Source organism: Streptomyces sp. MUSC 14, from assembly GCF_001866675.1.
Taxonomy (GTDB): domain Bacteria; phylum Actinomycetota; class Actinomycetes; order Streptomycetales; family Streptomycetaceae; genus Streptomyces.
In genome coordinates, this window is the sequence record NZ_MLYN01000008.1 from 56861 (window position 1) to 171323 (window position 114463).

104 protein-coding genes, 5 tRNA genes and 1 riboswitch (2 of these 110 cut by a window edge) are annotated in these 114463 nt (G+C 71.3%); of the genes, 33 read left to right on the forward strand and 76 right to left on the reverse strand.

All coding sequences use genetic code 11. The annotated features are described in order from the left end of the window. Both BIV25_RS03835 and BIV25_RS03840 read left to right on the forward strand, forming a co-directional pair. Nucleotides 1-146, forward strand: partial view of an Lrp/AsnC family transcriptional regulator gene (locus BIV25_RS03835; protein WP_053137604.1) — the 3' portion only. 88 nt of this gene lie to the left of the window's left edge; only the last 146 of its 234 coding nucleotides appear in the window; the start codon falls outside the window, past its left edge; the stop codon is at nt 144-146. A gap of 20 nt (nt 147-166) precedes the next feature. After that, nucleotides 167-688 carry a DUF3515 domain-containing protein gene (locus BIV25_RS03840; protein ID WP_071370696.1) on the forward strand — a complete coding sequence of 174 codons (522 nt, stop codon included), beginning with the start codon at nt 167-169 and terminating at the stop codon, nt 686-688. Nucleotides 689-700: 12 nt separating this feature from the next. On the opposite strand, the gene BIV25_RS03845 is transcribed toward BIV25_RS03840, so the two are convergent. The 3 genes from BIV25_RS03845 to BIV25_RS03855 form a co-directional block, all read right to left on the reverse strand. Beyond that, the gene (locus BIV25_RS03845) at nt 701-1858 is read right to left on the reverse strand and encodes a D-alanine--D-alanine ligase family protein (RefSeq protein WP_071370697.1); all 1158 of its coding nucleotides are present in this window, start codon (nt 1856-1858) and stop codon (nt 701-703) included. An 81-nt stretch (nt 1859-1939) separates the two neighbouring features. Continuing rightward, nucleotides 1940-2950, reverse strand: a complete 1011-nt coding sequence (locus BIV25_RS03850; RefSeq protein WP_071370698.1) for an NAD(P)H-dependent glycerol-3-phosphate dehydrogenase — start codon at nt 2948-2950, stop codon at nt 1940-1942. Beyond that, entirely contained in the window at nt 2947-3753 is an 807-nt protein-coding gene (locus BIV25_RS03855) for a 1-acyl-sn-glycerol-3-phosphate acyltransferase (RefSeq protein ID WP_071370699.1), read from the reverse strand. The genes BIV25_RS03850 and BIV25_RS03855 overlap by 4 nt, the downstream gene beginning before the upstream one ends. 153 nt (nt 3754-3906) lie before the next feature. Between BIV25_RS03855 and cofC the strand changes: the two genes are divergently transcribed. Then, on the forward strand, nt 3907-4542 hold the full coding sequence (cofC, locus tag BIV25_RS03860) for a 2-phospho-L-lactate guanylyltransferase (protein ID WP_071370700.1): 636 nt from the start codon (nt 3907-3909) through the stop codon (nt 4540-4542). Nucleotides 4543-4552: 10 nt separating this feature from the next. Further along, a complete protein-coding gene (locus BIV25_RS52350; protein WP_071370701.1) occupies nt 4553-4756 on the forward strand; it encodes a hypothetical protein in 204 nt (67 codons plus the stop codon). Nucleotides 4757-4826: 70 nt separating this feature from the next. Here BIV25_RS52350 and BIV25_RS03870 read toward each other — a convergent pair whose 3' ends face one another. The 4 genes from BIV25_RS03870 to leuC all read right to left on the reverse strand — a co-directional run bounded on the left by BIV25_RS03870 (nt 4827) and on the right by leuC (nt 8125). After that, nucleotides 4827-5477: an HU family DNA-binding protein gene (locus tag BIV25_RS03870; RefSeq protein ID WP_071370702.1), complete on the reverse strand. Its 651-nt coding sequence runs from the start codon at nt 5475-5477 to the stop codon at nt 4827-4829. 136 nt (nt 5478-5613) lie between these two features. After that, nucleotides 5614-5844: a hypothetical protein gene (locus BIV25_RS03875; RefSeq protein WP_071370703.1), complete on the reverse strand. Its 231-nt coding sequence runs from the start codon at nt 5842-5844 to the stop codon at nt 5614-5616. A gap of 254 nt (nt 5845-6098) precedes the next feature. Continuing rightward, entirely contained in the window at nt 6099-6692 is a 594-nt protein-coding gene (leuD, locus tag BIV25_RS03880) for a 3-isopropylmalate dehydratase small subunit (RefSeq protein WP_071370704.1), read from the reverse strand. A 5-nt stretch (nt 6693-6697) separates the two neighbouring features. Continuing rightward, a complete protein-coding gene (gene leuC, locus BIV25_RS03885; protein ID WP_071370705.1) occupies nt 6698-8125 on the reverse strand; it encodes a 3-isopropylmalate dehydratase large subunit in 1428 nt (475 codons plus the stop codon). A 209-nt stretch (nt 8126-8334) separates the two neighbouring features. On the opposite strand from leuC, the gene ndgR reads away from it, so the two are divergent. After that, the gene (gene ndgR / locus BIV25_RS03890; protein WP_009320373.1) at nt 8335-9051 is read left to right on the forward strand and encodes an IclR family transcriptional regulator NdgR; all 717 of its coding nucleotides are present in this window, start codon (nt 8335-8337) and stop codon (nt 9049-9051) included. Nucleotides 9052-9151: 100 nt separating this feature from the next. Here the strand turns inward: ndgR and BIV25_RS03895 are convergent, their stop codons facing one another. Beyond that, the gene (locus BIV25_RS03895; protein ID WP_071370804.1) at nt 9152-9661 is read right to left on the reverse strand and encodes a DUF4188 domain-containing protein; all 510 of its coding nucleotides are present in this window, start codon (nt 9659-9661) and stop codon (nt 9152-9154) included. Nucleotides 9662-9744: 83 nt separating this feature from the next. Between BIV25_RS03895 and BIV25_RS03900 the strand changes: the two genes are divergently transcribed. After that, nucleotides 9745-10389 carry a MerR family transcriptional regulator gene (locus BIV25_RS03900; protein WP_071370706.1) on the forward strand — a complete coding sequence of 215 codons (645 nt, stop codon included), beginning with the start codon at nt 9745-9747 and terminating at the stop codon, nt 10387-10389. A 52-nt stretch (nt 10390-10441) separates the two neighbouring features. Here the strand turns inward: BIV25_RS03900 and BIV25_RS03905 are convergent. From BIV25_RS03905 to BIV25_RS03945, 9 genes are all read right to left on the reverse strand, one after another. Further along, nucleotides 10442-10514 (reverse strand) — tRNA-Glu (locus tag BIV25_RS03905). Nucleotides 10515-10542: 28 nt separating this feature from the next. Then, nucleotides 10543-10614: transfer RNA gene (locus tag BIV25_RS03910), tRNA-Gln, on the reverse strand. Between the two features lie 21 nt (nt 10615-10635). Beyond that, a tRNA-Glu gene (locus BIV25_RS03915) sits at nt 10636-10708 on the reverse strand. 29 nt (nt 10709-10737) lie between these two features. Then, nucleotides 10738-10810 (reverse strand) — tRNA-Glu (locus tag BIV25_RS03920). A gap of 21 nt (nt 10811-10831) precedes the next feature. Beyond that, nucleotides 10832-10903, reverse strand: a tRNA-Gln gene (locus tag BIV25_RS03925). 90 nt (nt 10904-10993) lie between these two features. Then, entirely contained in the window at nt 10994-11740 is a 747-nt protein-coding gene (locus tag BIV25_RS03930; RefSeq protein ID WP_071370707.1) for an HAD family hydrolase, read from the reverse strand. 88 nt (nt 11741-11828) lie between these two features. Further along, a complete protein-coding gene (gltX, locus tag BIV25_RS03935) occupies nt 11829-13313 on the reverse strand; it encodes a glutamate--tRNA ligase (protein WP_079176416.1) in 1485 nt (494 codons plus the stop codon). Next, nucleotides 13306-14094, reverse strand: a complete 789-nt coding sequence (locus BIV25_RS03940; RefSeq protein WP_071370709.1) for a fumarylacetoacetate hydrolase family protein — start codon at nt 14092-14094, stop codon at nt 13306-13308. The genes gltX and BIV25_RS03940 overlap by 8 nt, the downstream gene beginning before the upstream one ends. A 162-nt stretch (nt 14095-14256) precedes the next feature. Beyond that, nucleotides 14257-14445 (reverse strand): hypothetical protein, encoded by a 189-nt coding sequence (locus BIV25_RS03945; RefSeq protein WP_071370710.1) that lies wholly within the window; start codon nt 14443-14445, stop codon nt 14257-14259. Nucleotides 14446-15015: 570 nt separating this feature from the next. Here BIV25_RS03945 and BIV25_RS03950 point away from each other — a divergent pair. The 8 genes from BIV25_RS03950 to BIV25_RS03985 all read left to right on the forward strand — a co-directional run bounded on the left by BIV25_RS03950 (nt 15016) and on the right by BIV25_RS03985 (nt 25753). Then, nucleotides 15016-18939 carry a nitrate- and nitrite sensing domain-containing protein gene (locus BIV25_RS03950; protein ID WP_177235145.1) on the forward strand — a complete coding sequence of 1308 codons (3924 nt, stop codon included), beginning with the start codon at nt 15016-15018 and terminating at the stop codon, nt 18937-18939. A gap of 9 nt (nt 18940-18948) precedes the next feature. After that, complete coding sequence (locus tag BIV25_RS03955; RefSeq protein ID WP_003973453.1) at nt 18949-19362, forward strand: roadblock/LC7 domain-containing protein; 414 nt, start codon at nt 18949-18951, stop codon at nt 19360-19362. A 112-nt stretch (nt 19363-19474) separates the two neighbouring features. Beyond that, nucleotides 19475-19873, forward strand: a complete 399-nt coding sequence (locus BIV25_RS03960) for a DUF742 domain-containing protein (RefSeq protein ID WP_009190816.1) — start codon at nt 19475-19477, stop codon at nt 19871-19873. Next, a complete protein-coding gene (locus tag BIV25_RS03965; protein ID WP_067301226.1) occupies nt 19854-20429 on the forward strand; it encodes an ATP/GTP-binding protein in 576 nt (191 codons plus the stop codon). Before BIV25_RS03960 ends, BIV25_RS03965 begins: the two co-directional genes overlap by 20 nt. A gap of 405 nt (nt 20430-20834) precedes the next feature. After that, nucleotides 20835-24101 (forward strand): nitrate- and nitrite sensing domain-containing protein, encoded by a 3267-nt coding sequence (locus tag BIV25_RS03970; protein ID WP_177235146.1) that lies wholly within the window; start codon nt 20835-20837, stop codon nt 24099-24101. Nucleotides 24102-24111: 10 nt separating this feature from the next. Next, nucleotides 24112-24525, forward strand: a complete 414-nt coding sequence (locus BIV25_RS03975; RefSeq protein ID WP_003993185.1) for a roadblock/LC7 domain-containing protein — start codon at nt 24112-24114, stop codon at nt 24523-24525. A 96-nt stretch (nt 24526-24621) separates the two neighbouring features. Further along, complete coding sequence (locus tag BIV25_RS03980) at nt 24622-25191, forward strand: DUF742 domain-containing protein (protein ID WP_071370711.1); 570 nt, start codon at nt 24622-24624, stop codon at nt 25189-25191. Further along, nucleotides 25172-25753 carry an ATP/GTP-binding protein gene (locus BIV25_RS03985; RefSeq protein ID WP_009314218.1) on the forward strand — a complete coding sequence of 194 codons (582 nt, stop codon included), beginning with the start codon at nt 25172-25174 and terminating at the stop codon, nt 25751-25753. The genes BIV25_RS03980 and BIV25_RS03985 overlap by 20 nt, the downstream gene beginning before the upstream one ends. Nucleotides 25754-25812: 59 nt before the next feature. Here BIV25_RS03985 and BIV25_RS03990 read toward each other — a convergent pair whose 3' ends face one another. The 4 genes from BIV25_RS03990 to BIV25_RS04005 all read right to left on the reverse strand — a co-directional run bounded on the left by BIV25_RS03990 (nt 25813) and on the right by BIV25_RS04005 (nt 31301). Beyond that, nucleotides 25813-26748 (reverse strand): hypothetical protein, encoded by a 936-nt coding sequence (locus BIV25_RS03990; protein WP_079176417.1) that lies wholly within the window; start codon nt 26746-26748, stop codon nt 25813-25815. 205 nt (nt 26749-26953) lie between these two features. Then, on the reverse strand, nt 26954-27145 hold the full coding sequence (locus BIV25_RS03995) for an acyl-CoA carboxylase subunit epsilon (RefSeq protein ID WP_071370712.1): 192 nt from the start codon (nt 27143-27145) through the stop codon (nt 26954-26956). Nucleotides 27146-27202: 57 nt separating this feature from the next. Continuing rightward, a complete protein-coding gene (locus tag BIV25_RS04000; RefSeq protein ID WP_071370713.1) occupies nt 27203-28798 on the reverse strand; it encodes an acyl-CoA carboxylase subunit beta in 1596 nt (531 codons plus the stop codon). Nucleotides 28799-28952: 154 nt separating this feature from the next. Further along, a complete protein-coding gene (locus tag BIV25_RS04005) occupies nt 28953-31301 on the reverse strand; it encodes a polysaccharide lyase 8 family protein (protein WP_071370714.1) in 2349 nt (782 codons plus the stop codon). A 197-nt stretch (nt 31302-31498) separates the two neighbouring features. Here BIV25_RS04005 and BIV25_RS04010 point away from each other — a divergent pair, with 197 nt between their 5' ends. Next, nucleotides 31499-32101 (forward strand): YceI family protein, encoded by a 603-nt coding sequence (locus BIV25_RS04010; RefSeq protein ID WP_071370715.1) that lies wholly within the window; start codon nt 31499-31501, stop codon nt 32099-32101. A gap of 597 nt (nt 32102-32698) precedes the next feature. Here the strand turns inward: BIV25_RS04010 and BIV25_RS04015 are convergent. Beyond that, entirely contained in the window at nt 32699-33115 is a 417-nt protein-coding gene (locus BIV25_RS04015; RefSeq protein ID WP_071370716.1) for an ATP-binding protein, read from the reverse strand. A gap of 112 nt (nt 33116-33227) precedes the next feature. On the opposite strand from BIV25_RS04015, the gene BIV25_RS04020 reads away from it, so the two are divergent. Then, nucleotides 33228-34049, forward strand: a complete 822-nt coding sequence (locus BIV25_RS04020; RefSeq protein WP_071370717.1) for a helix-turn-helix transcriptional regulator — start codon at nt 33228-33230, stop codon at nt 34047-34049. After that, the gene (locus tag BIV25_RS04025) at nt 34046-34228 is read left to right on the forward strand and encodes a DUF397 domain-containing protein (protein ID WP_071370718.1); all 183 of its coding nucleotides are present in this window, start codon (nt 34046-34048) and stop codon (nt 34226-34228) included. Before BIV25_RS04020 ends, BIV25_RS04025 begins: the two co-directional genes overlap by 4 nt. A 25-nt stretch (nt 34229-34253) precedes the next feature. On the opposite strand, the gene BIV25_RS04030 is transcribed toward BIV25_RS04025, so the two are convergent. Beyond that, the gene (locus tag BIV25_RS04030) at nt 34254-35651 is read right to left on the reverse strand and encodes a hypothetical protein (protein ID WP_071370719.1); all 1398 of its coding nucleotides are present in this window, start codon (nt 35649-35651) and stop codon (nt 34254-34256) included. A gap of 150 nt (nt 35652-35801) precedes the next feature. Here BIV25_RS04030 and BIV25_RS04035 point away from each other — a divergent pair, with 150 nt between their 5' ends. Together BIV25_RS04035 and BIV25_RS04040 are read left to right on the forward strand one after the other, a co-directional pair. Next, entirely contained in the window at nt 35802-37676 is a 1875-nt protein-coding gene (locus BIV25_RS04035; RefSeq protein ID WP_071370720.1) for a ricin-type beta-trefoil lectin domain protein, read from the forward strand. A gap of 73 nt (nt 37677-37749) precedes the next feature. Further along, complete coding sequence (locus BIV25_RS04040) at nt 37750-38349, forward strand: GPP34 family phosphoprotein (RefSeq protein ID WP_071370721.1); 600 nt, start codon at nt 37750-37752, stop codon at nt 38347-38349. Between the two features lie 10 nt (nt 38350-38359). On the opposite strand, the gene cimA is transcribed toward BIV25_RS04040, so the two are convergent. The 6 genes from cimA to ureA all read right to left on the reverse strand — a co-directional run bounded on the left by cimA (nt 38360) and on the right by ureA (nt 45669). After that, nucleotides 38360-39967, reverse strand: coding sequence for a citramalate synthase (gene cimA / locus BIV25_RS04045; protein WP_071370722.1), 1608 nt, complete (start codon nt 39965-39967; stop codon nt 38360-38362). A 285-nt stretch (nt 39968-40252) separates the two neighbouring features. Next, nucleotides 40253-41563 (reverse strand): MFS transporter, encoded by a 1311-nt coding sequence (locus BIV25_RS04050; protein WP_071370723.1) that lies wholly within the window; start codon nt 41561-41563, stop codon nt 40253-40255. Nucleotides 41564-41616: 53 nt separating this feature from the next. Next, entirely contained in the window at nt 41617-42222 is a 606-nt protein-coding gene (locus tag BIV25_RS04055; RefSeq protein ID WP_071370724.1) for a TetR/AcrR family transcriptional regulator, read from the reverse strand. Between the two features lie 17 nt (nt 42223-42239). Then, nucleotides 42240-43280, reverse strand: a complete 1041-nt coding sequence (locus BIV25_RS04060; RefSeq protein WP_071370725.1) for an agmatine/peptidylarginine deiminase — start codon at nt 43278-43280, stop codon at nt 42240-42242. An 11-nt stretch (nt 43281-43291) separates the two neighbouring features. Beyond that, the gene (locus tag BIV25_RS04065; protein ID WP_371272984.1) at nt 43292-44986 is read right to left on the reverse strand and encodes an urease subunit alpha; all 1695 of its coding nucleotides are present in this window, start codon (nt 44984-44986) and stop codon (nt 43292-43294) included. Continuing rightward, the gene (gene ureA / locus BIV25_RS04070) at nt 44983-45669 is read right to left on the reverse strand and encodes an urease subunit gamma (protein WP_071370726.1); all 687 of its coding nucleotides are present in this window, start codon (nt 45667-45669) and stop codon (nt 44983-44985) included. Before ureA ends, BIV25_RS04065 begins: the two co-directional genes overlap by 4 nt. A gap of 144 nt (nt 45670-45813) precedes the next feature. Here ureA and BIV25_RS04075 point away from each other — a divergent pair, with 144 nt between their 5' ends. Then, the gene (locus BIV25_RS04075; protein WP_071370727.1) at nt 45814-47250 is read left to right on the forward strand and encodes a cytosine permease; all 1437 of its coding nucleotides are present in this window, start codon (nt 45814-45816) and stop codon (nt 47248-47250) included. A gap of 11 nt (nt 47251-47261) precedes the next feature. On the opposite strand, the gene BIV25_RS04080 is transcribed toward BIV25_RS04075, so the two are convergent. The 6 genes from BIV25_RS04080 to BIV25_RS04100 all read right to left on the reverse strand — a co-directional run bounded on the left by BIV25_RS04080 (nt 47262) and on the right by BIV25_RS04100 (nt 53485). Beyond that, nucleotides 47262-48350, reverse strand: coding sequence for a branched-chain amino acid aminotransferase (locus BIV25_RS04080; RefSeq protein WP_071370728.1), 1089 nt, complete (start codon nt 48348-48350; stop codon nt 47262-47264). Nucleotides 48351-48597: 247 nt separating this feature from the next. Next, entirely contained in the window at nt 48598-49641 is a 1044-nt protein-coding gene (locus BIV25_RS04085) for a 3-isopropylmalate dehydrogenase (protein ID WP_071370729.1), read from the reverse strand. 97 nt (nt 49642-49738) lie between these two features. Continuing rightward, nucleotides 49739-49870, reverse strand: coding sequence for a hypothetical protein (locus BIV25_RS52355; protein ID WP_107485909.1), 132 nt, complete (start codon nt 49868-49870; stop codon nt 49739-49741). A gap of 297 nt (nt 49871-50167) precedes the next feature. Further along, nucleotides 50168-50707 carry a GNAT family N-acetyltransferase gene (locus BIV25_RS04090; protein WP_071370730.1) on the reverse strand — a complete coding sequence of 180 codons (540 nt, stop codon included), beginning with the start codon at nt 50705-50707 and terminating at the stop codon, nt 50168-50170. An 89-nt stretch (nt 50708-50796) separates the two neighbouring features. Then, nucleotides 50797-52428 (reverse strand): L-glutamate gamma-semialdehyde dehydrogenase, encoded by a 1632-nt coding sequence (gene pruA, locus BIV25_RS04095; RefSeq protein ID WP_071370731.1) that lies wholly within the window; start codon nt 52426-52428, stop codon nt 50797-50799. A gap of 130 nt (nt 52429-52558) precedes the next feature. Then, nucleotides 52559-53485, reverse strand: a complete 927-nt coding sequence (locus BIV25_RS04100; protein ID WP_071370732.1) for a proline dehydrogenase family protein — start codon at nt 53483-53485, stop codon at nt 52559-52561. Nucleotides 53486-53649: 164 nt separating this feature from the next. Between BIV25_RS04100 and BIV25_RS04105 the strand changes: the two genes are divergently transcribed. After that, nucleotides 53650-54957, forward strand: coding sequence for a CdaR family transcriptional regulator (locus BIV25_RS04105; protein WP_107485912.1), 1308 nt, complete (start codon nt 53650-53652; stop codon nt 54955-54957). Here the strand turns inward: BIV25_RS04105 and BIV25_RS50760 are convergent. The 3 genes from BIV25_RS50760 to BIV25_RS04115 are packed head-to-tail and all read right to left on the reverse strand — an operon-like array spanning nt 54938 to nt 57276. Continuing rightward, nucleotides 54938-55090, reverse strand: a complete 153-nt coding sequence (locus BIV25_RS50760) for a hypothetical protein (protein ID WP_177235148.1) — start codon at nt 55088-55090, stop codon at nt 54938-54940. The genes BIV25_RS04105 and BIV25_RS50760 overlap by 20 nt on opposite strands. A 22-nt stretch (nt 55091-55112) precedes the next feature. Then, nucleotides 55113-56648, reverse strand: a complete 1536-nt coding sequence (locus tag BIV25_RS04110) for an FAD-dependent monooxygenase (protein ID WP_071370734.1) — start codon at nt 56646-56648, stop codon at nt 55113-55115. Nucleotides 56649-56688: 40 nt separating this feature from the next. Further along, nucleotides 56689-57276: a TetR/AcrR family transcriptional regulator gene (locus BIV25_RS04115; RefSeq protein ID WP_071370809.1), complete on the reverse strand. Its 588-nt coding sequence runs from the start codon at nt 57274-57276 to the stop codon at nt 56689-56691. Nucleotides 57277-57374: 98 nt separating this feature from the next. On the opposite strand from BIV25_RS04115, the gene BIV25_RS04120 reads away from it, so the two are divergent. After that, a complete protein-coding gene (locus BIV25_RS04120) occupies nt 57375-58901 on the forward strand; it encodes an MFS transporter (RefSeq protein ID WP_071370735.1) in 1527 nt (508 codons plus the stop codon). Between the two features lie 59 nt (nt 58902-58960). Here BIV25_RS04120 and serA read toward each other — a convergent pair whose 3' ends face one another. The 6 genes from serA to BIV25_RS04150 all read right to left on the reverse strand — a co-directional run bounded on the left by serA (nt 58961) and on the right by BIV25_RS04150 (nt 69130). Continuing rightward, nucleotides 58961-60550, reverse strand: coding sequence for a phosphoglycerate dehydrogenase (serA, locus tag BIV25_RS04125; protein WP_071370736.1), 1590 nt, complete (start codon nt 60548-60550; stop codon nt 58961-58963). Nucleotides 60551-60793: 243 nt separating this feature from the next. Continuing rightward, entirely contained in the window at nt 60794-61792 is a 999-nt protein-coding gene (ilvC, locus tag BIV25_RS04130) for a ketol-acid reductoisomerase (protein WP_071370737.1), read from the reverse strand. 129 nt (nt 61793-61921) lie between these two features. Further along, a complete protein-coding gene (gene ilvN / locus BIV25_RS04135) occupies nt 61922-62446 on the reverse strand; it encodes an acetolactate synthase small subunit (RefSeq protein ID WP_071370738.1) in 525 nt (174 codons plus the stop codon). Nucleotides 62447-62466: 20 nt separating this feature from the next. Next, the gene (locus BIV25_RS04140; RefSeq protein ID WP_177235149.1) at nt 62467-64314 is read right to left on the reverse strand and encodes an acetolactate synthase large subunit; all 1848 of its coding nucleotides are present in this window, start codon (nt 64312-64314) and stop codon (nt 62467-62469) included. Nucleotides 64315-64691: 377 nt separating this feature from the next. Then, nucleotides 64692-67730 carry a bifunctional diguanylate cyclase/phosphodiesterase gene (locus tag BIV25_RS04145; RefSeq protein ID WP_079176418.1) on the reverse strand — a complete coding sequence of 1013 codons (3039 nt, stop codon included), beginning with the start codon at nt 67728-67730 and terminating at the stop codon, nt 64692-64694. Nucleotides 67731-68152: 422 nt separating this feature from the next. Next, complete coding sequence (locus BIV25_RS04150) at nt 68153-69130, reverse strand: 2-hydroxyacid dehydrogenase (protein WP_256255567.1); 978 nt, start codon at nt 69128-69130, stop codon at nt 68153-68155. 75 nt (nt 69131-69205) lie between these two features. Here BIV25_RS04150 and BIV25_RS04155 point away from each other — a divergent pair, with 75 nt between their 5' ends. Both BIV25_RS04155 and BIV25_RS04160 read left to right on the forward strand, forming a co-directional pair. Further along, nucleotides 69206-70204, forward strand: coding sequence for an aldo/keto reductase (locus BIV25_RS04155; RefSeq protein ID WP_071370741.1), 999 nt, complete (start codon nt 69206-69208; stop codon nt 70202-70204). Between the two features lie 100 nt (nt 70205-70304). Further along, entirely contained in the window at nt 70305-71462 is a 1158-nt protein-coding gene (locus BIV25_RS04160; RefSeq protein ID WP_371272985.1) for a sorbosone dehydrogenase family protein, read from the forward strand. A gap of 15 nt (nt 71463-71477) precedes the next feature. On the opposite strand, the gene BIV25_RS04165 is transcribed toward BIV25_RS04160, so the two are convergent. The 17 genes from BIV25_RS04165 to BIV25_RS04245 form a co-directional block, all read right to left on the reverse strand. Next, nucleotides 71478-71690 carry a DUF6191 domain-containing protein gene (locus BIV25_RS04165; protein WP_071370743.1) on the reverse strand — a complete coding sequence of 71 codons (213 nt, stop codon included), beginning with the start codon at nt 71688-71690 and terminating at the stop codon, nt 71478-71480. A 65-nt stretch (nt 71691-71755) separates the two neighbouring features. Further along, a complete protein-coding gene (locus tag BIV25_RS04170; protein ID WP_107485916.1) occupies nt 71756-74803 on the reverse strand; it encodes a helix-turn-helix transcriptional regulator in 3048 nt (1015 codons plus the stop codon). Nucleotides 74804-74952: 149 nt separating this feature from the next. After that, the gene (locus tag BIV25_RS04175) at nt 74953-75144 is read right to left on the reverse strand and encodes a hypothetical protein (protein WP_071370811.1); all 192 of its coding nucleotides are present in this window, start codon (nt 75142-75144) and stop codon (nt 74953-74955) included. A 226-nt stretch (nt 75145-75370) separates the two neighbouring features. Further along, nucleotides 75371-75976 (reverse strand): hypothetical protein, encoded by a 606-nt coding sequence (locus BIV25_RS04180; protein ID WP_071370744.1) that lies wholly within the window; start codon nt 75974-75976, stop codon nt 75371-75373. A gap of 35 nt (nt 75977-76011) precedes the next feature. After that, nucleotides 76012-76587 carry a GNAT family N-acetyltransferase gene (locus tag BIV25_RS04185; RefSeq protein WP_071370745.1) on the reverse strand — a complete coding sequence of 192 codons (576 nt, stop codon included), beginning with the start codon at nt 76585-76587 and terminating at the stop codon, nt 76012-76014. Beyond that, nucleotides 76562-78796, reverse strand: a complete 2235-nt coding sequence (locus BIV25_RS04190; RefSeq protein ID WP_071370746.1) for an MMPL family transporter — start codon at nt 78794-78796, stop codon at nt 76562-76564. Before BIV25_RS04190 ends, BIV25_RS04185 begins: the two co-directional genes overlap by 26 nt. Before the next feature lie 214 nt (nt 78797-79010). Then, the gene (locus BIV25_RS04195) at nt 79011-79325 is read right to left on the reverse strand and encodes a hypothetical protein (RefSeq protein ID WP_071370747.1); all 315 of its coding nucleotides are present in this window, start codon (nt 79323-79325) and stop codon (nt 79011-79013) included. 83 nt (nt 79326-79408) lie between these two features. Next, entirely contained in the window at nt 79409-80923 is a 1515-nt protein-coding gene (gatB, locus tag BIV25_RS04200) for an Asp-tRNA(Asn)/Glu-tRNA(Gln) amidotransferase subunit GatB (RefSeq protein ID WP_071370748.1), read from the reverse strand. Nucleotides 80924-80939: 16 nt separating this feature from the next. Further along, entirely contained in the window at nt 80940-81182 is a 243-nt protein-coding gene (locus tag BIV25_RS04205) for a hypothetical protein (RefSeq protein WP_071370749.1), read from the reverse strand. After that, nucleotides 81179-82678, reverse strand: coding sequence for an Asp-tRNA(Asn)/Glu-tRNA(Gln) amidotransferase subunit GatA (gene gatA, locus BIV25_RS04210; RefSeq protein WP_071370812.1), 1500 nt, complete (start codon nt 82676-82678; stop codon nt 81179-81181). Before gatA ends, BIV25_RS04205 begins: the two co-directional genes overlap by 4 nt. A 5-nt stretch (nt 82679-82683) precedes the next feature. Further along, nucleotides 82684-82980: an Asp-tRNA(Asn)/Glu-tRNA(Gln) amidotransferase subunit GatC gene (gatC, locus tag BIV25_RS04215; protein WP_006130840.1), complete on the reverse strand. Its 297-nt coding sequence runs from the start codon at nt 82978-82980 to the stop codon at nt 82684-82686. 320 nt (nt 82981-83300) lie between these two features. Further along, the gene (locus tag BIV25_RS04220; protein ID WP_071370750.1) at nt 83301-85565 is read right to left on the reverse strand and encodes a bifunctional diguanylate cyclase/phosphodiesterase; all 2265 of its coding nucleotides are present in this window, start codon (nt 85563-85565) and stop codon (nt 83301-83303) included. Nucleotides 85566-85824: 259 nt separating this feature from the next. Next, nucleotides 85825-88023 carry an NAD-dependent DNA ligase LigA gene (gene ligA, locus BIV25_RS04225; protein WP_071370751.1) on the reverse strand — a complete coding sequence of 733 codons (2199 nt, stop codon included), beginning with the start codon at nt 88021-88023 and terminating at the stop codon, nt 85825-85827. 15 nt (nt 88024-88038) lie between these two features. Next, nucleotides 88039-89046: a methionine synthase gene (locus BIV25_RS04230; RefSeq protein ID WP_079172976.1), complete on the reverse strand. Its 1008-nt coding sequence runs from the start codon at nt 89044-89046 to the stop codon at nt 88039-88041. After that, nucleotides 89043-89474: a hypothetical protein gene (locus BIV25_RS04235; RefSeq protein WP_071370752.1), complete on the reverse strand. Its 432-nt coding sequence runs from the start codon at nt 89472-89474 to the stop codon at nt 89043-89045. Before BIV25_RS04235 ends, BIV25_RS04230 begins: the two co-directional genes overlap by 4 nt. After that, nucleotides 89471-90169 carry an SDR family oxidoreductase gene (locus tag BIV25_RS04240; RefSeq protein WP_079176419.1) on the reverse strand — a complete coding sequence of 233 codons (699 nt, stop codon included), beginning with the start codon at nt 90167-90169 and terminating at the stop codon, nt 89471-89473. The genes BIV25_RS04235 and BIV25_RS04240 overlap by 4 nt, the downstream gene beginning before the upstream one ends. Before the next feature lie 37 nt (nt 90170-90206). Then, nucleotides 90207-90737 (reverse strand): TIGR00730 family Rossman fold protein, encoded by a 531-nt coding sequence (locus BIV25_RS04245; RefSeq protein WP_071370753.1) that lies wholly within the window; start codon nt 90735-90737, stop codon nt 90207-90209. A 73-nt stretch (nt 90738-90810) separates the two neighbouring features. Between BIV25_RS04245 and BIV25_RS04250 the strand changes: the two genes are divergently transcribed. Continuing rightward, nucleotides 90811-91134, forward strand: coding sequence for a DUF427 domain-containing protein (locus BIV25_RS04250; RefSeq protein ID WP_071370754.1), 324 nt, complete (start codon nt 90811-90813; stop codon nt 91132-91134). A 62-nt stretch (nt 91135-91196) separates the two neighbouring features. Next, on the forward strand, nt 91197-91991 hold the full coding sequence (locus tag BIV25_RS04255) for an alpha/beta fold hydrolase (RefSeq protein WP_071370755.1): 795 nt from the start codon (nt 91197-91199) through the stop codon (nt 91989-91991). Nucleotides 91992-92018: 27 nt separating this feature from the next. Here the strand turns inward: BIV25_RS04255 and mnmA are convergent, their stop codons facing one another. The 4 genes from mnmA to BIV25_RS50765 form a co-directional block, all read right to left on the reverse strand. Then, nucleotides 92019-93143, reverse strand: a complete 1125-nt coding sequence (gene mnmA, locus BIV25_RS04260) for a tRNA 2-thiouridine(34) synthase MnmA (RefSeq protein WP_071370756.1) — start codon at nt 93141-93143, stop codon at nt 92019-92021. A 378-nt stretch (nt 93144-93521) separates the two neighbouring features. Further along, nucleotides 93522-94691 carry a cysteine desulfurase family protein gene (locus BIV25_RS04265; protein WP_071370757.1) on the reverse strand — a complete coding sequence of 390 codons (1170 nt, stop codon included), beginning with the start codon at nt 94689-94691 and terminating at the stop codon, nt 93522-93524. Between the two features lie 142 nt (nt 94692-94833). After that, nucleotides 94834-95112, reverse strand: a complete 279-nt coding sequence (locus BIV25_RS04270; RefSeq protein WP_071370758.1) for a DUF4190 domain-containing protein — start codon at nt 95110-95112, stop codon at nt 94834-94836. Nucleotides 95113-95145: 33 nt separating this feature from the next. After that, nucleotides 95146-95313 (reverse strand): hypothetical protein, encoded by a 168-nt coding sequence (locus BIV25_RS50765; RefSeq protein WP_177235150.1) that lies wholly within the window; start codon nt 95311-95313, stop codon nt 95146-95148. 166 nt (nt 95314-95479) lie between these two features. Here BIV25_RS50765 and BIV25_RS04275 point away from each other — a divergent pair, with 166 nt between their 5' ends. Next, nucleotides 95480-96106, forward strand: coding sequence for a TetR family transcriptional regulator (locus tag BIV25_RS04275; protein ID WP_071370759.1), 627 nt, complete (start codon nt 95480-95482; stop codon nt 96104-96106). 462 nt (nt 96107-96568) lie between these two features. Here the strand turns inward: BIV25_RS04275 and BIV25_RS04280 are convergent, their stop codons facing one another. Next, on the reverse strand, nt 96569-97534 hold the full coding sequence (locus tag BIV25_RS04280; RefSeq protein ID WP_071370815.1) for a YafY family protein: 966 nt from the start codon (nt 97532-97534) through the stop codon (nt 96569-96571). 131 nt (nt 97535-97665) lie between these two features. Between BIV25_RS04280 and BIV25_RS04285 the strand changes: the two genes are divergently transcribed. Then, nucleotides 97666-98289: a TIGR03086 family metal-binding protein gene (locus BIV25_RS04285; RefSeq protein WP_071370760.1), complete on the forward strand. Its 624-nt coding sequence runs from the start codon at nt 97666-97668 to the stop codon at nt 98287-98289. Nucleotides 98290-98413: 124 nt separating this feature from the next. Here the strand turns inward: BIV25_RS04285 and BIV25_RS04290 are convergent, their stop codons facing one another. Then, nucleotides 98414-99274 (reverse strand): thioesterase family protein, encoded by an 861-nt coding sequence (locus BIV25_RS04290; protein ID WP_071370761.1) that lies wholly within the window; start codon nt 99272-99274, stop codon nt 98414-98416. A gap of 161 nt (nt 99275-99435) precedes the next feature. Between BIV25_RS04290 and BIV25_RS04295 the strand changes: the two genes are divergently transcribed. Next, nucleotides 99436-100686, forward strand: a complete 1251-nt coding sequence (locus BIV25_RS04295; RefSeq protein WP_071370762.1) for an esterase family protein — start codon at nt 99436-99438, stop codon at nt 100684-100686. On the opposite strand, the gene BIV25_RS46390 is transcribed toward BIV25_RS04295, so the two are convergent. The 9 genes from BIV25_RS46390 to BIV25_RS04340 all read right to left on the reverse strand — a co-directional run bounded on the left by BIV25_RS46390 (nt 100595) and on the right by BIV25_RS04340 (nt 110527). Next, nucleotides 100595-101254: a trimeric intracellular cation channel family protein gene (locus BIV25_RS46390; RefSeq protein ID WP_079176420.1), complete on the reverse strand. Its 660-nt coding sequence runs from the start codon at nt 101252-101254 to the stop codon at nt 100595-100597. The two genes, BIV25_RS04295 and BIV25_RS46390, sit on opposite strands and share 92 nt — an antisense overlap. A gap of 90 nt (nt 101255-101344) precedes the next feature. Next, the gene (locus BIV25_RS04305) at nt 101345-102637 is read right to left on the reverse strand and encodes an ABC transporter ATP-binding protein (RefSeq protein ID WP_071370764.1); all 1293 of its coding nucleotides are present in this window, start codon (nt 102635-102637) and stop codon (nt 101345-101347) included. After that, complete coding sequence (locus tag BIV25_RS04310) at nt 102634-103731, reverse strand: ABC transporter ATP-binding protein (protein WP_071370765.1); 1098 nt, start codon at nt 103729-103731, stop codon at nt 102634-102636. Before BIV25_RS04310 ends, BIV25_RS04305 begins: the two co-directional genes overlap by 4 nt. After that, complete coding sequence (locus BIV25_RS04315) at nt 103728-104726, reverse strand: ABC transporter permease (protein WP_071370766.1); 999 nt, start codon at nt 104724-104726, stop codon at nt 103728-103730. Before BIV25_RS04315 ends, BIV25_RS04310 begins: the two co-directional genes overlap by 4 nt. A 110-nt stretch (nt 104727-104836) precedes the next feature. After that, complete coding sequence (locus tag BIV25_RS04320; protein WP_071370767.1) at nt 104837-106621, reverse strand: ABC transporter substrate-binding protein; 1785 nt, start codon at nt 106619-106621, stop codon at nt 104837-104839. 70 nt (nt 106622-106691) lie between these two features. Next, the gene (locus BIV25_RS04325; RefSeq protein ID WP_071370768.1) at nt 106692-107699 is read right to left on the reverse strand and encodes an ABC transporter permease; all 1008 of its coding nucleotides are present in this window, start codon (nt 107697-107699) and stop codon (nt 106692-106694) included. A gap of 273 nt (nt 107700-107972) precedes the next feature. Continuing rightward, nucleotides 107973-108809 (reverse strand): enhanced serine sensitivity protein SseB C-terminal domain-containing protein, encoded by an 837-nt coding sequence (locus BIV25_RS04330; RefSeq protein WP_071370769.1) that lies wholly within the window; start codon nt 108807-108809, stop codon nt 107973-107975. A 163-nt stretch (nt 108810-108972) separates the two neighbouring features. Then, complete coding sequence (locus BIV25_RS04335) at nt 108973-109764, reverse strand: enhanced serine sensitivity protein SseB (protein WP_071370770.1); 792 nt, start codon at nt 109762-109764, stop codon at nt 108973-108975. Between the two features lie 118 nt (nt 109765-109882). Further along, on the reverse strand, nt 109883-110527 hold the full coding sequence (locus tag BIV25_RS04340; protein ID WP_071370771.1) for an AAA family ATPase: 645 nt from the start codon (nt 110525-110527) through the stop codon (nt 109883-109885). 163 nt (nt 110528-110690) lie between these two features. Continuing rightward, nucleotides 110691-110787, forward strand: a riboswitch (glycine riboswitch). Between the two features lie 156 nt (nt 110788-110943). On the opposite strand from BIV25_RS04340, the gene gcvT reads away from it, so the two are divergent. The 4 genes from gcvT to BIV25_RS04360 all read left to right on the forward strand — a co-directional run. Further along, the gene (gene gcvT, locus BIV25_RS04345) at nt 110944-112062 is read left to right on the forward strand and encodes a glycine cleavage system aminomethyltransferase GcvT (protein ID WP_071370772.1); all 1119 of its coding nucleotides are present in this window, start codon (nt 110944-110946) and stop codon (nt 112060-112062) included. A 115-nt stretch (nt 112063-112177) separates the two neighbouring features. Further along, a complete protein-coding gene (gcvH, locus tag BIV25_RS04350) occupies nt 112178-112555 on the forward strand; it encodes a glycine cleavage system protein GcvH (RefSeq protein WP_071370773.1) in 378 nt (125 codons plus the stop codon). Between the two features lie 14 nt (nt 112556-112569). Next, on the forward strand, nt 112570-113835 hold the full coding sequence (gene glyA / locus BIV25_RS04355) for a serine hydroxymethyltransferase (protein WP_071370774.1): 1266 nt from the start codon (nt 112570-112572) through the stop codon (nt 113833-113835). A 114-nt stretch (nt 113836-113949) separates the two neighbouring features. Continuing rightward, nucleotides 113950-114463 carry the 5' portion of an L-serine ammonia-lyase gene (locus tag BIV25_RS04360; RefSeq protein ID WP_071370775.1) on the forward strand. It continues 854 nt past the right edge of the window, so only the first 514 of its 1368 coding nucleotides appear in the window; its start codon is at nt 113950-113952; its stop codon lies beyond the right edge, outside the window.

A 114463-nucleotide genomic window follows, 5' to 3' on the forward strand; every position in this document is an offset into this window, starting at 1 on the left:
AGGCCGAGGACGTGACGGGTCCGTACGATGTCATCGTGCGCGCCCAGTCCGACACGGTCGACGACCTCGGTCGGATGGTGGTCGCGAAAGTCCAGCAAGTGGACGGCATCACGCGCACCCTGACCTGTCCGGTCGTCCATCTGTAGCCCCCGTCTACGCTTGGCCGGTGAACATCTTCCGTCACCGGCCCCTCGCCCTGCTCGCGCCCGCGCTGCTGACCGCGGTCGCGGGCTGTTCCTCGGCAGACGGCAGCGGCTCGGTGGCGGTTCCCACCCCCGACGCGAAGACGGCCCCGGTGTGCCGGGACCTGCACAAGGTGCTGCCGTCAAAGCTCGACGGACGGAGCCGCAACGACCCCGCACCCCGGTCCGCCTACACGGCGGGCTGGGGAAGCCCGGCGATCATACTGCGCTGCGGTGTCGTACGGCCGCCGAAGATGGTCGATCCGAAGGTGGCGGAAGGGGGCGACCCTGACGCGATCGCGGGCGGGGTGAACGGCGTCGACTGGCTGATGGAGAAGCAGGGCGACGGCACCTGGCGGTTCACGACGGCCAACCGCGTGGCCTATGTGCAGATCAGCCTGCCCCAGGGGATGTCCGCGCAGGACGAGGGCACGGCGGTGCTCACGGACATCGCTCCGGCCGTGAAGAAGGCGATCCCGACCGGGATCGCCTCCATGCGCGGGTGACGTGCGGGGCGCTCAGCGCAGCCCGGTCGGGCGGCGCAGCGCGGCCTGCACCAGGCGGTCGATCAGCTCGGGGTAGCTGACCCCGGTGGCCTGCCACATCTGCGGGTACATCGAGATCGGCGTGAAGCCGGGCAGGGTGTTGATCTCGTTGATCACGAACTCGCCGTCCTCGGTGAGGAAGAAGTCCGCGCGGACCAGCCCCTCGCAGGAGGCCGCCTCGAACGCCTCGACCGCGAGCCGCCGTACCTCGGCGGTCTCCTCGGCGGTGAGCGGCGCCGGGACGACGCCGGGCGTGGAGTCGATGTACTTGGCCTCGAAGTCGTAGTACGCGTGCGTGTCCGGCGGCGGGATCTCGGCCGGTACGGAGGCGCGCGGGCCGTCCTCGAACTCCAGGACGCCGCACTCGATCTCGCGGCCCCGCAGGGCGGCCTCGACGAGGATCTTCGGGTCGTGCTGCTGGGCAGTGGCGATCGCCTCGTCCAGGCCGGACAGGTCGTCGACCTTGGTGATGCCGATCGAGGAACCCGCGCGCGCGGGCTTCACGAACAGCGGCCAGCCGTACTCGCCGGCGAAGTCCACGATCTTCCTGCGGGCGGCGGACTCGTCCTGCGCCCACTCGCGGGGGCGGATCACCACGTAGGGGCCGACCTTGAGCCCGAAGGAGGTGAAGATCCGCTTCATGTACTCCTTGTCCTGGCCGACGGCCGAGGCGAGCACGCCGGCGCCCACGTACGGCACGCCGGACAGCTCCAGGAGGCCCTGCAGGGTGCCGTCCTCGCCGTAGGGGCCGTGCAGCACCGGGAAGACGACGTCGACCTCGCCGAGCGCCTTGGGCACGGAGCCGGGCTCACTGTAGACGACCTCGCGGTTCGCGGGGTCGACGGGGAGCACCACGCCGCCCTCGTGCGACTCCGCCAGCTCGTCGACGTCGGGGGTGCGGCGGTCGGTGATGGCCATCCGCTCCGGCTCGTCGGCGGTGAGGGCCCACCGGCCGTCCCGGGTGATGCCGATCGGCAGGACGTCGTACTTGGTCCGGTCGATGGCCTTGAGGACGGCGCCGGCGGTGACCACGGAGATCCCGTGTTCGGAGCTGCGCCCGCCGAACACGACGGCCACGCGCGGCTTCCGCGACGGCTGCTCAGGGCTCTGGGGAAGGTTCTCGGTGCTCATATCGCGTTGAGAGTACCCGTTGGTAGAGCCCTGATACAGCGTCGCCTCCGCCCGGGAACGGACAAAGACGGGCGTGTTCGCTCAGCGTCGTTCGGGCTTCGCGCTGCGCGACATCAGCTCCTTGACGGCGGCCACGGGCGACTTGCCCTCGTGCACGATGGCGACGACCGTCTCGGTGATCGGCATGTCGACTCCGTGCCGGCGGGCCAGATCCAGCACGGACTCGCAGGACTTGACGCCCTCGGCGGTCTGCTTGGTGACCGCGATGGTCTCCTGGAGGGTCATGCCCTTGCCGAGGTTGGTGCCGAAGGTGTGGTTGCGGGACAGCGGCGAGGAACAGGTGGCCACCAGGTCGCCGAGGCCCGCGAGTCCGGAGAAGGTCAGCGGGTCGGCGCCGAGCGCGACCCCGAGCCGGGCGGTCTCGGCGAGGCCGCGCGTGATGAGCGAGCCCTTGGCGTTGTCGCCGAGCCCCATGCCGTCCGCGATGCCGACGGCGAGCCCGATGACGTTCTTCACGGCGCCGCCCAGCTCGCAGCCGACCACGTCGGTCTCCGTGTACGGCCGGAAGTACGGCGTGTGGCAGGCGGCCTGGAGACGCCGGGCGACGGCCTCGTCGGCGCAGGCGACCACGGCGGCGGCGGGCATACGGGCGGCGATCTCCCTGGCCAGGTTGGGCCCGGTGACGACGGCGACGCGCTCGGCGCCGACCTTGGCGACGTCCTCGACGACCTCGCTCATCCGCATGGTGGAGCCGAGTTCGACGCCCTTCATGAGGGACACCAGCACGGTGCCCGGGGCGAGCAGCGGGGTCCACTCGGCGAGGTTCTCGCGCATCGTCTGGGAGGGGATCGCGAGGACCGTGAAGTCCGCGTCCCGCAGGGCCTCGGCCGCGTCGGCGGTGGCGCGCAGGTTCTCCGGGAGTTCGACTCCGGGCAGGTAGTCGGGGTTGGTCCGGGTCGAGTTGACCGCCTCGGCCAGCGCGGGGCGGCGGGCCCACAGGGTCACCTCGCAGCCCGCGTCGGCGAGGACCATACCGAAGGCGGTGCCCCATGAGCCCGTGCCCATGACCGCCGCCTTTACCGCCTTGCTCACTTGCCCTGCCCCTCCGGTTCCCTGCCCTGCGTCTGTACTTCGGTCTGTGTCCGGGCCTGTGCCTGGGTCTGCGCCTGTGTGCGGCGCCGCTGTTCGATCCGCTCGCGGCGCGGGTCGTAAGGCGTCTCGGGCGCCTTCTCGCCGCGGATCTCCTCCAGCTGGCGGGTGACGGCCGCCATGATGACCTCGGTGGCCTCCTTCAGCAGGTCCGGGGTCATCTCCTTGTCGTAGAAGCGCGAGAGGTCCACGGGCGGGCCCGCGAGCACGTGATGGGTCTTGCGCGGGAGGAGGTTCGGCTTCTTGGCGTACGGCGGCAGCAGTTCGTTGACGCCCCACTGGGCGACCGGGATGACCGGGCACTTGGTCTGCAGGGCCACGCGCGCGGCGCCCGTCTTGCCCGTCATGGGCCAGCCGTCCGGGTCGCGGGTGAGGGTGCCCTCGGGATAGAAGGCGACGCACTCGCCGCGCTCCACGGCGTCGATCGCGGCCCGGAAGGCGCTGAGCGCGTCGGTGGACTCGCGATAGACGGGAATCTGCCCGGTACCGCGCATGGCGGCGCCGATGAATCCCGTCTTGAAAAGTCCGCTCTTCGCCAGGAATCGCGGAACCCGTCCGGTGTTGTACTGATAGTGCGCGTACGCGAAGGGGTCCACATGGGAATTGTGGTTCACCGCGGTGATAAATCCGCCCTCGGCCGGAATGTGCTCCATTCCGCGCCAGTCCCGCTTGATCAGAACCACCAGCGGCGGTTTGCAGATCACCGCGGCGAAGCGGTACCAGAAGCCGATTCTGCGGCGGGGCACAAGGACACCTTCCTCTAGGCATGCCACCTCGGCGGGGGCCGCACAAGTGTCGCCCCGGGCCGCCGGTCTGTCGAGAACACCGTACGCCCCGCCCTGCGTGTCCTCGGATACAGCGGGTGACAATGAGCGCGACAAGAGAGGGACGGTACGCCGGTGCAGTGGACCTTGGTCATCCCGCTGAAGCCCCTGGTGCGGGCGAAGAGCAGGCTCTCGGACACGGCCGCGGACGGGGTCCGCCCAGGGCTGGCCCTCGCGTTCGCCCAGGACACGGTGGCTGCGGCGCTGGCGTGCGCGGCCGTCACGGATGTGGCGGTCGTCACGGACGACGAACTGGCCGGACGGGAACTGGCCGCGCTGGGCGCGCGGATCGTCCCGGACACCCCCGCGGACGGTCTGAACGCCGCCCTGGCACACGGCGCGGCGGCGGTACGCGCAATTCGCCCCGGGGCGGCCGTGGCGGCCCTGAACGCCGATCTGCCGGCCCTGCGCCCACGGGAACTGGCACGGGTCCTGGAGGCCGCCGCGGAATTCCCCCGTGCTTTTCTCGCGGATGCGGCGGCGATCGGCACGACGCTGCTGGCGGCGGGGCCGGAACAGGAATTGCAGCCGGCGTTCGGCGTTGATTCCCGCAACCGCCACCGGGCCTCGGGCGCCCGGGAACTCACGCCGCCCGGGGTGGATTCGGTACGGCAGGACGTGGACACGGGGGACGATCTGCGCGCGGCGCTGACCCTGGGGGTGGGCCCGTACACGGCCGCCGCCGCGGCGGGTCTGCTGAGCGCCCCGTAGGCTGGCGTCCATGCAGGCCACCGCATACACCTACGACCCCGAGACCCGCAGCGGACAGGTGCTGCTCGACGACGGCACCCCCGTGCCGTACGACGGTGCCGCGTTCGACGCCGGCGGGCTGCGGCTGCTGCGGCCCGGGCAGCGGGTGCGGATCGAGACCGAGGGCCGCGGGGATTCCCTGCGGATCACGCTCGTGACGCTGCAGACGCTGTAACGGTCCCCGCACACGCCGCGGGCCGGGCTCCCCTGAGGAGTCCGGCCCGGCGCGTGAGTGCCCTGGAGACTTACGACGCCTTGCGCGCGGTGGTCTTCTTCGCCGTGGTCTTGCGAGCCGTCGACTTCTTGGCCGGCGCCTTCTTCGCGGTGACCTTCTTGGCCGGGGCCTTCTTGGCGGTGGTCTTCTTCGCGGCGGCCGTGGTCTTCTTCGCCGCCGCCGTCGTCTTCTTGGCGGTCGTCTTCTTCGCCGTGGCCTTCTTCGCGGCGGCCGTGGTCTTCTTCGCCGCCGCCGTCGTCTTCTTGGCGGTCGTCTTCTTCGCCGTGGCCTTCTTCGCGGCCGCCTTGGTGGCCTTCTTCGCTGCGGCCTTCTTGATCGCCGTGCCGCCGGTGAGGCTGCCCTTGGGCGCCTTCTTGACGGCGACCTCGCCGCCGCGCGGGAGCTTCTTCGAGCCGCTCACCAGGTCCTTGAAGCCCTGGCCCGCACGGAAGCGCGGCACGGAGGTCTTCTTGACCCGAACCCGCTCGCCCGTCTGGGGGTTGCGGGCGTAACGGGCGGGGCGGTCCACCTTCTCGAAGGACCCGAAGCCGGTGACCGAGACCCGCTCGCCCGCGACGACCGCGCGGACGATGGCGTCCAGGACATGATCGACAGCTTCGGCCGCCTGCTGGCGGCCACCCATCTTGTCGGCAATCGCTTCTACGAGCTGCGCCTTGTTCACGTCTTCCCCTTCGGAGACATCGCCAGAACGAAAGTGTTCAAGCTTTTTCGCACGTTAGGCAGATATATACCGCAAATCAAACACGAAACGGGCTTATCACCCTTGTGCCGCAACGGATTCGGCGCTCTCGAGCTGTTCAGTGGTCCTCTTCGGGGATCCGCCCCGCGTCGAGGTCCGCGTTGAACCGTTCGAGCCGCCTTGCCGCAGCGGCGAGATCGTGCTTGGCCGCGGCCGTAATGACCAGCAGCTTCCGGGTCAGCGCCATCCGTACGCCCTCCGGGACTTGCAGTGCGCGCACCCTTGCATGCGCTTCCTTGAGTTGGTTCGCGACCGCCGCATAGAGCTGGAGTTGGCCGTCGTGTCCCATGCACAGATTGTGCCATCTGGGGCGAGTTGTCGCCTGCGCAGGGTGTAACTGCCGCCTCAAATGGCCTTCCAGGCACTTGCGGAGGGCGCGATCACTGCACTCACCTACCCCGGCAACGTCCTTCCTAACGTGGGAAGTTGAGGGCGACGCAAGAGGTGCGCAGGTCCGATCGGGTGCAGACATGGCTGTACCCCCAATCGTGGCGATCGGGGGTACAGAGGAGGTGCTGCGGTGGCCGAAATCAGCCCCGGGGCTCAGCCCTGGAGCGTGCGCGGCTTGTAGGTCGGCCGCTTGGCCTCGTAGGCGGCGATGTCGGCGTCGTTCTGGAGCGTGATGGAGATGTCGTCCAGGCCGTTCAGCAGGCGCCAGCGGGAGTTCTCGTCCAGCTCGAAGGAGGCGGTGACGCCCTCGGCGCGCACCTCGCGGTTCTCCAGGTCGACGGTGATCTCGGCCTGCGGGTCCGCCTCGACGAGCTCCCACAGCGTGTCCACGACCTTCTGGTCCAGAACCACCGTGAGCAGGCCGTTCTTCAGCGAGTTGCCCCGGAAGATGTCCGCGAAACGGGACGAGATCACGGTCTTGAAGCCGTAGTTCTGCAGGGCCCAGACGGCGTGCTCGCGAGAGGAGCCGGTGCCGAAGTCGGGACCGGCGACCAGGACGGTCGCGCCCGCGCGCTCGGGGCGGTTGAGGACGAACTCGGGGTCCTTGCGCCAGGCCTCGAACAGCCCGTCCTCGAACCCGTCCCGGGTCACCTTCTTGAGCCAGTGAGCAGGGATGATCTGGTCGGTGTCGACGTTGCTGCGGCGCAGCGGGACGGCCCGGCCGGTGTGGGTGGTGAAGGCTTCCATGGTTCTCAGACTCCAGCGGGCGCGGGGGTGTCGGCGGACAGGTCGGCGGGCGAGGCGAGGTGGCCCAGGACGGCGGTGGCGGCCGCGACCTGCGGCGACACCAGGTGTGTACGACCGCCCTTGCCCTGCCGGCCCTCGAAGTTGCGGTTGGAGGTGGACGCGGAGCGCTCACCCGGGGCCAGCTGGTCGGGGTTCATGCCGAGGCACATCGAGCAGCCTGCGTGCCGCCATTCGGCGCCGGCCTCCTTGAAGACCACGTCCAGACCCTCGGAGACGGCCTGCAGACCCACCCGCGCGGAGCCCGGGACGACCAGCATCCGTACGCCGTCGGCGACTTTGCGGTCCTTGAGGATGCCCGCGGCGGCGCGCAGGTCCTCGATGCGGCCGTTGGTGCAGGAGCCTACGAAGACGGTGTCCACGTCGATGGAGCGCAGCGGCTGGCCGGCCGCCAACCCCATGTATTCCAGGGCCTTTTCGGCGGCCAGGCGCTCCGATGCGTCTTCGTACGAAGCCGGGTCGGGGACGGACGCCGAAAGCGGCGCGCCCTGGCCGGGGTTGGTGCCCCAGGTGACGAACGGCGACAGCTCGGCGGCGTCGATGACGACCTCGGCGTCGAAGACCGCGTCCTCGTCGGTGCGCAGGGTCTTCCAGTACTCCACCGCGGCGTCCCAGTCGGCGCCCTCGGGGGCGTGGGCGCGGCCCTTGATGTACGCGAAGGTGGTCTCGTCGGGGGCGATCATGCCCGCGCGGGCGCCGGCCTCGATCGACATGTTGCAGATGGTCATCCGGGCTTCCATCGAGAGCTTCTCGATGGCGGAGCCGCGGTACTCCAGGATGTAGCCCTGGCCGCCGCCCGTACCGATCCTGGCGATGATCGCCAGGATCAGGTCCTTGGCGGTGACGCCGTCGGGCAGCTCGCCCTCGACCGTGATCGCCATGGTCTTCGGGCGGGCCAGCGGCAGCGTCTGGGTGGCCAGCACATGCTCGACCTGGGAGGTGCCGATGCCGAACGCCAGCGCGCCGAAGGCACCGTGCGTGGAGGTGTGCGAGTCGCCGCAGACGACCGTCGTACCGGGCTGGGTGAGACCGAGCTGCGGGCCGACGACGTGCACGACGCCCTGCTCGACGTCGCCCAGCGGGTGCAGCCGCACACCGAACTCGGCGCAGTTCTTGCGCAGCGTCTCCAGCTGGGCGCGGGAGACGGGGTCCGCGATGGGCTTGTCGATGTCGAGGGTCGGGGTGTTGTGATCCTCGGTGGCGATGGTGAGGTCGAGCCGGCGCACCGGGCGACCGCTCTTGCGCAGCCCGTCGAAGGCCTGCGGGCTGGTCACCTCGTGCAGCAGGTGCAGATCGATGTAGAGGAGGTCGGGCTCGCCCTCGGCGCGCCGGACGACGTGGTCGTCCCAGACCTTCTCCGCGAGTGTCCTACCCATCGCTTTCCCTCCGGCCGGCAAACGTCCGCCGGCCCAACTAGAGATCTTGAGGTTGCGGCGGCTGCCCTTTCGAGGGCCCCTGAAAGTCGTGATTCCGGGCGTCCGCCACCGGGCCCGTTGGTATGCGGGCCGCCTGTGTGCTTCCAGGGTGGCGCGTTCCACGGAAAATTGAACTTGCGTTTCACAGAGTGAGACGTGAGTATCGTTGCATGGACAACAGTAGCGGCGTCGGCGTTCTGGACAAGGCGGCCCTCGTCCTGAGCGCTCTGGAGTCCGGTCCGGCCACCCTCGCGGGTCTGGTCGGGGCCACCGGACTGGCACGACCCACGGCCCACCGCCTGGCCGTGGCCCTGGAACACCACCGCATGGTGGCACGCGACATGCAGGGCCGGTTCATTCTCGGCCCGCGCCTCGCGGAACTGGCGGCGGCGGCCGGTGAGGACCGCCTGCTCGCCACGGCCGGCCCCGTGCTCACCCACCTCCGCGACGTCACGGGCGAGAGCGCGCAGCTCTACCGGCGCCAGGGTGACATGCGCATCTGCGTGGCCGCGGCGGAACGGCTGTCCGGTCTACGGGACACCGTCCCGGTGGGCTCCACGCTCACGATGAAGGCCGGCTCCTCGGCACAGATCCTCATGGCCTGGGAGGAGCCCGAGCGGCTGCACCGGGGCCTGCAGGGCGCCCGCTTCACGGCGACGGCCCTGTCGGGCGTACGGCGCCGCGGCTGGGCCCAGTCCATCGGCGAGCGCGAGCCGGGCGTCGCGTCCGTCTCCGCGCCCGTGCGCGGCCCCTCCAACCGCGTGGTGGCCGCCGTGTCCGTCTCCGGCCCGATCGAGCGCCTGACGCGCCACCCCGGCCGGATGCACGCCCAGGCGGTCATCGACGCCGCCGCACGCCTCTCCGAGGCCCTGCGCCGCTCGGGCTGAGCGGGCGCCGCCCGGGGACACGTCCGGGAGCACCGAGGAGGGCCTGCCCCGACGCCGCGGCAGGCCCTCCCTGATCCCCCGATTCCCCCGATTCCCCCAGTCAGCCGGTCTTCTCCGCCACCGGCACCCCCTTCGACCGGTGGGCGAACCGGTCCTTCGCGTACCGGCCCCGCCGCTCCAGCGGGATCTGCCCGTGCGCCGCGGCCAGCCCGAACGCGGGCATGTCGCCGTAGATCGCCTCGTACGACCCCTCGGGGACGATGTACGACTCGTGCCAGATGCCGACCTGCCCACGCAGCTTCCCGGCCCGCTCCTTGCGGTTGAGGCGCGCCCAGGCCTTGTGGTGGAAGGCGTCCGACGCGGTCGCGTAGCCGTACAGCTTCTCCTTGGACTCCCAGTACTGCACGACGTAGTACGTCCGCGGCGAGGCCGTCAGCAGGACATGGCTGAGCAGCCCGCGCTCGGGCTCCCTCCGCAGGTCCCGCAGCATGCGCAGCATCGCGAGCATCACCGGCAGCCACAGATGCACCGCCCAGAAGCGGTTGATACGCATACCGATCAACAGGACGACGACGTCGCCCTTCGCGTCGGCGGTCGTACGGGTCACCATGACCACGTCCCCCTCGTTGGTGAGCGAAGCTATCCAAGTGGCGATGCTTGGATAGTGCCGTTATCCGAGAAGGAGCGCAAGAGATGCGGCTGGCCGAACTGAGCGAACGCAGCGGCGTGTCCACGGCGACGATCAAGTACTACCTGCGCGAAGGGCTGTTGCCGCCGGGCCGCCAGATCAACGCCACGACCGCCGAGTACGACGAGGAGCATCTGCGCCGGCTGCGGCTGGTGCGGGCGATGATCCAGGTGGGCCGGGTGCCGGTGGCCAAGGTGCGCGAGGTGCTCGGGCATGTGGACGACGACTCCCTGCCGCGCACGATCCGCCTGGGCGCGGCGCTGTGGGCGCTGCCGCAGGTGCCGGAGCCGGACGAGGAGGACGAGTACGTCCAGGCCGCGCACCATGAGGTCGACAAGCTCCTGGACCAGCTCGGCTGGGAGAACGCCAAGCAGCTGACGACCATCTCCCCGGCATACCGCTCGCTGGTGGTGGCGGTGGCTGCGTTCCGCCGGATCGGCTACACCTTCGGGGCCGAACTGCTCATGCCGTACGCCGAGTTGATGTACCGGACAGCCGTACTCGACCTGGACAACATGGAGGCGTACCCGTCGCAGGCGGAGCGGATCGAGTTCGCGATCCTGGGGGTGATCCTCAACGAGCCGGTGAAGCAGGCGCTGCATCGGCTGGCCCAGGAGGAGGAGACGGCGCGGCGGTACGGCTTCGACTAGCCGGCGTCGGGCACGACGAAGGCCCTCCACCGAAGCGGAGGGCCTTCCTTTGTACCCCCGACCGGATTCGAACCGGCGCTACCGCCTTGAGAGGGCGGCGTGCTAGGCCGCTACACAACGGGGGCCTGGACACTGCGTTTCCGCAGGTCCGAGCTGGTCTACCTGGACTCGAACCAAGACTAACTGAACCAGAATCAGTCGTGCTGCCAATTACACCATAGACCAATGATGGTTTAGACCAGTCAGTACCCCCGACCGGATTCGAACCGGCGCTACCGCCTTGAGAGGGCGGCGTGCTAGGCCGCTACACAACGGGGGCCCTAGCGATCCCGACAAGATCGAGATCAGTACCCCCGACCGGATTCGAACCGGCGCTACTGCCTTGAGAGGGCAGCGTGCTAGGCCGCTACACAACGGGGGCTTTGCAGATGAGCTCTGCGAGCTGGCCTACCTGGACTCGAACCAAGACTAACTGAACCAGAATCAGTCGTGCTGCCAATTACACCATAGGCCATTGGAACTCAACCCCCTGTGGGGTTCTCGTTCTCGTTCGCTCCTCGGGGCTCCGGCCTTTCGGCCCGCTCCCCTCGGCGCAGGAAGAACATTACCCGAAGGTGGACGGGGCTCCAAAACGGGTATCCGCGCGGACGAGCGCGGGGAGTTCGGCGAGGGTCGTGATCCGGTGGACGGCGTCGTGCACGACGGCTTCGCCGGCCGGCTGCCCAGCGGCCCCGCCGCGGTCGATCCACACCGACACCAGCCCGGCCTCGGCGGCACCCCGTCCGTCGATCTCCGGGTGGTCGCCGACGTAGGCCACCTCGTGCGGGGGCAGTGCGAGGGCCTCGCAGGCCGCGCGGAAGGCCCCGGGCTCCGGCTTGGAGACGCCCAGCTCGGCGGCGCACAGGACGGCCTCGAAGCGGTCGCGGATGCCGAGGGTGCGCAGCTTGTGCTCCTGGACCGTGAGGCTGGAGTTGGACAGCACCGCGTGCCGGTGGCTGGCCGAGAGGGCCTCCAGGGCGGGCAGGACGTCCGGGAAGAGGCTCCAGGCGGCCTCGTAGTGCCGTATGTACCGCTGGAACCAGGCGTCGGCCTCGTCGTCGGTCAGGCCGTGCCTGCCGAGGAACACGCGTACGCGGTCGCGCCGCTGGTCCTGGAAGCCGCGCTCCCCCGCCGCGAACCGGGCCCACTGCTGGTCGGTGACCTCGCGCCACCGGGCCAGGGCCGCCTCGGCACTGCCGTAGCCGTCGAACAGCCCCTCGGCCACCAGGTGCTCCCGCATGCCCTGCCGGTCCGCGGCCGTGTAGTCGAAGAGGGTGTCGTCGACGTCCCAGACGACGGCTCTGATCGTCATGATCCGAACCTACCGCGTGAGCAACGCGACAGGGGCGGCATCCGGGAACTTCCGGATGCCGCCCCTGCGGGTACGGCGGTGCCGACGGTTACGCGGCGAGCCTGGCCAGCGCCGCGTCGATGCGGGCCAGGGTCTTCTCCTTGCCCAGGACTTCCAGGGACTCGAAGAGCGGCAGGCCGACGGTGCGGCCGGTGACGGCGACGCGGACCGGGGCCTGGGCCTTGCCGAGCTTGAGGCCGTGGGCCTCGCCGGCGGCCAGGACGGCCTCCTTCAGGGACTCGGCCGACGTCCAGTCCGCGGACTCCAGCTTCTCGCGGGCCGTGCGCAGCAGGGCGTCGGAGCCCTCCTTCATCGCCTTCTGCCAGCTCGCCTCGTCCTCGACCGGCTCGGTGAGGAACAGGAAGTCGACGTTGTCGGTGATCTCGGAGAGGACCTTGAGGCGGGTCTGGGCGTGCGGGGCGATCGCCGCCCACTTCGCCTCGTCGAAGTCCTCGGGCGCCCAGGGGGCGAACGGGGCCTGCAGCCAGGGGGCGCAGCGGCTGGTGAACTCCTTCACATCCAGCATGCGGATGTGGTCGGCGTTGATGGCCTCGCACTTCTTCAGGTCGAAGCGCGCCGGGTTGGGGTTCACGTCCGAGATGTCGAAGGCCGCGACCATCTCCTCGATCGTGAAGATGTCCTTGTCCGCGGAGAGTGACCAGCCCAGCAGGGACAGGTAGTTGAGCAGACCCTCGGGCAGGAAGCCCCGGTCCCGGTAGAGGTTGAGGGACGACTCCGGGTCGCGCTTGGAGAGCTTCTTGTTGCCCTCGCCCATCACGTAGGGGAGGTGGCCGAAGGCCGGGGTCCGCTGGGCGATGCCCAGCTCGGTCAGCGCCTTGTAGAGCGCGATCTGGCGCGGGGTGGAGGAGAGCAGGTCCTCGCCGCGCAGGACGTGGGTGATCTCCATCAGGGCGTCGTCGACCGGGTTCACCAGCGTGTACAGCGGGGCGCCGTTCGCGCGGACGATGCCGTAGTCCGGCACGTTCTCCGGCGTGAAGGTCAGCTCGCCGCGGACCAGGTCGGTGAAGGTGATCGTCTCGTCCGGCATCCGGAAGCGGACGATCGGGGCACGGCCCTGGGCCCGGTACTCCTCGATCTGCGCGGGGGTGAGGTCGCGGCAGTGGCCGTCGTAGCCGGACGGCTTGCCGGCGGCGCGGGCGGCCTCGCGACGGGTGTCCAGCTCCTCCTGGGAGCAGTAGCAGTGGTACGCGTGACCGGCGTCCAGCAGCTTCTGCGCGACGTCCTTGTAGAGGTCCATGCGCTGCGACTGGCGGTACGGTGCGTGCGGGCCGCCGATCTCGGGGCCCTCGTCCCAGTCGAAGCCGAGCCAGCGCATCGCGTCGAGCAGCTGGTCGTACGACTCCTCGGAGTCGCGGGCGGCGTCGGTGTCCTCGATACGGAAGACCAGAGTGCCCTCGTGGTGCCGGGCGAACGCCCAGTTGAACAGGGCGGTGCGGACCAGGCCCACGTGGGGGTTACCGGTGGGCGAGGGGCAGAAACGGACGCGTACGGGGGAGCCGGGTGCGCTAGCCACGCTTGACAACCTTGTTGGTGAGTGTGCCGATGCCTTCGATGGTGACGGCGACCTCGTCGCCGACGTTCAGGGGGCCGACCCCCGCGGGGGTGCCGGTGAGGATGACGTCGCCGGGGAGCAGGGTCATGGCCTCGGAGATGTTGACGACCAGGTCCTCGATGGGGTGGATCATCTCGCTCGTCCGGCCGAGCTGGCGCTGTTCGCCGTTGACCGTGCACTGGATGGTCAGGTCGCCCGCGCGCGCGAGGTCCAGGTCCGTCTCCACCCAGGGGCCGAGCGGGCAGGAGGTGTCGAACCCCTTGGCCCGGGCCCACTGCTTCTCGCGCTTCTGCACATCGCGGGCGGTGACGTCGTTCGCACAGGTGTAGCCGAAGATCACGTCCTTGACGCGCTCGCGCGGCACCTCGCGGCACATGCGGCCGATGACGACGGCCAGCTCGGCCTCGTGGTGCAGTTCCGCGGAGAAGGACGGGTACTGGATGGCGTCGCCGGAGGCGATCATCGCGGTGCTCGGCTTGAAGAAGGCGAACGGCGCCTCGGGCACCTCGTTGCCCAGTTCCTTCGCGTGGGACGCGTAGTTGCGCCCGAAGGCCACGATCTTGTTGCCGATGACCGGGGGCAGGAGCCTGACCTTGCTCAGCGGGACCTTGACACCGCTGAGCTCGAAGTCGACGCCGTAGGGAATGCCCTTGATGATGTCCAGGACGAGCTCGTCCTGCTTGTCGCCCTCGACCACGCCGAAGGCGACGTTCCCGTCGATGGAGAACCTGGCGATGCGCACGGGATCCTTGCGCCCCTCACAGTTGAGAACCGGCGTACTGACGCCCCAGGTTAACCGGTCGAGGGGTCGGATTCCTCCCGGAAATGCCCTCCGCCGAATTCCCCGGTGCCCGGAATTCAGCGGAATAGGCGAGCGGCCGTGCGGCCGCTCCGCGCCCGTCGGCTACTCTGCGGCTGCAGCCTGGGCCGGGATGTCCACCAGGACGGTGCGCCGCGGGTTGGCCGTCTGGAGCGGAAGCTCGACGGAGTGCTCCGGCAGCTCGGCGGTCTGCAGTTCGCCCGCGTCCTGGAGATGCGCCAGGGTCGTGCGCCGCGGGTTGGCGATCTTGTGGAACATCATCGTCGTCTTCACCGTTGTCGTCCTGTGCCCTCTGGTCGAGTGGGTTTGCAGAGTCGTCACTCCTGTAAAGCGTCAGGCTAAACATCCAATTCCCCGCCGACGGCGCCAACTGCCCCTGTGATGCATGTGAGTTTCCTCACGACCTCGCGGACAAAGCGGTCAAATCACTTCGTCAATCCGCCCTAGCGAAACGGACATTGACCCCCTGAAGCGCTCATTCCGCTCCTGATCATGGCGACTGGGACACCTGACACCGTTCGGCAACTCGCCGGATTGCGCCCGTTATGCACGGGATAAGCTTCCACGGCTGGTGACATGGCACTCACAGCCCGTCACCGAGGTCACGGCTCGGTCCACGGCCCTTGTTGGAGATCCGGCACTGTGCTGGAATTCCACGGACCGCCGCAGGATCGAGCCGGCGCACAGGCGGCGCGACGCAGCGCCGAGTGGCGGCGAGACAGGGGGAACCAGCGCCGGTCACTCAAGACCATCGGGGGACGTTTTCAGGGCGCTCCCCACAACGCCGACACCGTGTCCCTCCGCGCGAGCGGAGGGGTGCCTGGTCCAGAGGTTGCGACGCTAGTGCAGGGACGTTTCAAGAGGGATGGCAGCGCTTCGGCGGAGCCGGAGCCGCACGACGGGACTGCTCCCATGAAGGGCGGCTCCTCCCCCCAGCACGCCCAGAACCAGGGCCCGGCCCCGTCCGGTGACGGCGGTGAGCGCGGCGGGCGGCCCGGCGGCCCGTCGGGTCCGACCTCCTCGACCGCTTCCGCCTCCCCCGGCGGTTCCGCGGCCACCACTCCGACCGTGAAGCCCGTCAAGGGCAGCACCGGCCCCGGTTCGCGCATGGCCCTGCGCAACTGGCGCATCTCCACGCGTCTGGTCTCGCTGCTCGCCCTCCCCGTGGTCGCGGCGACCTCGCTGGGCGCGCTGCGCATCGACCAGAACATCAACGACATCCAGCAGCTCGACAACATGAAGCTGCTGACGGACATGACCAAGCAGGCCACGGAGCTGGCCGCCGCGCTCCAGGAGGAGCGCGACCAGTCGGCCGGTCCGCTGTCGCACGGTCTGAAGGCCACCGACTACACGGTCAAGGGCTACCAGGAGAAGACCGACCGGGCCCGCGAGAACTTCCTCGACGCCTCCGAGCAGATCGACGCGGCGAGCAAGGACGGCCAGCTCCAGGGCGTGCGCGACGCCCTCGTGGGCCTCGCCAACCAGCTGGACGACCTGGCCAAGATCCGCCGGTCCGCCTACCAGTCGCCGGGCAACTCGACGCAGACCATCGAGTCGTACCACCGGCTGATCACCCAGCTGATCGGCCTGTCCCAGGACATGGCCGAGGCCTCCAGCAACCCGGAGATGATCTCCCGCACCCGCGCCCTGGCGGCCTTCTCCACCGCCAAGGAGTACGCCTCCGAGCAGCGCGCGGCGATCGCCGCCGCACTGCCCTCGACCACCTCGTCCAAGGGCGACCTCTCCGAGAACGACCGCCTCTACGGCCAGTCGGCCTACGAGAGCGAGAACTCCGAGCTGGCGATCTTCCGCAAGATCTTCGCGAGCCAGGGGAACGCGGAGGAACTCCTCGGTCCGATCGACGGGGGCAACCCGACGATCGAGTCCGCCGACACCTACGCCAAGCGCTCCTTCGAGTCCTCCAGCGGTATGCAGCAGCTGCCGGCGCGGTCGTACCGCGACTGGGTGGACGACAGCTCGACCAAGATCGAGCAGATGAAGAAGATCGAGCACACGCTGCTCGAGGAGATGGAGCAGAAGGCCCGCGAGCTGAAGAGCGCCACGCAGCAGGACGCCATCATCTCCGGTGCGCTGATCCTGCTCGTGCTCGGCGTCTCGCTGGTCGGCGCGTTCGTCGTGGCCCGCTCCATGATCCGCTCGCTGCGCCGGCTCCAGGAGACCGCGACCAAGGTCGCCCAGGACCGCCTCCCCGAGCTCGTCAAGCAGCTCTCGGAGTCCGACCCGCAGGACGTCGACACCTCCGTCGAGTCCGTCGGTGTGCACTCCAAGGACGAGATCGGCCAGGTGGCCGCGGCCTTCGACGACGTGCACCGCGAGGCGGTCCGCCTCGCCGCCGAGCAGGCCCTGCTCCGGGGCAACGTCAACGCGATGTTCACCAACCTCTCGCGCCGTTCCCAGGGCCTCATCCAGCGTCAGCTCTCGCTCATCTCCGAACTGGAGTCCCGCGAGGCCGACCCGGACCAGCTCTCCTCGCTGTTCAAGCTCGACCACCTCGCGACCCGTATGCGCCGTAACGGCGAGAACCTCCTCGTCCTCGCGGGTGAGGAGCCCGGCCGTCGCTGGACCCGCCCGGTCCCGCTGGTCGACGTGCTGCGCGCCGCCGCGTCCGAGGTGGAGCAGTACGAGCGCATCGAGCTGGCGTCCGTGCCGACGACCGAGGTCGCGGGCCGCGTCGTCAACGACCTCGTGCACCTGCTCGCCGAGCTGCTGGAGAACGCGACCTCGTTCTCCTCGCCGCAGACCAAGGTCAAGGTCACCGGTCACGCGCTGCCCGACGGCCGCGTGCTGATCGAGATCCACGACACCGGTATCGGCCTGTCCCCCGAGGACCTCGCGGCGATCAACGAGCGGCTCGCCTCGCCGCCCACCGTGGACGTCTCCGTCTCCCGCCGCATGGGCCTGTTCGTGGTCGGCCGGCTCTCGCAGCGGCACGGCATCCGCATACAGCTGCGCCCGTCCGACTCCGGTGGTACGACCGCGCTGGTCATGCTGCCCGTGGATGTGGCCCAGGGCGGCAAGAAGCCCGCTCCGGGCAAGCCGGGCGCGCCCGGTGGCTCCGGCGGTCCCGCCGCCGCGCAGGCCGCCGCGGGTGCGGCCGCGGCCCGGCGGCAGGGCGGCACCGGCGGTGCCCTCGGCGGCGCCCCGGCCGGTGGCGGTCTGCTCGGTTCCGGTCCCGCCCCGCGCGGTCAGGTCGGCGCCGGCCAGGGTCCCCGGGCCGCGCTGCCCGGCGGAGGCCAGGGCGGCCGTCCCGGCGGGCGCGGCCCGCAGGGCGGTGCCGGTGCGTTCGGCGGCCCCGGCGGCCCCGGCGCTCCGCAGCAGGGCCGGCCGGTCCCCACCGGCTCCGCCTCGGGCGGCTTCGGCGCTCAGGCGCCGGGCGCCCCGCAGAACCTCCAGGCCGCGAACCCGGGCGGGCCGCAGCAGGACGCCTTCGGCGGCCGTGGCCCGCAGCGCCCCGCCGCCCCCGCCGACCAGGGCCGTCAGCCCCAGCTGCCGCCGCGCGGCGGGCCGCGGGCCGAGCTGCCCGGCGCCGAGCCGCAGCAGCCGCGCACGCCGAGCTGGAGCGACTCCGGTGCCCCGCTGTCGCGTGCCCCGCTGGACGCCCCGCGCGGCCACGACGAGCAGGACCCGGCGCACACCGCGCGCAGGCCGCGCGTCGACGACCGCCAGGGTCCGGGCGCGACCGCGGAGATACCCGCGATACCCGCGTTCGACGACCACGGTCCGTCCGCCACGGGCGAGTTCCCGCGCCCCGAGCTGAACGGCTTCGACGCCTCCCGGAGCACGGGCCAGTTCCCCCGGCCCGACGCCCCCCAGCAGTCCGGCCGGTACACGCGCCCGGACGACCCGCAGCAGACCGGGCAGTTCGCGCGTCCGGACAGCCCCCAGCAGACCGGCCAGTTCGCCCGGCCCGAGGCCCCGCAGCTGCCGGGCCGGTTCGACGGTCCCGCCGGCGCCGGTGCTCCCGCCGCCCCCGCCGGTCAGCCGGACGCCGGGCAGTTCGTCCGCTCCGACGTCTTCGGCAGCCCGGCGCCCGCGCGGCCGGACGCCGGCGGCGAGCGCGACAGCGGCCGGTTCGCGGCCCCGCAGGCCTACGACGGCGGCTTCGACGGCGGCTTCGACGGCAGCTCCACCGGACAGCAGCAGAACCCGGCGCACACCGGCCAGTTCGAGCGCCCGCAGCCGCCCGTCCGGAACGACTTCGGCACCCCGCGCCCGCAGGCCCCGCAGCCGCAGCCGGCGCGTCCGGTGCAGCGCGAGCCGGAGGCCCTCCCGCCGGCCAGCGGTCCCTTGGACGGCCGTACTCCGCTGTACGACACGCTGGAGACCAACTGGTTCCACGGCGGTCCGCAGGACGGCACGGCCGCGCCGCAGCAGCCGCAGGCGCCCGCCCAGGCTCCGCAGCGCGACGCGAACGCGGGCGGCGCGAGCGGCGCCGGCAACGGCTCGACCACAGGCTCCTGGCGCACCTCGCCGAACGACGACCTCGTCCGGCAGGCCGAGCGCGTGCGGCAGCCCGCCGCGGGCGGCATCACGACCTCCGGCCTGCCGCGCCGGGTACCCCGGGCGAACCTCGTCCCGGGCACGGCTCAGCAGCAACAGCACCAGGCCGGTCCGCAGATCTCGCGTGCGCCCGACGACGTACGCGGACGGCTGACCAATCTCCGTCGGGGTATCGCTCAGGGCCGTCAGGCCGGCAGCGGCCAGACCGGCAGCTACCCGAGCCCCACTCACCAGCAGGAGCGTTAGTTGAGTCCGATGAGCCAGGCGGCACAGAACCTGAACTGGTTGATCACCAACTTCGTGGACAACACCCCTGGGGTGTCGCACACGGTGGTGGTGTCCGCCGACGGCCTTCTGCTGGCGATGTCCGAAGGCTTCCCGCGGGACCGCGCCGACCAGCTCGCGGCCGTCGCCTCGGGGCTCACCTCGCTGACCGCCGGGGCATCCCGGATCTTCGAGGGCGGCAACGTGGCACAGACGGTCGTCGAGATGGAGCGGGGGTTCCTCTTCCTGATGTCCGTCTCGGACGGGTCGTCCCTCGCGGTCCTGGCCCACCCGGAATGCGACATCGGTCTCGTCGGCTACGAGATGGCACTGCTCGTCGACCGCGCAGGGGCGGTACTCACCCCGGACCTGCGCGCCGAACTCCAAGGCAGTCTGCTTCACTGACCGCCCCCGGCACCACCCACCTCACCAAACCACCGTCCGGCCGACACAATCCCCCCACCGGCCCCCGTCAGACGGCACGACTGACCGACTTGCTGTCCCGCCCGGAGGATTCATGACCCCGCCCACCGCCCATCACGATCCGTACGCGGAACCGTACGGGGACGAGGGCGACCAGCCGCTGGTCCGTCCGTACGCGATGACCGGCGGCCGGACGCGGCCGCGCTATCAGCTCGCCATCGAGGCGCTGATCAGCACGACGGCCGACCCGGCAGCGCTCATGGGGCTGCTCCCGGAGCACCAGCGCATCTGCCACCTGTGCCGTGAGGTCAAGTCGGTCGCGGAGGTCTCCGCGCTGCTGGCCATGCCGCTCGGGGTGGCCCGGATCCTGGTGGCCGACCTCGCCGAGGCCGGCCTGGTCGCCATCCACCAGCCCGGTGGCGACGAGAACAACGGTGGCGCTCCGGACGTGACGCTGCTCGAAAGGGTGCTCAGTGGACTTCGCAAGCTCTGACGCGGGCCGGGCCACCACCTCCGCCAAGATCGTGGTGGCCGGCGGCTTCGGCGTGGGCAAGACCACGTTCGTCGGCGCCGTCTCGGAGATCAACCCGCTGCGCACCGAGGCCGTCATGACGTCCGCTTCGGCCGGCATCGACGACCTCACCCACACCGGGGACAAGACGACGACCACCGTCGCCATGGACTTCGGCCGTATCACCCTCGACCAGGACCTGATCCTCTACCTCTTCGGCACGCCGGGCCAGGACCGTTTCTGGTTCATGTGGGACGACCTGGTGCGCGGTGCGATCGGCGCGGTGGTGCTCGTGGACACCCGGCGCCTCGCCGACTGCTTCCCGGCCGTCGACTACTTCGAGAACAGCGGGCTGCCGTTCGTCATCGCCCTCAACGGTTTCGACGGCCAGCAGCCCTACACGCCCGACGAGGTGCGCGAGGCGCTCCAGATCGGACCGGACGCCCCGATCATCACGACCGACGCCCGTCACCGCGCGGACGCCAAGAGTGCGTTGATCACGCTGGTCGAGCACGCGCTGATGGCCCGCCTGCGGTAGCACAAGTGCTGGTCAGCACGTGCATACGTGCTCAAGTACGACGTGCCGTACGGCAGTTGTCGTAATCGGACCGGAGCCGGCTGTGGCCTTTGACACGGTCGGCTCCGGTGTTCATAACAGTTCGGCAGAGGAATCCCCGGGTATCACCACGCGACGCAGTCGGGCTGTACCGCTGTGCTCACAATCGCCCCGCCTTTTGGCGGGGCTCGCTCTTTATGACCGTTTTATCTGGCACCTTCTGCAGGCCCGTTCACAGGTTTCCGCTGTTTGGAAGAGCACTGGTCCACGTGCTGGAATGCCTGAACTGCCCAATAGTCAACGACGTACTACGTGGTCGATGACGAACCGGGCTCTGAGAGACTGCGGCACGACGTAGGTGCCGACCGCCGAGAGGTTGTTGGTCGAGTGAGGCGAAGCAAGAACGGTCCCGAGCCGTCGGCACGGGGCAACTTCACCCCGCCGCCGCGCGCTGCGGCGCCCACCCCCGTGACCGGCGCGGAACCGGCGGCCCCGCAGGCCCCGAGCGGCGGTCGTTTCTCCCCGCGCAACTGGCGGGTGCCGACCAGACTGAACGCGATCCTGCTCATACCCGTGGCGGTCGGTCTCGTCATGGGCGGCTTCCAGGTGAAGAACTCGATCGACACCTGGCAGCAGGCCCGTGACGCCGAGAGCACCGCCCGGCTCGTGCGCGCCTCGCTCTCCTATGCCGACGCGCTCTACCAGGAACGCGACACCACCGCCGCGCCCCTGCTGAAGGGCAAGCTGGAGACCGCCCAGGACAAGGCGACGGTCACGGCGGCCCGCGACGCGACCGACAAGGCCGCCGACGCATTCGACCAGGCCGCGCAGAACATGCCGCACAAGTCCGGCCTGGAGCGCCGGCTGAAGCTGTTCCGCGAGGCGGAGCCCTTCCTGCAGACGCTGCGCGCGGGTGCGTACACCTCCAAGTTCACCGGTGTGCAGACCGAGGAGGGCTACGTCAAGGTCGCCCACCCGCTGATGGAGTTCGCCAACGAGCTCGGCCTCGGCACCGGCAACATCACCTCCTACGGCCGTACCGTCTACGCCATCTCGCTCACCAAGGCGGCCCTGTCGCTGGAGCGCTCGATCGGCATGCACATCCTGGTCAAGCCGGGTCCGGACGCCCCCAACCTGGCCAGCCAGCGGGTCGCCCTGTCCTCGTACGCCTACCTCGAGGGCATCGCCGTCGAGGAGTACATCGGCGGTGGCACCCAGGCCGACGCGGACAAGCTCGACACCGAGAAGCAGAACATCCAGGCCCAGGCCGTGACGATGGCCCAGCAGGCCAAGGCCAAGGACCCGAGCTACGTCGCGCCGCCGTCCGACCCGCAGAAGATGGTCACTGCGCTCGCCACCCTGGACTCCACCGACCCCGCCGCCCGTCAGGCGCTCGCCCAGAAGGGCATCACCGCGCAGAACTGGTGGGCGGTCAACACGCTCAAGTTCAACGCGTACCGTGACATCGAGTCGGGCATGGCCGACAAGGCCGTGAACGAGGCCTCCGGCATCGCCGACGACGCCAAGACCTCCGCGATCATCACCGGTGCCGTCGTCGTGGTCGCCCTGCTGCTCGCCTTCATCCTGGCCGGTGCCGTGGCCCGCCAGATGAGCCGCTCGATGCGCCAGCTGCGCAACGCCGCCTTCGGCATCGCCGAGCAGCGCCTGCCGATGCTGGTCGACCAGCTCTCGCGCACCGACCCGGGCCGGGTCGACACCCGGGTGACCCCGATCCCGATCACCACCAAGGACGAGATCGGCGAGGTCGCCCGCGCCTTCGACCAGGTCCACCGCGAGGCGGTCCGGCTCGCCTCCGAGCAGGCCCTGCTGCGGGGCAACATCAACGCGATCTTCACCAACCTGTCGCGCCGCAACCAGTCGCTGATCGAGGGCCAGCTGACCCTGATCACCGACCTGGAGAACAACGAGGCCGACCCGGACCAGCTGGAGAACCTCTTCAAGCTGGACCACCTGGCCACCCGTATGCGCCGCAACGGCGAGAACCTCCTGGTCCTCGCGGGCGAGGAGCCCGGCCGCCGCTGGGACCAGCCGGTCCCGCTGGTCGACGTGCTGCGCGCCGCCTCCTCCGAGGTGGAGCAGTACGAGCGCATCGAGCTGTCCGGTGTGCCGGAGGCCGAGATCCACGGCCGCGCGGTCACCGACCTCGTGCACCTGCTCGCCGAGCTGCTGGAGAACGCGACGACGTTCTCCTCCCCGCAGACCAAGGTCCGCGTCACCGCGACCCGGCTGCCCGACGGCCGCATCATGATCGAGATCCACGACAAGGGCATCGGTCTGACGGCCGAGGACTTCGCGGACATCAACCACAAGCTGGCCAACCCGCCGACCGTGGACGCCGCGATCTCCCAGCGCATGGGCCTGTTCGTGGTCGGCCGGCTGTCCGACCGGCACGGCATCCGCGTCCAGCTGCGCCCCTCGGGCGAGCAGGCCGGTACGACCTCCCTGGTCATGCTGCCGGACGCGATCACGCACGGTGGTGGCGGCGAGACGCCGCTGGACCGCGAGGAGTTCACGGTCTCGCAGATCATCCCGGAGCAGCAGTTCCAGGGTGAGAACTTCGGGCAGGTGCAGCAGCCCCTGCGGACCGCCGCCGAGCTCGGCTTCGACGACAGCCGGTACCCGGAGATCCCCGACGACATCCGGGAGCTGGACCCGGTCGGCCGCTCGCTGATGCGCGAGGAGCGCCGCGCGGCCCTGGAGGCCCAGGGCCAGCCGCAGGCCGAGCCGCAGCAGGAGCCCGAGGCGCCCGCCGCCTACGCGGACCCGCTCTTCGACGGCCGGCAGGGCTACCAGGAGCAGCAGCCGCAGCAGCCGTTCCAGGAGCAGCAGCCGCGGGCCTATCAGGAGCAGGCGTACGAGGAGCCGCAGCAGGCCGCGTACGAGGAGAGCTACAACAAGCCGTACGAGGACCAGTTCTTCGCGCCGAACGGCGGCCGTCCGCAGGGCGAGAACTTCTCGGCCGGCGGCTACCCCGACCCGGCGTACACCGAGCCGGCCCCGGCCCACTCGTACCAGGACGACTGGCCGCAGCAGCCGCAGCAGCCGCAGCAGCCGCAGCAGCCGCAGGACGGCTACCAGAACGGCTACCCGGCCCAGTACGCTCCGGAAGCCGAATCCTCGCAGGCCGCTGACGTGAGTGAGCGGAACCACGTAGGCTTCGACCGTCCGGGACCGGCCGCTCCCGCCTCCCACACACTGACCGACGCCGGGCTGCCCCGCCGTGGTTCCGCCCCGAGCGGTTCCAACGGTTCGAGTGCCGCGAACGGCACGGCCCGTGTGCAGCCGGAAGCGCCGGCTCCGGCTCCGGCTCCGGGCGCTGCTCCGGCGGCCGGCGGCGACAGCGACTGGCGTTCGGCGAACGACGAGCGGTGGCAGCAGGCCTCGCAGCTCCGCAAGCCGAAGGCGGGCGGGGTCACCGCCTCCGGTCTGCCGCGGCGGGTACCCAAGGCCAACCTGGTCGAGGGCGCCGCCGAGAGCACCCCCCAGGGAGGCCCCCAGGTCTCCCGCGCCCCGGAGGACGTCCGGGGCAGGCTGAGCAACCTGCGCCGAGGCGTCCAGCGCGGACGCAGCGCAGGCAGTGAAACGAACGGCCAGGGCTTCGGTCCTGACAGCACCTACAACCAGGAGCGTTAGTGTGAGCCCGATGAGCCAGGCGGCACAGAACCTGAACTGGTTGATCACCAACTTCGTGGACAACACCCCGGGGGTGTCCCACACGGTGGTGGTCTCCGCCGACGGACTCCTTCTGGCAATGTCCGAGGGCTTCCCCCGCGACCGCGCGGACCAGCTCGCGGCCGTCGCCTCCGGTCTGACGTCTCTGACGGCAGGCGCCTCCCGGATCTTCGAGGGAGGTGCCGTGAACCAGACAGTTGTGGAGATGGAGCGGGGATTCCTCTTCATCATGTCCGTATCCGACGGCTCCTCGCTCGCGGTTCTGGCCCACCCGGAAGCGGACATCGGCCTCATCGGGTACGAGATGGCCCTTCTGGTGGACCGCGCGGGCACGGTCCTGACCCCGGATCTCCGTGCGGAGCTCCAGGGCAGCCTTCTCAACTAACAATCGGACGGTGCGTATTCGCGTCCCGGGGCCGTAAGGTTTCGGGACGCGGCTCCACAGCGATGGGTGCCCGGCACAGTCGGAGGAGGAGAGAAAGTGGCAACACCCCCAGGTGGTTCGCATTCGGGGAACTGGTCGTACGGCCCTGGTCAGGGTCAGGGCGACGGTTCCGCGAACCGGTACAACTTCCCCTCCGCCCCGAGCCACCGGCAGCCGTACGCGCCGCAGGGCCCCGGCCCGTCGCCGTACGACCAGCCGCCGGCCCCGCGCATCCAGCCGGTGCAGCCGCAGCGCCGCCCCGAGCCGGCGCCCGCGTCCGCATCGAACAACCCCCTGGTGCGTCCGTACGCCATGACCGGCGGCCGGACCCGCCCGCGGTACCAGCTCGCCATCGAGGCACTGGTGCACACCACCGCGCAGCCGCACCAGATGCAGGGCCAGTTGCCCGAGCATCAGCGGATCTGCAACCTCTGCCGGGAGATCAAGTCGGTGGCCGAGGTATCGGCCCTGCTGACGATCCCCCTCGGCGTGGCCAGGATCCTCGTCGCCGACTTGGCGGAGGCGGGCCTGGTCGCCATCCATCAGCCCGGCGGCGACGAGAACGCCGGTGGCCAGCCAGACGTGACACTGCTCGAAAGGGTGCTCAGTGGACTTCGCAAGCTCTAGCGGCGGTCCTTCCCGCTCCACCACCTCCGCGAAGATCGTGGTGGCGGGCGGCTTCGGCGTGGGCAAGACCACGTTCGTGGGTGCCGTCTCGGAGATCAACCCGCTGCGCACCGAGGCCGTCATGACGTCCGCCAGCGCGGGCATCGACGACCTCACCCACACCGGGGACAAGACCACCACCACGGTGGCCATGGACTTCGGCCGTATCACCCTCGACCAGGACCTGATCCTGTACCTGTTCGGCACGCCGGGCCAGGACCGCTTCTGGTTCATGTGGGACGACCTGGTGCGCGGCGCGATCGGCGCGATCGTGCTCGTGGACACCCGGCGCCTCGCCGACTGCTTCCCCGCGGTCGACTACTTCGAGAACAGCGGGCTGCCGTTCGTGATCGCCCTCAACGGCTTCGACGGCCAGCAGCCGTACAACCCCGACGAGGTGCGCGAGGCGCTCCAGATCGGTCCGGACACCCCGATCATCACGACCGACGCCCGCCACCGCGCGGACGCGAAGTCGGCGCTGATCACCCTGGTCGAGCACGCGCTGATGGCCCGCCTGCGCTAGGACACCGGCGCATTCCGACGACGGCCCCTGAACCGGTGGGTTCAGGGGCCGAGTTGTGTTCAGCGCCCGCAGTACGGCATGGAGCGCACGGAGCCGCCGTGGTTCTCGTCGTCGGTGCCGAGCAGGGCCCGGTCGGTGCCGGGCACGCACTCCACGGCCTCGACCTTGTAGCCGCGGAAGGTGCCGAGCAGGGTGGGGGACTTCGCGAGCGTGACGCGCACGGCGCCGGCCGGGGAGACGGTGACCCGGCCGATGTCGGACACGGCGGAGTCGAACGGCCCGTCGTCACCGGCGTCCGCCGCCGAACTCGCCAGGATTCGGCCGGAGTCGGTCACGGAGAGGTCGGTGATGTGCCGGGTGCCCTCGCCGGCCGGGTACGGCGCCCGGTACGTCCGGTGGCTCACGGCGCCGAACTCGGGCTGGCCCCAGGGGGCGAAGGTCAGCGGCGCCGCGTACAGGACGGCGGGGTGGTCCGGACCGTCGCCCCGGGAGGCCCACAGCACGGCGAGCCTGCCGTCCCGCGACACCAGCGCGAGGCTCTCGTCGGCGTCGCCCGGGGCGACACCGGGCAGGGGCGTGTAGTCGACGACGGCCGCCGTGTCACCGTCGACCCGGACGCGGTAGACGATGCCGCGGGCGGCGAGTGCCATGTACTCCCCCGCCATGCCGGGAATCGCCTCGATGGCTTCCAGGTCCTGCGGTTCGGCCCCGCTCCACGTCAGCGGGGCGACCTCGTCGGGGCCGCGGTCCCGATGGGTGACCCGGGACAGCCGCCGCTGTCCGGGCGCCCTGTTGTCGTGCACGATCAGCGCGTCCACGCCGGTCCCGTCGGCCGACGGCCCCTCGACGGCGAGGCCGCTGACGCCGCTGCGGGCGTCGGTGCCGACCCGCTGCCAGCTCTGGCCGGCGGCGCCGGCCGGGATCATGGCGAGCACGGTCAGCAGGGTGGTCGCGATGGTGATGCGGACGGCACATCGCGGCGTCGAGAGTGTCACGGGCGGTGGGGTCCCTTTCCTGGGCCGGTTCCTGAGCCGGCTCCTGCGCCGGATGTCGGCGCCAGATTAGGGAGCTTGATCGCGGGCCGCCCAGCGCCGGTTGATCCGTTCGCGGGAGCGCACGGGCGCACGTACGGACTGGAAGGGCGCACAACACGACGGCCCCGCCCTCCCGGAGGAGAGCGGGGCCGTGGTGACGCGGGGCTCAGTGCCAGCTGTGCGGGGCGCGGAAGCCGCCCTCGCGCTCCAGGCGGCGCCAGCCGGCCTTGGCGCGGCCGCGGTGCGCCGGGGCCACGGACGTGCGGGCGGCCGCGCGGGCCAGGAGGACGGCCGTGATGGCGGCGACTTCCTCGGGCTCGGCGTGGCCCTTCTCGACGCGGATGTCAGGAGTGCTCATGGGTGTCAGTCTCCGTGAGAGAGAGGTCCGCGGGGTTGCCGCGGTGGGTCCGCTCGGTTACTGCGGGGGGTTGCCGTGCTTGCGGGAGGGCAGGTCGGCGTGCTTGGACTGGAGCATCGCCAGGGACTTGACCAGGACCTCGCGCGTCTCGGCGGGGTCGATGACGTCGTCCACGAGGCCGCGTTCGGCCGCGTAGTACGGGTGCATCAGCTCGGACTTGTACTCCTTGACCATCCGGGCCCGCATGGCCTCGGGGTCCTGGGCGTCGGCGATCTGCCGGCGGAAGATGACGTTGGCGGCGCCCTCGGCGCCCATCACGGCGATCTCGTTGGTCGGCCAGGCGTAGGTGAGGTCCGCCCCGATCGACTGGGAGTCCATGACGATGTAGGCACCTCCGTACGCCTTGCGCAGGATGAGCGAGATCCTCGGCACGGTCGCGTTGCAGTAGGCGTACAGCAGCTTCGCGCCGTGCCGGATGATTCCGCCGTGCTCCTGGTCCACGCCGGGGAGGAAGCCCGGCACGTCCAGCAGGGTGATGATCGGGACATTGAAAGCGTCACACATCTGGACGAAGCGCGCAGCTTTTTCACTGGCCTCGATGTCCAGTACGCCGGCGAGGACCTGCGGCTGGTTGGCGATGATGCCGACCACCTGGCCGTCCATGCGGGCCAGGGCGCAGATGATGTTGCGCGCCCAGCGCTCGTGGACCTCCAGGTAGTCGCCGTCGTCGACGAGTTCCTCGATGACCTTCGTCATGTCGTACGGCCGGTTGCCGTCCGCCGGGACCAGGTCCAGCAGGACGTCGCCGCGGCGGTCGACCGGGTCGGAGGACTCGGCGCGCGGGGGGTTCTCGCGGTTGTTCTGCGGGAGCATCGACAGCAGGTAGCGCACCTCGGCGATGCACGTCTCCTCGTCGTCGTACGCGAAGTGGCACACGCCGCTGGTCTCGGCGTGCACGTCGGCGCCGCCGAGCCCGTTCTGGCTGATCTCCTCGCCGGTCACGGCCTTGACCACGTCCGGGCCCGTGATGAACATCTGCGAGGTCTCGCGGACCATGAAGACGAAGTCCGTCAGGGCGGGCGAGTACGCGGCGCCGCCCGCGCACGGGCCGAGCATCACGCTGATCTGCGGGATGACACCCGACGCCTTGGTGTTGCGCTGGAAGATGCCGCCGTAGCCGGCCAGGGCGCTGACGCCCTCCTGGATCCGGGCGCCCGCGCCGTCGTTGAGCGACACCAGCGGGGCACCGGCCGCGATGGCCATGTCCATGATCTTGTGGATCTTGGTGGCGTGCGCCTCACCGAGGGCGCCGCCGAAGATCCGGAAGTCGTGCGCGTAGACGAAGACCGTGCGGCCCTCGACCGTGCCCCAGCCGGTGATCACACCGTCCGTGTACGGCTTCTTCGCCTCCAGGCCGAACCCCTGCGCCCGGTGCCGGCGCAGCTGCTCGACCTCCTGGAAGGACCCCGGGTCCAGGAGCAGCTCGATCCGCTCCCGCGCCGTCAGCTTGCCCTTGGCGTGCTGCGCCTCGGTCGCCTTCTCGCTGGGGCCGGCCACGGCCCTGGCACGAATCTCGTGCAGCTCGGCGACCCGTCCGCGCGCGTCCGTCGGCTCGCCGGTCGGCTCACCCGTCGTCTCTTCCAAAACGGTCATGTAGCGACCTTACGAAGGACACCAAGGAAAGCGAGACGTCGACTCCGTACAGTCTCCGGCCCGTTTTCCTGGTGCCAGTGAACAGAACCCCGGACGCGTGCAGCCGTTCCGACTGCTCAGAGGGCATCAGGGTTGTAGGGAGGCAACAAAGCCGTCACCTGAGAGACACCTCACATACACGGTCGGCACATGCCATCCCTGGAGTGACACGCAGCCTCAGGGCGCGGTCCGCGGCGAGCACCTCGACGCCCTCGCCGGCCCGGGTCACCGCGCGCACCGGACGGTCCCAGACGATCTCCAGCGGCCTGCCCGTGCGCGGCGGCTCGCTGACGTGCAGGACGGCCGTGCGGCCCCGGCGGACGACGAGCACGCTCGCCCCCGCGGAGACGGCCAGGTCCCCCACCGTACCGGCCCGCCAGAAGTTCGCGCCGGTCAGCCCCAGCCGGGGTACGGCGACGGCCTGCCGGCCGGGGTCGTTGGCGAGGACGCGCAGCCAGTGGCGGTCGGCGGCCCGGACGGCGGTCTCGGCGCGGGTGGCGCCGGGCAGCAGGACGTACAGGTAGCGGGCGCCGGCCGGGTCGGTGCCGTGGTCGAGCCACAGGGTCTGCCAGCGCCGGGTGCGCCGCTCGTCGGTGCCGCCCGCGTTGATGTCGGACCAGGCGCCGGTGCGGTCCTCGCGCAACGCGCGCAGCTCGGCCTCGTACGACCCCTGCGGCAGGATCCAGCCACCGTGCCCTTCGAGGTGCGCCCAGTTCCGTGCGCGTACGAAGGCCTGGGTGCCGCGCTCCCCCAGGTTGCGGTTGTCCACGATCGTCTCGACGGGAACGCCGTCGGCGCAGGTGATCCCGGCGCCGAGACAGACCACGGCGTCGTCGAGGAAGAACCAGGACTTACGGGCCTCCAGTCCGGAACCGAGCCCCTTGAGGTGCTGGCCCACGGCCGCGTACATCCCGTCCGTCACCCCGCCGACCCAGCGCACATCGGGCTTGGGCGCACCCCATTCGCCCCCTTCGCGGTCGACGAGCCGCTTGGTGGAGACGGTGGTGCCCGGCAGCCGGTACCAGTCGACGGTCGGCCAGAACCAGTCGGTGTACTGGTCGGACCGATCGGCCCGGCCGCTACGACCCTCCGGCCACCAGTAGAGCATCCCCGAACCGGTGTGCCAGCCGCGCGGGTTCTCGCCGTTGCCGCACTCGTAGTGGGCGATGCGATCACTCGCCATGGACAGGGCGGCGGTGAAGCGGGGACCGCGGTGGACGGCGCGGTCCATGGCCGGAAAGAGCCGGTGACCGAGGGGTTCCGGAGCCGCCGGTACGGCCGAGTCGGCGACGGCGTGCAACCGCGCGAGGTCGGCCACACCGAACTGACCTCCCGTCAGTATCGGTGTCAGGACATCCCGTTGGATCCACCCCTTCACCATCCCGTACCACCTGTCCCGCCGCTCCTCCCCCGCCCCGCCGGCGAGCAGCGCGATCGAGCCGATGAGCGCCTGGCCGTGGAAGTGGTCGCTGCGCATGAGGTGCAGGTCGTCGTCGCGCAGGTAACCCCGGCTGACGGCCCGGCCGTTGACACCGTCCATGACCAGACCGTCGTGGACGAGCGGCGCGAAGGAGTGCTCGACGGCGTCGAGGATGTCCTGTCGGGCGGGGTCGGTGACCTCCCAGGGCGACCCGGCGAGGAGGGCGAACAGCCGCCCCAGCCCGTCGAGCAGGACCTGGCCGTACGTCCCCGTATAGGCGACCCAGGTGTGCTGCACGAAGGAGCCGTCGGCGTAGAGCCCGTCGCCCCGCGTGACGTACGGGAAGACCGGCGAGAGGGCGTCCCGGGCGAGGGAGATCTTCGCGTCGTCCCGCCCGAGGATGCCGCGCAGCACGACGGAGCGGGCGAGGTCGACGCGGTTGGCGCCGGTGGAGGTGCCGGAGTAGTCGGTGAACACGCTGTCCGGGATGAAGTGGTCCACGGCCGCGCAGGCGGCGGCGATCCGGCCGGCACCGAGGCGGTCGTACAGCGTGGCCGTGATGTCCATGAGCAGCCGGGGGCTGCCGATCTGCCACTCCCACCAGTTGCCGTACGGGCTGGTGGAGGGGTTGTAGACGCGCGCGGAGAGATGGTCGAGGCCGCGCAGCACGGCGTCGAGGAGCGCGGGGTCGCCGGTGACGCCGGTGCCGGGCTGGGCCCAGGCCTGGGTCATGGTCCACAGCCGGTTGTAGCTGTAGGTGATCCCGCCCGGCGGATCGAAGGGCTGCCCGGGCCACAGGGAACCGGGGGCGGGGGCCATGCTGTCGCTGAAGTCCCGTGCCAGGACACCGAGTTGACGGAGCCGCGAGGCGTACGGCTCGGCACCCGGGTCGAATCCGGCACCGAGGGCGATGACGAGCCAGCGCCGCCGCAGGGCGTCATGGGAATCATCCCCGGACCGGGCCCCTGGCACGGGAGCGCGGACGGGACCGAGGGTGGCGGCGAGCAGCACCGCGCGCCGGGTCGGCCTCAGGGAACCGCTCATCACCGCACCCCTCCCGACGTCCGGCGGCGCACGCAGATGGTGCCCGGTTCCCGGCCGCTTCACCAGAGGGCGGACATGATTACTCCGTGCGACGATGAAAACACGCAGCGGATGATGTTGAAACCTGAACAGAATGGGTCTACCGTCGGAGACATCGGATTCGTTTAACGTTCAACCGAAACTCTCTGGAGCACGACATGGGCATCTTCAGCCGCAAGGACAGCACCCCCGCGACCACGGCCACCGTCACCGGCCCCGACCTGACCGCGCTGACCGGCGACTACACCATCGACCCGGCGCACACCACGATCGGCTTCACCGCCCGGCACGCCATGGTCACCAACGTCAAGGGCGCCTTCCACGACTTCACCGGCAGCCTGCACCTGGACGGCGCGGACCCGTCCAGGTCCACGGCCACCCTCGACATCCAGATGACCAGCGTCGACACCGGCAGCGCCGACCGCGACGGCCACCTGAAGTCGTCCGACTTCTTCAAGACCGACGAGTTCCCGACCATGACCTTCCGCTCCACCAAGGCGGAGGCCCTGGGCGGCGAGGACTACCGCATCACCGGCGACCTCTCCATCCTCGGCACGACCAAGCAGCTCACCATCGACCTGGAGTTCAACGGTTCGGCGAAGGACCCCTTCGGCAACGAGCGCGTCGGCTTCGAGGGCAAGGCCGAGATCCTGCGCTCGGAGTGGGGCCTGACCTGGAACGCGGCCCTGGAGACCGGCGGCGTCCTGGTCTCCGACAAGATCAAGCTGAACTTCGACATCTCGGCGATCAAGAACGCGTGAGCCGGGCCGACGGGGCGGCCGGTGTTCACGGTTCACCGGTGGCCGTCGGCTGGGGGCGGCCGGGGAAAGTGGGCGCCTTACCGGTACCGGGCCCTTCACCCGGCTGCGTCCGTGCCCTCACCGGAGGGGGCGCGGTCGCGCCTCGCCCGCACGCCGGGTGGGCTTGGCGGCGAACGGCCGGCGGGAAGAGGGGGAGGGCGGACGGGGACGGGGCGGGGTGGTGAAGTCTGGCTCCCTAGGGGATTGGGAAGGTTTGGGCCACGCCATCCGCCTCGCAGGGCCCCTGCCCGTCACCGGGCCTCGGACAGCGCCCAGTCGTGACCCGGCCATGGCCCGAAGCTGCCAATCACCTGTGCCGAGGGGCCAGAGGGGCCAGAAGAGCCCGGCGTGCAGGCGAGGCGCGACCGCGTCCGTCCGCCGACGGTGCCGACGCAGCGGGAGTAGCTCGCGAACTCCGGCTGGGGCCACCGCCCTTCCGGCCGCTCGCTCGCTTCTTCCCCGTGCCGGAGCGCCCTTGACGCACCTCGCGGAAGCACGACCCTGGCCAAGAAGCGAGCGGCCCCACGGCAACTCCCTCAAGAGACGGTCATTGCAGCGTCACCCCACGCCTCGCGCCTCGAACTCGCACCACACGAACCTGCCCGGGTTCCGCTCCCCCACGCCCCACTTGTCCGCGAGCGCCGACACCAACAGCAGACCCCGGCCAGACTCCGACTCCGGGGACGCCTCACGCGGGTGAATGTCTCCCGGCCCGCTGTCGTGCACCTCCAGCCTCAGCTGTCCCTCTGTGCGCAGAAGGCTCGCACGGACCGAGAAACCCCGGCCGGGCGGTACGCCGTGCAGCACCGCGTTGGTCGCCAACTCGCTTACACACAGCAGCACTTCATCCTCGCGCCGCCCAAAACGCCATTCGCTCAGCACCGCCCGCGTGAACTCCCGTGCCATGCGCACCGACCTGCGGTCCCGCCGTAAGAACGCCACGCGGATCTCTCCGGGTTGGGTTTGCTCGTCCATGAGCCGAGTGTCACCGTGCGTCACTATGATGGATCAGTGAGTGAAGTCGTAGTTCTGATTACTACGGCTCCACTACGAGGACTTCAGGTGTGTACGGGGGAAAGGGACGGCTATGTACGTGGCGAGGAAGCCCAAGAAGGCCGGCTCGTGGCACGCGGTCGGGGCACTGTTGGCGCACTACCGGAAGCGGGCCCGTCTGACGCAGGAACAGTTCGCCGAGCTGGCGTCCATTCATGTGGACACGGTGGGGTCCATCGAGCAGGGGAGGTTGACGCTTCAGCCGGATCGGGCGGAGCAGTTCGATGAACTGCTGGACACGAGTGGGGCGTTGGCCCTGCTGGTGCAGAAGCTGCCCGTGCGCGAGAAGATCGTTCAGTTCGCGCAGGGGCTGGTGGATCACGAGCAGGAGGCAGTGAGCGTCTACGCCTACGAAACCCAGCTGGTGCCGGGTCTGCTTCAGACGAGGGAGTACTGTCTCGCCTCCTTCGATTCACGCTATCCGGCACTGGGAAGCGAGACGGCTCAGCAGTGGGTGAACGCCCGCATGGAACGCCAATTGATCTGGCAGCGCGATCGGCCGCCTGTCGGCCACTTCGTCCTGGAGGAGAGCATCTTCCGGCGGCAGGTCGGCGGCCCGGAAGTCATGCGCAAGCAGATCCGACAGATCCTGGAGTACACCGAGCCCATCCACATGAGCATGCAGATCATGCCGATGGACCGCATGCCACACGCTGGACTCGCGGGGCCAATGACACTGCTGGAAACTCCCGAGCATGACCGTCTGGTGTACCTGGAGGTGCAGCGCGCCAGCTTCCTGGTCGACGATCCCGACGAGGTCAGTGACTATCTCCATAAGTATGGAATGCTGCGGTCACAGGCGCTCTCCCCTGACGAGAGCATGTGCCTCCTGAACGGACTGCTTGGAGAGTCATGAACACCGCAGCATTGACGTGGTTCAAGTCCAGCTACAGCAGCAACGAAGGCGGCAACTGCATCGAGGTCGCCACCCAACCCGCCACCGTCCACATCCGCGACTCCAAGAACCCCACCGGCCCCACCCTCACGCTCGCGCCCGCCACGTGGACCGAGTTCCTTGAGGGCTTCGCCTCCTGACGGGAGCCGGTAGCTCACCGGCTCCTCAGAACCCCCCTCCGAAGTCCCCTCCCCCATCGCCGCCTCCGCCGCCGAAGTCGCCGCCCCCGTCGCCGAACCCGCCCCCGAAGTCCCCGGGGTCGAAGTCCGTGCCGGAGACGTCGCCGCCCTGGGAGCCGTCGTCGTAGCCACCGCCGTAGCCGGAGTCCGGGCCAAAGTCGCCGTAGCCCGTGCCGTAGTCGGCCGCGTACGACGGGGTGGCCATCATGCTGCCGAGGAGTGTGCCGACGAGCAGGCCGGGCAGGATGCCGCCGCCGAAGTAGCCGCCCGCCCAGGGGCCGTAGGCCGGGCCCGCGTCCCAGTAGGGGCGGCGGCCGTGCTCGGTGTCGACCTCGCGGATCACCGGGTCGCGGCCGTCGGCCAGCCGGGTGGCGTCGGCCGCGCAGACCGGGACCCGGCGCGGGGCACCACCGGGCGGGGTCCACTCGGCGTCGGCGACCGAGGGGCCGTGGCGCGGGTCGAAGAAGCAGGGCGGCCGGCGCTCGGGCAGCGGGCGGCCCGCGCGGCGGGCGGTGAGCTGGGCGAGCGAGAAGCGGCCGTCCTCCAGTGCCTCGGTCACCGTGCGGACGTCCTCCGGGCGCCGCGCCTCGGACATCCGCTGCTTGGCGGTCTCGTAGGCGTCCAGGGCGCGTTCGTAGTCGGCGCGCATCGCGTCGTCGGCGCCGGGCTCGGCCGGGTGGAAGTCGAGGCGGTCCAGTTCCTCGCCGAAGGCGGTGATGTCCTCGTCGACGACCACCCGCAGCCGGTCGAGGGCGGCCCGCTGCTCCTCCTCGCGCCGCCGGCGGCTGCGCCGTACCAGCGCGTACGCGCCTGCGCCGCCGGCCACGAGGACGGCGCCCGTGACGAGCACCGCCGTGCCGGACACCCCGCCGCGCGAACCGGCCGGGCCGCCCCAGCTCCTCGGCGCGTGGCCGCCGACCGTGGCGATGGCGCGGTCGGTGAAGTCGGCGAGCTGGGCCTTCACCGGCTCGTCCTGGACGCTGTTCACCAGGTTGCGCCGGGCCGTCGTCGACATGACGGAGGAGTCGGCGCGGGCGTCGAAGCGGTCGCCGAGGCGGATGCCGTACAGGCCGGTGATGCCGGTGGCCGCGCGGAGGTTGGTGAAGAGTGCTGCCGTCGGGTAGCCGGCCGGGAGGACCGCGACGAACACCGGCTTGTTCGCGTCCACGATCCGCTTCGCGAGGGCGTCGGCGTCCGCCTTCGGCAGCTGGGAGGCGGCCGCCGGGTCGACGTAGACCGGGCTCGCGCGCAGTGCCCGGGCGATCGTGGAGATGCCCGTGTCCGCGCTCGCCCGGGGCGCGAGGAGCAGGAGCAATGGAAGGAACAGGAGGAGCACGGTCGGCAGCAGGGCGGGCAGGCTGCGGGTCCGCAGGACGGCCTTCATGGTTCGAAGCTACCCGAAATCGCATGAAATCCGGCATATCAATGAACGGCAAGCAGAGCTGTCGTTGGTATAGACCGCCCTCGGCCCCCATGGTTCACTCATGACTTAGCTCATGACATGAGTTAACTAGGACAGGAAGGGCGACGCACGATGAGCAGAACCCGGAGAACCCCCCGCGCGGTCCGGCTGCTGCTGGCCGGACTGCTCTCCGCCGCCGGTGTCACCGCCGCCGTACCCCCCGCGCACGCGGCCGGTGAGCAGGTCACGGCCTGGCTCACCACCACCGACGACTCCGCCGGACGGCATGTCGTACGCGGGCTCCAGGCGCAGGCGCCGTTCGCGTTCCAGTCCGGGACGGGCGGCAGCGGCACCGACATCACCGTGGACGAGAACACCCGCTACCAGACCTTCACCGGCGGCGGCGCGTCCTTCACGGACACCGCGGCCTGGCTGATGAACAGCAGCGGGGCCCTGTCCCAGGCGACCCGGGACGCGACCATGCGCAAGCTGTTCTCGCCGACGGACGGCATCGGACTGTCGTTCCTGCGCAACCCGATGGGCGCCTCGGACCTCGCGCGCTACGGCTACACGTACGACGACGTGCCGGCCGGGCAGACCGACCCGAACCTGAACAGCTTCTCCCTCGCGCACGACCTCACGGACGTCGCGCCCCTCACCAGGCAGGCGCTCCAGCTCGATCCGTCCCTGACTGTCATGGCCTCGCCATGGACGGCCCCGGCCTGGATGAAGGACAGCGGCTCGCTGAACGGCGGCTGGCTGAAGGCCGAGGACTACGGGGCGTACGCCGACTACTTCGTGAAGTACCTCCAGGCGTACAAGGACCAGGGCATCAACGTCTCCTACGTGACGCCGCAGAACGAGCCGACCTGCTGTTCCGGCTATCCCTCGATGAGCTGGAACGCGAGCGGCATCGACTACTTCCTCAAGAACGACCTGCTGCCGAAGCTCCAGTCGGCCGGTCTGAGCACCAAGGTGCTGGCGCACGACTGGAACTGGGACACCTACGACTCCTACGCCGCCCAGGCCGTGGACGACGCGGCGATCCGCAACCATCCCAACTTCGGCGGGATCGCCTGGCACGGCTACGGCGGCGACGTCACCAAGCAGTCCACCGTGCACGACCAGTACCCCGGGCTGGACGCCTTCGCCACCGAGCACTCCGGCGGCACCTGGATCGCCGACCAGCAGCACGAGGACATGTCGAACATCATCGACTACACCCGCAACTGGGCGAAGTCGGTGACCAAGTGGTCGCTGGCCGTGGACCAGAACATGGGCCCGCACAACGGCGGTTGCGGCACCTGCACCGGGCTGGTCACCGTGCACGACGGGGACGGTGCGAGCGGGACCGTGGACTACACCGTCGAGTACTACGACATGGGCCAGCTGACCAAGTTCGTCCGGCCGGGCGCCCAGCGGATCGCCTCGACCGCGTCCACCACCGTGCCGAACGTCGCCTGGCGCAACCCGGACGGCAGCAAGGCGCTGATCGCCTACAACGGCTCCTCGTCCGCGCAGGACGTCACCATCGACTGGGGCTCCCAGCACGCCACTTACTCACTGCCCGGCAAGACCTCGGCGACCTTCACCTGGGCCGGCACGCAGTCCGACAGCGGGAGCCGGTCCGGCTCCTTCGTCGGTCTGGCGGGCAAGTGCCTGGACGTCGCGGGCGCTTCGAGCGCCAACGGCACGGCCGTGCAGCTCTACGACTGCAACGGCAGTGGCGCCCAGCAGTGGACCGTGGCGGCCGACGGCTCGGTCCAGGCGCTCGGCAAGTGCCTCGACGTGACGTCCGGCTCGACGGCGGACGGGGCGAAGACGCAGCTGTACGACTGCAACGGCACCGGTGCGCAGCAGTGGTCGTACAACGCCTCGACCGGTGACGTCGTCAACACGGCGGCGAACAAGTGTCTGGACGTCACGGACAACTCGTCGGTGAACGGGGCACGGGCGCAGATCTGGTCGTGCACCGGGGCCGCCAATCAGAAGTGGACCCTTCGGTAGGAGTTCCGCGGCAGGAGTTCCGCGGCAGGCGTTTTACCGGGCGGGCGGCCGGTCCGTGGGGGACGATGACCGTATGACGACACCTCGGGATCTGTTCCTCGTCAGCCTGGACGTGCCCGGCGAGCACCCCGTCGAGCAGGGCGATCTGTCGCTCGCGCTCGCGGGTGCCGAACTGGTCGACCTGCTCGGCGTGCGTGCGCTCACCCTGGACGGTGAGCGCATCGTGCCCGGACCCGCGCTGACCACGGGCGACCGGATGCTCGACGAGGCCGGGGCGGCGCTCAGGCGGCAGGAGCCGTACGAGACGGCCGAGGACTGGCTGTGGCGCCGGGGCGAGGGGCTGGCCGCCGCCTACCGGCACGCGCTGGAGGCCGACGGGCAGCTCGCCGCCGGCCGCCGCCACTGGCTGTCCCTGGACCCCGCCGAGCGTGTCCCGGCCGACACCCCGGCCCGGCAGCAGGCGGCCGACCGCTGGTGGTCCCGTGAACCGGTCCTCGCCGGCCTCGCCGGCATCCTCGCCATCGGCGAGGACCGCCCGGCGGAGGCCCCCGCCGAGGAGGACGTGATCACGGTCCTGGCGGCGGTCGGCGACGCGGTGCGCGAACTGGAGGGCGTCCGCACCCGCCGCCGCATCGAGAACGCGGCCTTCGACAACATCTGGCGCGTTCCCTGAGCCGGCAGTCCTACGGGGCCGCCACACCCGCCCGCAGCAGGCCGTAGGTGTACGCGTCCTCCAGCGCCTGCCAGGAGGCGGCGATGACGTTGTCCGCCACGCCGACCGTGGACCACTCGCCGCTGCCGTCGGAGGTGGAGATCAGCACGCGGGTCGTGGACGAGGTGCCGTGCTTGCCCTCCAGGATGCGGACCTTGTAGTCGACCAGCTCCAGCGCGGCGAGCTGCGGGTAGATCTTCTCCAGGGCCACGCGCAGGGCGCGGTCGAGGGCGTTGACCGGGCCGTTGCCCTCCGCCGTGGCGACGATCCGCTCCTTCTTGGCCCACAGCTTCACCGTGGCCTCGTTGGCGTGGGTGCCGTCGGGGCGGTCCTCGACGATGGCCCGCCAGGACTCGACGTCGAAGTACTTCAGCGGGCGGCCCTCGACCTCGCCGCGCAGGAGGATCTCGAAGCTGGCGTCGGCCGCCTCGTAGGTGTAGCCCCTGAGCTCGCGCTCCTTCACCCGCTCGACCACCCGGCCGACCAGCTCGCGGTCGCCGCCGAGGTCGATGCCGAGCTCCTTGCCCTTCAGCTCGATCGAGGCGCGGCCCGCCATGTCGGAGACGAGCATCCGCATGGTGTTGCCGACCAGCTCGGGGTCGATGTGCTGGTACAGGTCCGGGTCGACCTTGATCGCGGAGGCGTGCAGTCCGGCCTTGTGGGCGAAGGCGGAGACACCGACGTACGGCTGGTGGGTGGAGGGCGTGAGGTTGACGACCTCGGCGACGGCGTGCGAGATCCGGGTGGTCTCGCGGAGCCTGCCGTCGGGCAGCACCTTCTTGCCGTACTTCAGCTCCAGGGCGGCGACGACCGGGAAGAGGTTGGCGTTGCCGACGCGCTCGCCGTAGCCGTTGGCCGTGCACTGGACGTGGGTCGCGCCCGCGTCGACGGCGGCGAGGGTGTTGGCGACCGCGCAGCCGGTGTCGTCCTGGGCGTGGATGCCGAGCCGGGCGCCGGTGTCGGCGAGGACCGTGGCGACGACGGCGTGGATCTGCGCGGGCAGCATGCCGCCGTTGGTGTCGCAGAGGACGACGACGTCGGCGCCCGCGTCCGAGGCCGCCCGGACGACCGCCTTCGCGTACTCGGGGTTGGCGCGGTAGCCGTCGAAGAAGTGCTCGCAGTCCACGAACACCCGGCGGCCCTGTGCGCGCAGGTGGGAGACGGTGTCGCGGACCATCTCCAGGTTCTCGTCCAGGGTGGTGCGCAGCGCCAGTTCCACATGGCGGTCGTGCGACTTGGCGACCAGCGTGATCACCGGGGCGCCGGACGCGAGCAGGGCCTGGACCTGGGGGTCCTCGGACGCCTTGGCGCCGGCGCGGCGGGTGGCGCCGAAGGCGACCAGCTGGGCGTGTTTGAAGTCGATCTCGGCCTGGGCGCGGGCGAAGAACTCGGTGTCCCGGGGGTTGGCGCCGGGCCAGCCGCCCTCGATGAAGCCGACGCCGAAGTCGTCCAGGTGCCGTGCGATGGCGAGCTTGTCCGCGACGGTGAGGTTGATGCCCTCGCGCTGCGCGCCGTCGCGCAGCGTCGTGTCGAAGACGTGGAACGAGTCGTCGAGCTCGTTGGTTGCCGTCTCGGTCATGGTCTCAAGGCTCCTGTTGTGAATCTTCGGTCTTACCGGAATGACCGGCTCCACCGTCCCCCCAATGGTCCCGCGCGCTCCGCCCCCGGCTGAAGGTGGGCCGGAAAACGAAAAAACCCCTCGCGGGTGCGAGAGGTCTGCGCGCGGGTCGAGGACGACGGTGGCCACCCGCACCCGTTCGTACGAGGTGGTCACTGCGGACCGGCGCGCCTGCTGCCAATAATCATGGCGAACGAGAACACGGGGGCAGTCTGGCACAGCTCCGCCCCCGGCTCACGGACCGTCTCAGGATGCGGTCGTCAGACTGGACTCCCCGGATCCCTGTGCGGCCTTCACCCTGGCCAGATCCAGATCCTTCGTCTCCCGCATGGCGAGGTACACCACGAGCGACACGGCGGCACACCCCGCGACGTACCAGAAGAAGCCGGACTCGATCCCGGCGTTCTTGAACCACAGGGCGACGTATTCCGCCGTACCGCCGAAGAGGGCGTTGGCGACGGCGTACGGCAGGGCCACGCCGAGGGCGCGGATGCCGGTCGGGAACAGTTCGGCCTTCACACAGGCGTTGATGGAGGTGTAGCCGGTGACGACGAGCAGCGCGAGCAGGGAGAGGCCGAGGGCGGGCCAGTAGCCGTTCGCGTGCTTCAGCAGGGTCAGGACCGGCACCGTGAGGACGGTGGAGCCGACCGCGAAGGTGATCAGCAGCGGACGCCGGCCGATCCGGTCCGACAGCCGGCCCGCGAGCGGCTGGACGGCGGCGAAGACGATCAGCGCGGTGAAGGAGACGAGCGTCGCCGTCTGCTTGGACAGGCCCGCCGAGTTGGACAGGTACTTCGTCAGGTACGTGGTGTACGTGTAGTACGCCACCGTGCCGCCCATGGTGAGCGCGATGACGAGGAACGCCTCCCGCCGGTGCTGCCACAGGGCGCGCAGGGTGCCGCGCTCGGCGGCGTGCGAGTCGTCCTCCTCGTAGACCTCGGTCTCCAGCATGCTGCGGCGCAGATAGAAGATGACCGCCGCGCCGAGCGCGCCCACCACGAACGGGATGCGCCAGCCGTAGCCGTGCAGCGCGGAGTCGGACATCGTCCGCTGGAGGACGATCTGGAGGCCGAGGCCGAGGATCTGGCCGGCGGTCATGGACACGTACTGGAAGCTGGAGGCGAAGCCGCGGTTCCCCGGATCCGAGGCCTCCGTCAGATAGGTCGCGCTGGCCGCGTACTCTCCGCCCACCGACAGTCCCTGGAGCAGGCGGGCGACGAGCAGGACGAACGCGCCGCCGTACCCGGCGACCGCGTACGTCGGCGCGACGGCTATCAGGATCGCCGAGGCCGACATCAGCGTGACGGTCAGGGTCAGCGCCGCTTTACGCCCCTTGCGGTCGCCGACCCTGCCGAGCAGCCAGCCGCCCACGGGCCGCATGAAGAACCCGACCGCGAAGATGCCGGCCGTGTTCATGAGCTGGGCGGTGGAGTCGCCGCTCGGGAAGAACGCGCCGGCGAAGTAGGTGGCGAAGCTCGCGTACACGAACCAGTCGAACCACTCGACCATGTTCCCGGCCGACCCGACCCAGATCTTCTTCCAGTGTTGTCGTCCCATGGGCCGTTACCTGCCCGGCCCCGGAGAAAAGGATTCCTTTACCTCGCCCGCGGCTAAGGACTCAGCAGCGCGTCAGCAATGAACTCCCTTACGTGCGCGAGCACTTGGTCGCGGTCCGTGCCGCGCAGCCCGATGGCGACGTGGATGGAGAACCCGTCCAGCAGCGCGCGCAGGCGGGCCGCGAAGCGGTCGGCGTCGACCCGGCGGAACTCTCCCCGGGAGATGCCCGCGGCGATCAGCGCGACCAGGTCGCGGTGCCAGGCGCCCTCGATCGCGGCCTGCCGGGTGCGGGCGTCGTCGTCGGCGTTCTGCGAGCGGTTCCACACCTCCAGCCACAGCGTCCAGTGCGGATCGCGGTGGCCGTCGGGGACGTACAGGTCGACGTAGGCCGTGAGCCGCTCGTGCGCGGTGCCGGGGCGGGTGAGCAGGCGGCCGCGTTCGGCGCCCAGCCGGCCCTCGCTCCACTCCAGGGCCTGGAGCAGCAGCTCGTCCTTGGAGCGGAAGTAGTAGAGGAGATGGCCGCTGCTCATCCCGACCTCGCGGCCGAGCGCCGCCATGGTGAGCTTCTCCAGACCGCGCTCGGCGATCATGTCCATGGCGACGGCGAGCACCTCCTCGCGCGGCGGCGCGTTCCTCCGCGTCCGTGCCGCACCGGCCATCCGTCTCTCCTACACGTTCACGCCTTCGGCTGCTGCTGGGTGATGCAGTGGATGCCGCCGCCACCCGCGAAGATCGTACGCGCGTCCACCAGGGTGACCGTCCGCTCGGGGAAGAGCCGGCGGAAGATCCCGGCGGCGATCTCGTCGCGCGGGTCGTCGAAGCCGCACAGCACGACGCCGCCGTTGCACAGGTAGTGGTTGATGTAGGAGTAGTCGGCCCAGTGGCCGTCGGCCTCCAGGGCGGTCGGGGCCGGCACCTCGACGACCTCCAGCGCCCGGCCGCGCGCGTCGGTCGCCGACTTCAGGCGGCCGATGACCTCCTTGGTGACCTCGAAGTCGGGGTGCGCGGGGTCCGGCTGGTGGTGGGCGACGACGACACCGGGGCGGGCGAAGGCGGCGACGATGTCGACGTGGCCGAGGGTGCCGAAGCCGTAGGGAGGGTAGTCGCCGGTCAGGCCGCGCGGCAGCCAGATGGCCTTCTCGGTGCCGAGGTGGGCGTGGATCTCGGCCTCGACCTCCTCCTTCGACCAGTGCGGGTTGCGCTCGGGGCCGAGCTGCACGGTCTCGGTGAGCAGCACCGTGCCCTCACCGTCGACGTGGATCGCACCGCCCTCGTTGACCAGCCGCGAGGCGTACGTCTTCGCGCCCGCGAGGTCGGACACGTAGGCGGCGATCTTCGCGTCGTGCTCCCAGCGGGCCCAGTCCTGGGCGCCCCAGCCGTTGAACGTCCAGTCCACGGCGGCCAGTTGCCCACGGCCGTCGGTGAGGAAGGTAGGGCCGATGTCCCGCATCCAGGCGTCGTCCAGCTCGCGCTCGACGGTCTCGACGTCCGGGCCGAGCAGCGCCCGCGCCTCTGCGGTCTGGCCCGGGCCGCAGACCACGGTCACCGGCTCGAAGCGGCGGACCGCGCGGGCCACGGACGCCCAGGCGCGGCGGGACGCGGCGAGGTCGTCCGGGTCGTCGAAGGTGGGGTTGGGGCCCGGCCACGCCATCCAGGTGCGCTCGTGCGGGGTCCATTCGGCGGGCATACGGAAGCCGTCGGCGGCGGGGGTGGTCATACGGAGGTCCTTCACAGGAAGTAGAGGCGGTTCAGGGAGACCGAGTCGGCGGGCTGCGAGCGCAGCGGGTCGCCGTCGAGGGTGACCAGTCCGGTGTGCTGGTCGACGTCCACCGCTCCGACCCGGGCGTTCAGCCGCAGGTCGGCGGGGCCGATCCCGCGCGTGCCGCGCACGGCGACGCGACGGCGGCGGGTGGGCATCGTGTCGCCGCCCTGGTCGACGGCGGCCTGCGCGACGAAGGCGACCGAGATGTCGGCGGCCGTCGCGCCGTACGCACCGAACTGCGGTCCCAGTACGAGGGGTTCGCAGGTGTCGGTGGCCGCGTTGGGGTCGCCGACGACGCCGTACGCCGGGAACCCCGACTTGAGGACGAGCTGCGGCTTGGCGCCGAAGTACTCCGGGCGCCACAGCACGATGTCGGCGAGCTTGCCGACCTCGATCGAGCCGACCTCGTGCGCGAGGCCGTGGGCGATGGCGGGGTTGATGGTCAGCTTGGCCATGTAGCGCAGGACGCGGGCGTTGTCGTCGCCCTCGCCGTCGCCGTCCAGGGGACCCAGCTCGGCCTTCATCTTGCCGGCCATGGCGAACGTGCGGCGCACGGTCTCACCGGCGCGGCCCATGCCCTGGGCGTCGGAGGAGGTGATGCCGATCGCGCCCAGGTCGTGCAGCACGTCCTCGGCGCCCATGGTGCCGGCCCGGATCCGGTCGCGGGCCATGGCGGCGTCGCCGGGCAGGTCCGGCTTGAGGTCGTGGACGGAGACGATCATGCCGTAGTGCTCGGCGACCGCGTCCCGGCCGAAGGGCAGGGTGGGGTTGGTGGAGGAGCCGATGACGTTCGGTACACCGGCCATCTTCAGCACGTTGGGCACGTGGCCGCCGCCGCAGCCCTCGATGTGGAAGGCGTGGATCGTACGGCCCTCCAGCACCCGCAGGGTGTCCTCGACCGACAGGCACTCGTTCAACCCGTCGCTGTGCAGGGCGACTTGGACGTCGTGCTCCTCGGCGACGCGCAGGGCCGTGTCCAGGGCGCGGGTGTGGGCGCCCATGTCCTCGTGCACCTTGAAGCCGGAGGCGCCACCCTCGGCCAGCGCCTCGATCAGCGGGGCGTCGGAGGAGGACGAACCCCGGCCCAGGAAGCCGATGTTGACCGGCCAGGCGTCGAAGGCGTTGAAGGCGTGCCGCAGCGCCCAGGGCGAGTTGACGCCGACGCCCCAGACCGGGCCGAACTCCTGCCCGATGATCGTGGTCACGCCGGAGGCGAGCGAGGCCTCCATGATGCGCGGCGACAGCAGGTGGACATGGGTGTCGACGGCACCGGCGGTGGCGATGAGCCCCTCGCCGGAGACGATCGACGTACCCGTGCCGACAACGACGTCCACCCCGTCGAGGGTGTCGGGGTTGCCGGCCCGCCCGATGGCGCAGATGCGGCCTTCCCGGATGCCGATGGACACCTTCCGGATGCCCTGCGCGGCGTCGATCACGACCACGTTGCTGATGACGACGTCGCAGGTCTCGCGGACGGCGGCGGCCTTCAGGTGCAGTCCGTCGCGGGCGGTCTTGCCGAAACCGGCCAGGAACTCGTCGCCGTAGCGCTGGGAGTCGGCCTCGACGCGGACGGTCAGCCCGGAGTCGCCGAGGCGGACGCGGTCGCCGGCGCGGGGGCCGTGGGTGGCGGCGTACTCGTAGGGGTTCATCGGGGGGGTCATCGGCTCTCCGCTCCCAGGTATCCACAGGCCACAGCCCTGCGCAGGGCCTCCTCCCGGGCGCCGGGCGCATCCAGCGACCCGTCGACCAGCCCGGCGAAGCCGATCGCGATCCGGTCGCCGCCGATCGGTACGAGGCCGACCTCGACGCTCTCCCCCGGGCCGAAGCGGACGGAGGAACCGGCGGGCACGGCCAGGCGCGTGCCATAGGCCGCCGCGCGGTCGAAGTCGAGGCGCGGGTTGGCCTCGAAGAAGTGGAAGTGCGAGGTGACGGAGACCGGCACGGTCGCGGTGTTGGTGACCGGCAGCCGTACGACCGCCTCCGGCTCGGCGTGCTCGGGGGCCGGGACCAGCGCGCCCGGTGCCCGCTCGCCCAGCGAGCCGCCGCCGATCGGGTCGGGGACGACCGCGAGGCGGGAGCCGTCGTCGAAGACGGCCTCGACCATCACCTCGGTGACGACGTCCGCGACGCCCGGCAGGACGTCGTCGGGGCCGAGCACCGAGCGGGCCGCCTCGATGGCCCCGGCGAGCCGCCTGCCGTCCCGGGCCGCCTCGCACACCGCGTCCGCGATCAGCGCGGTCGCCTCGGGCACGTTCAGCCTGAGGCCGCGCGCCCGGCGGGCCCGGGCCAGCTCGGCGGCTCCGAAGAGCAGCAGCCGGTCACGTTCCGTGGGGGTCAGTCTCACGTCGCGGCACCTCCTTGTCATCTGCTACTTAGAGCATCACTCTAAACGCAGAATTCATGAAACAGAAGCATTGACTGTCGGCAAGGCTTCACGGACATTGAACGTCGCTCTAACTCTCTGGCGGTAGTCGAAGGAGACCCACCCATGCCGATAGAACAGCGCGGAGTCGACACCATCCCGGACGAGGAGCGGACCAGTGGTCCGCGCGATCTCGTCTCGATCCTGCTCGGCTCGAACCTCTGCCTCGGAGTGATCATCTTCGGCTGGCTGCCGCCGTCCTTCGGGCTCGGCTGGTGGGCGTCGGTGAGCGCGATCGTGGCGGGCACGGTGATCGGCACGCTGTTCACGGCACCGCTCGCGCTGGTCTCCCTGCGCACCGCGACCAACCTGTCCACCTCCTCGGGCGCCCAGTTCGGGGTGAGGGGCCGACTGGTCGGCTCGGTGGTCGGGCTGCTGCTGGCCCTCGGCTACACCGCGCTGACCGTGTGGATCGGCGGGGACGTGATGATCGGCGTGCTGGGCCGGATGGCCGGGCTGCCGGCGGACGGAGTGTCGTACGCCGTGGTCTACGCGGTGCTCGCGGCGGCGACGGTCGCGGGCGCGGTCTACGGCTACCGGGTGCTGCTCGCCATGTCGCGGGTCCTCGCCATCGGCATGACGGCGCTGCTGATCCTCGGGATCTTCGCCTACGCCCCGCACTTCACGACCTCGGCGCTGCCGGGTGCGGGCGGCTATCTGCTGGGCTCGTTCTGGCCGACCTGGTTCCTCGCGGCCGTGGCGGCGGGACTGTCCGGCCCCATCGCCTTCATCACGCTCCTCGGCGACTACACCCGCTACATCTCGCCGTCCCGGCACGGCAGCCGCCGCGTCCTGCACGCGACCTGGCTCGGCCTGGTCCTCGGGCTGCTGGTGCCGCAGCTGTTCGGCACCTTCACGGCGTACGGCGCGCACGCGGCCCTCGACTACGCCGGTCCTCTGGTGCAGGCCTCCCCCGCCTGGTACCTGATCCCGCTGCTGCTGTCCGCCTCCGCGGGCTCGGTCGGCAACGCGGGTCTGATGCTGTACTCGATGGGCCTGGACCTGGACGCGATCCTGCCCAGGGCCTCCCGGGCGCGGGCCACCTACACGGTCGCCGTCGTCGCCACCGTCTGCGTCTTCGTCGGCCACTACGCCTGGAACGCGCAGTCCGCGATGACGTCCTTCGTACTGCTGCTCACCGCGATCGGCACCCCGTGGGCCGTCATCACCCTGATCGGCTTCGTCCGGTGCCGCGGGGTGTACGACGCCGACGCCCTCCAGGTCTTCAACCGCCGTTCGCGGGGCGGGATCTACTGGTACCGCGCGGGCTGGAACATGCGGGCGACGGTCTCGTGGGCGCTGGGTGCCGGGGTCGGCCTGCTGGCCGTGTCCCTGCCCTCGTACCAGGGCCCGTTGCTGCGTCTGACCGGCGGCGTGGACTGCAGCTTCCTGCTGTCGGGCGCGGTGGGAGGCCTGGCCTACCTGCTGCTGACCGCCCGCACCGGACCGGCGAGGGCCGCCACGGAACCCGACGAGGAGTCCGAGGCGGCCCTGAGCATCTGAGCGGGCTGCGGTCAGCCGATCCGGTGCATCCAGCCGTGCCGGTCCTCGGCCGTGCCGCGCTGGAGGTCCAGCAGGGCCCGGCGCAGGCGGAGGGTGACCTCGCCGGGGCTGCCGTCGCCGTGGGTCCACTCGTCGTTCTTGGTCTTGACGTGGCCGATCGGGGTGACCACGGCGGCGGTGCCGCAGGCGAAGACCTCGGTGAGGGCGCCGGAGGCGGCGTCCGCACGCCACTGCTCCAGGGTGACCACGCCCTCCTCGGCGGTGTAGCCGAGGTCGCGGGCGACCTGGAGCAGCGAGTCGCGGGTGATGCCCTCCAGGATCGAGCCGGTCAGCTCGGGGGTGACGATCCGGTCGCCGTAGACGAAGGCGACGTTCATGCTGCCGCTCTCCTCGACCTTGGTGCGGGTGACCGCGTCGAGGTAGACGACCTGGTCGCAGCCGTGCGCGGCGGCCTCGGCCTGCGGGAGCAGCGAGGCGGCGTAGTTGCCGCCGGTCTTGGCGTCACCGGTGCCGCCGGGGACGGCACGGACGTGGTCCTCGGCGACCCAGATGGTGACGGGCTTGACGCCGCCCGCGAAGTAGGCGCCGGACGGGGAGGCGATCAGCATGAAGAGGTACTCGTTCGCCGGGTGCACGCCGAGCGCGGCCTCGGTGGCGAACATGAACGGACGCAGGTAGAGGGACTCCTCGCCGCCGTGCGCCGGGACCCAGTCGGCGTCCTGCGCGAGCAGCGCGTCCAGGGCGGCGATGAACAGCTCCTCGGGCAGCTCGGCCATGGCCATGCGGCGGGCGGAGTTACGGAAGCGGCGGGCGTTGGCCTCGGGACGGAACACCGCGATCGAGCCGTCGGGCCGGCGGTACGCCTTCAGCCCCTCGAAGATCTCCTGGCCGTAGTGCAGGACGGCGGTGGAGGGGTCGAGGGAGATCGGGCCGTACGGAACGAGCTGGCCGTCGTGCCAGCCGCGGCCCTCGGTCCACTTGATCGTCACCATGTGGTCGGTGAAGTGGCGGCCGAACCCGGGGTTGGCCAGGATCGCTTCCCGCTCGGCGGCGGCGAGGGGGCTGGCGGAGGGCTTGAGCTCGATCGTGGGCGTCGTCATGAGTGGTTGTCCTTCACCGGTTGTAGTGACCGGGCCGCGCTCACGCCCCGACCGGCTTCTCAGCCGGTGCTAGGACGTCCGAGCTTTCCCTCATACCGCGGCTCCGCGTCCGATTATCGCGCGGGGACTGCGGCCGACGGAATCGGGGTGAAAGCGGCCCAGGGGTTGATGGTGGCACCCGGCGGGGACATGGGGAAGCCGCCGGGTGGTCGTGCGACCCGGCGGCTTCTCGTGGTGGAGCGCCGGATCAGCCGGCTACTCGCGCGGCGAGCGCGTCGCCGATCTCGGACGTGGCACGGGCGGGCTTGTCGGCGCGCTCGGTGAGGTCCGCGGTGACGGCGGCGTCGATGCGGTCGGCCTCGGCGTCGTACCCGAGGTGACGCAGCAGCAGGGCGACGGAGAGGACCGTGGCGGTGGGGTCGGCCTTGCCCTGTCCGGCGATGTCCGGGGCCGAGCCGTGCACCGGCTCGAACATGGAGGGGAACTCGCGGCCCGGGTTGATGTTGCCGGAGGCCGCGACGCCGATGCCGCCGGAGACGGCCGCGGCGAGGTCGGTGATGATGTCGCCGAAGAGGTTGTCGGTGACGATGACGTCGAACCGGGCCGGGTCGGTGACCAGGTAGATCGTGGCCGCGTCGACGTGGATGTAGTCCGTGGTGACCTCGGGGAACTCCTTGGCCACCTGGTTGAAGATGTTCGTCCAGAGGTGGCCGGCGAAGGTCAGCACGTTGTTCTTGTGGACCAGCGTGAGCTTCTTGCGCGGGCGGGCCTGGGCACGGGCGAAGGCGTCGCGGACCACGCGCTCGACACCGAAGGCGGTGTTGACGGAGACCTCGGTGGCGACCTCGTGCTCGGTGCCCTTGCGGATGGTGCCGCCGTTGCCGGTGTACGGGCCCTCGGTGCCCTCGCGGACGACGACGAAGTCGATCTCCGGCTGGCCGGCGAGCGGGGTCGCGACGCCGGGGAGCAGCTTGCTCGGCCGCAGGTTGACGTGGTGGTCGAAGGCGAAGCGGAGCTTCAGCAGGAAGCCGCGCTCCAGGACGCCGGACGGGACGCTCGGGTCCCCGATCGCGCCGAGCAGGATCGCGTCGTGCCGCTTGAGGGAGTCGAGGTCGGCGTCGGTGAGGGTCTCACCGGTGGCGTGGTACCGCTGGGCGCCGAAGTCGTACTCCTGCGTCTCCAGCTTCACATCCTGCGGAAGCACGGCGGAGAGGACCTTCAGACCTTCGGCCACGACCTCCTGGCCGATGCCGTCACCGGGGATCACTGCGAGATTGATGCTGCGAGACATGCGGGCGACCCTACTCCTCGTCCCAGGTGATGACACGCGGTGTCCGCGATGCGGACACCGTGTCGGGTTCCGTGCCGACGTTCCGTCCCCGGCGCTCTCAGTGGCCGGTCTCGCCGCCGTTGTCACGGCGGTCGAGGGCGCGCTGGAGGGCGGCGGCGGCGTTCTTGCGGTCCGCCTCGCTGGTACGGGACACGTGGCGGACGCGGCGGCGGACGGTCGTCTCGATCATGGGGATCGACTCCTTCGGCAGACGTGGAGCACGCAGAGGGATTGCGAGACGCCGGGGGGCGGGGAGCGCACGGCCGCAGGGGTTGCCTGCACGGGCCCGGCTCACGACCGCCATTCGCTGGATCGAGCGATGCGTTCGGCTCCTACAAAGCTAAGGGAGCGCCCCGCATCTGTCTGCACAATTACTCGGACTTCCTACTATCTGAGACGACGACACGTGTCACACCGCTCTGAGCTGGGCTTCCGTGCGTTCGGGTGACGGCTGGGCGAGGGAGCGCAGGGGGGCGATGCCGATCCGTCAGGCGACGTCCCCGTCCCGCCAGTCGAGGACGAACTCCCGGTCCGGCCGGAGCGCCCCGGCGAGGGCGGGCCGCACGTAGATGTGCCCCTCCTCCTCCGGCAGCCGTACGATCCCGTCCGGGGACAGGCCGTGCACCTGGCCGTCCCAGCGCTGCCAGCCCCGGGCGGTGTAGAGCAGGGCTCCCTCCGGGCTCGCCGAGAGCGCACCGAGGTCGTAGGCCCGCTCGATCACCCGCTCAAGCTCCCCCAGCACCCGCCCGCCGAGCCCTGTGCGCCGGGCATCCGGACGTACGGCGACGGCCTCGACGTATCCGGTGCGCAGCCAGCGCTCCCGGTGCCGGACGCGGCGTTGCACGACCGAGCCGTGGGCGGCGAGCCCGGCGTCGTCGTGGACCAGCACATGCAGGCCGCCGAGCCCGTGATCCCAGTCCTCGTCGGCGAATCCCCCGTCGAACGCCGTGTCCAACAGGGCGCGGGCGGCGCGGAGTTCGGAAGGGCCGAGATCGGCGGTGTGCGCGAGACGCAGTCGGACGGTCATGGCTCCAGTGTCCCCGGCAGAGTTGGAAACGGGCCGGGAAGCCTGCTCGGTGTCAGGCTTCCCGGCCCGTCGCTCGGGGTGGGCGAGGCTCAGCCCATGTGCGGGTACCCGTAGTCGGTCGGCGCGACCAGCGTCTCCTTGATGGCGCGGGTCAGGGTCCAGCGCATCAGGTTCTGCGGGGCGCCGGCCTTGTCGTTGGTGCCGGAGGCGCGGCCGCCGCCGAAGGGCTGCTGGCCGACGACGGCGCCGGTCGACTTGTCGTTGATGTAGAAGTTGCCCGCGGCGTAGCGGAGCTTCTCCATCGTGTACGCGGCCGCCGCACGGTCGTTGGAGATGACCGAGCCGGTCAGGGCGTAGTCGGAGACCGACTCCATCTGCTCCAGCATCGCGTCGTACTGGTCGTCCTCGTAGACGTAGACGCCGAGGAACGGGCCGAAGTACTCGGTGCGGAAGATCTCGTTCTCGGGATCGGTGGAGACGACGACGGTCGGGCGGACGAAGTAGCCGACCGAGTCGTCGTAGCTGCCGCCGGCGACGATCTCGCAGGTCGGGTCGGACGCGGCGCGGTCGATCGCGGCCTTGTTCTTCGCGAAGGCGCGGTCGTCGATCACGGCGCCGATGAAGTTCGACAGGTCGGTGACGTCACCCATGGTGAGGTAGTCGACCTCGGCGGCGAACTCCTCCTTGAAGCCCGAGTTCCAGATGGAGGCCGGGATGTAGGCGCGGGAGGTCGCGGAGCACTTCTGGCCCTGGTACTCGAAGGCACCGCGGGTCAGGGCGGTCTTCAGCACGGCGCGGTCGGCGCTCGGGTGGGCGACCAGGAAGTCCTTGCCGCCGGTCTCGCCGACCAGACGAGGGTAGGAGCGGTACTTCTCGATGTTGTTGCCGACCGTCTTCCACAGGTACTGGAAGGTCTTGGTCGAACCGGTGAAGTGGATGCCCGCGAGCTCCCGGTGCTCCAGGGCGACCTTGGAGACCTCGATGCCGTCGCCGGTGACGAGGTTGATGACGCCCTTGGGGAGACCGGCCTCCTCCAGCAGCTGCATCAGCAGGACGGCGGCATGGGTCTGGGTCGGGGACGGCTTCCAGACCACGACGTTGCCCATGAGAGCCGGGGCGGTGGGCAGGTTGCCCGCGATCGCCGAGAAGTTGAACGGCGTGATCGCGTAGACGAAGCCCTCCAGCGGGCGGTGGTCCATCCGGTTCCAGACGCCCGGGGAGTTCGCCGGGGGCTGCTCGGCGAGGATCTGGCGGGCGTAGTGGACGTTGAAGCGCCAGAAGTCGACCAGCTCACAGGGGGTGTCGATCTCCGCCTGCTGGGCGGTCTTCGACTGGCCGAGCATCGTCGAGGCGGCGATGGTCTCGCGCCAGGGACCGGCGAGGAGTTCGGCGGCGCGCAGGATGATCGCGGCGCGGTCGTCGAAGGACATCGCGCGCCAGGCCGGCGCGGCGGCCAGGGCCGCGTCGATCGCGTCCTGCGCGTCCTGCTGGGTGGCGTGGTGACCGGTGCCGATGACGGCCTTGTGGTGGTGCGGCTGGACCACCTGGAACGGCTCGCCGCCACCCATCCGCTTCTCGCCGCCGATGGTCATCGGCAGGTCGATCGGGTTCTCGGCCAGCTCCTTGAGCCTGGCCTCCAGCCGGACGCGCTCGGGCGAGCCGGGGGCGTAGCCGTGCACCGGCTCGTTGACGGGGGCGGGGACCTGGGTCACAGCGTCCATGAGATCCTTGACTCCTTGATCGTGAGCGGGTGTTCGGGTTCAGCCCTTGCTGACCATCGAGCGGAGGCTGTGCTTTCCCGGGGGACAACCCCCGGACCCCCGGCCGACGCCGAGGCGCAGCCACGTTGGATTAGCCACGGCTGATCATGCTCCTCAAAAAGAAGCGCAGGTTCGCCGGCTTCTCCGCCAGGCGGCGCATGAAATAGCCGTACCAGTCGGTGCCGTAGGCCGTGTAGACGCGCATGCGGTGACCCTCGGCGGCCAGTCGCAGGTGCTCGTCGCCGCGGATGCCGTACAGCATCTGGAACTCGTACTCGTTCAGCTTGCGGCCGGCCTGGTGGGCCAGCTCCTGGGCGATGGCGATCAGGCGCGGGTCGTGGGACCCGATCATCGGGTACCCCTCGCCGTCCATGAGGATGCGCAGGACCCGGACGTACGCCTTGTCGATCTCGTGCTTCTGCTGGTACGCGACCTCGGCGGGCTCCTTGTAGGCGCCCTTGACGAGGCGGACGCGGCTGCCGGCGGCGGCGAGGCGGCGGGCGTCGGCCTCGGTGCGGAAGAGGTAGGCCTGGATGACGCAGCCGGTCTGCGGGAAGTCCTTCCGCAGCTCCTCGTGGATCGCGAACATCGAGTCGAGGGTGGTGTGGTCTTCGGCGTCCAGCGTCACGGTCGTACCGATCGCGGCGGCGGCCTCGACGACCGGACGGACGTTGGCGAGGGCGAGCTCGTGGCCGCCGTCCAGCGCCTGGCCGAACATGGAGAGCTTGACCGACATCTCGACCTTCTCGGCGAGCCCCAGCTCCCCCAGGTGGTCGATCAGCGCGAGGTAGGCGTCGCGGGCGGCGGCGGCCTGCTCCGGCGTGGTGATGTCCTCGCCGACGACGTCCATCGTCAGCTCCAGGCCCTTGGCCGTGAGGTCCTTGATGATCGGGACGATGTCGTCGACGGTCTCACCCGGGATGAAGCGGTCGACGACCTGCTTGGTCACCGGGGCCGCCGAGATCAGGCGTCGCATCCGGTCGCTGCGCGACGCGGCGAGAATCACGGGACCCAGCACGGGGCACCTCCACAGACAAGCATCAAATGGGCCGTCGTCCGACGATTCGGGTACGGCACGGAGAACCACCGTGAAACCTAAGGATCTCTCCGATCCTGGGCCATCGACAGCTGTCACGCATCCGTGCACTGGATCTCAGACAGATGTATGAAGACCACCGGAAAATGAGGGAGAATGCCCGAGTGGCGGCGGATTTCAAGGGTTTCAAGGCCTTCAAAGGCGACTACCAGGAGCTCGTGGACGAGATCTCGGAGCTGCTGGGCGTCCCGGCGACCCTGGAGAACCGCGACTTCGAGCTGATCGCCTTCGGCGCGTACGACAGCGACGACGAGCTGGACCCCTCCGCGCTGGACCCGGTACGCACCCGCTCGATCCTGACCCGGCGTTCCACGTCGACGGTCCGCTCCTGGTTCGAGGGCTTCGGCATCACCCGGGCGACCGGCCCGGTGCGGATCCCGGCGAGCACGGAGGCGGGGGTCTACCGCGGCCGGATCTGTCTCCCGGTCCGCCATCGGGGTGTCGTCCTCGGCTACGTCTGGCTGCTGGACGGCGACCCGGGACCGACGGACGCCCAACTGGCCGCCGCGATGGCGGTGGCCGGCCGGATCGGCGCGCTGCTCGCGGACGAGGCGGCGGCCGGGGCCGGGCTGAGCCGGGAGCTGCGGGCGGTGCTCGGCGCGGAGCGCGGCTGGCAGCAGGACATGGCGGTGGCCGAACTGCGCACCGCCCTCGGCCCGCGCGCCGACGGCCCGCACGCCCTGGTCTGTGTCGCCCCCTGGCCCTCGGCCGACCCGGACGACGCCCCGGCCGCCCGGACGATCCCGCACGCCCTCGCGCTGTGCACCCTGCCCTGGGGCGCGGCCGGGCAGTCTCTCGCGCTGCTGGTACGGCTGCGCACCACGGAGGTGAGCGCGCCGGCGCTGACGGCGGCCGCGCGGCTGCTGGAGGAGGCCGGGAGCGCGCGCGGCGCGGCGGGCGGCGCGGCCCGCGGGGCCGGGGCCCGGGTGGCCGCGGCGGCCGCGGCCGGTCTGGAGGGGGCGGCCCGGGCCGTACCGGGCGCCGGGTACGCGGCCGGGGTCGGCGAGCCCCGGGCGGGCCTCGGCGAGCTGGGCACGATGTGGGAGGAGGCCACCGCCGCCGCACGGGCCGCGCTGGCCGAGCCGCGGTTCGGGCCGGTCGCGCAGTGGGCGGCGATCGGGCCGTACCGGCTGCTGACGGCACTGCCGCCGGAGGCCGCGCACGATCCCGTGGTCGGCCCGCTGCTCTCCCCCGCCCACCGGGAGCTGACCCGCACCGCCGAGGTCTACCTCGACTGCGCGGGCCAGGCCGGCCGCGCGGCGGCGGAGCTGGGCATCCACCGGCAGACCCTGTACTACCGGCTGTCCCGGGTGGAACAGCTGACAGGCCTCGACCTCGACGACGGCGAGGACCGGCTACTGCTGCACATGGCACTCAAACGGGCACGCCTGTGAGCCGACCGAAAGCCTCGGCGAGAGCGGCGGGGGCCTGCGGCCGGTCCGGCCAGCGGGCGGCGATGTGACCGTCCGGGCGGACCAACAGGGCGCCGGGCGAGCCGAGTTCGTAGGGCCTGGCGTGCTGGACCACCGGCTACTGCTCCACATGACCCTCAAGCGGGCACGCCTGTGAGCCGACCGAAAGCCTCGGCGAGAGCGGCGGGGGCCTGCGGCCGGTCCGGCCAGCGGGCGGCGATGTGACCGTCCGGGCGGACCAACAGGGCGCCGTGCGGGCCGAGTTCGTACGGCTCGGCGTGCTCGCGGGGCAGGGGTTCGACGCGCAGTGGCACGGACACCGGTAGCGCCCAGGCGGCGGGGTCCGGGGTGAACAGGGTGAACCACTCGCCGAGGGCGTCCAGCGTGGAGCGGTCACCGGTGAGCCGGCGGTGGGGCAGGCGGTGGCCCGGCGCCACGGCGGGCACGTAGTCGGTGCCGGGCGGGGAGGGGCGCGTCGTGTCACCCGTGCCGGACAGTACGGCGGACGAGCGGTAGGCGACGCCGAGCACCAGGCCCAGTTGCGCGAAGTACTGGTCCATCCAGGGGAGTTCGATCCGGTTCGGCGGCCGCTCGCGCCGACGCCTCTGCACGTCCCCCAGCAGCCGGGCGTTGGCCACCGCCTGGCGCAGCGTCTCGTGGGCGACGGGGTGCCGTTCACTCGCGTAGGTGTCCAGCAGCCCGGGGCCGGCCCAGCCGCGCAGCACGCCCGCCAGTTTCCAGCACAGGTTGTGCGCGTCGGCCACGCCCGCGTTCATGCCCAGGCCGCCGACGATCGGCACCGCGTGCGCGGCGTCGCCGGCCAGCAGGACCCGGCCGCGGCGCAGGCGGTCGGCGACGAACGCGTTCATCACCCAGTGCTGCACGCGCAGCACCTCGGGGCGTACGTCGACGCCCGGGCCGAGGGCGTGCGCGACGAGGTCGCCCCAGTCGGTGCCGTCGACGGCGGCGGGCGTCGGGCCGAACCAGGCCCAGCCGCCCTCGGGGTACAGCGGCATGAAGGAGCCGTGGGCGGTGAAGTAGACACCGGCGGGTTCGTCGGCGCACCAGCGGTCGAGGGCGGCGTCGAAGACGACGGTGGTGACGCCGCCCAGCGCACCCGGCCCGGTGGTACCGACACCGAGCAGGTCCCGGACGGTGGAGCGCGCGCCGTCGGCGGCGAGGACGTACCGGGCCCGGAGCCGGGACTCGGCACCGGTGCGGCGGTCGGCGAGCCGCGCCACGACACTCTCGGACTCCTCGGCCAGGCCGACGAGTTCGACTCCGAACCGCACCGGCGCGGCCGCCGCGGCGAGCAGCACCGGCTCCAGCCGGTCCTGGGAGGTGACCACGCCGAGCGCGGGGCTCTCCGGCACCGGCGCGCGCACCCCGGCCATCGCCGCCGAGGCGAAGTCGCCACCGCCCAGGGTGTCGCGGAAGCGGACCCGGCCGTAGCGCGGCGCGAAGGCCCGGTCCGTGATCCGGGCGGCGAGGCCGAGGCCGCGGAAGATCTCCATCGAGCGCACGTTGACCAGCCGGGAGCGGGGAAACGGCGACAGCTCGTGGTGCCGCTCGACGAGCAGACAGGGCACGCCCCAGCGGTCCAGCAGTGCCCGCGCGGTGAGCCCGACCGGGCCGCCGCCGACGATCAGTACCGGCACCTCGGCATCCCGCATGAAGCCAATCTGCCCCGGCCCGCCGGCGGCCGCAATCCGCTCAGCGCACCTCGGCGGCCGGGACGGACGCGACGATCTGCCGCAGGCCCTCGGTGAGCGCGTCGCCGTCCGGGGCGGCCTCCGGGTCGAACGTCCACTGCGCGATGAGGCCGGTCATCAGCGTCAGGTAGAAGCGGCCGAGGGTGTCGGCCGTCGTGTCGGAGACCTGCTCCTCCGGCACGCCCTGGAGCAGGGAGACGAGCCCGCGCCCGCCCTCGCGCTGCGCGCGGGACAGGTGCTCGCGCACCTCGGGCATGTCGAGGGTCATGACCTCCATGCTGAGGCGCCAGATCGAGTCCGGTTCCCGCATGGTGGCGACGATGCCGGACCAGACGTTCCGGAAGCGCTCCAGCGAGCCGGGGGCGCCCTCGATCGCGGCGGCGTCGCCTCCGTCGAAGGCGCCGGACATGTGCTCCACGATCGCGACGTAGGCCTGCGCGAGGAGCGCGTCCTTCGAGCCGTAGTGGTAGCCGATCGAGGCCAGATTGGTCCCCGAGGCCTTGACGATGTCGCGCGCGGTGGTGCGCGCGAACCCCTTCTCCAGCAGGCAGCGCTTGGCGCCTTCGAGCAGATCCTCACGGTGTCCCATGCCGGTCACCCTACCCCGCGATCCATACAACCGTCCTAGACGAATGACTTATACACTTGTTCTAGACAAGCGTTTAAGACGATCGTATATTCCTCGGCATGACGAACTCGACGAGCACCACCGCCCCTGTCGCGGCGGGGCCCCGCGCCGGACGCCGTGAGTGGACCGCCCTCGGCGTGCTGATGCTGCCGCTGCTGCTGGTCTCGATGGACGTGTCCGTCCTCTACTTCGCGACGCCCGCGATCAGCGCGGACCTCCACCCGAGCGGCACCCAGCAGCTGTGGATCTTCGATGTCTACGGCTTCGTCCTGGCCGGCCTGCTGATGACGATGGGCTCGCTCGGCGACCGCATCGGCCGCCGCAGACTGCTCCTCACCGGGGCCGCCGCCTTCGGCGGGGCCTCGCTCCTCGCGGCCTACGCGACCAGCGCCGCCGCCCTGATCGCGGCCCGCGCGATCCTCGGCATCGGCGGCGCGACCCTGATGCCGTCCACGATGGCGCTGCTGCGCACGATGTTCACCGACCCGGCCCAGCGGGCGAAGGCGATCGGGCTGTGGTCCGGCGTGATGACCGGCGGGATCGCGCTCGGCTCGGTGATGAGCGGCATCCTCGTCGAACACTTCTGGTGGGGCTCGGTCTTCCTGGTCAACCTGCCCGCGATGGCCTTGCTGCTGCTCCTCGGCCCGGTGCTGCTGCCGGAGTCGAAGGACCCGAACCCGGGCCGCTTCGACTGGCCGAGCGTCCCGCTGTCGATGGCCGCCGTGCTCCCCGTGGTCTACGGCCTGAAGGAGATCCCCTCCGAGGGCTGGCACCCGCTCTACGTCGCCTCGATCACCGTCGGCCTGCTCTTCGCGGCCCTGTTCGTCCGGCGCCAGCGCACCGCGGTCTCCCCGCTGATCCCGCCCGCCCTGCTGAAGGGCCACGGCTTCGCCCCGGCACTGGTCCTGAACCTCGTCGCCGCGCTCGGCATGATGGGCTCGGCCATCTTCACCACGCAGTACCTGCAGTCGGTGCTCGGCAAGAGCCCGCTGTCGGCGGCCCTGTGGAGCCTGCTGCCCTCGGTGTTCATCGGCGTCGCCGGTCCGCTCACCGCGCAGCTCGTCCAGCGGGGGGTCAACCGGGCGTACGTCGTCGCCGGCGGCTTCGCGGCCATGGCGGCCGGGTACACGATGCTCACCCTGCTCGGCACCGACTCGCTGTGGCTGGTGCTGGCCGGGGCCGGTGTCCTCGCCTGCGGGATGGTCGCGATCGCGTCCCAGCTGGTGGACCTGGCCATGAACGGCGCGCCGGCGGAGCGGGCGGGCACGGCTTCCTCGCTGCTGGAGACCGGCACCGAGTTCGGCGGCGCCCTCGGCATGGCGGTGCTCGGCTCGATCGGTACGGCGCTCTACCGCCACGAGATGCCCTCGACGGCTCCCGCCGAGGCCCGCGAGACCCTGGGCGGCGCCCTCGCCACGGCCGCCCGGCTGCACGGCCGGGCCGGCGAGTCCCTGCTCGCCACGGCCCGGGAGGCGTTCACCAGCGGGATGCGGGGCGCGGCGCTCGCCGGCGCGGTGATCCTCGCGGTGGCGGCGGTGGGTGCGGCGCTGAGCCTGCGCGGGATCGGGGCCGGGGGCGAGCAGTAGGGCGAAAAAGGCCGGGCGGGCCGACTCTCGTCGGCCCGCCCGGCGTTGTCGTGCGTGTCTCAGACGAGGTTCACGGAGCGGGCGGACGCCGCCCCGATCTCCGCCGCGACCTCGGCGAGCACCGGGGCCGCCACCGTGTCGTCCACGGTCAGCACGGCCAGCGCCTCGCCGCCCACCGCCGCGCGCGCGACCTGCATGCCGCCGATGTTGATGCCCGCCTCGCCCAGGATGCGGCCGACGGTGCCGACGACACCGGGACGGTCCTCGTAGCGCAGGACGACCATGTGGTCGGCGAGCGCGAGGTCGACGTCGTAGTCGCCGACCGCGACGATCTTCTGCACGTGCTTCGGGCCCGCCAGCGTGCCGGAGACCGCGACCTCCTCGCCGCTCGCGAGGGTGCCGCGCACGGTGACGACGTTGCGGTGCTCGTTCGACTCGGAGCTGGTGGTCAGCCGGACCTCGACGCCGCGCTCCTGCGCGAACAGCGGGGCGTTGACGTACGACACCGTCTCGGCGACGACGTCCTCGAAGACGCCCTTGAGCGCGGACAGCTCCAGCACCTTCACGTCGTGCTGGGTGATCTCGCCGTACACCTCGACGTCGAGGCGGTGCGCGACCTCGCCGGCCAGCGCGGTGAAGATGCGGCCGAGGCGCTCGGCGAGCGGCAGACCGGGCTTGACGTCCTCGGCGATGACACCGCCCTGGACGTTCACCGCGTCCGGGACCAGCTCACCGGCGAGCGCGAGGCGCACGGACCTGGCGACCGCGATGCCCGCCTTCTCCTGGGCCTCGTCGGTGGAGGCGCCGAGGTGCGGGGTGCACACGACCTGGTCCAGCTCGAAGAGCGGGGAGTCGGTGCAGGGCTCCTTCGCGTACACGTCGAGGCCGGCGCCGGCGACCCGGCCCTCCTTCAGCGCCGCGTACAGCGCCGCCTCGTCGACGATGCCGCCGCGCGCGGCGTTGACGACGCGCACGTTCGGCTTGACCTTGCGCAGCGCCTCGTCGCCGATCAGGCCGAGCGTCTCGGGGGTCTTGGGCAGGTGGACGGTGATGAAGTCGGAGACCTCCAGCAGCTCGTCCAGGGAGAGCACCTTGACCCCCATCTGGGCGGCGCGGGCGGGCTGGATGTAGGGGTCGTAGGCGACGACCTTCATGCCGAAGGCGGACATGCGCTGGGCGACCAGGGCGCCGATGCGGCCGAGGCCGACGACGCCGAGGGTCTTCTCGGCCAGCTCGACGCCCGTGTACTTGCTGCGCTTCCACTCGCCGTTCTTCAGCGCGGCGTTGGCCTGCGGGATGTGCCGGGCGGTGGCGACGAGGAGACCGCAGGCCAGCTCGGCGGCGGTCACGATGTTGGAGGTCGGGGCGTTGACGACCATCACGCCGGCCTTCGTGGCGGCGGAGACGTCGACGTTGTCGAGGCCGACGCCGGCGCGGGCGACGACCTTGAGCTTCTTCGCCGCGGCGATGGCCTCGGCGTCGACCTTGGTGGCGGAGCGGATCAGGATCGCGTCGACGTCGGCGATGGCCGGGAGCAGTTCGGCTCGGTCTGCTCCGTTGGCGTGCCGGATCTCGAAGTCCGGGCCGAGCGCGTCCACGGTCGCGGGCGACAGCTCTTCAGCGATGAGTACGACGGGTTTCGAGCTCACGTGAGGTCCTCACAAGTCCAAGGCATGCGGACGGCCGTCCCGACGGCCGCAGGCGGAGGAGGGGGGCTAGCCGCGGAAGACGCACGACGCTGTGGGCCTGACGCGTGTTGTGCAGCAGTGTAGTGGCGCCGCTCTGGACGTTGTGCGCCTCTGCGGAAGGATCACCCGTCCGGGCTGGACGGGTTGGACAACAGATGGACGAAGGGGGCCGGAGCAGCATGCCCCGACCCCCTGACGCGAGGCTTACGCCTCCTCGTTCACCCAGCTCATCAGCTTGCGCAGCTGCTTGCCGGTGGTCTCCAGCAGGTGCTCGGAGTCCTGCTGCTTGTACTCGTTGTACTTCTTCAGACCGCCGTGGTACTCGTCCATCCAGTTCTTGGCGAAGGTGCCGTCCTGGATCTCGGCGAGGACCTTCTTCATCTCGGCCTTGGTGGCGTCGGTGATGATCCGCGGGCCGGTGACGTAGTCGCCCCACTCGGCGGTCTCGGAGACCGACCAGCGCATCTTCTCCAGGCCGCCCTCGTACATGAGGTCCACGATCAGCTTCAGCTCGTGCAGGCACTCGAAGTAGGCGATCTCCGGCTGGTAGCCGGCTTCGACCAGGGTCTCGAAGCCCGCCTTCACCAGCGCGGCCGTACCACCGCACAGGACGGCCTGCTCACCGAACAGGTCGGTCTCGGTCTCCTCGGTGAAGGTCGTCTTGATGACGCCGGCGCGGGTGCCGCCGATGCCCTTGGCGTACGACAGGGACAGCGCGAAGGCGTTGCCGGAGGCGTCCTGCTCGACGGCCACGATGCACGGAACGCCGCGGCCCTCCTCGTACTGACGGCGCACCAGGTGGCCCGGGCCCTTCGGGGCGACCATGCAGACGTCCACGCCGGCCGGGGGCTTGATGAAGCCGTAGCGGATGTTCAGGCCGTGGCCGAAGAAGAGGGCGTCGCCGTCCTTCAGGTTCGGGGCGATGTCCTTCTCGTAGACCTGGGCCTGGATCGGGTCCGGGACGAGGATCATGATGACGTCGGCCTCGGCGGCGGCCTCCGAGGGGGTCACCACGCGCAGGCCCTGCTCCTCGGCCTTGGCCTTGGACTTGGAGCCCTCGTGCAGACCGACACGCACGTCGACACCGGAGTCGCGCAGCGACAGCGCGTGGGCGTGGCCCTGGCTGCCGTAGCCGATGACCGCGACCTTGCGGCCCTGGATGATGGACAGGTCGGCGTCAGCGTCGTAGAACAGCTCGGCCACTTTGGGTTCTCTCCTTGGTGTTCAGGTTGTGCGTCCCACCGTATGCGGTGGGGGGAGGGGAAGTTCCGGGGTCTCGGCATGCGGGCGGCCGACGTGTCGCGGCCGCCCCTTTTCAGCCGGGTGCCGGCGCTACGCGGATCGGTCCAGGGCGCGCAGCGAGCGGTCCGTGATCGAGCGGGCCCCGCGGCCGATCGCGATCGTGCCGGACTGCACCAGCTCCTTGATGCCGAACGGCTCCAGCATCTTGAGCATCGCGGACAGCTTCTCGCCCGATCCGGTGGCCTCGATGGTGACGGCCTCCGGGGAGACGTCGACGGTCTTGGCGCGGAACAGCTGGACGATCTCCACGACCTGGGAGCGGGTCTCGTTGTCGGCGCGGACCTTCACCAGGACGAGTTCGCGCTGAACGGCCTGGCCGGGCTCCAGCTCGACGATCTTCAGCACCTCGACGAGCTTGTTGAGCTGCTTGGTGACCTGCTCCAGCGGCAGTTCCTCGACGCCCACCACGATGGTGATGCGGGAGATGTCGGGGTGCTCGGTGACGCCGACCGCGAGCGAGTCGATGTTGAAGCCGCGGCGCGAGAACAGGGCGGCGATCCGGGCGAGGATGCCCGGCTTGTTCTCCACCAGGACGGAGAGCGTGTGCTTGGACATGTCTTCTTCGTCTCTCTCGCTCAGTCGTCTTCGTTGTCGCCGAAGTCGGGGCGGACGTCCCGGGCGGCCATGATCTCGTCGTTGGAGGTGCCGGCGGCGACCATCGGCCAGACCATCGCGTCCTCGTGGACGATGAAGTCGATGACGACCGGGCGGTCGTTGATCGAGTTCGCCTCCTCGATGACCTTGTCCAGGTCCTCGGGGCGCTCGCAGCGCAGGCCCACGCAGCCCATCGCCTCGGACAGCTTCACGAAGTCCGGGACACGGGTGCCCCGGGCGTCCGGGTTGACGTCGTCCGGGCCGCTGTGCAGGACGGTGTTGGAGTAGCGCTGGTTGTAGAACAGGGTCTGCCACTGGCGGACCATGCCGAGGGCGCCGTTGTTGATGATGGCGACCTTGATCGGGATGTTGTTCAGCGCGCAGGTGGTCAGTTCCTGGTTGGTCATCTGGAAGCAGCCGTCGCCGTCGATCGCCCAGACCGTCCGCTCCGGCTGCCCGGCCTTGGCGCCCATCGCGGCCGGGACCGCGTAGCCCATCGTTCCGGCGCCGCCGGAGTTCAGCCAGGTGGCGGGCTTCTCGTACTGGATGAAGTGCGCGGACCACATCTGGTGCTGGCCGACGCCCGCGGCGAAGATCGTGCCCTCGGGGGCGAGCCGGCCGACGCGCTCGATGACCTGCTGCGGGGAGAGCGAGCCGTCCTCGGGCAGGTCGTAGCCGAGCGGGTAGGTCTCGCGCCAGCGGTTGAGGTCGCTCCACCAGGCGGTGTAGTCGCCCTGGTGGCCCTCGCTGTGCTCCTTCTGCACGGCCTGGACCAGGTCGGCGATGACCTCGCGGGCGTCACCGACGATCGGCACGTCGGCGGCGCGGTTCTTGCCGATCTCGGCCGGGTCGATGTCGGCGTGGACGATCTTGGCGTACGGCGCGAAGCTGTCCAGCTTGCCGGTGACGCGGTCGTCGAAGCGGGCGCCGAGGGCGACGATCAGGTCGGCCTTCTGCAGCGCGGTGACGGCGGTGACCGCACCGTGCATGCCCGGCATTCCCACGTGCAGCGGGTGGCTGTCGGGGAACGCGCCGAGCGCCATCAGGGTGGTGGTGACAGGCGCTCCGGTGAGTTCGGCGAGGACCTTCAGCTCGGCGGTGGCCTGCGCCTTGATGACGCCGCCGCCGACGTAGAGGACGGGCCGCTTGGCGGCGGTGATCAGCTTGGCGGCCTCGCGGATCTGCTTGGCGTGCGGCTTGGTCACCGGGCGGTAGCCGGGCAGGTCCATGGTGGGCGGCCAGGTGAAGGTGGTCTTCGCCTGGAGGGCGTCCTTGGCGATGTCGACGAGGACCGGGCCCGGGCGGCCGGTGGAGGCGATGTGGAACGCCTGCGCGATGGTCCGCGGGATGTCCTCGGCCTTGGTGACGAGGAAGTTGTGCTTGGTGATCGGCATGGTGATGCCGACGATGTCCGCTTCCTGGAAGGCGTCCGTGCCGATCGCCTTGGAGGCGACCTGGCCGGTGATCGCGACCATCGCGACGGAGTCCATGTGGGCGTCGGCGATCGGCGTGACCAGGTTGGTGGCGCCGGGGCCGCTCGTCGCCATGCAGACGCCGACCTTGCCGGTGGCCTGCGCGTAGCCGGTGGCCGCGTGACCGGCGCCCTGCTCGTGCCGGACGAGGACGTGACGCACGCGTGTGGAGTCCATCAGCGGGTCGTACGCCGGAAGGATCGCGCCGCCGGGAATGCCGAATACCGTGTCGACGCCGACCTCCTCGAGGGAGCGGATGAGGGACTGCGCACCCGTGACGTGCTCGACGGGGGCGGACTGCTGTCCTCCGGATCGGGGCCGCGGCTGCGGATGGGCCCCGGTGGCCTGCTCGGTCATCGGCATTCTCTTCTCGATGCTGAGGGTTTTTGCGAGGTTTGTACGGAGTTCAAGTGCCGCACGATCGGTGCTCGTGCAACAAAAAACCCCTCGTGCCGTAAGGCAAGCGAGGGGAGCGCGCCGGTGCGGTCGCTGGGGATTCCGGATCGTCCTCCGGTGGGTCCCAGCTCAGCCGACGCGCTTGCCAAGTACGAGAATTCGGGTGCGCATGGCACTGACCCTCCCTCTGACGCGCACCACGTGTCAAGTGGGTGGGACGGGAGTCTCAGAATGTGAGCGAAGGACACTGCCGCCTCCGAAGACAGCGGGAACACCTTCTGTGTACACCCCCGCACCCCACTCCACCACGTGCTTCGCCTACTCGCCCACGGCCCGTGTCACCTCCGGGGCCCACCGCTCGGCGCCGGGGCCACGACCGTGCCCAGCCCTTCGGGGCGCAGCGCTTCGGACCGCAGTCCGGCCCCGCTCTCGATGCCGACACGTCCCTGTGGCTCGCGCACGCTGCCCGCGAACACCGGCTCGGCCGGTGCGTGCGGCACCGGGTAGTGGCCGGATCCGAGTGCCCGGCGCAGCCGGTACTCGTCCACCGGCCCGGCGAACGCCATGCCCTGCCCGTGCGTGCAGCCCATCGCGCGCAGGGCGACGACCTGCTCCGGCAGGTCCACGCCCTCGGCCACGGACTGGAGCCCGAGATCCCCGGCGATCCGCAGCAGACCGCTGGTGATCTTGTGCAGCCGCGCGGACTCCACGACGCCCTCGACCAGGCCGCGGTCGAGCTTCAGGATGTCGACCGGAAGCCTGCGCAGGGCCGTGATGGCCGCGTAGCCGCTGCCGAAGCCGTCCAGCGCGATCCGCACCCCGAGCCGGCTGAGCGCGGTCAGGCGCCGCTCCAGATCCTCCAGGCAGACCCGCGGATCGGTGTCGGACAGCTCCACGACCAGCGCGCCGGGCGGCAGCCCGTGCCGGGTGAGCAGCGCCTCCACCGAGCCGAGTGGCATGGAACGGTCCAGCAGCCGCCGGGCACTCATCCGGACGGTGACCGGCATGACGAGCCCGGTCGCGGCCCGTTCGGCGGCCTGCTCGACGGCCTCCTGCACGATCCAGCGGTCCAGCTCGGCGGTCTTGTCACCGTCCTCGGCCACCCGCAGGAACTCGGCCGGGGTGAACAGCACCCCCTGGGACGAGCGCCAGCGCGCCTGCGCGGAGACCGCCGTGATCCGGCCGTTCTCCAGGCACACCACCGGCTGGTGCAGCAGCGCGAACTCGCCGTCGTGCAGTGCGGCACGCAGCCGGGTGGCCAGCTCCGCCTTGCGTACGACGTCCTGCTGCATCTGCGGCTTGTAGAGCTCGACCCGGCCCTTGCCGGCCGCCTTCGCGCGGTACATCGCGAGGTCGGCGTTGCGCAGCAACTCGCCCGCGCCGAGGCCCGGTTCGGCGAAGGCGACGCCGATGGACGCGTTGACCCGGACGTCGTTGCCGTCGATGGCGTAGGGCTGGGAGAGGGTCACCCTGAGGCGGTCGGCGAGCTCCAGGATGTTGCGCTCCCGGGCGGCACGGTCGCGGGTGCCGTCCCCGACGATCAGGGCCGCGAACTCGTCGCCGCCCAGCCGGGAGGCGGTGTCCCCCTGCCGGACCGCGTCCTGGAGTCTGCGGGCTGCCTGGACGAGCAGCTCGTCCCCGGCCTGGTGCCCGATCGTGTCGTTGACGGCCTTGAAGCCGTCCAGGTCGATGAAGAGCACCGCCGTGTTGCGCAGCGCCGCGCCCCGGTCGGTGGCCCGGCGGCCGGACAGGGCCTGCTGGACGCGCCGGGTGAACAGCGCGCGGTTGGGCAGGTCGGTCAGCGGGTCGTGCTCGGCGTTGTGCTGCAACTGTGCCTGGAGGCGGACGCGTTCGGTCACGTCCCGGCTGTTGAAGATCAGCCCGCCGTGGTGGCGGTTGACGGTCGACTCGACGTTGAGCCAGCCGTCGTCGCCGGAGCGGAAGCGGCACTCGATACGGGTGGTGGGCTCCTCCAGCGGGCTGGCGACGAGGAAGCGGCGCACCTCGTGCACCACGCAGCCCAGGTCCTCCGGGTGGATGAGACCGGCCAGCTCGGTGCCGACCAGGTCCTCGGCGGGCCGGCCGTAGACCCCGGCGGCGGCCGGGGAGACGTACCGCAGGACGCCGTTGGGTGCGGCGATCATGATGACGTCGCTGGAGCCCTGGACCAGGGAGCGGAAGTGGTTCTCCTTCTGCGCCAGTTCCTGGGTGAGGGTGATGTTGTCCAGCAGCATGATGCCCTGCCGGATCACGAGCGCGAGCACGACCATGCCCGCCGTGATCAGCACGACATGGTCGGGCCGGCGGCCGTTGAGGACGTTGTACAGGATGCCCAGGGTGCACACGGCAGCGGCGAGGTACGGGGTGAGCGCGGCGAGCGAACCGGTCAGCGGACGGCCGGACGGATAGCGGCTGTGGTCGCTGCCCGGCGCGGGCACGGGTGTGGGCGGATGGCCCGGGCCGCGCTGCCCGGGCACGTGCTCGTGGATCACGCGCGTGTGCCCGTCCGGCCGGTGCGCCTCCTGCGCGCACCGGTGCCGGGCGGCCCAGGGAGCGTAGGCGAGCAGCAGCGAACCGGCGAACCAGCCGGCGTCCAGCAACTGGCCGGAGCGGTAGCTGCTGTGCAGCAGCGGGGAGGTGAACAGCGCGTCGCACATCACCGTCAGCGCGAGCGCGCCGATCGCGGTGTTCACCGCCGTGCGGTTGCCCGGGGAGCGGCGGAAGTGCAGCGCGAGCACCATGCTGACCAGCGCGATGTCGAGCAGCGGGTACGCCAGCGACAGCGCGGTGTGGGGCACGCTCGGTCCGTCGAAGCGGGCCGCCTGGGCGAGTGCGAGGCTCCACGACAGGGTCAGCAGCGAACCGCCGATCAGCCAGGCGTCCAGCCCGAGGCAGATCCAGCCGGCCTTGCTCACCGGCCGTTTGGCCAGCACCAGCAGGCCGACGATGGCGGGCGGCGCGAAGCACAGGAAGAACAGGTCCGCGTAGCTGGGCGTGGGCACGGACCGGCCGAGGACGACCTCGTACCACCCCCAGACCGCGTTGCCCAGGGACGCCATCATCGACGACAGGGCGAACAGCAGCCAGGCCGACCGGAAGCGGACGCGTGGGCTGCGGGAGTACAGGAAGCAGGAGACGGCGGCGACGCCCGCCGCCGCGCTGAGCCCGAAGTCGCCCATGATCAACGCCACTTCGCGCGTACCCCAGTCGAACGCGGCCCCGACGGCGTAGGCCGCGCAGACCAGGGCGAGAACGAGTTGCTCCGTCACGCGCGAGCCCTCGCCGGCGGTCGGCCGGCGCGGCGGCGGAACCTCCTGCGGGTGCGGTGCGCGCACCGCGTCCTCGAACGTGGTCGTCACCGTGAGCGGCGCGGTCACCGGGGCCTCCCGGTCTGCGCCGCTCCCCGGTCGCGCCGGTCCCGCTGCGCTGGGTGCGTGTGCCGCCTGCGGGCACTGTGCCTGCGCTGCTGGTTGCTGTGGTGGCCGGTGTGGTGACCGCGCCTGCGCGCGGTCGTGCGCCAGGGTCGCCGTCGGCGGCTCCGCCGCGTCGGATCGTTCGTCCATAGGCCGTGCATCGCCCGTCGCCCCCCTCACAAAATCTGAAATATCCATCCCCGGCGCCGACACGTCAGCGGCGCTACCCCTCGTCGGGACGATACACCAGGATCGTCACTCAGGGACATAGCTTCTCTACGCTCCGTGACGACCAGGGGAGATGTGGCCACGGCCCGCGTCCGAGGGGTTGCGGAGGGTGCCGGACGGGGGTGGCCGCGCTCGCGCGAAGCGGGGAACGGGGCGGTTCAGCGCCCGCCGCCGTCCGCCGTTCCGGCGTCCGTCGTCAGGATCACGTTGTGCAGCGGCTGCTGGTTCACGAAGCGCGTCAACTGGTCGACGAGCAGCCGCTCGGCGCGGGGCAGGAAGGCCGAGGAGGGGCCGCCGACATGGGGGCTGATCAGCACTCCGGGCGCCTGCCAGAGGGGGTGGCCGGGCGGCAGCGGCTCGGGGTCGGTGACGTCCAGCGCGGCGGTGATCCGGCCGCTCTTCAGCTCGGCGAGCAGCGCCTCGGTGTCCACGACCGATCCGCGGGCGACGTTGACGAGCAGCGCGCCGTCCTTCATCCGCGCGAGGAACTCGGCGTCGACGAGCCCGTGCGTGGCCGAAGTGAGCGGAGTGGACACGATGACGACGTCCGCGTCCGGAAGCAGTGAGAGCACATCGGCGATCGGGTGCACAAGACCGCGCGCTGTGGTGCGCCCCGAGCGCGCGATGCGCGCCACCCGCGCAACCTCGAAGGGTGTGAGCCGGTCCTCGATGGCCTCGCCGATGGCTCCGTACCCGACGATGAGCACGCTCTTGTCGGCGAGCGCGGGCCGGAACCCGCCCTCCCAGCGCCCCTGTTGCTGGGCGCGCACGAAGCCGGGGATGCCGCGCAGGGAGGCGAGAGTGAGGGTGAGGGCGAGTTCGGCGGTGCTCGTCTCGTGCACACCGCGCGCGTTGCACAGCGTGACGCCCGGCACGAGGGAGTCGAGCCGCCCGAGGATGTCGTCCACACCGGCCGTGAGCGTCTGGACGAGCCGCACCCGGGTCAGCCGCTCCAGCGGCCGCACCCGCACCGGCAGCGGCTTCATGTACGGCACCACGTACACGGCACAGTCCGCGGGATCCCCGGGAAACTCCTGCTCACCGTCCGCACCACCGTCCCAGAACAGGTACCGGGGCCCGGCGGGCAGCCCCTCGATCTCCTCGGGCGGGATGGGAAGCCACACGTCCGTAGTCATGGAACGGAGGCTATGTCAGGGCCTCAGGAGTGCAGAGGTTAGGTTGGGGGCGAGGAGAGGGAGGGTCGCGAGCAGGTGGAGCGCAGGACGATCGGCGCGGGGGCACTCGCGGTGGGGGCCGTCGGACTCGGGTGCATGCCGATGAGCTGGGCGTACAGCGCCTCACGTCGGCGGGGCGAGGAGTCGCTGAGAGCAGTGCACCGGGCGCTGGATTCGGGGACGACCCTCCTCGACACGGCGGACATGTACGGCCCGTTCACCAACGAGCTGCTGCTGGGCCGGGTGCTGAAGGAGCGCCGCGGGGACGCCTTCGTGTCGACGAAGGTGGGGCTGCTGGTGGGCGAGCAGCACATCGTGGCCAACGGCCGCCCCGGCTACGTCAGACGGGCCTGTGACGCCTCCCTGCGCCGTCTGCAGACCGACGTCATCGACCTCTACCAGCTGCACCGCGCCGACCCCGAGGTCCCGGTCGAGGAGACGTGGGGCGCGATGGCGGAGCTTGTACGCGCCGGCAAGGTGCGGGCGCTCGGCCTGTGCGCGGTGGGAGCGCGCGGCGGCCGCCGCACGGACGCCGGGCTGCACGACGGCACCCTGCGCCAACTGCGGCGGGTGCAGCAGGTGTTCCCGGTGGCCGCGGTGCAGGCGGAGCTGTCGGTGTGGTCGCCGGAGGCGCTGGACGGGCTGCTGCGGTGGTGCGAGGCGCGGGGCGTGGGCTTCCTCGCGGCGATGCCGCTGGGCAACGGCTTCCTGACCGGCACGCTGACCCCGGGCGAGGGCTTCGAACCGGACGACCTGCGCGCCCGCCACCCCCGGTTCACGGCCGAGATGATGGCGGCCAACCAGCCGATCGTCGCGGGCCTGCGCCGGATCGCCCGCCGCCACGGCGAGGACGTCACCCCGGCCCAGGTGGCGCTCGCCTGGGTCCTCGCCCAGGGCCGCCACGTCATCGCCGTACCGGGCACGAAGCGGGACCACTGGGCCGCGCAGAACGCCTCGGCGTCCGGGCTGAGCCTGACCCCGCAGGACCTGACGGAGATCTCCCGTCTGCCGGCGGCCCAGGGCTCGTGGGACTGAGGCCGGCGCGACGGGCGGGGACGGCGCGGGGGCCGGGTGGTCGGCGGATGTGAGAGGTTGACGGGTGTCGAACCCGTCGCCGTCCGGAGGGATCCCGATCGTGCAACAGCGTGCTGTGACGGCCGTGTTGACCGCCGCCCTGCTGCTGACCGCGGGGTGCTCCGGCGGTGGTGCGCCGTTCCCGGGTGACGGCGCCGCGCGGCCGGGCCGTACCGCGCCGGGCGCCTCCGCCTCCGCGCCGGCCACCGGTCCGGTGCCGCCGGCCAAGGGCTCGGTGCGGGTGCTGCGCACCGTGGCCGAGGGGCTGAGGTCGCCGTGGGGGCTGGCCCCGCTGCCCGACGGCGGGCTGCTGGTGTCCTCCCGCGACGACGGGACGATCATCCGGATCGACCCGAAGACCGGGAAGAAGAGCGTGCTGGGCGCCGTCTCCGGAGTCGCCCCGGGCGGTGAGGGCGGCCTGCTGGGCATCGCGCTCTCCCCCGACTTCGCCGCGGACCACATGATCTACGCCTACTTCACCACCGCCTCCGACAACCGCATCGCCCGTCTCCTGTACGACGAGCGGAAGCCGGCCGGGGAGCAACTGGGCGCACCCGACACGGTGTTCAGGGACATCCCCAAGGGTGCCGTCCACAACGGCGGCCGGATCGCCTTCGGCCCGGACGGCATGCTCTACGCGGGCACCGGCGAGAGCGGTGAGCGGGGGCCGGCCCAGGACCGGAAGTCCCTGGGCGGCAAGATCCTGCGGCTCACGCCGGACGGGGACCCGGCCCCGGGCAACCCCTTCCCGGACTCCCCGGTGTACTCCTACGGGCACCGGAGCGTACAGGGCCTGGCCTGGGACGACCGGCAGCGGCTGTTCGCCTCGGAGTTCGGCCAGGACACCTGGGACGAACTGAACGCGATCAAGCCCGGCGGGAACTACGGCTGGCCCACCGCCGAGGGCAGGTCCGCCGACCCCGCCTTCCAGAACCCGCTCGCCCAGTGGCACACCGCCGATGCCTCCCCCAGCGGCATCGCCTACGTCGACGGCGTGATCTGGATGGCGGGTCTGAAGGGGCAGCGCCTGTGGCGGATCCCGCTGAAGGGCACGGCGGCGGCCGCCGCCCCGCAGGCCTTCCTCACCGGCGCGTACGGCCGCCTGCGCACGGTCGTCGCGGCGGGCGGCGGCAGGATCTGGCTGGTGACGAGCAACACGGACGGCCGCGGCACGCCGAAGAAGGGCGACGACCGGGTGCTGGAGGCACGGGTGCGGTGAGCCGACCGCCCGTCGTCAGTCGTCGTCCCCGGTCTTCGCCTCGGCGGCCGGTGCCTCCGCGGGCGGCGGCTCCGGCAGGCGTACGACCACCTTGCCCGATGCCAGGTCTATCGGCCCCCGCCCCGGATCGCCGTCGCCGACGTCCTCCCGGGTCAGCTCCAGGCGGTTCTGCTCGTCCTGGGTGTGCTTGCGGCTGGGCGCGAACAGTTCCTCGAAGGCGTTGAACACAACTTCTCCCCCGCTCTCTCCTCGTGGCGCTCTCTCCCGCCGACCGGTCCTCTACAGCGTACGAGTCAGCCCGCCGACGGCGCAGGGGCGGTCTCGGCCGGGAACAGCTCCAGCCGATGGGCCAGCGCCGCCGCCTCTCCCCGGCCCGAGACGCCGAGTTTGCTCAGGATGTTGGAGACGTGGACGCTCGCCGTCTTCGGGGAGATGAACAGTTCCTCGGCTATCTGGCGGTTGGTGCGGCCGGCCGACACCAGACGCAGGACGTCCCGCTCGCGCGTGGTGAGGCCGAGGGCCGCGGCCGGGTCGGCGGGTGCCAGGGCCTGGCGTGCGGCGCGGGTCAGGGTGAGGCGGGCGCGCTGGGCGAGGCGGGCGACCGTGTCGGCCAGGGGGCGGGCGCCCAGGTGGTCGGCGACCGCGCCGGACAGCCGGAGCAGTTCCACCGCACGGTCGCGTTCGTCGTCCCCGGCGCCGGCTTCGGCGAGGAGGGCTCCGGCGAGCCGGTGGCGGACCCGGGCGAGGTCGTAGGGGCGGTCCAGGCTCTCGAGGGCGGTGACGACCGGCGACCAGGTGTCGGCGGTGTCCGTGCCCTGCGCGCGCAGCAGTTCGGCACGGGTCCACTGCTCGTAGGCCTGCCAGAGCGGGGCGCCCGTGGTGAGTCCGCGGACGGTCTGGCGGAGGCGGTCGAGGGTCTCCTCGCGGCCGGGCCGGGCGGCGGGCACGGTGCGGGTGTCGGCCTCGGCGGTGGCGGCGGCCAGCAGCAGGGGCCAGCCGTAGCGCTGGGTGCCGGGCGGGAATCCGGCGTCCAGGGCCCGGACCAGCTCGGTGCGGGCGTCGGCGACCCGGCCCTGCGCGGCGGCGAGGCCGAGGGTGACGCGGGCCAGCGGCAGGGAGTGCTGGGGCATGGGGTCGTGGGTGCCGTAGTGGGCGCGGGCGGCGGCGAGGTGCCGGCCGGCCTCGGAGAGGTCGCCGCGGGCCAGCGCGAGATAGGCCAGGCGTAGGGAGCCCGAGCCGCGTGTCTGGGCACTGTGGCCGCCCCGGGCCGCGTGCGCGGCGGCCTCGGCCGCCTGCGGCCACTGGCCGAGCGCGTAGAGCGACTCGGACAGGTTGCACCACATCCAGGGCTCGGAGTCCAGCAGTCCGTGCGCGCGGGCGTAGGCGAGGCCTTCGCGCAGCAGTTCGGCGGCCTCGCGGTCGCGGCCGACGGACTGGAGCTCGGACGGCAGGTTCACATAGGCGCGGCCCGCGACCTGGCGCACGCCCTCGGCAACGGTGTCCGCCAGCACCTGCCGCATCTCCGCGAGGCCGGTCTCGAAGTCTCCGGCGTCCACCTGGAGGCCGGCCAGGGTGAGGCGGGCGTGCAGTTCGGTGTCGCGGGCGCCCACCATGCGCGCGTACTCCACGGCCCGCTCGGCGGCGGCGAAGGCCTCCGCTCCCGGCCGGTGCAGCATGGACCAGTTGGCGGCGAGCGCCAGCACCTCGGCGTGCACCTCCGAGGGCGGCAGGCCGCGCACCAGGTCCTGGGCGGTGGCCAGTTCCCGCCAGCCGTCGCCGCGGGCCAGGGACTGGACCAGGCGGGAGCGCTGGATCCAGAACCAGGCGGCGCGCAGGGGGTCCGGCTCCTCTTCCAGGAGGCGCAGCGCCCGCTTGGTGATCTTCAGGGCGCGTTCGCGCTCGCCGCCGAAGCGGCCCGCGACGGCGGCCTCGGCCAGCAGGTCGAGGTAGCGCAGCGGGGTGGTGGCCGGATCGCAGCCGCAGGGAGGGTAGACCTCGGCGCAGTCGATCGGGCGCAGGACGCGGCGCACGTCCTCGGGGGCGCTCTCCCACAGTTCCATCGCCCGCTCCAGCAGCCCCAGTTGCTCGGTGTAGGCGTGCCGGCGGCGGGCCACGACGGAGGCGGCCAGGACGGCGGGCAGGGCCTTGGCGGCGTCGTGCGCGTGGTACCAGTAGCTGGCCAGGCGCATCACGCGCGCGTCGGCCGGGACCAGCGTGGGGTCGGCCTCGACGGCTTCGGCGTAGCGGCGGTTGAGCCGGGAGCGCTCGCCGGGCAGCAGGTCGTCGGCGACGGCTTCGCGGACCAGGGAGTGCCGGAAGCGGTAGCCGTCACCGGCCGCGGTGACCGTGAGGATGTTGATGCCGACGGCGGCCCGCAGCGCCTCGATGAGATCGTCCTCGGTGAGCCCGGCGACGGCGGCGATCAGCCGGTACTCCACGGTGGAACCGCCCTCGGCGACGATCCGGGCGACCCGCTGGGCACGCTCGGGCAGCGCCTCGACCCGGACCAGGAGCAGATCGCGCAGGGAGTCGGTGAGGCCGGTGCAGCAGCCCTCCCAGGCGGCGACGGCGAGTTCCTCGACGAAGAAGGCGTTGCCGTCGGAGCGTTCGAAGATGTCGTCGACCTGGTCGGGGTCGGGTTCGGCGGCGATGATGCCGGCGATCTGGCGGCCGGCCTCCTCGCGCGTGAAGCGGGCGAGCTCGACCCGGCGGACCGTGCGCAGCCGGTCCAGCTCGGCGAGCAGGGGGCGCAGCGGGTGGCGGCGGTGGATGTCGTCGGAGCGGTAGCTGGCGAGGACGAGGAGCCGGCCGGCGCGCAGGGTGCGCAGGAGGTAGGCGAGCAGATGGCGGGTGGAGGCGTCGGCCCAGTGCAGGTCCTCCAGGACGAACACGACGGGCTGGTCGGCGGCGACCCGCTCCAGCACGCGGGCGGTCAGCTCGAAGAGGCGGGCCACACCCTGCTCGTCGTGCCGGCCGGCACCGGCCTCGCCCAGGTCGGGCAGGAGCCGGGCCAGCTCCTCCTCCTGTCCGCACACGGCGGCGGAGAACTGCTCGGGCAGTGCGTCGCGCAGGGCGCGCAGCGCGGCGGAGAACGGGGCGAACGGCAGGCCGTCCGCGCCGATCTCGACGCAGCCGCCGACGGCGACGACCGCGTGCCGCCCGGCGGCCGCGGCGAACTCCTCGACGAGGCGGGTCTTGCCGACCCCGGCCTCGCCGCCGAGCAACAGTGCCTGCGGCTCGCCGGCGCGGGCGCGGGCGAGCGCGTCGTTCAGGGTGTCCAACTCGTCGGCGCGGCCGACGAACACGGGACTGACGGACCTGGTCTCCACGGGCCCGAGCATCGCACGAGGTCCGGGTGGCGGGTCACCGGTTTTCCACAGATCCGGTGTGATGGTCGTACCGCCGACCGGGCGAGGTGTGGGGCGGGACGGACGACGGCCGACCCCCGTACGGCCCTGCGCCGTCCCGCCCCGGTCCGCCGGCCCGGGGTTCACGCGGTGCGCGGGAGGCGGTGCCGGCGGCCCCGCCCGGTATCGGACTCGGCACCCGCGCCGTCGTGGCCGGCCCGGTCCGCGGGGCGGGCGGCGCGGCGGGCCCGGGCGACGGAGCGGGCCAGGCGCTCCTCCTCGGCCGTGCGGAGCAGCTGGGCGGAGCGCATCTTGTGGTACTCGATCTCGATCATGACGTGTCCCTCGGTGCGGGCTCGGCGAGCGTCGAAGGCTCGGTGAGCGTCGGTGTCGTGCCTCGCGTTCTGCGATGCCTCCACCTTCGTCCGCGAGGGGGGTGCGCCACATCGGGAGGGTTCCGCATCTTGGTGCCCGCCCGCGGCCCGCACGCACGCGTAAGGGGCCTCAGGGCGCCCGTAAGGTACTCACGGATTCCCTAAGGCCCCTGGGACCTGCGGTTTCTCAGCCCGCCGAGGGCAGGGCCAGCAGTGCGTCGGAGTACTTCAGGACGGCCAGGACCAGGCCGATGACACCGAGCGAGACACCCGCCCAGGCGACCGACTTGATCCAGGGCGTCTGGGGGCGGCCCGGAGTGCCGAACGCCGGACGGACGAGCACGACCACGCCGGTGAGCAGCGCGGCCAGCGCGAACACTCCGGCCCACAGCGCGGTGCTGTGCCAGGCGTCGCCGTAGACCGCCTTGATCTGCTTGGCGACGGTCGCCGTGGAGGAGGTCTGCAGCTGGCCGACGAGCTGCTGGCGGGCACCGGCGACGGTGCCGATCCAGCCGCCGCTGAGCGAGACCAGGCCCAGCGCGGCGGAGACGACGGCACCGGCGCCCTGGCCGACACCCGAGGGCACCTTGGCCTCCGGCTCGCCGTCCGCCTCCGGCTCGCCGTCCTCGTCGAGGTCCTCCCCCGGGCCCGCTTCAAGGTCCCGGTCCGCCTCCTGCTCCGGGTGTTCGTCGCCGGATCCCGTCCGCGCGGTCTCCTCGACGGCGGTCGCGTCCTGCGCCGCGGTCTCGGCGTCACTGTGCGCCGCGGCGCCTTCCTTCGTCTTCGTTGCCATGCCCGGCACCGTACGGACGCTGTCTGAGAGGTCTCTTAATGATCGTTCCGCCCGGTACGCGCGCGTGCCGCACGCCACTCGGGGGCGAGCACCGACCAGATCTCGGTACTGGTGCGCACGCCCCGGTGCGGGTAGTTCTCGCGGAGCACGCCCTCACGGGACATGCCGAGCCGCCGGGCCACACCGATGCTGGGCTCGTTGACCGAGGAGACGTGCCACTCCACGCGGTGCATGCCGCGCTCCTCGAACGCCCAGTCCAGCAGCACCCTCAGCCCCCGGGTGACCAGTCCGCGCCCGGCCGCCGCCGGCTCCAGCCAGCAGCCGGCCTCGCACACGCCGCTCGGGGTGTCCCACACGCGGAACAGCAGCCCGCCCACGAGCATGCCGTCGAGCCAGATGCCGTGCAGACTCCCGCCGTCGACGGCCCGCTTGTCGGCGTACGCCTTCAGCCACGCACGCGCGCCGTCCAGGTCGGACACCACGTCCGGCAGACCGACGTGCCGGCCGATGAACTCCCGCCCCCGGTCGATGTTCGCGAGGACCTCCTCGGCGTGCCACACCTCCAGGGGCCGCAGCTCGGCTCCGTCATCGCCCAGGGATGTCGCGTACATCGTGTTCCTGTTCCTCACTCAGCTCCGCCATCGAGACGTCCCCGAGCCTCTCATGTCCGCCGCGGCACTCCGGCGGCTCGATGCTGATGCGCGGCAGGCGACGCTCCAGCCAGGCGGGCAGCCACCAGTTGGCGGCGCCGAGCAGGTGCATCAGGGCGGGCACGAGCAGGGTGCGCAGTACGAAGGCGTCGAGGGCGACGGCGGCGGCCAGCGCGATGCCGAACATGGCGATGACCCGGTCGCCGCTGAGCACGAAGGCGAGGAAGACCGAGATCATGATGACCGCGGCGGAGTTGATGACCCGGCTGGTCTCGGCGAGGCCCACGCGGACCGCGCGCCGGTTGTCGCCGGTCTCCAGCCACTCCTCGTACATCCGGCTGACCAGGAAGACCTGGTAGTCCATGGAGAGGCCGAAGAGGACCGAGACCATGATCACGGGCAGGAAGGGCTCGATGGGCCCGGCCCGGCCGAGGCCGAGCAGTTCGCTGCCCCAGCCCCACTGGAAGACGGCGACGACAATGCCGAACGCGGCGGCCACGGCGGCGATGTTCATCGCGGCGGCCTTCGCCGGGATGCCGAGCGAGCGGAAGGCGACCAGCAGCAGGAGGCAGCCGAGTCCGACGACCGCGCCGACGAACACCGGGAGTTTGCCGACGATCACATCCGCGAAGTCGTCGTATCCGGCGGTCACTCCGCCGACCTGGACGTCGAGGGAGGTGCCGGCCTCCGCGCGGGGCAGGACGTGGTCCCGCAGCCGGTCCACGAGGGCGCTGGTGTCCTGCGACTGCGGCGCGGAGGCGGGGACGACCGTCAGGTAGGCGGTCTCGCCGCCGGCGCCGTAGACGACCGGGGTGGCGGAGGCGACGCCGGGGGTGGCGCGCAGGGTGTCGTCGAGGTTGTCCAGGGCGAGTTTCCCGGCGGCTCCGTCGACCCGGGTCACCAGCGTGAGCGGCCCGTTCACGCCCGGTCCGAAGCCCTCGGCGAGCAGGTCGTAGGCCTTGCGGGTGGTGGAGGTGCGCGGGTCGTTGCCCTGGTCGGAGGTGCCGAGGTGCAGCGAGAGGGTGGGCAGGGCGAGGACGGCGATGACGGCGACGGCGAGCGCGCCGAGCAGTCGGGGGTGGCGTTCGACCAGCGCCGACCAGCGGGCGGCGAGTCCCGTGGGCAGCTCCGGGCGCGGTCCGTGCGCGGCGAGCCGGCGCCGCTCGCGGCGGCCGAGGGCGCGCGGGCCGATGTACGACAGCAGGGCGGGCAGCAGCGTGACCGAGGCGGCGACGGTGAGCACGACCGTCAACGAGGCGGCGACGGCGACCCCGTTGAGGAAGCCGAGACGCAGGATCAGCATGCCCAGCAGGGCGATGCACACCGTCGCACCCGCGAACACGACGGCCCGTCCGGTGGTGGCCACGGCGTTCACGGCGGCCTCGGTGACGCTCAGCCCGCGTTTCAGGCCGCGCCGGTGTCTGGTCACGATGAACAGCGCGTAGTCGATGCCGACGCCGAGCCCGATCAGCATGGCGAGCATGGGCGCGAAGTCGGCGACGGTCATGGCGTGTCCGAGCAGCCCTATGCCGGCGTACGCGGTGCCGACGCCGACCAGCGCGGTGGCGATGGGCAGGGCCGAGGCGGCGAGCGAGCCGAAGGCGAGGAACAGCACGACGGCGGCGACGAGCACGCCGACCAGCTCGGCGGTGTGCTCGCGCGGGGACGCGGTGAGTCCGATCGCGTCGCCGCCCAGCTCGACCTGGAGCCCGTCGTGCGCGGCGGCCTTGGCGGTGCTCACCACGGCCTGCGCCTCGGACTTGCCGATCTGCTCGGAGGGCTGCGTGAAGGTGACGGTCGCGTAGGCGGTGCGGCCGTCGGCGCTGATCCGGTGGCCGCCCTGGGGGCCGTACGGGCCGGACACGGAGGCCACGCCGGGCAGGGCGGCGATCCGGTCGAGGGTGCGGGTCATGGTCTGCTCGACCCCCGGGGCGCGGACGGTACCGCCGCCGGTGTGCCAGACGACGGTGTCGCTGTCCCCGCCCAGCCGCGGAAAACCCTCCTTGAGCAGGTGCTCCGCCCGGCCGGACTCGGTGCCCGGGACCTCGTAGTTGTTCGAGTACGACGTCCCGGCGACGGCGGCGGCCGCACTCACCCCGCCGAAGGCGAGCAGCCACAGCAGCACGGTGATCAACCGGTGCCGGACACACCAACGGGCGAGGTCTGCCACGGACGTGCTCCCAGAATCGCGATGTGTGGATCTTTGACCGGGAACCATCGTCCATGAACTGAACAGCCCGCAAAGAACGGATGAGCAAGCGCAGGACACTCTTGCAGGCGAATGTGATCGTTTGCCGTGTTCGTGGGCTTCTTCACACGAGTGGGAGGCAGCTCACAAACAGTCCCTTGAACTCTGTCGCTTTACCGGGCACTTACATCGGTCTTCAGTGGGACTGGTCCCCCAGCGCCATGACCATCGTCCCGGCGATCATCAGCCCCAGCGCTCTGCGGGTACGGCCCTTGGCCCCGAGCGCGGCGGCGAGGGCGCACACGGCGGCCCCGAGGCCGTAGTCGGCGGGAACGCGGGCGGAGGCGGCGCCGGTGAGCTTGAACAGGGAGGCGGCGAGCCCGGCGAGGGTCAGCAGCACACCGGTGCCGACGGCCAGCCAGCGGGCCCGGCGGGCGTCCTCGACAGGGTCCGCCCGGTCCTCCGCTTCGGTTATGGCGGGTTCGGTGTCGGAGTCGGTACGTGTGCTCATGGCGGGCGAGCGTAGTGCCTGCGTCCGGCACGCAGGCGTGCGGCCCCGGAGGACATGCCTCCGGGGCCGCACGGAACGCGGCATCAGCCCTCGCTGACGCCCAGCTTCTCCAGGATCAGCTCCTTGACGCGGGCCGCGTCGGCCTGCCCCCGGGTGGCCTTCATGACGGCGCCGACCAGGGCGCCGGCCGCGGCCACCTTGCCGCCACGGATCTTGTCCGCGACGCCGGGGTTGCCGGCGATGGCCTCCTCGACGGCGGCGGTCAGCGCGCCCTCGTCCGAGACGACCTTCAGACCGCGCTTGTCGACGACCTCGTCCGGGGTGCCCTCGCCCGCGAGGACGCCCTCGATGACCTGCCGGGCCAGCTTGTCGTTCAGGTCGCCCTTCGAGACGAGCTCGGTGACCCTGGCCACCTGCTGCGGCGTGATGGCCAGCTCGTCCAGGGACGTGCCGGACTCGTTGGCGCTGCGCGCCAGTTCGCCCATCCACCACTTGCGGGCGGAGGCCGCGTCGGCACCGGCGTCGATCGTGGCGACGATCGCGTCCAGCGCACCGGCGTTGAGGATCGCCTGCATCTCGGTGGCCGTGATGCCCCACTCGGCGAGCAGCCGGGTACGGCGGGCCAGCGGCATCTCGGGCAGGGCCGCGCGGATCCCCTCGACCCACTCGCGCGAGGGGGCCACCGGCACCAGGTCCGGCTCGGGGAAGTACCGGTAGTCCTCGGCCTCCTCCTTCACGCGGCCCGAGGTCGTGGACCCGGTGTCCTCGTGGAAGTGGCGGGTCTCCTGGACGATCGTGCCGCCGCCGGAGAGCACGGCCGCGTGACGCATGATCTCGAAGCGGGCCGCACGCTCCACGGAGCGCAGCGAGTTGACGTTCTTCGTCTCGGAGCGCGTGCCGAACTTCTCGGTGCCGTTCGGGCGCAGCGACAGGTTCACGTCGCAGCGCATCTGGCCCATCTCCATGCGGGCCTCGGACACGCCGAGGGCACGGATGACCTCGCGCAGCTCGCGGACGTACGCCTTCGCCACCTCGGGGGCGCGCTCACCGGCGCCCTCGATCGGCTTGGTGACGATCTCGATGAGCGGGATGCCCGCGCGGTTGTAGTCCAGCAGCGAGTGCGAGGCGCCGTGGATACGACCGGTCGCGCCGCCCACGTGGGTCGACTTGCCGGTGTCCTCCTCCATGTGCGCGCGCTCGATCTCCACGCGGAAGGACTCGCCGTCCTCCAGCTGCACGTCGAGGTAGCCGTTGAAGGCGATCGGCTCGTCGTACTGGGAGGTCTGGAAGTTCTTCGGCATGTCCGGATAGAAGTAGTTCTTCCGGGCGAAGCGGCACCACTCGGCGATCTCGCAGTTCAGCGCGAGGCCGATCTTGATGGCGGACTCGACGCCGGTCGCGTTGACGACCGGGAGCGCGCCGGGCAGGCCGAGGCAGGTCGGGCAGGTCTGCGAGTTGGGCTCGGCGCCCAGCTCGGTCGAACAGCCGCAGAACATCTTGGTCCTGGTGCCGAGTTCGACATGGACCTCAAGGCCCATGACGGGGTCGTACGACGCCAGCGCGTCCTCGTACGACACCAGGTCGGTCGTGGTGGTCACGGTGAAAACTTCCCTCTCAGCCCAGCAGGACGTCGTCGTCGCCCAGCCGCTTCAGCTCGCGGTAGAGGATGGCGAGGCCGGTGACGATCGCGACGGCGGACACGGTGGCGTCGATGAGGCGCAGCGTGTCGTGCTCGGCACGCGCCTTCTTGATCTGCTTGCAGACACCGATCGCGCCGAACGCGGTGGTGCCCATCGACAGATACGTACCGGACTTCGACTTCTTGAAGCCCTTGGCCTTGGACAGTGCGTTGCTCACAGCGACGGAGCCTCCTCCAGCAGCGGGTGTCCCCACTTTTCCACGAAGGCGGCCTCGACGGCGGCGCCCACCTTGTACAGCCGGTCGTCCTGCAGCGCGGGGGCGATGATCTGCAGGCCCACCGGGAGGTTGTCCTCCGGGGCGAGGCCGCAGGGCAGGGACATGGCCGCGTTGCCCGCCAGGTTGGTCGGGATGGTGCACAGGTCCGCGAGGTACATCGCCATCGGGTCGTCGGCGCGCTCGCCGATCGCGAAGGCGGTGGTCGGGGTCGTCGGGGAGACGATCACGTCGACCTGCTCGAAGGCCTTCTCGAAGTCCCGCGTGATGAGCGTGCGGACCTTCTGGGCGGAGCCGTAGTACGCGTCGTAGTAGCCGGAGCTCAGGGCGTACGTGCCGAGCATGATGCGGCGCTTGACCTCGGGGCCGAAGCCCGCCTCACGGGTGAGGGAGGTGACCTCCTCGGCCGAGTGGCCGCCGTCGTCGCCGGTCCGCAGGCCGTAGCGCAGGCCGTCGAAGCGGGCGAGGTTGGAGGAACACTCGGACGGCGCGATCAGGTAGTACGCCGACAGGGCGAGGTCGAAGGACGGGCAGTCCAGCTCGACGATCTCGGCGCCCAGCTCCTTCAGCAGCTCGACGGACTCGTCGAAGCGCTGGATGACGCCGGCCTGGTAGCCCTCGCCGCGGAACTGCTTGACCACGCCGACGCGCATGCCCTGCACCGAGCCGTTGCGGGCGGCCTCGACGACCGCCGGGACCGGGGCGTCGACGGAGGTGGAGTCCAGCGGGTCGTGCCCCGCGATGACCTCGTGCAGCAGGGCCGCGTCCAGGACCGTACGGGCGCAGGGTCCGCCCTGGTCGAGGGAGGACGAGAAGGCGACCATGCCGAACCGCGACACCGCGCCGTACGTCGGCTTCACGCCGACCGTGCCGGTGACGGAGGCCGGCTGGCGGATGGAGCCGCCGGTGTCGGTGCCGATGGCGAGCGGGGCCTCGAAGGCGGCGAGCGCGGCGGAGGAACCGCCGCCGGAGCCGCCGGGGATCTTGGTGAGGTCCCACGGGTTGCCGGTCGGGCCGTAGGCGCTGTTCTCGGTGGAGGACCCCATGGCGAACTCGTCCATGTTGGTCTTGCCGAGGATGACGACGCCGGCGGCCTTGAGGCGCTTGGTGAGCGTCGCGTCGTACGGCGGGATCCAGCCCTCCAGGATCTTCGAGCCGGCGGTCGTGGGCACGCCCTCGGTGGTGAAGATGTCCTTGAGCGCGAGCGGGACGCCGGCCAGCGGGCCGAGCTTCTCGCCGCGGGCCCGCTTCGCGTCCACGGCGCGGGCCTGGGCGAGGGCGCCCTCGCGGTCGACGTGCAGGAAGGCGTGCACCTTCTCGTCGACGGCCTCGATGCGGGCGAGGTGGGCCTCGGTGACCTCGACGGCCGTCAGTTCGCCGGAGGCGATCTTCTCGGCGGTCTGTGCGGCCGTGAGCTTGATGATGGTGCTGTCCGTCATGATCGTCACTCCTCCCCCAGGATCTGCGGCACCTTGAAACGCTGCTGCTCCTGGGCCGGGGCGCCGGAGAGCGCCTGCTCGGGGGTGAGCGAGGGACGGACCTCGTCCGCGCGCATGACGTTCGTCAGCGGGAGCGGGTGCGAGGTCGGCGGTACGTCTTGGTCGGCGACCTCGCTGACGCGGGCCACCGCGCCGATGATGTCGTCCAGCTGTCCCGCGAAGTGGTCGAGTTCTTCGGGCTTCAGCTCCAGACGCGCCAGCCGGGCGAGGTGGGCGACCTCCTCGCGCGTGATGCCAGGCATGCAGCGATCCTCTGGGGTGAGTGTGTGTGGTTCGGGGCTGGGGGCTGGCGTCGCGCTTCCGCCGTCCGCCCGGAGCGCGGCAGGCGGAAATGTGACGCCAGTCCCCAATCCTATGGGGCGGGGGGCGGTGCCCGTGAAACGGTTTCCCGGGCCCTGGTTGTCGGCGGTGCCGGCCGTCCCGTACCCCTGGACTTCCGGCAGGCTCTGATCAGTACCACGACCGCGGTGCCGAAACGGATCCCGAACACGACGGCTGTCGTGCCGCCGCCGCGCCGCGAGCACCCCACGGCGGCGGGACCCCACGGCGGCGGGCGGGAAGGTCACTCGGCGCTGGGGAGTGCCGCCCGCGGCCGCTGCCATCCCCGAGAGCCCCGCGCCAGCAGCCAGGCCGTGGTCTCCTCGGGCGGCATCGCGGCGGCGACCAGCCAGCCCTGCACCGCGTCGCACCCCATGTCCCGCAGCCGCTCCCAGGTCTCGTCGTCCTCCACGCCCTCGGCGACGACGAGCAGCCCCAGCGAGTGCGCCAGATCGACCGTGCAGCGCACGATCTCCGCGTCCTCGGTGTCGACGGCCAGCCGGGCCACGAAGGAGCGGTCGATCTTCAGCTCGCTCACCGGCAGCCGCCGCAGATGCACCAGCGAGGAGTATCCGGTGCCGAAGTCGTCCAGCGACATCTTCACGCCGTGCCCGGTGAGCCCGGCGAGGGTGTCGGCGGCGCGCTGCGGGTCCTCCAGCAGGACGTGCTCGGTGATCTCCAGCTGGAGCGCGCCCGCGGGGACCCCGTGCCGGGCCAGGCGCGCCGCGACCGAGCCGGCGAAGCCGGGCGTGTGCACATCGCGCGGGGAGACGTTCACGGCCACCGGCACCCGCAGCCCCTGGGCCCGCCAGCGGGCGACCTGCCCGAGCGCGGTCTCCAGCACGTATTCCGTGAGATGGGGCATCAGCCCCGAGGACTCCGCGATCGCTATGAACTCGTCCGGCGGCACCTTCCCGCGCTCGGGGTGCACCCAGCGCACCAGCGCCTCCAGGCCGGCGACCTGGCCGTCGAAGCGGACCTTGGGCTGGTAGTGCAGCTGCACCTCGTGCGCGTCCAGCGCCCGGCGCAGATCGCCCAGCAGGCCGAGGCGGTCGGGAGTGTTGGAGTCCCGCTTGGACTCGTAGACCTCGACGCCCGTACGGTCGCGCTTCGCCTGGTACATCGCCACGTCCGCGCGGCGCAGCAGTCCCTCGGCGTCCAGGGCGTGGTCGGGGAAGACGGCGACGCCCGCGCTGGCCTCCAGGACGAGGGTGAGGCCGTCGAGGTCGAGCGGGGAGCTGAGGGCGGCGACGAGGCCGCGGGCGATGCGGGTGGCCGACGTGGTGGAGTCGGCGACGGGCAGTAAGACCGCGAACTCGTCGCCGCCGAGCCGCGCGGCCTCCGCTCCGCGCGGCAGGGCGAGCCGCAGCCGGTCGGCTATCTGGAGCAGCAGCCGGTCACCGGCGAGATGACCGAGGGTGTCGTTGACCGACCGGAAGCGGTCGAGGTCGATCAGCATGAGGGCGGAGCGGGCGCCGATGCGTTCGGCGTCGTCGAGGGCGGTCCAGATCCGCTCCAGCAGCCACTGCCGGTTCGGCAGCCCGGTCAGCGGGTCGCGCAACTGCTCCTCGGCCCGCGCGCGGGCCATCCACAGGGTGGAGTCGAGGGCGATGAGCGGTATCGCGAACAGCGGCAGCAGGATCGGCTGGGCGTCGGCGACGACACACAGCAGGGGCGCGATGCCGAGCAGCGCGACGGCGAGAAGGCCCTGCCGGACGAGGGACGCCCGGTCGACGGTGGGCACCTTGCCGTCACGCGGCGCGTGCAGGTACCACAACAGGCCGCGGCTGACCACGAGGTAGACACCGGCGACGAGGACGACCTCCGGCGCGGTGGCGATGCTCCAGCTCTCCGGCCGCCAGGGAGCCTCGACGCTGGGGACCCGGCCGAACGCGCCGAGGAGCAGTGCACCGGCGCCGATGCCGAGGAGGTCCACCGCGCCGTGCAGGACGCCCTGGCGCCAGCGGTGGCGGCGGGCGATGCCGACCAGGACGACGACGGTGAGGCTGACCATGCCGGCGGGCACCCAGCCGTAGAGCAGCAGGACGGCGAGGGTGAGGGCGGCGCCGGAGCCGGTGCCGCCCCACCAGCGGGCGCGGCCCAGCATGACGAGGTGGCCGACGATGACGCCGGTGAGCAGGGCCAGCGACCAGCCGACGGTGCCGCCCGGGAAGAGGGCGTGGTGACCGGCGAAGGCACGGTAGAAGCCGGCGGCCAGGACGAGGGCGGCGCCGGCCACGAGGGCCGCGGGCAGGCCGGGCCAGGGCAGGCGCCGGCCCGGCCCGGGGTCGGTTCCGGTCCCGCCCGGGCCGGTCAGGCCGCGGGCCGGTTCGACGGCGGTCACGGGTATCGGCGGATGGGCCTCGGCGACGGCGCCCGGCCCGGCCCGGCGGACCCGGCCCGCCGCACGCCCGTCCGCCCGTCCCGCCCACCGGGTCCCCCGCCAGGCGCCCGCGCGACGGCGCAGACGCAGCCGTGAGTCCGGGGCGACGCTCTCGGTCGGTTCCATTCCCGTCCCTCTCACACCCGGCGGTGCCCACGCCACGCGGCCCGATGTCCGACACCCATCAGCGGCTCCGCGTTGAAGAAACGTTCCCCGCGCCTTGGGAGCGCACGGGAATGCCCCGACCGCAGCTGGGCACGGCAGGCGCACACCTCAACAGTAGGCCGCTGAAGGCTTCCACGGGCACCGGTCGTCGACGGTTGCCCGAATGCGCCCAGGCCACCCGTATGCATCTGATATGCGCCGATCGGGTGGCCTTCAACCGCTACTCCTCGGTCGGAAGCGCGACTTCGGCCGCGGCATCCGGGCCCTGCGCCAAAAGGACGGCGAAACCGTCCTCGTTCAGGACCGGAACCTTCAATTGCATGGCCTTGTCGTACTTCGAGCCGGGATTGTCACCCACAACGACGAACGAGGTCTTCTTCGATACGGATCCGGTCACTTTCGCGCCCTGGCTCTGCAGCGCGTCCTTGGCGCCGTCCCGCGTGAAGTTCTCCAGGGTTCCGGTGACGACGACGGTGAGCCCCTCCAGCGGGCGCGGGCCCTCGTCCTCGCCGCTGGACTGGTCCTCCAGCGGGATCCCGGCGGCCTTCCACTTGCGGACGATCTCGCGGTGCCACTCCTCGGCGAACCATTCCTTGAGCGCGGTCGCGATGATGGGGCCGACGCCGTCGGTGGCCGCCAGCTCTTCTTCGCTGGCTTGTTCGATACGGTCGATGGAGCGGAACTCTCGGGCGAGGGCCTGAGCGGCCACCGGTCCGACGTGCCGGATGGAGAGTCCGTTGAGGAATCTCGCGAGCGGGCGCTGCTTGGCCGCCTCGATGTTCTCCAGCAGGGCGAGGGTGTTCTTCTTCGGCTCGCCCTTCTGGTTGGCGAAGACCGTGACGACCTTCTCCTCGCCCGTCCTGGGGTCCCGCTTGGGCAGACCGCTGTCGGGGTCGAGGACATGGGCCTTGATGGGCAGCAGCTTGTCCACCGTCAGGTCGAACACGTCGCCCTCGTCCACCAGCGGCGGGTCGGCCGGCTCCAGCGGGCGGGTGAGCGCGGCGGCGGCCACCGCGCCGAAGCCCTCGATGTCCAGGCACTCGCGGCCCGCGAGGTAGGTCACGCGCTCGCGCAACTGGGCCGGGCACGTACGGGCGTTGGGGCAGCGGAGGTCGATGTCGCCCTCCTTCATGGGCCGCAGCGGCGTGCCGCACTCGGGGCACTCGGCAGGCATCACGAACTCCCGCTCGCTGCCGTCCCGCAGGTCGACCACCGGGCCGAGGATCTCCGGGATGACGTCACCGGCCTTGCGGATGACGACCGTGTCCCCGATGAGGACGCCCTTGGCCTTGACGACCTCCTGGTTGTGCAGGGTGGCGAACTCGACCTCACTGCCCGCGACCGTGACCGGCTCCACCTGGGCGTACGGCGTGACGCGCCCGGTGCGGCCGACGCCCACCTTGATGTCGATGAGCTTGGTGTTGACCTCTTCCGGCGCGTACTTGTACGCGATCGCCCAGCGCGGCGCCCGCGCGGTGGAGCCGAGGCGGCCCTGGAGGCGGATCTCGTCCAGCTTGACGACGGCGCCGTCGATCTCGTGCTCCACCGAGTGGCGCATCTCGCCGTCGTAGCGGGCGATGAACTGCCGTACGCCGTCGAGGTCGTCGACCACCCGGTTGTGCGGCGAGGTGGGCAGGCCCCAGGTCTTCAGCAGGTCGTACGCCTGGGACAGCCGGGTCATGCCCGTGAAGCCCTCCAGGGCGCCGATGCCGTGGACGACCATGTGCAGCGGGCGGGTGGCGGTGACGCGCGGGTCCTTCTGGCGCAGCGAACCGGCGGCGGCGTTGCGGGGGTTGGCGAAGGGCTTGTCACCGGCGGCGACCAGGCGTTCGTTCAGCTCCAGGAACTTCTCCATCGGGAAGTAGACCTCGCCGCGGATCTCCACCAGGTCCGGGACTTCTTCGCCGTGCAGCCGGTCCGGGATCTCGGCGATCGTACGGACGTTGGGCGTGATGTCCTCGCCGGTGCGGCCGTCGCCGCGGGTCGCCGCGCGCGTGAGGCGGCCGTGCTCGTACGTGAGGTTGACCGCGAGGCCGTCGACCTTCAGCTCGCACAGGAAGTGGTATTCCTGGTCGCCGAGTTCGCGAGCGATGCGGTCGGCCCAGGCGGCCAGTTCCTCGTCGTTGAAGGTGTTGTCGAGGGAGAGCATGCGCTGGCGGTGCTCGACCGCCGTGAACTCCGTCTCGTACGACCCCGCGACCTTCTGGGTCGGCGAGTCCGGGGTGCGCAGCTCCGGATACCGATCCTCCAGGGCCTCCAGGGACTTCAGGAGCTGGTCGAACTCCGCGTCGCTGACGACCGGCGCGTCCTTCACGTAGTACCGGAAGCGGTGCTCCTCGATCTGCTCAGCGAGCTGCGCGTGCTTGTCCCGTGCCTCGGCGGGCACTGCCGTCTCCGCCTGCTGCTTGTCGCCGGCCACCGTGTTGTCCTCCCGTTACTCTGGGTTGTCCGCGAGGGATCTCGCCGCCCGGACGCAGTGGGCGAGCGCCTGGCGTGCGTACGCGGGGGAAGCGCCCGCCAGACCGCACGCCGGGGTGAGGGTGACCGCCTCCGTGAGCAACCCCGGATGCAGCCCCAGCCTGCGCCACAGCGTCCTGACACCCATGACGCTACCGGCAGGGTCTGACAATGGGCCGTCCGTGCCCGGCACGACACCGGCGAACAGCCGCGTGCCGCCCTCGACGGCCTCGCCGATCGCGTCGTCGTCACGCTCGGTGAGGAGCGAGAAATCGAAGGAGACGGCGTCCGCGCCGGCCCTCCGCAGCAGGGCGAACGGCACGTCGGGAGCGCAGGAATGGACGACGACCGGGCCGTCGCCGTGCACGCCGACGACGTCCCGCACGGTGGCCTCGACGACCTGGCGGTCCACGGCGCGGTGGGTGCGGTAGCCGCTGGCGGTGCGGACCTGGCCGCGCAGGACGGCGGTGAGCGAGGGCTCGTCGAGCTGGAGGACGAGGCGGGCGCCGGGGACACGGCGCCGCACCTCGGCGAGGTGGAGCCGCAGGCCCTCGGTGAGGGATGCGGCGAGGTCGCGGCAGGCACCGGGGTCGGAGAGCGCGGCCTCGCCGTTCCTCAGCTCCAGGGCGGCGGCGAGCGTCCAGGGGCCGACGGCCTGCACCTTGAGGTCGCCCTCGTAGCCCTGGGTGAACTCCTCCAGGGCGTCCAGATCCTCGCCCAGCCAGGACCGGGCCCGCTTGGTGTCCCGGCCCGGCCGGTCGCCGATCCGCCAGCCGCTGGGCTCCACGCGCGCGTACAGCTCGACCAGCAGGCCGGCACTGCGGCCGATCATGTCGGCGCCCGGCCCGCGCGCGGGCAGTTCGGCGAGGTACGGAAAGTCCTCGAAGCTGCCGGTGACCGTCTTGGCCGCTTCCCTGGCGTCCCCGCCGGGCATGGATCCGACGCCGGTGGCCGCGGGGAACCTGAACTGGGTGTTCTCACTCACTCCGGCAGGGTATGCCGTGGACCGTCGACGGGGCTGCGCCCCCTGGAGCATGTGAGGTGCCGCTCCAGGAACGCCCTCAGCCCCTCCGGGTCCGCCACCGTCAGGTTGTTGCGGAAGCGGCCACGCTCCCAGGAGACGTCGGTGCCGCCGTGGAGGCTTCCCCTGCCGATGAACTCGGCGTCGGCGTCCAGCAGGGCCAGTGTGGGGCTGCCCGGACAGCGGCAGATGTCGCCCGTGAAGTCGCCGGTGGCGGTGAGTGCGCGCAGCTCCGCCAGGCCGCCCCGGGCGAAGACCTCGCCCGCGACCGGTCGTTCGAGGAGCGGGGTGCCGAGGTCGGGGCCGCCCAGGATCAGCGCGGCCTCGGTCCGGGACCAGACATCCGCCAGCCAGGCCCGGACCGTGCCGGCGTCCGCGGCCCCGGAGGTCATCGGCCCGGTCGCACCGTCAGGTCGTTGACCTCCGCGTCCCTCGGCAGGTCCAGGGACATGAGGATCGTCGTGGCCACGGACTCGGGGTCGATCCACTGCCCGGCGTCGTAGTCCTTGCCCTCCTGCTGGTGCACCTTCGCCTGCATGGGGCTCGCCGTGCGGCCGGGGTAGACCGAGGTGACGCGGACGCCGTTCGCGTGCTCCTCCTGGCGCAGGGAGTCCGCCAGGGCCTTCAGTCCGTGCTTCGAGGCGGCGTACGCGGACCAGTTGGCGTGGGCGTTCAGGCCGGAGCCGGAGTTGACGAAGAGCACGTGGCCGCGGGCGGCACGCAGCTGGGGCAGGAAGTGCCGGGTCAGCTCGGCGGGCGCGATCAGGTTGACGTTGAGCTGGTGGTGCCAGGACTTGGGGGTCAGCTCGCCGACCCCGCCGAGGTCGACGACCCCGGCGACGTGCACGAGGGAGTCCACGCGGTCGGGCAGGGTCTGGTGCGAGAACGCCCAGGAGAGGCGGTCCGGGTCGGCGAGGTCGCCCACCAGCGTGCGGGCGCCGGGGAACTGCGCCGCCAGTTCCTTGGCGCGGCCCGCGTCGCGCGCGTGGAGGACGAGTTCGTCCCCGCGCGCGTGCAGACGGCGGGCGACGGCGGCGCCGATGCCGGAACCGGCACCGGTGATCACATGTGTAGCCATGCCCGCCATGCTCGCATCAGTGGCCGCCCGGCCCCGCGGCGGTGGCTCATGTCGCGGACTCCAGGTGGGCCAGCGCGGCGGCCGGCTCGCCGGCGAAGAACATCAGCTCGGCCAGCGGACGCGGCAGGAAGCCCTCGGCCTCCATGCGGCGGAACTGCGTCTCCAGGCCGTCGTAGAAGCCCGCGGTGTTCAGCAGGACGACCGGCTTGTCGGTGCGCCCGTGCTTCTTCAGCTCCAGGATCTCCGTGGCCTCGTCCAGCGTGCCGGTGCCGCCCACCATGATCACCACGGCGTCGGCCTTCTCCAGCAGCAGCCGCTTGCGCTCGGCGAGGTCGGGGGCGATGACCATCTCGTCGGCGCCGGGCCGCGCCTTGTTCGCGAGGAACTCCACGGAGACGCCCAGCAGCCTGCCGCCCGCCTCCTGCACGCCGTCGGCGACGACCTTCATCAGACCGGCGTCGGAGCCGCCCCAGACCAGCGTGTGGCCGGCCCTGCCGAGCAGTTCCGCGAACTCGCGCGCGGGGCGCGTGTACCGCTCGTCGAGGTCGGCGGCGGACAGGAAGACACAGATGTTCATGGCCCCTACCGTACGCGGGCCGATCGCGGGCCGTGCCCGGGAAGAACCGGGCGTCCTGCGGTGCTGAACGGACATGGCCGAAGGACACACCATCACCATCGAGCAGGGCGAGCGGCACGTGCGCGTGGTGCACGCGGACCTGGTGCTCGCGGAGACCGACCGACCCCTGGTGCTGCGCGAGACGGGCTGTCCCCCGCGGTACTACATCCCCGCCGAGGACGTACGCCTCGACCTGCTGACCCCCTCCGACACCCACACCGTCTGCCCCTTCAAGGGCACGGCGTCCTACTGGTCGCTGGCCGACGCGCCGGACCTGGTCTGGGCGTACCCGGACCCGAAGCCGGACGTGGCCGCCATCAAGGACCACTACTGCTTCTACGAGCCCGAAGTGTCATGATCTGCGCGGCACCGACGTGTCGTGAGCGATGAGTACCGGCCGGTGCGGCAGTCTGCACCGGCATGGGCAAGAAGACGACGTCACGCGACGGCACCGCCCTCGCGTACGAAGTGACGGGCCAGGGGCCCGTGGTGATCCTGGTGAGCGGCGCGATGTCCACCGGGGGCACCGTGGCGCCCCTGGCCGCGCGGCTCGCGGACCGCTGCACGGCCGTGGTCTACGACCGCCGGGGCCGCGGGGCGAGCGACGACACGGCGCCGTACGCGGTCGCGCGCGAGGTCGAGGACCTGGCCGCGCTGATCGACGCCGTCGGCGGGGACGCCGCGCTGTTCGGGGTCTCCTCGGGCGGCGCGCTGGTGCTCCGGGCGGCGGCGAGCGGGCTGCCGGTGCGCCGGGTGGCCGTGTACGAGGTGCCGTACGCCGACTTCCTCAAGGGCGGGGCCGAACAGGAGGCCGCGTACAAGCGGGCCCTGACCGAGGCTCTCGCGGCCGGCCGGCGCGGGGACGCGGTGGAGCTGTTCCTGCGGCTGACGGGCCTCGGCGAGGAGATGATCCGGGGCGCCCGCAACGCGCCGATGTGGGCCGGCATGGAGGCCGTCGCGCCGAGTCTCGCGTACGACGACACGGTCATGGGCGACGGGCTGCTCCCGCGGCAGGAGCTCGCCGCGATCTCCGTGCCCGTGCTGTCCGTCGCGGGCGGGGCGAGTCCGGCCTGGATGCGCGAGGCGTCCCTCGCGGTCGCCGGCACCGTGCCCCGGGGCTCCCACCGGGTCCTGGAGGGGCAGACCCACATGGTGGAGCCGGAGGTGCTGGGACCGGTGCTGGCGGACTATTTCACGGGCCCGGGCCAGGCCTAGACCCGTGAGGGACGTAGTACCGGAGAGCTACAGCGCGCCGGCCGTCGCGCGCGTGGTCGTCGCGATCGTCGCCGAGCCCACGACGCGCGTGCCGTCGTACAGGACGATCGCCTGGCCGGGGGCGACGCCGCGGACCGGCTCGGTGAAGGTCACGCGCAGTTCGCCGTCGACCGGCTCGGCGGTGGCCTCGGTCTCGCCGCCGTGCGCGCGCAGCTGGGCGGTGTAGGTGCCGGGGCCGGTGGGCGCGGTGCCGCACCAACGGGGCTTGATCGCGGTCAGGCCCACCACGTCCAGGGCGGCGGCCGGGCCGACGGTGACCGTGTTGGTCACCGGGGAGATGTCGAGGACGTAGCGCGGCTTGCCGTCGGGCGCGGGCGTGCCGATCCGAAGGCCCTTGCGCTGGCCGATGGTGAAGCCGTACGCGCCCTCGTGGGTGCCCAGCCTGGTGCCGGACTCGTCGACGATGTCGCCCTCGGCCTTGCCGAGCCGTCCGGCGAGGAAGCCCTGGGTGTCGCCGTCGGCGATGAAGCAGATGTCGTGCGAGTCGGGCTTCTTGGCGACGGCGAGGCCCCGGCGCTCGGCCTCGGCGCGGATCTCGTCCTTGGTGGTGACCGTGTCGCCGAGCGGGAACAGGGCGTGGGCGAGCTGCTTCTCGTCGAGCACACCGAGGACGTACGACTGGTCCTTGGCCATGTCGGAGGCGCGGTGCAGCTCGCGGTTGCCGTCCTCGCCCATGATCACCTTCGCGTAGTGACCGGTGCAGACGGCGTCGAAGCCGAGGGCGAGCGCCTTGTCGAGCAGCGCGGCGAACTTGATCTTCTCGTTGCAGCGCAGGCACGGGTTGGGGGTGCGGCCGGCCTCGTACTCGGCGATGAAGTCCTCGACGACGTCCTCGCGGAAGCGGTCGGCGAGGTCCCAGACGTAGAAGGGGATGCCGATGACGTCGGCCGCGCGGCGGGCGTCGCGTGAGTCCTCGATGGTGCAACAGCCCCGCGCGCCGGTGCGGAAGGACTGCGGGTTCGCGGACAGCGCGAGGTGGACGCCGGTGACGTCGTGCCCGGCTTCCGCGGCGCGCGCGGCGGCGACGGCGGAGTCGACTCCGCCGGACATGGCGGCGAGGACACGGAGGGGGCGCTGCGGGGTCTCAGTCATAGCTCCTCCAGGGTACGGGCCCCGGGAGGCGACTCCGTAAAAAATCAAGGCCCAGACCCCTTGCGTGCGATTCGGACCGATTTATCCTGGTATCAGACCTACGAGACGAGTGAGGGAGTCCAAGCGGAGTAGCCGACTTCAGCGAGAGATACAGGATCTCCCTTCACCGAGAGGTACGAGATCTCCGCTGGTGCCGACGTCGACGCTCGGGCTGAGAGGCCGGAAGGTCGCAAGGACTGGACCGGAAGGCGACCCCCAGCTACCTGATCCGGACAATACCGGCGAAGGGAACCCGCCTCGTAGGTCGCTTCATGTCCCGGCGCCGGTGCGCAACGCCCCGGCGCCGATGTGATCTCCCGACCCGGACCTGCGGATTTCTCAGCTCAGGCCCGCGGCGCGTGCCCGTTCCACCGCCGGGCCGATCGCCTTGGCCACCGCCTTCACGTCCGCCTCCGTCGAGGTGTGCCCGAGCGAGAAGCGCAGGGTGCCGCGGGCCAGCTCCGGATCGGTGCCGGTGGCCAGGAGCACATGGCTGGGCTGGGCGACGCCCGCCGTGCAGGCGGAGCCGGTGGAGCACTCGATGCCCTGGGCGTCCAGCAGGAGCAGCAGGGAGTCGCCCTCGCAGCCGGGGAACGTGAAGTGGGCGTTGGCCGGAAGTCGCCCCTCGGGTGCCGGGTCGCCGCCGAGGATCGCGTCCGGTACGGCGTCGCGCACCGCGTCGGCCAACCGGTCGCGCAGCGCGCCGACTTCGCGGGAGAACGCCTCGCGCCGCGCGGCGGCGAGCCGGCCGGCGACGGCGAAGGAGGCGATGACGGGGACGTCGAGGGTGCCGGAGCGGACGTGGCGCTCCTGGCCGCCGCCGTGCAGGACGGGCACGGGGGTGTACTCGCGGCCGAGCAGCAGCGCGCCGACGCCGTACGGGCCGCCGACCTTGTGGCCGGACACGGTCATCGCGGCGAGGCCGGAGGCGGCGAAATCCAGCGGGACCTGGCCGAAGGCCTGGACCGCGTCGGAGTGCAGCGGGATGCCGAACTCGGCGGCGACATCGGCGAGTTCACGGATCGGCAGGATCGTGCCGATCTCGTTGTTGGCCCACATCACCGTCACCAGGGCGACGTCGTCGGGATTGCGGGCGATGGCCTCGCGCAGCGCCTCGGGGTGGACGCGGCCGTAGGAGTCGACGGGGAGGTACTCGACCGTCGCGCCCTCGTGTTCGCCGAGCCAGTGCACGGCGTCGAGGACGGCGTGGTGCTCGACGGGGCTGGACAGCACCCGGGTGCGGGCCGGGTCGGCGGCGCGGCGGGACCAGTACAGGCCCTTGACGGCGAGGTTGTCGGCCTCGGTGCCGCCCGAAGTGAAGACGACCTCGCTGGGGCGGGCGCCCAGCGCTTCCGCGAGGGTTTCGCGGGACTCCTCGACGGTACGGCGGGCCCGGCGGCCGGCCGCGTGCAGGGAGGAGGCGTTGCCCGTGATGCTCAGCTGGGCGGTGAGTGCCTCTGCCGCCTCCGGGAGCATGGGGGTTGTCGCGGCGTGGTCGAGGTAAGCCATGGTGCCCTGATTCTACGGGCCCCCATCGGTCCGCCTCGGCCCCGGATGCGCCAAGCCGTGCGCGCACCCCGGCTCGGGGTCGAGGCGCCCGGCACCGCCGGCCGTCGTCCCCCTCCGGGATCCGGGCTCTGGACCCTGGGGCCTACAGGCTCCAGGACACCGTGTGGCTCAGCTGCATCGACAGGACCAGGACCACCAGGTCCGCGACGCCCAGGGCGAGGCCCAGCCAGGCGCGGCCGCGGCGGACGGTGCCCCGCCACAGGGAGACCGCGGCCAGGACGATGGCGATCGGGCCGAGGAAGATGTTGAGGACGAGCAGGCCGAGCAGGCCGAGGATGAAGGACGCCACGGCCATGCCGTCGGCGTCGCGCGGTCCCCGCCGGGTGTCGGTGCCGCTCGTGACCGGTGCGGTGAGTTGCATGATGCTCAAGCTCCAGGAAGTCGTGGCGGACGGTCAGTTGGCCTGTGTGCGGCGCCGGCGGCCGATGCGCTCGCGGATCGCGAAGACGCCGAGCCAGACGGCGATGACGGCGGCGATGAGGGCGGTGACGGTCAGCGGCGCGTGGGCGACGGTGCCCAGCACGACGCCGAAGAGCATGAGTGCGGCGACGAGGAACAACATGGGATCAGATCCCCCCTCCGGGATGCCTCGCGTCGGCCCGGTCCGGGCCGGCGTGGGGCCGGTGTGAAGTTTGGGTGAACAGTTGTAGTAACAGTTGTTCACTGACTTAGAGTCTAGCGCCTCCCGCGGCTTTTCAATTCCAGAGAACAGTTGTTAACTGGATGACATGAGTCACACCCTCGGCATCCGGCAGGCGCAGAAACAGAAGACCCGGCAGGCGTTCCTCGACGCCGCGCTCGCGCTGCTGGAGGAGCAGAGCCTGAGCAGCCTGGGTCTGCGGGAGGTCACCCGTGCCGTCGGTGTCGCCCCGACCGCCTTCTACCGGCACTTCCGCTCGACCGCCGACCTCGGGGTGGCGCTGGTCGACGAGGCGCTGGGCAGCCTGCACCCGATGGTGCGGACGACGGTGTCGACGGCGGGCGGCAGCGAGGAGCGGATCATCCGCGCCATCGAGCTGATCTCGCACCACGTGGACACCCACCCCGCGCACGTCCGCTTCATCGCGCGCGAGCGGCACGGCGGGGTCCAGCCGGTGCGGGAGGCCATCCGGGACCAGCTGGAGCGGTTCGCCGAGGAGGTGAAGGCCGAGCTGGCCAAGGACCCGGAGGCCGCGGGCTGGAACGACGACGACCTGCTGATGCTCGCGCACCTCTACGTCGACCAGATGCTCATCACCGCCTCCCTGTTCCTGGAGGCGCAGGAGGCTCCGGCCGAGCAGCGGGAGCGGGTCACCCGGCTCGCGCGGCGGCAGCTGCGGCTCATCACCGTCGGCCGCAGCCACTGGCTCGACTGAGCGGACGCACACGAACGGCGGGGGCGGCACGCCCGATGCGCGCCGCCCCCGCCGCCGTACGGCCGTCAGCCCTGCCGGGCCCCGCCCCCCGTTCCGCCCGCCGCCCGGATCGCCGCCGCCCTGACCGCCACCGGGTGCGCCCTGCCCGCCGGGTCCACCGCCCGGCCTGCCCGAGACGGCGCCCGGTCGGCATCTCCGACGGCGTCCCGGACGGCGCCGTACACGCCTGCCGCCCGCCGGAGTCGCCACCGCCGGAGGACGACGAGGACGACGACGAGTCGCCCGCTCCGCACGCGGCGGCAGCAGCGGGGAGAGCGCCGGCAGGGCGACGGCGGGGGCGAGACGGGTGCGCTTCATGAGGACCAGCTCCGGTGAGGATGAGGGTTTCCTGAGAGCCGCACTCAACCAACGCTGTCTTGGCGGCACTTGGGCCCCTCCTGTCCGCCCGCTGTCGATCCGGCGTCACGGGCCCTGCTGGTACAGGGCCGTGACGCAGCGGGCACCGGCCAGCAGCTCCGCGCGCGCCTCGGGCGGGCCGAGGACCTCCACCTGGTCGGAGTAGGCGAGGAGTTGACGCACGGCGCGGAGCACCGGGTACCGGAGCCGGACCGTGACCCACTCCCCCGTGCCGTCGTCGTCGGACACGGCGGTCAGCTCGGCGGCCGCCATCCGCCGGAACAGATCCAGCAGGGCCCGCCGGACCCGTGCGGTGACCTCGATCCCGCCGTCCCGCTCCTCCACCTGGCGGCGCAACACCTCCCAGACGTCGGCGAGTTCGACCCCGGCCCGGCGCCGCACGCCGTCGTCGAGGAGCCGGGCCGAGCGGACCCGGTCGGCCCGGAACAGCTGCGGGCGGCCGCGCCGGTCGGCGACCAGGTACCAGACCCCGGCCTTGGCGACCAGGCCGTACGGGTCCACGGTGTACGTCCGCGGCTCCTGATCCCCGCTGTGCCGGTAGCGCAGGCGCAGGCGCCGGTCGGAGAAGGCCGCGTCCTGGAGGGCCGCCAGGTCCGCCGCCTGCCGGGGTCCGCCGCGCCAGCGGGTGGCGTCGACCAGGATGCGCCGGCTGGTCAGCTCGGCGGCGGGCCGGTGCGGCGCCGGGAGCGCGGCCATCACCTTGCGCAGGGCCGAGCCGAGGGCCGCGTCGAGGCCGAGCGCGGCGTGGGCGCCCTGGGCGGCGAGGATGAACAGGGCGCGGGACTCGTCGGCGGTCAGTCCGGTGACGTCGGTGCGGAAACCGGCGAGGAGTTCGATGCCGCCGTGCCGGCCGCGCTCGGCGTACACCGGGACACCGGAGGCCGACAGCGCCTCGATGTCGCGGTAGACGGTGCGGACCGACACCTCCAGCCGGCCGGCGAGTTCGCGCGCGGGGACCCGGCCCCGGGTCTGGAGGAGCAGCAGGATCGACAGCAGCCGGTCGGACTTCACACGGTCAGCGTGCAGCGCGATCCGGCCGGACACAAATGTTGACGGTTTCTGTCAGGTTATCGGGGGAAGCTCGGTTCACCGAACGGCACACGGCCGCAGCGGCCGAGGCACCCCGAGAAAGAGGACCCCCCATGACCACCACCGGCTTCACCGACCCCCGCCCCGTCTACGTCCGCGCCACCGAGCAGGCGGCCGAGCTGATCCGGTCCGTACGGCCCGCCGACCTGGCCCGCCCGACGCCGTGCAGCGAGTACGACGTACGCGCCCTGCTCGGCCACGTCGTGGGCGGCACCCTGCGGATCGCGGTGGTCGGCGAGGGCGGCGACGGGCTCGCGGTCGTCCCGGCCCTCGAAGGCGTCGAGGACGACGGCTGGGCGGCCGCCTACGACGAGGTCAGGACCCGCGTGCTCAAAGCGTGGGAGAGCGACGAGCGGATGACGACGCCCGCGCGCGTGCCCTGGGGCGAGGTGCCGGGTCACGCGGCGCTCGCGGGCTATGTGATGGAGATCGTCACCCACACCTGGGACCTCGCCGAGAGCCTCGGCCGGCCCTGTCGGCTCGATCCGGACCTGGCCGAGTTCGCGCTCGGCGTCGCCCGCGCCGTGCTGCCCGACTCCCGCCCCCGCGACGTCGCGTCCCCCTACGCCGCCGACCGCGAGCCCCCCTTCCGCACCCGCCGCCCGGCCCCCGGCGACGCCGGCCCCTACGAGGAACTGGCCGCCTGGCTGGGCCGCGAGCCGCTCGACCGGTCCTGACACGTCGCGGACCCGTTCACCGGGTCGCCGGGCAGACGGGGGTCCGCCGGCGTCCAGCCCACCGGTCCGACAAGGCGCACGTTCACGGGGGGGCGACGCGGTCCGCGCACGGCGGACGCGCTGCTCAGCCCAGCCGGACGCGGGCGAGCTGGCGGGACTGGGCGACCAGGCGGTCCTCGCTGTCCCAGACCTCGGCGTCCTCCTCCAGGAAGCCGCCGGCCAGGTTGCGGGTGGTGATGGCGACCCGCAGCGGGCCCGGGGCCGGGCGGTGGCGCACATGGACCGTGAGTTCCACCGTGGGGACCCATCCCTTCAGGCCGATCTCGAAGGCGGTGGGCGGCAGCGCGTCCACCGTCAGCAGCAGCGAGAGGGGGTCCGCGTCGCGGCCGTCGGCCAGGCCGAACCAGGCGCGCATCTCCCCCTTGCCGGAGGGGGCGCCCAGGGCCCAGCCGAGGGTCGACGGGTCCAGCTTGAGCATCAGCCGGTCGGCGATCGCCGAGCTGCCCTCGACAGGGGCGGGCCCGTCCTCGGGGCCGAAGCACTGCTCCAGCGGCGGAATGGCGGGCGGCTTCGCCGTCGTACGGACGTCGTCGGGAAGGTCGGCGAGGTCGCCGTAGGAGGCGAGGACGCGGATGCGTTCGACCTCGTTGCCGTGGTCGTCGTACTGGTAGAGGGAGGCCTGGCCGGTGGAGAGCGTGCGGCCGGTGCGCACCGTCTCGGTGCGGACGACCGCCGGGCCGGGGTGCGAGGCGGTCAGATAGTGCGCGGTGATGGTGAAGGGGTCCGGGTGCGGCAGGGTGTCGGCGAGGGCCCGGCCGAGCACGGCCAGCAGGTAGCCGCCGTTGACGGCGCTGATGATGGTCCAGCCGGCCGAGAGGTCGATGTCGTAGACGCCGGGCGCGCGCCGGGTGACGGCGGTGTCGCGGTCGAACTCGCCGGCGCCGATCACGGCGGGGGCGGCAGGTGCGGAGGCTCCTTCTGGCATGGGTGAACGGTACAACAGAAAACTACTAAGCGGTAGCTTTGTCGGAAGCCCCGCCAGTGCGCCGTTTCCCTGTCGGCCATCCGGGTGAGCTTCGGGCAATTTCTCGGTAAGCGCCCGGAGACGTCCACAACCCCTGGCCCCTGATTCCCCTCTATGGGGACATGAGCCTCACCGGGACTCCGTTCCTCTACACGACCATCGTGCTGGCCGTGGTTGCACTGATACTGCCGCTCGCCTTCTGGTCGCGGGTGCGCGGGCCCAAGGCCCTGCGCGCCGCGGCCCGCGTGCTGATGCTGCTCTTCGCCCAGGGCACCGCCATCACCCTTGTCTTCGTGTTGGTCAACAACTCCAACAACCTCTACGACAACTGGGCCGACCTGTTCGGCACGGGCAACCACGTCCAGCAGGCCGCGAACCTCGGCGCCGACGGCACCGGCGGCATCGCGTACAAGAAGCTGCCCAAGGTGCAGCAGAAGTTCACCCAGGCCGACGGTCCCGGTATGCACGCGGCCGGCGGGGTCAAGGTCACCCAGCTCAAGGGCCGGGTGTCGGGCGTGAGCGCCGAGGTCTACGTCTGGCTGCCGCCGCAGTACGACGACCCGGCCTACAAGGACAAGAAGTTCCCGGTCGTCGAGCTGCTGTCGGGCTACCCGGGCTCGGCGAAGGCCTGGTTCGGGTCCATGAAGGCGCACGAGCAGCTGGAGCCGCTCATGAAGAGCGGCCAGGTCGCCCCCTTCATCCTGGTGGCCCCGCGCACGAACCTGATCGCCAAGATCGACACCGGTTGCGCCAACATCCCCGGCACCGTGAACGCGGACACCTGGCTGAGCATCGACGTACCGAAGATGATCAACGACAACTTCCGCGCCGAGTCCGCGCCGGACGGCTGGGCCGTGGCCGGCTACTCGGCCGGCGCCCACTGCGCGGCCAAGCTGGCCGTCGCCCACCCCGACCGCTACCGGGCCGCCATCAGCCTCTCCGGCTACAACGACCCGATCGGCGAGCGCAACTCGCTGGCCGCGGGGAGCGAAGAGCTGCGGCGGGCCAACAACCCCTACTACATCCTGAAGAACGCCCCCACCCCGCCGAAGATCGCCATGTACATCTCCGGCGAGAACGGCGACGGCTACCAGGCCGGTGTGGCGCTGGAGCAGATCGCGAAGCCGCCGACGTACGTACGCGTGGTGTTCCTGCCGCGCAGCATGGGCGGGCACTCGATGGCGCTGTGGCGGCCGCAGGTGCCGACGGTCTTCGAGTGGCTGACCGCGGAGATGACCGGGCACAGCAGCGCCCCCCGGCACACCCGCACGCCGAGCCCGCTCAGTCCTCTGACACCGTCGAGCGGCGGTTCCAGGCGCGCGGAGCTCGCCAGTGGTAGCGCATCGCGAGCAGGCGCAGCACGAAAGCCGTGACGACCGCGAGTCCGCTGGTGTACGGGTTCAGCGCGCCGTAATGGATGCACAGCACCACCATCGTGGCGCCGACGATCGCTGGGACCGCGTAGAGGTCGCGGTCCCAGCGCAGCAGTGACGGCACCTCGTTGGCCAGCACGTCCCGCAGGACGCCGCCGCCGACGGCGGTGGCGAGGCCCAGCGTCGCCGACGCGGTCAGGTTGAGGCCGTAGCTGTACGCCTTCGTCGTGCCGGTGACACAGAACAGGCCGAGGCCGGCCGCGTCGAAGACGAGCACCGCTCGCTGGATCCGCTCCACGTGCGGATGCAGGAAGAAGACGACGAGCGCGGCGAGCAGCGGGGTGACGAAGTACCCGAGGTCGGTGAAGGCGGCCGGGGGTACGGCCCCGATGATCAGGTCGCGGAACAGCCCCCCGCCCAGCGCGGTGACCTCGGCGAGGACGCCGATGCCGAACACGTCGAAGTTCTTCCGGACGGCCAGCAGCGCGCCGGAGATCGCGAACACGAAGATGCCGATGACGTCCAGGGTGTGCTGGACGGAGGGACTGAAGAGAGGCTGGAGCTGCACCCGGACATTCTCGCCTGCCGGGCCGCATGAACCTTACAAAGAAAGGCTCACAGGGTGACATCCCTGTGAGCCTTTCCTACTGAGGTGCCCTTACCTGTCGGTCGAGCCGTCCTCGGCCGACGTCTCGCCCGACTCTTCGGACGACGTCTCGCTCGACTCCTCGCTCGGCTCCTCGGCCCCGGTGGCCTCCTCGGAGCCCACCTCACCCTCGGCGACCGCCGTGGCCAGCGCCTCCGAGGTCTGGGCCGACTCGGCCAGCACCTCGTCGGCGACCAGCTCGGCGGCCTCCTTCGCGGCCGTCAGCAGGACGGTGTCCTGCGGCGCCTGGTCCTCGAAGTTCTCGGGGTGGTGGCAGGCGACGCGCTGGCCCGGCCGCAGCTCCACGAGCCGGGGCTCGGTCGTCTTGCAGATCTCCGTGGCCTTCCAGCACCTGGTGTGGAACCGGCAGCCGCTCGGCGGGGAGATCGGCGAGGGGACGTCGCCCTTGAGCAGGATGCGCTCGCTCTTGGCGTTCTTCCGCTTCGGGTCCGGGATCGGCACCGCGGACATGAGCGCCTTGGTGTACGGGTGCATCGGCGTCTTGTACAGCAGGTCCCGGTCGGCGAGCTCGACGATCTTGCCGAGGTACATGACCGCGATCCGGTCCGAGACGTGCCGGACGACCGAGAGGTCGTGCGCGATGATCACGTACGTCAGGCCCAGTTCCTCCTGGAGGTCGTCCATGAGGTTCACGACCTGTGCCTGGATCGACACGTCCAGCGCGGAGACCGGCTCGTCGGCGACGACCAGCTTCGGCTTCAGCGCGAGCGCGCGGGCGATGCCGATGCGCTGGCGCTGACCGCCGGAGAACTCGTGCGGGTAGCGGTTGTAGTGCTCGGGGTTGAGGCCGACCACCGACAGCAGCCGCTGCACCTCCTTCTTGATCCCGCCCTCCGGCTCGACACCCTGGAGCCGGAACGGGGCTCCGACGATGGTGCCGATGGTGTGGCGCGGGTTCAGCGAGGAGTACGGGTCCTGGAAGATCATCTGCACGTCGCGGCGCATGGGGCGCATGCCGCCCACGCCGAGGTGCGTGATGTCCTTGCCCTCGAACTCGATCGTGCCCGCGGTCGGTTCGAGCAGCCGGGTGATCAGCCGGCCCATCGTCGACTTGCCGCAACCCGACTCGCCCACGACGCCGAGGGTTTCCCCGGAGCGGACCTCGAAGTCAAGGCCGTCGACCGCGCGCACAGCACCGACCTGCCGCTGGAGCAGGCCCTGCTTGATGGGGAAGTGCTTCTGCAGGCCGGTCACCTTCAGCAGGGTCTCACCGGGCGCGGCGTCCTTGCTGAGGGTGGCCGCGCCGGCGGCCTTCACCTCTTTGTCCTCTGCGTTCTCACTCACAGCTTCGGCGCAATCTCTTCGGTCCAGATCCGTTCCCGCTGCTCCTGCGACATATGGCAGGCGGCCCAGTGCTTGCTCCCGACCTCGGTCAGCTCGGGGCGGACCGTGCGGGTCACGTTGTCCTTCGGGACGTCGGCGTACGGGCAGCGCGGGTTGAAGGCGCAGCCGGACGGGATGTTGATCAGCGAGGGCGGGGAGCCCTTGACCGGGATCAGGCGCTCCTGCTGGTCGCGGTCCAGACGCGGCATCGAACCGAGCAGCCCCCAGGTGTAGGGGTGGCGGGGCTCGTAGAACACCTTCTCGGCCGGACCGCGCTCCACGCAGCGGCCGCCGTACATCACCAGGATGTCGTCGGCCAGTTCGGCGACGACGCCCAGGTCGTGGGTGATGACGATGACCGCGGAGCCGAACTCCTTCTGCAGATCGCGGATCAGGTCCAGGATCTGCGCCTGGACCGTCACGTCGAGCGCGGTGGTCGGCTCGTCCGCGATGAGCAGCTCGGGGTTGTTCACCAGCGACATGGCGATCATGGCGCGCTGGCGCATACCGCCGGAGAACTCGTGCGGGTAGCTGTCCACCCGCTTGTCCGGCTGCGGTATGCCCACGCGGTCGAGCATCTCGATCGCCCGTTTGCGGGCGGTCTTCTTGTCGACGTCGTGGTGGATCCGGTACGCCTCCACGATCTGCGCGCCGATCGTGTAGTACGGGTGCAGCGCCGACAGCGGATCCTGGAAGATCATCGCCATGTCGCGGCCCCGGAGCCTGCGCACGTGGTCGGGGTCGGCGGACAGCAGCTCGGTGCCGTTCAGCCAGATCTCGCCGGAGATCTGCGCCTTGCGCTTGCCGTACTGGCCGGCGGTGTGCAGGCCCATGATGCCGAGCGAGGTCACGGACTTGCCGGAGCCCGACTCGCCCACGATGCCGAGGGTCTTGCCCTTCTCCAGCTGGAAGCTGAGGCCGTCGACGGACTTCACCAGACCGTCGTCGGTCGGGAAGTGCACCTTCAGGTCGCGCACTTCGAGGAAGGAGGCCGGCGCGGGCGAGGCGTCCGTGGGCTCGCCCACGGCTGCTCCGGTCTTGCTGAGTTCGGTCATGAGAGCCTCACTCGGGGGTCGATCACGGCGTACAGCACATCGACCGCGAGGTTGGCGATGAGCACCGCGAGGGAGGTGATCAGGGTGACGCCCAGGATGATCGGCAGGTCCTGGTTCTTGATGGCGGTCAGCACGGCCTGGCCGAGGCCGGGGATGCTGAACGTGGTCTCGGTGAGGATCGCGCCACCGATCAGGGCGCCGAGGTCCATGCCGAGCATGGTCAGGATCGGGGTCATCGTCGAGCGCATGGCGTGCTTGCCGATGACGACCTGCTCCTTGAGGCCCTTGGCCCGGGCGGTGCGGATGTAGTCCTCACCGAGGATCTCCAGCATGGTGGCCCTGGTGATACGGGCGTACATCGCCGCGTACAGGAAGGCGAGAGTGATCCAGGGCAGGATCATGCCGCCGAGCCAGCCGGAGAAGCTGTCGCCGATCGAGACGTACTGGCCGTTGATCCAGTTCAGTCCGTAGCTGAAGATCGCCAGCGAGAGCAGACCCGTGAAGTAGATCGGCAGCGAGACACCGCTGAGGGCGACGACCATCGCGCCGCGGTCCCACAGGCTGCCCCGCTTGAGCGCGGAGAGCACACCCGCGGCGACACCGAAGACCAGCCACAGCACGGCGGCACCGAGCGCGAGACCCAGGGTCACCGGGAAGCGGTCGGTCAGCACCGGCCAGACGGCCTGCTCGCTGCGGAAGGAGTAGCCGAAGCACGGCGCGGCACAGTGGGTGACATCGCCGCCGGCCGCGTAGGTGCGGCCCACGAAGATGCCCTTGAAGAAGTGCCAGACCTGCGAGTAGATCGGGTCGCTCAGACCCAGCTTCTCGCGCACCGCCTCGACGGCGTGCGGGTCCGCCTGCTTGCCCACGAAACTCGTGGCGATGTCCACGCCCGCCCACTTGGGGACGAGGAAGAAGATGCTGAAGACCACCAGGATGATGACCACCAGCATCACTATGGCGGCGAACAGCCGCCTGATGAGGTAAGCGAGCACAGCTAACGGCCCGCCGCGGACCGCGGGCCCCCGGAGATCTTCCGGTGGGCCCGCGGCTCGCCGCGCCGGCCTTCACCTGCCTTTCGTGCCGTTCGGCGGGTGTGCCGGGACTACTTCGTGGACTTCAGGCCGAGGTTGACGAAGTCGTAGTAACCGCTGTACGCGTTCGTCGTGTACACGTTGCCCAGACGCGAGGAGCGGATGTTGAGCAGCCGCTCGAAGGTGAAGGGCAGGTAGTACGCGCCCTCCATCACCTTGTGGTTGATCTCCGTGGAGATCTGCGTCTTCTTCGCCTCGTCCAGCGTGGTGGTGTACTGGTCGAAGAGCCCGTCGATCGTCTTGTCCTTGATCAGGGCGTAGTTGTTGTTACCGCTCTGCAGGATGTACTTGCTGTCCCACAGCGGGATGCCGTAGCCCTGGACGGTCGGGAAGTCCGGACCCCAGCCCATGATGATGATGCCGAGCTTCTTCTTCGCGACGTTCGAGGGGGAGCCGATGATGCCCGGGCTCTGCGAGCCGTCGTACTGGTAGATGTCGGCGTTGATGCCGACCTTCTTCAGCGCGGCCTGCAGGGACTCGGCGGTGGCGACTTCCTGCGCCTTGTTGTTGCGGACGGCGATGGTCGTCGAGAAGCCGTTCGGCTGACCGCAGGCCTTGAGCTCCTGCTTGGCCAGGTTGACGTTGCCGTTCTTGTTGGCCCCGGCGATCTGGTACGGGTCGTACTTCTGGCCCTCGCCACCGGCGACCGACGGCGGGAGCATGTTGGTGCCGATGTCACCACCGGCGATCGGGCCACCGCGGGCGGTCTGCAGCGACACGTGGTCGGCGGCGTAGATCACGGCCTTGCGGCAGTGGAGGTTGTCGAACGGCTTGACGCTCTGCGGGAAGACCGCGTAGCGGATGAAGCCGGAGACCGGGTTGTCCAGGTTGCCCTTGTGCTGCTTCAGGGCGATCTGGCGGCCCTGCGGGCCCAGGCCGGTCTGCGAGGCGTCGATGTCGTAGTCGCCGTCGATCAGGCGCTGGTCCGAGTCGGCCTGGTTGGTGGAGATGTCCAGGGTGATCTTGTCCGGGTACGCCTTGCGGACCGGGTCCGAGGACGCCTTCCAGTCGGTGTTGCGGACCAGGACCAGGTTCTTGCCCGGGCTGTACGACTGGAACTTGTACGGGCCCGAGGAGAACGGGTGCAGGCCGTACTTGGACTTGGTGTCCTTGTCCTGGCGGACCGGCGAGGCCGAGGTCATCGCCAGCACCTGGAGGAAGTCCGAGTTGGCCGTCGGCAGGTGGAAGACGATCGTCTTCGCGTCCGGCGTGTCGATCGCCTTCAGGCCCAGGTGGTCCTTCGAGGTGTCCTTGTACGGACCCTTGTAGGTGTTGTTCGGGTCCAGCATCTGCTGGAGGTAGACCGGACCGCCGGACAGCACGTCCTGCGCCCAGGAGCGCTCGATGCCGTACTTGATGTCCTGGGAGGTGATGGCCTTGCCGTCCTCCCACGTGATCCCGTCACGCAGCGTGAAGGTGTAGGTCTTGCCGTCGGGCGAGACCTTGCCCATGTCGGTGGCGAGGTCCGGGGTGAGCTTCGCGCCCTCGGCACCCGGCGCCGTCTTGTAGGTGAGCAGCTGACGGCTGTAGTAGCGGGAGAAGTCCCACATGAAGCCGTAGTAGCCGCGCGTGGTGTCCCACGAGTCGGCGTCCTGCGTGCTCACGAACTTCAGGGTGCCGCCCTTCTTGACCTGGTCGGCCTGGGCAACCTTGTTGTTCGCCGCGTCGAAGCCGGCCGCGCCGTCCTTCGAGCTGCCGTTGCCTCCGCCGCACGCCGCCGTGGTCAGCAGCCCGGCGACCACTGCGGCAGCGGCAAGGGCCTGCTTGCGCCGCCCTGAGGTGCGTTGGGTAGTCACGATCTCGGATCCTCCGGAATTGATGAGAGACCCCGTGGCTGAGCTCACGGGACGCTTGGGGTACGGCACTTCAGCGGGAGCCCTTCGGATCGAGCGCGTCCCGCACGCCATCGCCGAAGAGGTTGAAGGCAAGAACCGTGATGAAGATCGCCACGCCCGGGATCACCATGTACATGGGGTCCGAGTCGTAGTAGTCGATCGCGCTCGACAGCATCTGCCCCCAGGAGGAGGTGGGCGGCTTGACGCCCACGCCCAGGAAGCTGAGCGCCGCCTCGGTGAGGATGTTCGTGGGGATCATCATCGTCGTGTACACGATGATGGGCGCGACGAGGTTGGGCAGCAGCTCCTTGAAGAGGATGTAGAACTGCCCGGCGCCCAGCGAGCGGGCCGCCTCGACGTACTCGCGCTCACGCAGCGAAAGCGTCTGGCCGCGGACCACCCGGCCGATGTACGGCCAGCCGAAGAAGCCGATGACCAGGATCATCACGAACACCCGCACGCCCGTGCCGGTGAGTCCCAGCATCTGGTTGGGCATGACGGAGACCAGCGCGATGATGAACAGCAGCTGCGGGAAGGCGAGCAGACCGTCCATGACGCGGCTGATCAGGGAGTCCACCCAGCCGCCGAAGAAGCCCGCCAGGATGCCGAGGACGGTGCCCAGGATGACGGCGACCACCGCGGACAGGAAGCCGACGAGCAGCGAGATCTGGGCGCCGTAGAGGATGCGCGCGAAGATGTCGCGGCCGTTGACCGGCTCGACACCGAGCAGGTGGTCGCCGCTCATGCCGCCCAGGGAACCCTTGGGGGTGCTGAACAGCGGGTCGATCAGTCCCTGGTGGTAGACGTCCGGGTCCTGGCCGACCAGGCCCGTGATCACCGGTGCGAGCAGCGCGATCACGATGAGGAGGAGCACCACGATGCCGCCCGCCAGGGCGAGTTTGTCCCGCTTCAGGCGCTCCCAGGCGATCCGTCCCAGGGAGCGGCCCTGAACGGCCTTCGCGTCGGCGGCGGCGACCGCCGCTTCCTCGGCCGCACCGGGCGCCGCATCCGCGGCCGGCTCGTGCAATGGTGCCGTCATTAGGCTGGGACCCCTCTCAACCGGTGGTAACCGGCCCGCACTTGCCGCTGGTAGCGGCATCATTCAGTCCGTCGTACACACAGGGGCGAGCCCCTTGAAGGGGGAGTCTTCAATGCCCGCGCGACAAGTCGCCAGCCTTGGCAGCGAATGGATGCGTAACCGTGATGCAAGCAGGCGTTTCCTGTTATGCGGACAGTGAATCGCGGCGAGCGGACGGTGAGCGGCGGACGCCCTGGGTGAGTTGGCGGCCGTACGGCGAGGTCGGCGGCGGGGTCAGTAGCCGCCGGGCACCGGCGGGTAGCCGTAGCCGGGCGCCGGGGCCTGCGGCCGGGGCGGTGGCTGGAGCTGCGGCTGGGGCTGGGGGTGCGCCGGGGGTACGGCGGCGTGGGCGTCGCGGTCGTAGAACGGGCGGGCGTTGGCCCGCATCCAGATCACGACCGGGTCGTAGTCGTCGGTCATCGCGACCGTCGACACCGGCAGCCCCTCGGGGACCGCGCCGACGGACTGCTGCATCATCGCGCGCACCGAGTCGACGGCGGCCGGGGAGGTGTCGTACACGTCCAGGCCGATCACGAGGTACGGCGCCCCGAGTGCGGGCTGCACCCAGGCGCGGCGCAGGGAGCGCAGGGCGGGGGTGCGGTGGGCGTTCTGCGCGAGCAGGGCGTAGAACTGCGGGACCTCGATGCCCGGCTCGTCCAGCCGGAGGGGACCGGCGGGCTGGCGGTCCAGGCCCGTGGCGATGCGGCGCAGATCGAGCCAGGGGACGCCGACGCCGCCGCCCGGGGCGTGCGGGTTGACCCAGAGGCCGTAGTGGTCGGGGTAGAGGGTGCGGGCCACGTCGAGCCCGTCCACGACCTCGTACGAGCGGTTCCAGCCGCTGGCCGACAGTTCCTGGGCGGAGGTGACACAGGGGGCGTAGTGGAAGCCGTCGACCTCCATCGTCCCGTACTGGGCGTCCGGGGAGCCGGCCTGGCCGTGCCACAGCAGCATCCAGATCTGGCCGGAGGAGGGGGTGGCGAGGGCACGCAGCAGGGCCTCGTAGGCGTCGTAGCGTCCGGGCGTGACCTGGCGCAGCGTGTGTTCGACGCTGCCGCTGTGGATCGCGCTCACCTTGTCGTGCCCTTCTCTGTTCCGTGCCCGTGTGTGGAGACAGCTTATGCGCCTACCAGGGTGGCGCTTCGGGTTCGTTCGCGAGTGCGGGTGCATGGCGGCTGGTCGCGCCCACGCGGCGGAGCCGCATATCGGCACAGCCCCGCGCCCCTTTCGGGCGCTTTCAGTGGCCGTAGTGGTAGAAGGGGCGGACATTTGTCCGCAGCCATTCCGCCACCGGGTCGTCCGTCACGTCCAGGAGGACCAGGCTGACCGGCCAGGCGACCGGGACCCTGCCCAGGGCGCGACCCAGGGCGTCCATCGGGAGGGTGCGCAGGTCGCCCTCCCACTGGGAGAGTTCCACGCCGACGAACATCACCGGGTCGTCCGTCTCGATGGCGGCCAGGCAGCGGCGGGCGGTGCGGACCACGCCGGTCTCGGCGAACTCGGCGGACGCGGCGGCGAGGAAGTCGACCGGGTCGTCCTGCCAGTCGGGCTCGAAGAGGCGGACCCGGCCGCCGGTGCCCGGACCGTCGAGGGGGGTGCGGCCGGTGCGGCACAGCTCGGCCACGGCGGCCGGCGGGAGCGGGATGCCGACCAGCGCGTCCGGGTTCACCGCGAGGCCGACCTGCGCGGGCAGGCCGCGGGCGAACTCGACGGCCGGGGCGATGGTGTACCCCATGTGGGAGCCGACCGCCTGGCGCAGCTGCTCCTCCGAGCTGAAGACGGGCACGTAGGCCTGGCCGTCGATCTCCAGCGTGGGCAGGTCCAGCGGACCGCTGCCCGGCCCGCCGCCGTTGGGCAGCGGGATCCACAGGAAGCTGCGGCCGAGGACCTCGACGATCCGGCCGGCCGCGGTGGGGACGCCGAGGGAGGCCGCGAGCACCTCCTCCAGTTCGTTGCCGGGCCAACCGCCGTGCGGGTGGGGGTGCGCCTGTGCCGGGAAGTCCGCGGGAATGTCCGCCGGGAAGTCCATCTGCCTACCGCCTGCTGGGAACCACTGCTGTGACCATGAAGGCTAGCGGGTTGCCGTGACAGTGCCCTCACCGTGGGCACACGATCGTCTTCCCTCCGGCCCGCTCGCCCGGCCACGCTCATCCGGTGAACACGATCCGGCCCAGGGCGTCCGCCGCGGGGCGGTCCAGCAGGGTCGCCGAGCCGACGCCCGCCGGCAGCGCGCCCCGCTCGACGGCGTCGAGCAGCCGGGCCGTCGTACGGCGGTGGCGGGTGAAGGCGTAGCGGGAGACGCCCCGGCTGCGCTCACGCTGGCCCTCTCGGGCCGTGCCGGGAGCGACGTCGAGCAGGAGCAGGTGCAGGGTGCCGCCGCGGCGGCGGGCCTCGCGGGCGAGCCAGCCGCGCACCCAGCTCTGGGTGCCGCAGTCGTGCACGACGACGCCCTCGCCGGTGCGCAGGGCGCGGCGCAGGGCCGCGTAGTGGGCGAGGCGGACCAGGGGGCGGTAGAGCGGGTAGGGAAGGAGGCCGGGCACGCGGGCGGCCCAGCGGTCGCGGGTGTCCTGGGAGTCGATGCGGTGGCCGGGGACCGCGCGGCGCATCAGCGTGGACTTGCCGCTGCCGGGCAGTCCCGTGATCACCACCAGGTCGCCGCCGTGGAAGAGCAGGGCGCGCGGGCTGCGGCCGGCCCGGTCGCGCAGGTCCCGGACGACCGGGGCCGGGGCGCGGCGCTGCTTCGGCACCGCGACGCCGCTGGTGACGGTGGCGTACACCGGGGTCCTGTTCACCGTGTCGGTCCTCCCCTGTCGGTTCAGTGACAGCTCTGCCCGCGAAACGTAAAGGGAAGGTAATGGACCGAGGTCGGCGGTACGGTCCGCGTGCTGCCACAGGCCGGTTACAAAAGCCCGCTCGGCGTGCAATGATGTGGCCGCCAACTGCATACCGGCCGCTTGAATCCGCGCGGGAGAGTCCCCAGCAGCTGCGTTGGGGCGCCGAAGGAGCAAGTCCCTCCCTTGAATCTCTCAGGCCCCGTTACCGCGCGGGCGAGGCACATCTGAAAAGCGGGCCGCTGCGACAGTGGCTCCACCCAAGGTGCAAGCCGTGATCGTCCCCGTGGCGGTCCTGGCGAACCTCTCAGGTTCCGATGACAGATGGGGAGGAACGTTCCTCGCCCGTCCTGTGTGTCCTGGGAGACGACCGACCGATGAGCAGCACTGAACTCCGTCACACCGCGCTCGATGCCGTGCATCGCTCGCTCGGTGCGACGATGACCGACTTCGCCGGCTGGGACATGCCCCTGCGCTACGGCTCCGAGCGCGACGAGCACGTCGCGGTGCGGACCCGGGCCGGCCTGTTCGACCTCTCCCACATGGGCGAGATCACGGTGACCGGCACCGAGGCCGCCGACCTGCTGAACTTCGCGCTGGTCGGCAACATCGCCTCCGTCGGCGTCGGCCGCGCCCGCTACACCATGATCTGCCGGGCCGACGGCGGCATCCTGGACGATCTGATCGTCTACCGGCTCGCCGAGACCGAGTACATGGTCGTGGCCAACGCCTCCAACGCCCAGGTGGTGCTGGACGCCCTCGCCGAGCGCGCCGCCGGCTTCGACGCCGAGGTCCGCGACGACCGGGACGCCTACGCGCTGATCGCCGTCCAGGGCCCGGAGTCCCCCGGCATCCTGAAGTCCCTCACCGACGCCGACCTGGACGGCCTGAAGTACTACGCCGGCCTGCCCGGCACGGTCGCCGGTGTCCCCGCCCTGATCGCCCGCACCGGCTACACCGGCGAGGACGGCTTCGAGCTGTTCGTGAAGCCCGAGCACGCCGTGGAGCTGTGGCAGGCGCTGACCCGGGCCGGCGAGGGCGTCGGCCTGGTGCCGTGCGGCCTGTCCTGCCGCGACACCCTGCGCCTGGAGGCGGGCATGCCGCTGTACGGGCATGAGCTGAGCACCTCGCTCACCCCCTTCGACGCCGGTCTCGGCCGCGTGGTCAAGTTCGAGAAGGACGGCGACTTCGTCGGGCGCGAGGCGCTCACGCAGGCCGCCGAACGCGCCGCCTCCGAGCCTCCGCGGGTGCTCGTCGGGCTGGTCGCCGAGGGCCGCCGCGTCCCGCGCGCCGGGTACGCCGTCGTCGCCGGCGGCCGGGTGATCGGCGAGGTCACCTCCGGCGCCCCCTCCCCCACCCTGGGCAAGCCGATCGCCATGGCCTACGTCGACGCGGCTCACGCGGCGCCCGGCACCGAGGGCGTCGGCGTGGACGTCCGAGGCAGCCACGAGCCGTACGAGGTCGTGGCGCTGCCGTTCTACAAGCGCCAGAAGTAGAGACTGGGCGCAGAGCGTCCACCTGACGTGACCCTGCGCACATTCCCCCTGCCCGGCAGCAGATCCAGCTGTCCCCCTTCACCAGCACTCCCGCGCGTACAGGAGAATTCAGGCCATGAGCAACCCCCAGCAGCTGCGCTACAGCAAGGAGCACGAGTGGCTGTCGCCCGCCGAGGACGGCGTCGCGACGGTCGGTATCACCGAGTTCGCGGCCAACGCGCTCGGCGATGTGGTCTACGCCCAGCTCCCCGAGGTCGGCGACACCGTGACCGCGGGTGACTCCTGCGGCGAGCTGGAGTCGACCAAGTCGGTCTCCGACCTGTACTCCCCGGTCACCGGTGAGGTCGTCGCGGCCAACCAGGACGTCGTCGACGACCCGTCGCTGGTGAACTCGGCCCCCTTCGAGGGCGGCTGGCTCTTCAAGGTCCGCGTCTCGGCCGAGCCGGCGGACCTGATGAGCGCCGACGAGTACACCGCCTTCATCGCCGGCTGAGGAGTCGTAGCCGTATGACTGTCCTGAACACGTCCCTGCACGAGCTGGACCCGGAGATCGCCGCCGCGGTCGACGCGGAGCTCGTCCGCCAGCAGTCCACGCTGGAGATGATCGCCTCCGAGAACTTCGCGCCGCTCGCGGTGATGGAGGCCCAGGGCTCGGTCCTCACCAACAAGTACGCCGAGGGCTACCCGGGCCGCCGCTACTACGGCGGCTGCGAGCACGTCGACGTCGCCGAGCAGATCGCCATCGACCGGATCAAGGAGCTGTTCGGCGCCGAGTACGCCAACGTCCAGCCCCACTCCGGCGCCTCCGCCAACCAGGCGGCCCTGTTCGCCCTCGCCCAGCCCGGGGACACCATCCTCGGCCTGGACCTTGCGCACGGCGGCCATCTGACCCACGGCATGCGCCTGAACTTCTCCGGCAAGCAGTTCAACGTGGTCGCCTACCACGTGGACGAGGCGACCGGCCTGGTCGACATGGCCGAGCTGGAGCGGCTCGCCAAGGAGCACCGCCCGAAGGTGATCATCGCCGGCTGGTCGGCGTACCCGCGCCAGCTGGACTTCGCCGAGTTCCGCCGGATCGCCGACGAGGTCGAGGCGTACCTGTGGGTCGACATGGCGCACTTCGCCGGTCTGGTCGCGGCCGGGCTGCACCCGAACCCGGTCGAGCACGCGGACGTGGTCACCTCGACCACCCACAAGACGCTCGGCGGCCCGCGCGGCGGCATCATCCTCGCCAAGCAGGCCTTCGCGAAGAAGCTGAACTCCTCGGTCTTCCCGGGCTTCCAGGGCGGCCCCCTGGAGCACGTGATCGCGGCCAAGGCGGTCTCCTTCAAGGTCGCCGCCTCGGCGGAGTTCAAGGAGCGCCAGCGCCGTACCGTGGAGGGTGCCCGCGTCCTCGCCGAGCGCCTGACCGCGGCGGACGCCCGCGAGGCGGGTGTGAACGTGCTCTCCGGCGGTACGGACGTGCACCTGATCCTCGTCGACCTGCGCGCGTCCGAGCTGGACGGCCAGCAGGCCGAGGACCGGCTCCACGAGGTCGGCATCACGGTCAACCGCAACGCCGTCCCGAACGACCCGCGCCCCCCGATGGTCACCTCGGGCCTGCGGATCGGCACCCCGGCCCTCGCGACCCGCGGTTTCACGGCCGAGGACTTCGCCGAGGTCGCCGACGTGATCGCGGAGGCGCTCAAGCCGTCCTACGACGCGCAGGCCCTGAAGGCACGCGTGAAGGCGCTCGCCGACAAGCACCCGCTGTACCCGGGTCTGAACAAGTAAGACGCCTTTTGCGGCGCACCGCGCACACTGGAGTACGTACCGACGTACCGGCGTGTGCGGTGCCCGCGCCCCTGTACCACCGTTTTCGCTTCACCCCGTCTTGAGGAGTCGTCCGTGGCCATCTCGGTCTTCGACCTGTTCTCGATCGGCATCGGCCCGTCCAGCTCCCACACGGTCGGCCCGATGCGCGCGGCGCGCATGTTCGCCCGCCGGCTGCGCAACGAGGACCTGCTGTCCTCGGTCGCGGCCCTGCGCTGCGAGCTGTACGGCTCGCTCGGCGCGACCGGCCACGGCCACGGCACCCCGAAGGCGGTGCTGCTCGGCCTGGAGGGCGCCTCGCCGCGCACGGTGGACGTGGAGTCGGCCGACGACCGGGTGACGGCGATCAGGGCGGCGGGCCGGCTGAACCTGCTCGGCGAGCACGAGATCGCGTTCTCCTTCGACGACGACCTGGTCCTGCACCGCCGCAAGGCCCTGCCGTACCACGCCAACGGCATGACCATGTGGGCCTACGACGCCGAGGGCACGGAGCTCCTGTCGAAGACCTACTACTCGGTCGGCGGCGGCTTCGTCGTGGACGAGGACGCGGTCGGCGCGGACCGGATCGTGCTGGACGACACGGTCCTGA

Bases quoted from the DNA above. Each gene is read 5' to 3' on its own strand.
- BIV25_RS03845 (WP_071370697.1), bottom strand. From the start codon at position 1,858: ATGAGCACCGAGAACCTTCCCCAGAGCCCTGAGCAGCCGTCGCGGAAG.
- BIV25_RS52350 (WP_071370701.1), top strand. From the start codon at position 4,553: ATGCAGGCCACCGCATACACCTACGACCCCGAGACCCGCAGCGGACAG.
- BIV25_RS03875 (WP_071370703.1), bottom strand. From the start codon at position 5,844: ATGGGACACGACGGCCAACTCCAGCTCTATGCGGCGGTCGCGAACCAA.
- leuD (WP_071370704.1), bottom strand. From the start codon at position 6,692: ATGGAAGCCTTCACCACCCACACCGGCCGGGCCGTCCCGCTGCGCCGC.
- leuC (WP_071370705.1), bottom strand. From the start codon at position 8,125: ATGGGTAGGACACTCGCGGAGAAGGTCTGGGACGACCACGTCGTCCGG.
- ndgR (WP_009320373.1), top strand. From the start codon at position 8,335: ATGGACAACAGTAGCGGCGTCGGCGTTCTGGACAAGGCGGCCCTCGTC.
- BIV25_RS03895 (WP_071370804.1), bottom strand. From the start codon at position 9,661: ATGGTGACCCGTACGACCGCCGACGCGAAGGGCGACGTCGTCGTCCTG.
- BIV25_RS03900 (WP_071370706.1), top strand. From the start codon at position 9,745: ATGCGGCTGGCCGAACTGAGCGAACGCAGCGGCGTGTCCACGGCGACG.
- BIV25_RS03930 (WP_071370707.1), bottom strand. From the start codon at position 11,740: ATGACGATCAGAGCCGTCGTCTGGGACGTCGACGACACCCTCTTCGAC.
- BIV25_RS03955 (WP_003973453.1), top strand. From the start codon at position 18,949: ATGAGCCAGGCGGCACAGAACCTGAACTGGTTGATCACCAACTTCGTG.
- BIV25_RS03960 (WP_009190816.1), top strand. From the start codon at position 19,475: ATGACCCCGCCCACCGCCCATCACGATCCGTACGCGGAACCGTACGGG.
- BIV25_RS03975 (WP_003993185.1), top strand. From the start codon at position 24,112: ATGAGCCAGGCGGCACAGAACCTGAACTGGTTGATCACCAACTTCGTG.
- BIV25_RS03995 (WP_071370712.1), bottom strand. From the start codon at position 27,145: ATGAGCACTCCTGACATCCGCGTCGAGAAGGGCCACGCCGAGCCCGAG.
- BIV25_RS04000 (WP_071370713.1), bottom strand. From the start codon at position 28,798: ATGACCGTTTTGGAAGAGACGACGGGTGAGCCGACCGGCGAGCCGACG.
- BIV25_RS04005 (WP_071370714.1), bottom strand. From the start codon at position 31,301: ATGAGCGGTTCCCTGAGGCCGACCCGGCGCGCGGTGCTGCTCGCCGCC.
- BIV25_RS04010 (WP_071370715.1), top strand. From the start codon at position 31,499: ATGGGCATCTTCAGCCGCAAGGACAGCACCCCCGCGACCACGGCCACC.
- BIV25_RS04015 (WP_071370716.1), bottom strand. From the start codon at position 33,115: ATGGACGAGCAAACCCAACCCGGAGAGATCCGCGTGGCGTTCTTACGG.
- BIV25_RS04020 (WP_071370717.1), top strand. From the start codon at position 33,228: ATGTACGTGGCGAGGAAGCCCAAGAAGGCCGGCTCGTGGCACGCGGTC.
- BIV25_RS04025 (WP_071370718.1), top strand. From the start codon at position 34,046: ATGAACACCGCAGCATTGACGTGGTTCAAGTCCAGCTACAGCAGCAAC.
- BIV25_RS04030 (WP_071370719.1), bottom strand. From the start codon at position 35,651: ATGAAGGCCGTCCTGCGGACCCGCAGCCTGCCCGCCCTGCTGCCGACC.
- BIV25_RS04035 (WP_071370720.1), top strand. From the start codon at position 35,802: ATGAGCAGAACCCGGAGAACCCCCCGCGCGGTCCGGCTGCTGCTGGCC.
- BIV25_RS04040 (WP_071370721.1), top strand. From the start codon at position 37,750: ATGACGACACCTCGGGATCTGTTCCTCGTCAGCCTGGACGTGCCCGGC.
- cimA (WP_071370722.1), bottom strand. From the start codon at position 39,967: ATGACCGAGACGGCAACCAACGAGCTCGACGACTCGTTCCACGTCTTC.
- BIV25_RS04050 (WP_071370723.1), bottom strand. From the start codon at position 41,563: ATGGGACGACAACACTGGAAGAAGATCTGGGTCGGGTCGGCCGGGAAC.
- BIV25_RS04055 (WP_071370724.1), bottom strand. From the start codon at position 42,222: ATGGCCGGTGCGGCACGGACGCGGAGGAACGCGCCGCCGCGCGAGGAG.
- BIV25_RS04060 (WP_071370725.1), bottom strand. From the start codon at position 43,280: ATGACCACCCCCGCCGCCGACGGCTTCCGTATGCCCGCCGAATGGACC.
- BIV25_RS04065 (WP_371272984.1), bottom strand. From the start codon at position 44,986: ATGACCCCCCCGATGAACCCCTACGAGTACGCCGCCACCCACGGCCCC.
- BIV25_RS04075 (WP_071370727.1), top strand. From the start codon at position 45,814: ATGCCGATAGAACAGCGCGGAGTCGACACCATCCCGGACGAGGAGCGG.
- BIV25_RS04080 (WP_071370728.1), bottom strand. From the start codon at position 48,350: ATGACGACGCCCACGATCGAGCTCAAGCCCTCCGCCAGCCCCCTCGCC.
- BIV25_RS04085 (WP_071370729.1), bottom strand. From the start codon at position 49,641: ATGTCTCGCAGCATCAATCTCGCAGTGATCCCCGGTGACGGCATCGGC.
- BIV25_RS52355 (WP_107485909.1), bottom strand. From the start codon at position 49,870: ATGATCGAGACGACCGTCCGCCGCCGCGTCCGCCACGTGTCCCGTACC.
- BIV25_RS04090 (WP_071370730.1), bottom strand. From the start codon at position 50,707: ATGACCGTCCGACTGCGTCTCGCGCACACCGCCGATCTCGGCCCTTCC.
- pruA (WP_071370731.1), bottom strand. From the start codon at position 52,428: ATGGACGCTGTGACCCAGGTCCCCGCCCCCGTCAACGAGCCGGTGCAC.
- BIV25_RS04105 (WP_107485912.1), top strand. From the start codon at position 53,650: ATGAGGGAGAATGCCCGAGTGGCGGCGGATTTCAAGGGTTTCAAGGCC.
- BIV25_RS04110 (WP_071370734.1), bottom strand. From the start codon at position 56,648: ATGCGGGATGCCGAGGTGCCGGTACTGATCGTCGGCGGCGGCCCGGTC.
- BIV25_RS04115 (WP_071370809.1), bottom strand. From the start codon at position 57,276: ATGGGACACCGTGAGGATCTGCTCGAAGGCGCCAAGCGCTGCCTGCTG.
- BIV25_RS04120 (WP_071370735.1), top strand. From the start codon at position 57,375: ATGACGAACTCGACGAGCACCACCGCCCCTGTCGCGGCGGGGCCCCGC.
- ilvN (WP_071370738.1), bottom strand. From the start codon at position 62,446: ATGTCCAAGCACACGCTCTCCGTCCTGGTGGAGAACAAGCCGGGCATC.
- BIV25_RS04140 (WP_177235149.1), bottom strand. From the start codon at position 64,314: ATGACCGAGCAGGCCACCGGGGCCCATCCGCAGCCGCGGCCCCGATCC.
- BIV25_RS04150 (WP_256255567.1), bottom strand. From the start codon at position 69,130: ATGACTACGGACGTGTGGCTTCCCATCCCGCCCGAGGAGATCGAGGGG.
- BIV25_RS04170 (WP_107485916.1), bottom strand. From the start codon at position 74,803: ATGCTCGGGCCCGTGGAGACCAGGTCCGTCAGTCCCGTGTTCGTCGGC.
- BIV25_RS04175 (WP_071370811.1), bottom strand. From the start codon at position 75,144: ATGATCGAGATCGAGTACCACAAGATGCGCTCCGCCCAGCTGCTCCGC.
- BIV25_RS04180 (WP_071370744.1), bottom strand. From the start codon at position 75,976: ATGGCAACGAAGACGAAGGAAGGCGCCGCGGCGCACAGTGACGCCGAG.
- BIV25_RS04185 (WP_071370745.1), bottom strand. From the start codon at position 76,587: ATGTACGCGACATCCCTGGGCGATGACGGAGCCGAGCTGCGGCCCCTG.
- BIV25_RS04195 (WP_071370747.1), bottom strand. From the start codon at position 79,325: ATGAGCACACGTACCGACTCCGACACCGAACCCGCCATAACCGAAGCG.
- gatA (WP_071370812.1), bottom strand. From the start codon at position 82,678: ATGACGGACAGCACCATCATCAAGCTCACGGCCGCACAGACCGCCGAG.
- gatC (WP_006130840.1), bottom strand. From the start codon at position 82,980: ATGCCTGGCATCACGCGCGAGGAGGTCGCCCACCTCGCCCGGCTGGCG.
- BIV25_RS04220 (WP_071370750.1), bottom strand. From the start codon at position 85,565: ATGGAACCGACCGAGAGCGTCGCCCCGGACTCACGGCTGCGTCTGCGC.
- BIV25_RS04235 (WP_071370752.1), bottom strand. From the start codon at position 89,474: ATGACCTCCGGGGCCGCGGACGCCGGCACGGTCCGGGCCTGGCTGGCG.
- BIV25_RS04240 (WP_079176419.1), bottom strand. From the start codon at position 90,169: ATGGCGGGCATGGCTACACATGTGATCACCGGTGCCGGTTCCGGCATC.
- BIV25_RS04245 (WP_071370753.1), bottom strand. From the start codon at position 90,737: ATGAACATCTGTGTCTTCCTGTCCGCCGCCGACCTCGACGAGCGGTAC.
- BIV25_RS04250 (WP_071370754.1), top strand. From the start codon at position 90,811: ATGGCCGAAGGACACACCATCACCATCGAGCAGGGCGAGCGGCACGTG.
- BIV25_RS04255 (WP_071370755.1), top strand. From the start codon at position 91,197: ATGGGCAAGAAGACGACGTCACGCGACGGCACCGCCCTCGCGTACGAA.
- mnmA (WP_071370756.1), bottom strand. From the start codon at position 93,143: ATGACTGAGACCCCGCAGCGCCCCCTCCGTGTCCTCGCCGCCATGTCC.
- BIV25_RS04265 (WP_071370757.1), bottom strand. From the start codon at position 94,691: ATGGCTTACCTCGACCACGCCGCGACAACCCCCATGCTCCCGGAGGCG.
- BIV25_RS04270 (WP_071370758.1), bottom strand. From the start codon at position 95,112: ATGCAACTCACCGCACCGGTCACGAGCGGCACCGACACCCGGCGGGGA.
- BIV25_RS50765 (WP_177235150.1), bottom strand. From the start codon at position 95,313: ATGTTGTTCCTCGTCGCCGCACTCATGCTCTTCGGCGTCGTGCTGGGC.
- BIV25_RS04275 (WP_071370759.1), top strand. From the start codon at position 95,480: ATGAGTCACACCCTCGGCATCCGGCAGGCGCAGAAACAGAAGACCCGG.
- BIV25_RS04285 (WP_071370760.1), top strand. From the start codon at position 97,666: ATGACCACCACCGGCTTCACCGACCCCCGCCCCGTCTACGTCCGCGCC.
- BIV25_RS04290 (WP_071370761.1), bottom strand. From the start codon at position 99,274: ATGCCAGAAGGAGCCTCCGCACCTGCCGCCCCCGCCGTGATCGGCGCC.
- BIV25_RS04295 (WP_071370762.1), top strand. From the start codon at position 99,436: ATGAGCCTCACCGGGACTCCGTTCCTCTACACGACCATCGTGCTGGCC.
- BIV25_RS04310 (WP_071370765.1), bottom strand. From the start codon at position 103,731: ATGACCGAACTCAGCAAGACCGGAGCAGCCGTGGGCGAGCCCACGGAC.
- BIV25_RS04325 (WP_071370768.1), bottom strand. From the start codon at position 107,699: ATGACGGCACCATTGCACGAGCCGGCCGCGGATGCGGCGCCCGGTGCG.
- BIV25_RS04335 (WP_071370770.1), bottom strand. From the start codon at position 109,764: ATGGACTTCCCGGCGGACATTCCCGCGGACTTCCCGGCACAGGCGCAC.
- gcvT (WP_071370772.1), top strand. From the start codon at position 110,944: ATGAGCAGCACTGAACTCCGTCACACCGCGCTCGATGCCGTGCATCGC.
- gcvH (WP_071370773.1), top strand. From the start codon at position 112,178: ATGAGCAACCCCCAGCAGCTGCGCTACAGCAAGGAGCACGAGTGGCTG.
- glyA (WP_071370774.1), top strand. From the start codon at position 112,570: ATGACTGTCCTGAACACGTCCCTGCACGAGCTGGACCCGGAGATCGCC.